The sequence below is a fragment of the Duganella sp. CF517 genome (assembly GCF_900110275.1).
Lineage (GTDB): Bacteria > Pseudomonadota > Gammaproteobacteria > Burkholderiales > Burkholderiaceae_D > Rugamonas.
Window position 1 is genome coordinate 281,812 of record NZ_FODC01000006.1, and the last position, 115,343, is coordinate 397,154.

Genomic DNA, 115,343 nt, shown 5'->3' on the forward strand with positions numbered 1-115,343 from the left:
CATGTCCGGGCCCGGGTCCACGGTCGACGAGTTGCAGGCGGCGTTGGCGCTGTCGCGGGCCAACGAGACACGCTACCGCCTGCTGCTCGACCACAGCACCGAAGTCAGCTGGATGGCCGATTGCGCGACGTTGCGGCTGACCTGGCTCAGCCGGGCGGCCGAGGGCCAGTTCGGCTACACGCTTGAAACCGCCGACACGATGGCGGCCGGCCTGCTGGCCGGTCTGGCGCCGCGCCTGGCCCGTTTCGCGACCGGCGACGGCAGCCGCCGCCACCTGCTGCGCGAGACCGAGGTCGCGCACGCCGACGGCCGCATGGTGCCGGTCGAAATCGACTCCACCCTGATCCTCGACGACGCCGGCGCGCCGGTGGCGGTGGTCGGCGTGGTGCGCGACCTGACCGCGCGCCGCGAACTGGCCGAGCAGCAAAAGAAATTCGCCTCCATGCTGTCGCACGAATTCCGCACGCCGCTGTCGACCATCGACGGCGCCGTGCAGCGGCTGGAGACGACCGGCGCCCACCACGACGAGGGTACCCGCAAGCGCTACCGCAAGATCCAGACGGCGGTCGACCGCATGCTGGCGATGCTCGACGAATACCTGTCGCCCGAGCGCATGGCCAGCATCGGCCGCGCGCGCCAGCCCGACGAGATCTCGCCGGCGGCGCTGCTGCAATCGGTCGCCGAGCAGGCGCGCGGGCGCCGCAACCGCGTCGATCTGCGCGTCGAGGCGCTGCCGCAATGGATGCGCTGCCACCCGGCCGGCATCCGCCTGTGCCTGGAAATATTGGTCGACAATGCGATCAAATACACGGATGCCAATACTCCGTTAGAATTGCTAGGCAAAATTGCAACCGAAGGCGGTGTCGAGTTCCTGGTGCGCGATGGCGGCGCCGGCGTGCCTGAGGCCGAGCTGGACAAAATCTTCGCCAAGGCTTACCGGGGCGGCAACGCCGCCGGCGTGGCGGGGTCGGGCCTGGGCTTGTACATGGCGCGCGCGATCGCCGACGTCCACGGCGGCACTGTCACCGTCAGAAATGTTTCTGAAAGCGGCGCGGAATTTCGGATTTGGCTGCCGGTAACTACCGTTCCCGGGAAAAGCCTTGCGCGAGCGGGTGGCAACAGTGATAATTCCCCGCATACAAGCTGAAGCAGTACGGGCGCAACGCTCAACAATCGATCAAATGGCGCATCAATGACGCAAATACTTATCGTGGAAGACAATCTGGACTACGCCGAAGAAATGGCGGAGTTCCTGATTGAGCTACAACACGAAGTGCACATTACTAACAACGCCAGCGATATGTGGTCGGCCCTCAGCCAGGGCAACGTGGGCGTGGTGGTGCTGGACCTCGGCTTGCCCGATGAGGACGGCTTCAACGTGATTCCGCGCATGCGCCAGCTTTATCCGCAAATCGGGCTGTTGGTGCTGACCGGCCGCGTCGCCTTCGACAACCGCATCCTCGGCCTGCGCCTTGGCGCCGACCATTATTTGACCAAGCCGATCAAGTTCCCCGAGCTGGCCGCGCACATCGAGGCGCTCGACCGCCGCGTCGGTCCGCAGGAAACCATCCCGCTGCCGAGCAAGTGGACCTTGAAAGTGAGCGCGCGCCAGCTCGAGCTGCAAGGCATGGCCATCACGCTGACGGAAAAGGAATGCAATTTCCTGCACCTGCTGACGATTAACACCCGTCCGGTGCCGCGCCAGGTCATCGTGGCCGGCATCGGCGGCGACGATCCGGACGCCGGCCGCCGTGTCGACATGCTGGTGTACCGGTTGCGCAAAAAGGCGCGCACCGGCCTGGGCCAGGACCTGCCGCTACGCAGCGCCTACGGCGAAGGCTACAGCCTGTCCGCCAGCTTCAATCTGTCCTGAGCAAACCCATCTTCCTGGATGCAAGCCTGTAAGCCGTTATGGGGGACAGAGTCGCGCCGGTTTTGCCGCGCGCGGGTTTAATTGGGGACAGAGTGATAGAATGGTGCTTCGCCCAACGCCGCCCTACGTGCCACCCGGGCGCATTTACCTTTGCTAACATGGCCCGACTCCCACGCCTGATCGTCCCTTCCCAGCCGCACCACGTCATCCAGACCGGCAATAACGACCAGCTGATCTTCCACGACGCCGAGGATTACCAGGCTTTCCACGGCTGGCTGCGCAGCGCCGCCAAAAACCACAAGGTCGCGGTGCATGCCTACGTGCTAATGCCCAACCACCTGCATTTATTGGTCACGCCGTCCGATGAAAACGGCCTGGGCCAGATGATGCAATGGATCGGCCGCTACTACGTTCCCTACTTCAACCAGAAATATAGCCGCAGTGGAACTTTGTGGAACGGACGCTACAAAACCTCGTTAATCGACGCCGATGAATATTTCATGCTGTGCAGCCGTTACATCGAGTCTAACCCGGTCCGCAACGGCATGGTCAGCCGCGCCGAGGACTATCCGTGGTCCAGCTATTGCCATCACGCCGGCATCCGGTCCGACGGCCTGGTGGTCGACCACGCGCAGTTCTGGGCGCTCGGCAATACCCCGTTCCAGCGCGAGGCGGCATACACGGCCCTGAGCGAACCGCCGCTAACGGACGAGCAGGTCGCCTTGATCGGCAAGGCCCTGTTGAAGGGCTGGCCGCTGGGATCGGACCAGTTCAAGTCGGCGTTACAGAACAAGGTCAAGCGCCAGGTACTGCCGGCCAAACGGGGCCGTCCTTTCAAAATCAAGACCGAATCCGCCTGAGCAAATTCGGCGAAACCGCAGGAAGCTGATGTTCCTGCGGTTTTTCTTTATTCGATTTCACTCTGTCCCTAATTAAAATTTTCAGCAACTGCGAAAAATTTAATTCGACTCCGACCCCATTTGTTATGGTTGTCTTTTACGCTGCATTGCACTACTCTACTTTCTCATTAGCCCAATTGCCAGCGGAGAAGCCCCATGAAAGCCCAAGGTCTGTACGATCCTTCCAATGAACACGATGCCTGCGGCGTCGGATTCGTCGCCCACATCAAGGGAAATAAAAGCCACTCCATCGTCGAACAGGGTCTGCTGATCCTGAAAAACCTCGATCACCGGGGCGCCGTCGGCGCCGATGCGCTGATGGGCGACGGCGCCGGTATCCTGATCCAGGTTCCGGACCAGTACTACCGCGACGAGATGGCCAAGCAGGGTGTGGAGCTGCCTCCGCCGGGCGAATACGGCGTCGGCATGGTGTTCCTGCCGAAGGAAAACGCCTCCCGCATCGCCTGTGAACAGGAAATCGAGCGCGCCGTGCGCGCCGAAGGCCAGGTCGTGCTGGGCTGGCGCAACGTGCCGGTCGACTGCGACATGCCGATGTCGCCGACCGTGCGCGCCAAGGAACCCGTGATCCGCCAGATCTTCATCGGCCGTGGCGCCGACATCATGGTTACCGACGCGCTGGAGCGTAAGCTGTACGTGATCCGCAAATCGTCCGGCCACGCCATCCAGGCACTCAAGCTGCTGCACGGTAAAGAATTCTTCGTCGCCTCGATGTCGGCCCGCACCATCGTCTATAAAGGCTTGCTGCTGGCCGACCAGGTCGGTGTCTACTATAAAGACTTGCAGGACGCGCGCTGCGTCTCGGCGCTGGCGCTGGTGCACCAGCGTTTCTCGACCAACACCTTCCCGGAATGGCCGCTGGCCCACCCGTACCGCCTGATCGCCCACAACGGCGAGATCAACACCGTTAAAGGCAACTTCAACTGGATGCGGGCGCGCGAAGGCGTGATGAAGTCCGCCGTGCTGGGCGAAGACCTGCAGAAACTGTTCCCGTTGATCTATGAAGGCCAGTCGGACACCGCCTGCTTCGACAACGCGCTCGAACTGCTGCTGATGGCGGGCTATCCGATCGCCCAGGCGATGATGATGATGATCCCGGAAGCCTGGGAAAATCACGGCACGATGGACGACAATCGCCGTGCGTTCTACGAATATCACGCCGCGATGATGGAACCATGGGACGGCCCGGCGGCCATGGCCTTCACCGACGGCCGCTACATCGGCGGCACCCTGGACCGCAACGGCTTGCGTCCTGCGCGTTATATCGTCACCGACGACGATCTGGTGGTGATGGCGTCCGAATCGGGCGTGTTGCCGATTCCCGAGTCGAAAATCATCCAGAAGTGGCGCCTTCAACCGGGCAAGATGTTCCTGATCGACCTCGAAGCGGGCCGCATCATCGACGATAAAGAGCTCAAAGACACCTATGCCAACGCCAAGCCGTACAAGGCGTGGATCAACGCCGTGCGCATCAAGCTCAACGAGATCAAGTTGAGCGAAAGCCAGCTCGCGCACAACCGCGTCAAGTACAGCGCCGCGCCCGGCGAAAAAGCCGTGGCGTCCGTGCTGGACCGCCAGCAGGCGTTCGGCTACACCCAGGAGGACCTGAAGTTCCTGATGGCGCCGATGGCCGCCGCCGGCGAAGAGGCGACCGGTTCGATGGGCAACGACTCGCCGCTGGCCGTGATGTCGAACAAGCTCAAGCCGCTGTACAACTACTTCAAGCAGCTGTTCGCCCAGGTGACCAACCCGCCGATCGACCCGATCCGCGAAGCGATGGTGATGTCGCTGGTGTCGTTCATCGGTCCGAAGCCGAACCTGCTGGACACCAACAACGTCAATCCGCCGATGCGCCTGGAAGTGTCGCAGCCGATTCTGGGCTTCGACGACATGGCCCGCCTGCGCGGCATCAGCTCGCACACCGGCGGCAAGTTCAAGTCGTACGAGCTGAGCATTTGCTATCCGCTGAGCTGGGGCAAGGAAGGCATCGAAGCCTGCCTGGCGTCGCTGTGCGCCGAGGCGGTCGACGCCGTCAAGTCGGGCCACAACATCCTTATCGTCTCGGACCGCTCGATCGGCGCCGATCGTGTCGCCATCCCCGCGCTTCTGGCTACATCGACCGTGCATCAGCACTTGGTCAGCAAGGGTCTGCGGGCCTCCACCGGTCTGGTCGTTGAAACCGGTTCGGCCCGCGAAACCCACCACTTCGCGCTGCTGGCAGGCTACGGCGCCGAAGCGATCCACCCGTACCTGGCGATGGAAACGCTGGTCGAGCTGGCGCACGGCATGCCGGGCGACATGTCCGGCGACAAGGCCGTCTACAACTACACCAAGGCCATCGGCAAGGGCCTGATGAAGGTGATGTCGAAGATGGGCATCTCCACCTACATGTCGTACTGCGGCGCGCAGATCTTCGAAGCGGTCGGCTTGAACAAGTCGCTGGTCGACAAGTATTTCAAGGGCACCGCGTCGAACGTCGAAGGTATCGGCGTGTTCGAAGTGGCGGAAGAGGCGCTGCGCCTGCACAACCTGGCATTCGGCGACGATCCGGTGCTGGCCAACCATCTGGACGCCGGCGGCGAGTACGCCTTCCGCGTGCGCGGCGAGGACCACCTGTGGACCCCGGACGCGATCGCCAAGTTGCAGCATTCGACCCGCAGCAACAACTTCTCCAGCTATAAAGAGTACGCGCAGATCATCAACGACCAGAGCAAGCGCCACCTGACGTTGCGCGGCCTGTTCGAGTTCAAGCTCGACCCGACCAAGGCGATTCCGCTGGAGGAAGTCGAGCCGGCCAAGGAAATCGTCAAGCGTTTCGCCACCGGCGCGATGTCGATGGGTTCGATCTCGACCGAGGCGCACGCGACCCTGGCCGTGGCGATGAACCGCATCGGCGGCAAGTCGAACACCGGCGAGGGCGGCGAGGACCCGTCGCGCTATACGATGGAACTCAAAGGCATCAAGATCAAGCAGGGCGAGACCATGGCTTCGGTCATGGGCAAAGAGCAGATGGTGGTCGATATTCCGTTGCAGGAAGGCGATTCGCTGCGCTCGCGCATCAAGCAGGTCGCTTCGGGCCGGTTCGGCGTCACCGCCGCCTACCTGAACTCGGCCGACCAGATCCAGATCAAGATGGCCCAGGGCGCCAAGCCCGGCGAAGGCGGCCAGCTGCCCGGCCATAAGGTGTCGGAATATATCGCCACCCTGCGCTTCTCGGTGCCTGGCGTGGGTCTGATCTCGCCGCCGCCGCACCACGACATCTATTCGATCGAAGATCTGGCGCAGCTGATCCACGATCTGAAGAACGCCAATCCGCGCGCTTCGATCTCGGTCAAGCTGGTGTCGGAAGTCGGTATCGGCACGGTCGCCGCCGGCGTCACCAAGGCCAAGGCCGACCACGTCGTGGTCGCCGGCCATGACGGCGGCACGGGCGCCTCGCCATTGTCGTCGGTCAAGCACGCCGGCACCCCTTGGGAGCTGGGCCTGGCTGAAACCCAGCAAACCCTGGTGCTGAACGGCTTGCGCAGCCGGATTCGTGTGCAAGCCGACGGCCAGATGCGCACCGGCCGCGACGTCGTCATCGCCGCCATGCTGGGCGCCGACGAGATCGGCTTCGCCACCGCGCCGCTGGTGGTCGAAGGTTGCATCATGATGCGCAAATGCCATCTGAACACTTGCCCGGTCGGCGTCGCCACGCAGGACCCGGTGCTGCGCGCCAAGTTCTCCGGCAAGCCGGAATACGTGGTCAACTACTTCTTCTTCGTCGCCGAGGAAGCGCGTCAGTTGATGGCGCAACTGGGCATCCGCACCTATGACGAGTTGATCGGCCGCGTCGACCTGCTGGACAAGTCGAAGGCGATCACGCACTGGAAGGCCAAGGGGCTGGACTTCAGCGCCATCTTCTACCAGCCGGAAGTGCAGGACGGCCACTCGATCTATCACACGATGGAACAGGACCACGGCCTCGACAAGGCGCTCGACCACAAGCTGATCGCGCAAGCGAAGGCCGCGCTGGAGAAGGGCGAGCGCGTCTCGTTCATCTCGCCGGTGCGCAACGTCAACCGCACCGTCGGCACCATGTTGTCGGGCGAGGTGGCCAAGCGCTACGGCCATGCCGGCCTGCCGGACGACACCATCCACATCCAGCTGCAAGGCACGGCGGGTCAATCGGCCTGCGCCTTCCTGGCGCACGGCATCACGATCGACCTGGTCGGCGAAGGCAACGATTACGTCGGCAAGGGCTTGTCGGGCGGCCGCATCATCGTGCGTCCGAACACCGAGTTCCGCGGCTGGGCCGTCAACAACATCATCATCGGCAATACGGTGCTGTACGGCGCGATCAGCGGCGAAGCGTTCTTCAACGGCGTGGCCGGCGAGCGTTTCGCGGTGCGCAACTCGGGCGCCACGGCGATCGTCGAAGGCACCGGCGACCACGGTTGCGAATACATGACCGGCGGCACCGTCGTCGTGCTGGGCTGCACCGGCCGCAACTTCGCGGCGGGCATGTCGGGCGGCATCGCCTACGTGTACGACCCGGACGGCGATTTCGCATCGCGCTGCAACACCGCGATGGTGACCCTGGAGCCGGTCGTGACCGCCAAGCAGCAGGAAGCGGACAAGGCCACGTGGCACATCCAGCACAAGGACAACGGCGCGGAAGCGGACGAGGTGATCCTGAAGCGCTTGATCGAGCGCCACTTCAAGCACACCGGCAGCACGCGCGCCCGTCTGTTGCTGGATAACTGGGCCGATGGCCGCAGCAAGTTCGTCAAGGTATTCCCGAGCGAATACAAACGCGCCCTGGCCGAGATGGCCGAGGACGTGGCGAACGAAGCCGCCGTTGTCCAGCCGATCGCAGCCTGACTTGCCGCTTAAGCGCCTCCGACCGACGTCGTTGACTGAATATATTTAAGGATTTATCGTGGGTAAAATCACCGGTTTCATGGAATTCCAGCGCCAGGACGAGGGCTATCTGCCGCCAGCGGCGCGTTTGAAGAACTATTCCGAGTTCGTCATCACCCTGACCAACGAGCAGGCCAAGGTGCAGGGCGCGCGCTGCATGGATTGCGGCATCCCGTTTTGCAACACCGGCTGCCCGGTCAACAACATCATCCCGGACTGGAACGATCTGGTTTATCGCGGCAACTACCGCGAAGCGCTGGACACCCTGCACTCGACCAACAACTTCCCGGAATTCACCGGCCGCATCTGCCCGGCGCCGTGCGAGTCGGCCTGTACCCTGGGCATCAACAACGATCCGGTCGGCATCAAGTCGATCGAGCACAAGATCATCGACGAAGGCTGGGAACACGGCTGGGTCGTGCCGCAACCGGCGGCCCACCAGACTGGCAAGAAAGTGGCCGTGGTCGGCTCCGGCCCGGCCGGCCTGGCCGCGGCGCAGCAGCTGGCGCGCGCCGGCCATGCCGTGACCGTGTTCGAGAAGAGCGACCGCGTCGGCGGCTTGCTGCGTTACGGCATCCCGGACTTCAAGATGGAAAAGTCGCACATCGACCGCCGTATCAAGCAGATGGAAGAGGAAGGCGTCGTGTTCCGCACCAGCGTGCTGGTGGGCAAGGATTTCCCGGCCAACGTCAACAACTGGGCCAAGGAAACCATTTTCCCGGAAGACCTGGAGAAGGAATTCGACGCGGTCATCCTGGCCGGCGGCGCCGAGCAGCCGCGCGATCTGCCGGTGCCCGGCCGTGAGCTCAAGGGCGTGCATTTCGCGATGGACTTCCTGCCGCTGCAAAACAAGGTCAACGCCGGCGACAAGGTCAAGGACCAACTGAAGGCCACCGGCAAGCACGTGGTCGTCATCGGCGGCGGCGACACCGGTTCCGACTGCGTCGGCACGTCGAATCGCCACGGCGCCGCCTCGGTCACCCAGTTCGAACTGATGCCGATGCCACCGGAGCAAGAGAACAAGCCGCTGGTATGGCCGTACTGGCCGACCAAGCTGCGCACCTCGTCGTCGCACGAGGAAGGTTGCGAGCGGGATTGGGCGGTCGCCACCAAGCGCCTGGAAGGCAAGGGCGGCAAGGTCGACAAGCTGATCGCCTGCCGCGTCGAATGGAAAGACGGCAAGATGGCCGAAGTGCCGAATTCGGAATTCGAAATGAAGGCCGACCTGGTGCTGCTGGCGATGGGTTTCGTGTCGCCGGTCGCCAACGTGCTGGACGCGTTCGGCATCGACAAGGATGCGCGCGGCAACGCCAAGGCCACCACCGATGGCGAGGGTTGCTACAAAACCTCCGCCCCCAAAGTATTTGCCGCCGGCGACGTGCGCCGTGGCCAGTCGCTGGTGGTATGGGCGATCCGCGAAGGGCGCCAATGCGCGCGCGCGGTCGACGAGTTCCTGATGGGCTATTCCGACCTGCCACGCTAAGCGGCGGTACGGAACGTTTGCTTCCCAGCCGGGAGCGAGTGGGCGATCCCCGCTCGCTACCCGGTTTTTTTGTTCCTCAACCCCCCCGGGGTCAGTGCCGACATTCAGACACGAGCTGAGCAAAACCCCCCCGGGGTCAGTGCCGACATTCAGACACGAGCTGAGCGGTGTTAGGAAGCCGGATCCTTCCATACTTGGGTTCGTGTCCGAATGTCGGCACTGACCCCGGAGGGGGAGTGGGGCGACGGGCTTGTGCAGGCGATGACCAAATCGCGGCACAATGTGCCTGCCCGCACGGTTGTTTATTAACAGTCAGTCAGAATCCGGTAAGGGTTTCGCCCGCATGCTGGCGAGCGCGACGCGGCAATGTAACATTTCATGCCTCGTGTAAATTGCTGACTTGAGATTCAGTAGTGTTGTATTATCTGCCACGCACCATAGCGCCAACGGCCCGGAATCAGGCCGTCTCCAGCAGAGATTAACCTTTCTGCACTACAATACGGCATTAAAAATAATGAGTTCAGTCGTGCCTAATCTTGTCGAAATCAGTGATTTACACTTTTCCTATGGAAAGCGCTCGATCCTGTCGGGCCTCCAGATGGATTTCCCGCGCGGGAAAGTGATCGCAGTGATGGGCGGTTCGGGCAGCGGCAAGACGACGGTATTGCGACTGATCGGCGGCCAGATCCGCCCGCAAAAAGGCCAGGTGAAAGTCCAGGGCCAGGTTGTGCACAAGTTGAATACCGCCGGCTTGTATCTGCTGCGGCGCAAAATGGGCATGCTGTTCCAGCATGGCGCGCTATTCACCGACCTCACCGTCTTTGAAAACGTTGCCTTCCCGCTGCGCGAGCATACCGATCTGCCCGAAGAGCTGATCCGCAACCTGGTGCTGATGAAGCTGCACGCGGTCGGACTGCGCAACGCCGCCAAATTGAAACCGGCCGAGATCTCCGGCGGCATGGCGCGCCGCGTCGCGCTGGCGCGCTCGATCGCGCTCGACCCCGAGCTGATCCTGTACGACGAGCCGTTCGCCGGCCTCGACCCGATCTCGATGGGCGTCACCGCCAACCTGATCCGCAACCTCAACACCGCGCTCGGCTCGACCACGGTGCTGGTGTCGCACGACGTCAAGGAATGCTTCGCCATCGCCGACTATGTCTACTTCCTGTCGCAGGGCAAGATCGTCGCGCACGGCACGCCGGCCGACATGATGGTGTCGACCGATCCGTACGTGCACCAGTTCGTCAACGCCGAAGCGGACGGCCCGGTGCCGTTCCACTATCCAGGCAAGTCCCTGGCCGATGATCTGGGCCTGGGGGGAAAAGCATGACAGTAAGAAATTGGTTGTCCCAGCTGGGCGCGCCGCTGCGCGACTACATCGAAAGCATCGGCTACGGCGCGCGCCTGTTCCTCAACATGGTGCGCCTGTCCCCCGGCCTGCTGCGCCGCCCGCGCCTGCTGATCGAGCAGCTGCACTTCATCGGCAATTATTCGATGCTGATCATCACCCTGTCCGGCCTGTTCGTCGGCATGGTGCTGGGCCTGCAAGGATATTACACACTGAATAAATACGGCGCCGAGCAGTCGCTCGGCCTGCTGGTGGCGCTGGGCCTGACGCGCGAACTGGGCCCGGTCATCACCGCGCTGCTGTTCGCCGGCCGCGCCGGCACCTCGCTGACGGCGGAAATCGGCCTGATGAAGGCCGGCGAGCAGTTGTCGGCGATGGAGATGATGGCCGTCAACCCGATCCAGCGCGTGCTGGCGCCCCGTTTCTGGGCCGGCGTGATCGCCGTGCCGCTGCTGGCGTCGGTGTTCAGCGCCGTCGGCGTGCTCGGCGGCTATCTGGTCGGCGTGCAGTTGATCGGCGTCGACGAGGGCGCCTTCTGGTCGCAGATGCAGGGCGGCGTCGATGTCTGGAAAGACATCTTCAACGGCTTCGTCAAGAGCGTGGTGTTCGGTATCGCCATCACCTTCATCGCGCTGTACCAGGGTTATCAGACCCAGCCGACGCCGGAAGACGTGGCGCGCGCCACCACCCGCACGGTCGTGATCTCATCGCTGATGATCTGGTGGCTCGATTTCATGCTGACCGCTTTGATGTTCAGCAAATAACACAAATTAAAGAATACTTAGTAGTATTACGCGAGGATAGCTATGCAACGTAAATCACTGGATGTCTGGGTCGGTCTGTTCATCGTCATCGGCGTGGCCGCGCTGATGTTCTTGGCGTTGAAGGCCGGCAACATGGGTTCCATGTCCTTTGGCAAAACGTACCCGATCACGGCCAAGTTCGACAACATCGGCAGCCTGCGTCCGCAGGCGGCGGTGAAAGCGTCGGGCGTGGTCATCGGCCGCGTCGGCGAGATCAAGTTTGATGACAAGAGTTACCAGGCGCTGGTAACCTTGAATATGGAAGAAGGTTATAAATTCCCTAAGGACAGTTCCGCCAAGATTCTGACGGCCGGTCTGCTGGGCGAGCAATACGTAGGCATCGAGGCCGGCGGCGACACCAACAATTTGGCCGCCGGTGACAAAATCGCACGAACCCAATCGGCCGCCGTGCTGGAGGACCTGATCAATCAGTTCATCTACAGCAAGGCCGCTGAAGGAAAAAAGGAAGAATAAATGTCTAGCACCCCGAAACACTTCCGCCAGGCCGCGCTGGCGCTGGGCGTCACCTTGATGCTGGCCGGCTGCGCCGGTCCCAACCCGCGCGATCCGTACGAGAGCTACAACCGCGCCGTGTTCTCGTTCAACGACACGGTCGACACCTACGCGTTGAAGCCCGTTGCGACCGTGTACCGCGACGTTACCCCATCGTTCGTGCAGACCGGCGTGGGCAACTTCTTCGGCAACCTGGGCGACGCCTGGACCGCCGTCAACAACCTGCTGCAAGGCAAGGGCGAGGCCGGCATGACCGACGTCACCCGCTTCGCGCTGAACTCGACGCTGGGTATCCTGGGCCTGTTCGACATCGCCTCCGAGGCCGGCCTGCAAAAGCACAAGGAAGACTTCGGCCAGACCCTGGGCACCTGGGGCGTGGCCTCCGGTCCGTACCTGATGCTGCCGCTGCTGGGCCCGTCGACGGTGCGCGACACGGTGGCGCTGCCGGCCGACTTCGCCGGCAACATCTGGCGCTACAAGGACCCGGTCCACGTGCGTAACATCGGCACCGGCGTCAACCTGGTCGATACCCGCGCCAGCCTGCTCGACGCCACCAGCATGCTGGAAGACGCCGCGCTGGACCGCTACGAGTTCATCCGCGACGGCTACATGCAGCGCCGCGAGAGCCAGATCCACCCGGACGGCAACCCGGATAGTTCCAAGAAGCAGGAGCCAGCCGACGAGGGCGCGCCTGCGGCCAAACCCGACGCCGCCCCGGCCGCGCCGGTGACGCCGCAAGGCCCGACCGACGCGAAACCTGCGGAAAAATCCTCGGGTGTGTCATCCGAATCGGCACCCAAGGAGTTAAACTCCGGTACGCCGGCTGCGAGCGACGCCAGCCTGTGACCCCGAAGAACCCACATAGGTAGATAAAAGATGAAATTATTTAAACAGCTGTTAGCCATCGCCACCGTCTCGCTGGCCTTCAACGCCCACGCCGCCGGTCCCGCCAACGAAGCGCCGGACGCGCTGGTCAAGCGCATCAGCCAGGACGTCATCGAGACCGCCAAGTCCGACAAGGCGATCCAGGCCGGCGACACCAAGAAAGTCATGCAGCTGGTCGAGACCAAGATCTTGCCGTTCGTCGATTCGGACCGCATGACCTCCTTGGCGGCCGGCCGTTTCTGGCGCGACGCCACCCCCGAGCAGAAAAAGCAGCTGTCGGAACAGTTCCGCACGCTGCTGATCTACACCTACTCGGGCGCGCTGTCGCAGATCAAGAACGAAACCGTGGACTTCCAGCCGCTGCGCGCCGACCCGTCCGACACCGAAGTGGAAGTGCGCTCGAAGGTCAACATGACCCGTGGCGAGCCGATCACGCTGAACTACCGCGTGGCCAAGGCCGCCGCCGGCTGGAAGATCTATGACATCAACGTCATGGGCGCCTGGTTGGTCGAGACCTACAAGGGCACGTTCGCGTCGGAGATCAGCAAGGGCGGTATCGACGGCCTGATCAAGACCCTGACCGCGAAAAACCAGTCGCTGGCCAGCAAACCTTTGAAAACTACGGCAAAATAACGTTTCCGCGACGTTTATACTAAGATAACGACCATGTCCGAACCGACCGACAACCTGCAATCGCTCACGTCCCTGACCGTGCTCAACGCCACCGCGGCGCTGGAGCGTGGCCTGGCCGCCATCAAGGCCGGCCAGACGGTGTTCGATCTGCGCCACGTGTTGACGGTCGATTCGGTGGCCGTGTCGGTCTTGCTGGCGTGGCAACGCGCCGCCAGCGAGGCCGGCGTCAAGCTGGAACTGAAGAACCTGCCGCCGGCGCTGCAAAGCTTAACCAAGCTGTACGGCGTGTGCGCGCTGGTCTTCCCCGAACAAAGCGACCCCGCGCAAGCTTGCGCCGGCCAGGCCGACGCGCCTGCCGACCTGCACCACCATCATTGACCCCCGCCCCACCCCGCCGCCTGTAGCACCCCCCGGTAAATGCCCTTCCGGCTCTGCCGAACCAGATTTCCAATATAATTGAACGTTGCCACCGCCTAAGAGCCGTGGCGCCCTGGTTTTACCTTCCGCTCCATTCCGCGCCGGCCCACGCCGCCGCACACAACCGATAAGTCAAGCATGACAGCGATCCAAATAACGAATGTCGAGAAGCGCTACAAGTCGCTCCAGGCACTGGGCGGCGTCTCCCTCTCGATCGAAGAGGGAGAGTTCTTTGGCCTGCTGGGCCCCAACGGCGCCGGCAAGACCACCCTGATCTCCATCATCGCCGGGTTGATCCGGCCCGACGCCGGCAAGGTCTCGATCCACGGCCACGACGTCACCGGCGACTTCCGCGAGGCGCGCCGCAAGCTGGGCGTGGTGCCGCAGGAGCTGGTGTTCGATCCCTTCTTCACGGTGCGCGAAACCTTGCGCCTGCAGTCCGGCTACTTCGGCCTGCCGAACAACGACGCCTGGATCGACGAGGTGATGCACAACCTCGACCTGACCAACAAGGCCGACACCAACATGCGCGCGCTGTCGGGCGGCATGAAGCGCCGCGTGCTGGTGGCGCAGGCGCTGGTGCACAAGCCGCCGGTCATCGTGCTCGACGAGCCGACCGCCGGCGTCGACGTCGAACTGCGCCAGACCCTGTGGAAGTTCATCTCGCGCCTGAACCGCGAAGGCCACACCGTGGTGCTGACCACCCACTACCTGGAAGAGGCGCAAGCCATGTGCAAGCGCGTGGCCATGCTCAAAAGCGGCAAGGTCGTCGCGCTCGACACGATGGCGGCGCTGATCCGCCGCATCTCCGGCTCGCAGCTGATCGTCAACATGGTGCGGGGCGAGCTGCCGGCCGATTTGCAGCATCTGGTCACGCACCCGGAAGCGTCGGACCACGGTCGCAAATACAGCCTGCGCATCAACGAGTATTCGGAGGTCGAGGCCATCCTGGCGCGCCTGCGCGAATCGGGCGCCGTCATCGACGACATGCAGCTGCAACAGGCCGACCTGGAAGACATCTTCCTGCAGATCATGGACAAGGGGACCGTATGAACTTCATCTCGAGCGGTTTCCGCACCCTGGTCTATAAAGAGACGCTGCGCTTCTGGAAAGTCGCCACGCAGACCGTCGCCGCGCCGATCCTGACGGCCATGCTGTACCTGCTGATCTTCGGCCACGTGCTCGAAGGCCGGGTGCAGGTGTATGAGGGCGTCAGCTACACCTCGTTCCTGATCCCCGGCCTGGTGATGATGAGCGTTCTGCAGAACGCCTTCGCCAACTCGTCGTCGTCGCTGATCCAGTCCAAGATCACCGGCAACCTGGTGTTCGTGCTGCTCACGCCCCTGTCGCACTGGGAGATCTTCTCAGCCTACGTGCTGGCGGCGATGGTGCGCGGTATCGCGGTCGGCCTGGGCGTGTTCGCCGCCACCGCCTATTTCGCCCACATGTCGTTCACCGCGCCGCTGTGGATCATCGTGTTCGCGCTGCTGGGCGCCGCCATCCTCGGCACCATGGGCCTGATCGCCGGCATCTGGGCCGAGAAGTTCGACCAGCTGGCCGCGTTCCAGAACTTCCTGATCATGCCGCTGACGTTCCTGTCGGGCGTGTTCTACTCGATCCACTCGCTGCCGCCGTTCTGGCTAACGGTGTCGCACCTGAACCCGTTCTTCTACATGATCGACGGCTTCCGCTACGGTTTCTTCGGGCAGTCCGACACCAATCCATGGACCAGCCTTGCCATCGTCTCCGGCTTCCTGGTGGTGCTGTCGCTGGCCGCGATTCGTCTGCTGCGCAGCGGATACAGGTTACGTCACTAAAGCGGCGCCATTATTATTTAAGGATTCATCATGACCACCACTCCAGAACTGATCCACGGCTACATCTCGGCCGGTCTCGAATGCACCCACCTCGAAGTGGAGGGCGACGGCCAGCACTTCCAGGCCGTCATCGTCTCGCCGGCGTTCGCGGGCAAGCGTCCGATCCAGCGCCACCAGATCGTTTACGCCGCGCTGGGCGACCGCATGCGCGAAGAGATCCACGCGCTGTCGATGAAAACCCTCACCCCTGAAGAATACAAAGGATAAGCATGGACAAGCTCCTCATCCAAGGCGGCAACCGCCTGCACGGCGACATCAACATCTCCGGCGCCAAGAACGCGGCGCTGCCCATCCTGTGCGCGGGCCTGCTGACCGCCGGCGATCTGGAACTGACCAACGTGCCGCACCTGCACGATGTCGCCACCATGCTCAAGCTGCTCAAGGAAACCGGCCTGCAGGTCAAGCAGGACGGCGACGCCGTCACGCTGAACGGCGCCAACGTCGACAAGCTCGAAGCGCCGTATGAGCTGGTGAAAACCATGCGCGCCTCGATCCTGGTGCTCGGCCCGTTGCTGGCGCGCTTCGGCGAAGCCAAGGTGTCGCTGCCGGGCGGCTGCGCCATCGGCTCGCGCCCGGTCGACCAGCACATCAAGGGTCTGCAGGCGCTGGGCGCCGAGATCACCATCGACGCCGGCTACATCTACGCCAAGTGCGCGAAGCTCAAGGGCGCGCGCATCGTCACCGACATGATCACCGTGACCGGCACCGAGAACCTGCTGATGGCCGCGACGCTGGCCGAAGGCGAGACGATCCTGGAAAACGCCGCGCGCGAGCCGGAAGTGACCGACCTGGCCAACCTGCTGGTGGCCATGGGCGCCAAGATCGAAGGCATCGGCACCGACCGCCTGGTGATCCAGGGCGTCGAGTCCCTGCACGGCGCCAAGCACGCCGTCATCTCCGACCGCATCGAGGCGGCGACCTTCCTGTGCGCCGTCGCGGCCACCGGCGGCGACATCACGATCCGCAACACCCGCGTCGACATCATGGACGCGGCGCTCGACAAGCTGCGCGAAGTGGGCCTGAAGATGACCATCGGCGACGACTGGATCCGCGCGCAGATGGACCAGCGCCCGGAGCCTGTGACTTTCCGCACCACCGAATATCCCGGCTTCCCGACCGACATGCAGGCGCAGTTCATGGCGGTCAACACCATCGCCTCCGGCCCCAGCCGCGTGACCGAGACGATTTTCGAGAACCGCTTCATGCACGTGCAGGAGATGAACCGCCTGGGCGCGTCCATCGAGACCGACGGCAACACGGCCCACATCAAGGGCGTCGCGCAGCTGGTCGGCGCGCCGGTGATGGCGACCGACCTGCGCGCGTCGGCCTCGCTGGTGATCGCGGCGCTGGCCGCGCGCGGCGAGACCTTGATCGACCGCATCTACCACCTCGACCGCGGCTACGACCAGATGGAAGTGAAGCTGTCCGCCGTCGGCGCCAATATCAAACGGATCAAGTAAACATGAGCGCATTTCAAGCAAATTCGCAGCTGATCCTGGCGCTGTCGAAGGGACGTATTTTCGAGGACACCTTGCCGCTGCTGGAAGCGGCAGGCATCACCGTCACCGAGAACCCGGAGACCTCGCGCAAGCTGATCCTGTCGACCAACGATCCGGACGTGCGCGTCATCATCGTGCGCGCCAGCGACGTGCCGACCTACGTGCAGCATGGCGCGGCGGACTTCGGCGTGGCCGGCAAGGACGTGCTGCTGGAGCACGGCGGCGAGGGTTTGTACCAGCCGATCGACTTGAACATCGCGGCCTGCCGCATGTCGGTCGCGGTCAAGAACGGCTTCGATTACGAGACCGCCGTGCGCCAGGGCGCGCGCCTGCGCGTGGCCACCAAGTTCGTGCAGACCGCGCGCGAGCACTTCGCCAAGAAGGGCGTGCACGTCGACCTGATCAAGCTTTACGGCTCGATGGAGCTGGCGCCGCTGGTCGGCCTGTCCGACGCCATCGTCGACGTGGTCAGCACCGGCAACACGCTGCGCGCCAACGACCTGGTCGAAGTCGAGGCCATCATGGACATCTCGTCGCGCCTGATCGTCAACCAGGCCGCGTTGAAGCTCAAGCGCGAGCGTCTGCAACCGATCATCGAAGCGTTCGAGCGCGCCTCGAAGTTATAAACAAGCTGTAACCACGGATTCCATCATGCCGATTCAAATCACCAAGCTCGATTCCACCCAAGCCGATTTCAAAAAGTCACTGGACACGCTGCTGGCGTTTGAAGCGGGCACCGACGACGCCATCGAGCGCGCCGTGGCCGGCATCCTGGCCGACGTCAAGGCGCGCGGCGACGCCGCGGTGCTGGAATACACCAACCGCTTCGACCGCATCCCCGACGGCGGCGCCGCCGGCATGGCCGCCTTCGATATTCCGGAAAGCGAACTGCAGGCCGCGCTGGCCGCGATTCCGGCCGCGCAGCGCGAGGCGCTGCAAGTGGCCGCGCAGCGCATCCGCGTGTTCCACGAGCGCCAGAAGCAGGAGCTGCAAGGCTTCACCTACACCGAGCCCGATGGCACAATGCTGGGCCAGAAAATCACCCCGCTCGACCGCGTCGGCATCTACGTCCCCGGCGGCAAGGCCGCCTATCCGTCGTCGGTGCTGATGAACGCGATCCCGGCGCACGTGGCCGGCGTCGAAGAAATCATCATGGTGGTGCCCACCCCGGACGGCGTGAAGAACCAGATGGTGCTGGCCGCCGCCGCCATCGCCGGCGTCACCCGCGTGATCACCATCGGCGGCGCGCAGGCGGTCGGCGCGCTGGCCCACGGCACGGAGACGATACAACCGGTCGACAAGATCGTCGGTCCCGGCAACGCCTACGTGGCCGCCGCCAAGCGCCGCGTGTTCGGCATCGTCGGCATCGACATGATCGCCGGCCCGTCCGAAATCCTGATCATTTGCGACGGCAGCACCGATCCCGACTGGGTGGCGATGGACCTGTTCTCGCAGGCCGAGCACGACGAGCTGGCGCAGGCCATCCTTCTGTGCCCCGACGCCGACTACATCGCCCGCGTGGAAGCGAGCATCAACAAGCTGCTGCCGACGATGCCGCGCCACGAAACCATCCGCACCTCGCTGACCGATCGCGGCGCGCTGGTCAAGGTGCGCGACATGGACGAGGCCTGCGCCATCGCCAATTCGATCGCCGCCGAGCACCTGGAAATCTCGGCCGAGAATCCGCAGCAGTGGGCCGACAAGATCCGCCACGCCGGCGCCATGTTCCTGGGCCGCTTCTCGTCCGAGTCGCTGGGCGACTATTGCTGCGGTCCGAACCACGTGCTGCCGACGTCGCGCACCGCGCGCTTCTCGTCGCCGCTGGGCGTGTACGATTTCCAGAAGCGCTCGTCCGTGATCATGGTCAGCGAAGCGGGCGCGCAAACCCTGGGCAAGGTCGCGGCCGAACTGGCCTACGGCGAAGGCTTGCAAGCGCACGCCCGCAGCGCCGAACTGCGTTTGAAGACGCCGCAATGACCGTGGCCGTGGCCATGGACGACAGGGAGAAACAAGCACCCTGGATCAACCAGGTCTTCTGCGAGGATGCGCTGGCCGGCCTGGCGCGCATCCCGGACGGCGCCGTCGATTTGATCCTGACCGATCCGCCCTATAACCTGGGCAAGGACTACGGCAACGATTCCGATTCGCAGACGGTGGAGGAGTACCTGCGCTGGACCGAGCAATGGATCGACGCCGCGCTGCCCAAGCTCAAACCCAACGGCAGCCTGTATATCTTCCTGACCTGGCGCTTTTCGCCGGAGATCTTCGTGCTGCTGAAAAAGCGCATGACGATGATGAACGAGATTATCTGGGACCGCCGGGTGCCGTCGATGGGCGGCAGCGTGCGCAGTTATTCGTCGGTGCACGACACCATCGGCTTTTTCGTGCGCCGCAAGGATTATTACTTCGACCTGGACGCGGTGCGCATCCCGTACGACGCCGAGACCAAGAAGGCGCGATCGCGTTCGATCTTCGTCGGCGCCAAATGGCTGGAAGTGGGCTACAACCCCAAGGATTTGTGGAGCGTGTCGCGTCTGCACCGGGAGCATCCCGAGCGCGCCGACCATCCGACCCAAAAGCCGCTCGAGATCATCGAGCGCATGGTCAAGGCCTCGTGCCCGGCCGACGGCGTGGTGCTGGACCTGTTCATGGGCAGCGGCACGACGGCGATCGCCGCCAAGCGTTGCGGACGCAATTTCGTCGGCTTCGAGCTCAATCCCGATTATTGCGCCATCATCGCCGAACGACTCGCGGCGGCGGACTTGCCCCCACCGCCCGAAAAGAAGAAGCCCGTCCCCCGTAGCAGTAAAAAACCCGCGGTCAAACGCACCGCCACCACCTAGGAGCCCACGCAAGATGTCTTCCATCGACACCCTGATCGACACCACCATCCGTTCCGATGTGCGCGCCGTCAATGGCTACCATGTCGCCGACGCGAGCGGTTTTATCAAGCTGGATGCGATGGAGAACCCTTACCACCTGCCGGAGCATCTGACGCGCGAACTGGCGCAGCGCCTGGCCGACGTCACGCTGAACCGCTACCCGGTGGCCTCCTACGAGAGCACCAAGGAGCGCATCCGCGCCAAGCTGGGCATCCCGGCCGGCTACGATGTCATGCTGGGCAACGGCTCCGACGAGCTCATTTCGATCCTGTGCATGGCCTGCGCCCACCAGGACCGCCGCGCCGTCGCCATCTCGCCGACGCCGTCGTTCGTCATGTATTCGCGCTCGACCAAATTCGCCGGCATGGATTATGTCGGCGTGTCGGTCAAGGCCGACCTGACGCTCGACATGCCGGCCATGCTGGCGGCGATCGAAAAGCACAAGCCGGCGCTGGTGTTCCTGTCCTACCCGAACAACCCCACCGGCAACCTGTTCTCGGACGACGATATCGTCGCCATCATCAAGGCGCTGGACGGTTTCGGCCTGGCGGTGGTCGACGAGGCCTACGAGCCGTTCGCCCAGCAAACCTTCATGCACCGCTTGCCGGAGTTCGACAACCTGATCGTCATGCGCACGGTGTCCAAGCTCGGCCTGGCCGGCATCCGCCTCGGCTACATGTCGGCCGCGCCGAAATTGCTGGCGCAATTCGACAAAGTGCGGCCTCCTTACAACATCAACGTGCTGACGCAGACGGCGGCCGAATTCGCGCTCGACCATCTGGAGGTGCTGAACCAGCAGGCGGCCGCGTTGCGCGCCGCACGGACCGATCTGATGGCCGCGCTGGCCGCCCTGCCGGGGGTCGAGGTGTTCCCGTCGGCGGCGAATTTTATCTTGATTCGGGTGCCGAATGCCGATGATGCCTATGCGAAACTACTGTCCCACAAGGTATTAATTAAAAATATGAGTAAAATGGATACCGTGATGGCCAATTGTCTACGTGTCACGGTCAGCACACCGGAAGAGAATGCCGCCTTCCTGGATGCGCTGTCGGCATCCCTCGCGTCGCTTGCAGCTTAAACGCTGGCAGCTTAAATTATCCGCCACCGAGCCCTTCATGAACCGCACCGCAGAAATCATCCGCAACACCAACGAGACGCAGGTCCGCGTTTCCATCAATCTCGACGGCACCGGCAAGCAAAAGCTGAACACCGGCGTGCCCTTCCTCGACCACATGCTGGACCAGATCGCGCGCCACGGCCTGTTCGACCTCGACGTCGAAGCCACCGGCGACATCCACATCGACAACCACCACACGGTCGAAGACGTCGGCATCACCTTGGGCATGGCCGTGGCCAAGGCCATCGGCGACCGCAAGGGCATCGTCCGCTACGGCCACTCGTACGTGCCGCTGGACGAGGCGCTGTCGCGCGTGGTGCTCGATTTCTCCGGCCGTCCAGGCATCGAATACCATATTCCGTTCACGCGCGCGATGATCGGCACCTTCGACGTCGACCTGACGCTGGAATTTTTCCGCGGCTTCGTCAACCACGCGCTGGTGACCTTGCACATCGACAACCTGCGCGGCACCAACGCGCACCACCAGTGCGAAACCGTGTTCAAAGCCTTCGGCCGCGCGCTGCGCATGGCGTCCGAGCTGGACCCGCGCGCCGCCGGCACCATTCCTTCGACCAAGGGCAGCCTGTAAAGGCTGAGCGAACCACTCACTCATTATGAAAAAAATTGTCGTAGTTGATTACGGGATGGGTAATCTGCGTTCGGTCGCGCAAGCGCTGCGCGCCGTCGCCCCCGAGGCCGACGTCCTCATTTCCGGCGAAGTGGCCGATATCGACAGCGCCGACCGCATCGTGCTGCCGGGCCAGGGCGCGATGCCGGACTGCATGCGCAGCCTGCGCGAATCCGGCGTGCAAGAGGCGCTGATGGTGGCCGCGCGCAACAAGCCGCTGCTGGGCGTGTGCATCGGCGAGCAGATGCTGTTCGACGGCAGCGAGGAGGGCGACGCCGCCGGCCTGGGCCTGCTGCCGGGCAGGGTGGTGCGCTTCCAGCTCGACGGCCAGCTGCAGGAGGACGGCTCGCGCTTCAAGGTGCCGCAGATGGGCTGGAACCAAGTCCGGCAAAACGCGTCCCACCCTATGTGGCAGGATATCGCCGACAACAGCTATTTCTATTTTGTGCACAGCTACTACGCCCGGCCGGAGCGGGACGCGCACACCGTCGGCCTGACCGTGTACGGTGCGCCGTTCAGTTGCGCCGTCGCCCGTGATAATATTTTTGCCACACAGTTCCATCCGGAGAAAAGCGCCGCGACCGGACTGCAGTTGTACAAGAACTTCGTTCACTGGAATCCCTGATCGCCTGGCGCCCTGGCTAGTCACCCCGAACCCTTTCACCTTCTCACACTGAAACCATCATGCTGCTCATTCCTGCCATCGACCTCAAAGACGGTCACTGCGTTCGCTTGAAACAAGGCGATATGGAACTCGCCACCGTATTTTCCGAAGATCCGGCCGACATGGCTTTGCATTGGCTGAAGCAGGGCGCGCGCCGCCTGCATCTGGTCGATCTGAACGGCGCCTTCGCGGGCAAGCCGAAGAACGAGGGCGCCGTCAAGGCGATCCTGAAGGTGGTGCAGGAGTACGCCGAGGAAAACGGCCTCGACGAGATCCCGGTCCAGCTGGGCGGCGGCATCCGCGACCTCGACACCATCGAGCGCTACCTGGACGCCGGCATCAGCTACGTCATCATCGGCACGGCCGCCGTCAAGGAGCCGGGCTTCCTGCACGACGCCTGCGGCGCCTTCCCGGGCCACATCATCGTCGGCCTCGACGCCAAGGACGGCAAGGTCGCCACCGACGGCTGGAGCAAGATGTCGGGCCACGAGGTGATCGACCTGGCGAAAAAATTCGAAGCCTACGGCGTCGAAGCGATCATCTACACCGACATCGGCCGCGACGGCATGATGGGCGGCGTCAACATCGACGCCACCGTCAAGCTGGCGCAGGCGGTCAAGATCCCGGTCATCGCCTCCGGCGGCCTGCACAACCTGGCCGACGTCGAAGCGCTGTGCGCGGTGCAGGACGAGGGCATCGAGGGCGTCATCTGCGGCCGCTCGATCTACGAGGGCACGATCGACCTGGCCTCGGCGCAGTTGCGCGCCGACGAGCTCAGCGGCGACCTCATCGACGACGAGGAAGAATAAGGCTCATGCTCGCTAAACGCATCATTCCCTGCCTCGACGTGACCGACGGCCGCGTCGTCAAAGGCGTCAACTTCACCGAGCTGCGCGACGCCGGCGACCCGGTCGAGATCGCCCGCCGCTACGACGAGCAGGGCGCCGACGAACTGACCTTCCTCGACATCACCGCCACCAGCGACAACCGCGGCCTGATCCTGCACATCATCGAGGCCGTGGCCTCGCAGGTGTTCATTCCGCTGACGGTCGGCGGCGGCGTGCGCGAGGTGGCCGACGTGCGCCGCCTGCTCAACGCCGGCGCCGACAAGGTCAGCATGAACTCGTCGGCCGTCAGCAACCCGCAACTGGTGTTCGACGCCTCGCAAAAGCACGGCTCGCAGTGCATCGTGGTGGCGATCGACGCCAAGCAGGTCGCGCCCGGCAAGTGGGAGGTGTTCACCCACGGCGGGCGCAAGGCCACCGGCCTCGACGCCATCGAATGGGCCGTCAAGATGGAACAACTGGGCGCCGGCGAAATCCTGCTCACCAGCATGGACCGCGACGGCACCAAGTCCGGCTTCGACCTGGGCCTGACGCGCGGCGTCTCCGACGCCATCGGCATCCCGGTGATCGCCTCGGGCGGCGTCGGCGGCCTGCAGGACCTGGCCGACGGCGTCAAGCTGGGCAAGGCCGACGCGGTGCTGGCGGCCAGCATCTTCCACTACGGCCACCACACGGTGCAGGAAGCCAAGCGTTTCATGGCACAACAGGGCATTCCGATGCGCCTGACCAATTGATCACAGCACTGGATAGCACGATGTCGACTCCCCCGAGCAGCCTCGCCAAGGCCAAATGGCTGAAGAAAATCCAATGGGACGAAAACGGCCTGGTGCCGGTCATCGCCCAGGAAGCCGGCAGCAACGACGTGCTGATGTTCGCGTGGATGAACCGCGACGCGCTGGCCAAGACGGTCGAGCTGGGCGAGGCGGTGTACTGGAGCCGTTCGCGCAAGAAACTGTGGCACAAGGGCGAGGAGTCCGGCCACACGCAAAAGGTGCTGGAGATCCGCCTCGACTGCGACGAGGACGTGGTGCTGCTCAAGATCGAGCAGGCCGGCGGCATCGCCTGCCACACGGGCCGGCATTCGTGCTTCTTCCAGAAGTTCGACGGCGACGCGCTCGACGGCGACTGGCACAGCAGCGAGCCGGTGCTGAAAGACCCCTCCGATATTTACGCGGCAAAGCCGAAGAAGACCCCATGAGCACACAACTGGACCGCCTGGCCGAGCTGATCGAGTCACGCAAGCCGGCCAACGGCGGCGACCCCGCCGCCTCCTACGTCGCCAAGCTGTTCGCCAAGGGCGACGACGCCATCCTGAAAAAAATCGGCGAGGAAGCCACCGAGACCGTCATGGCCGCCAAGGACGCGCGCGCCAGCGGCGACGGCGACAAGGTGTTGTACGAAGTGGCCGACCTGTGGTTCCATACGCTGGTGCTGCTGGCCCAGTTCGATCTGAAGCCGCAGCAGGTGCTCGACGAGCTGGCGCGCCGCGAAGGCGTGTCCGGCATCGCCGAAAAAGCCGCGCGCAAAGAGTAACGCAGGGACAACCCCAACCATTGATGGAGCCGCCGTGGAAAACTGCTTGTTTTGCAAGATAGCCGAAAAGAAAATTCCCTCGACGGCCGTGTACGAGGATGACGAGTTGCTCGCGTTCAAGGATATCAATCCGGCCGCGCCCGTGCATTTGCTGGTGATCCCGAAGAAACACATTTCGACCTTGTCCGATTGCAGCGCCAACGAGGCGCCGCTGCTGGGCAGGATGCTGGCGCTGGCCCCCCGTCTGGCAGAGGAATTCGGCTGCGCGGTCGGCTATGATGCGGACGGCGCGCCCGGCGGCGGCTACAAGACGCTGATCAACAGTGGGCCGGACGGCGGGCAAGAGGTGTACCATCTGCATTTGCACGTGATCGGCGGCGCGCACCCGTGGCGCGGCCAGCGGTAAAAGCGTGCTTCCGGGCGGCATCCGGTGGTTGCTATCGCTTGCCACATGACATCTACATGACACGCCGCTGTTCGCTTATACTGTCGCACGCGGTTCTCGAATCAACGGATAATCTGGGCGCATGCGCCTTGCAAGGGGAATATGATGGGTTCATTTAGTATTTGGCACTGGCTGATCGTTCTGGTGATTGTGATGCTGGTGTTCGGCACCAAGAAGCTGAGCAATATGGGTTCCGACATCGGCAAGGCCGTCAAGGGCTTCAAGGATGGCGTCAAGGGCGACGACGACAAGCCCGTCACGCCGGTCACCCCGAGCACCATCGACGTCGACGCCAAAGAGAAAAACAAGCTGTAAGCCGGTCCGGGCCCGCGACTTGTCGCCGGGCCCGGTTCGCTGACGCGCATATCCTATGATCGATCTCGGTCTTACCAAACTTGCTGTGATCGGCGTGGTTGCGCTGATCGTCATCGGTCCCGAAAAGCTGCCCCGCGTGGCGCGCATGGCCGGGACCTTGTACGGGCGCGCCCAGCGCTACCTGAACGAGGTCAAATCCGAGGTCTCGCGCGAAATCGAGCTGGAGGAACTGAAAAACCTCCACAAGACGGTGCAGGACGCCGCGCAGAACATCAAAAGCGACGTGGAAAACTCGATTTCGCAGAATATCTCCGAAGTCGAGAACGCCTGGCACGACACGCCGGCGTCGATCCCCGACACCGCCTCGTACGGCAGCGTCAGCACGGACGACCTGGCGCGCAAGGCGCGCGAATTCCGCCGCAAGAAGGTGGTGCGCAGCGCCGCCATTCCGGCCTGGTATAAACAGCGCCACGGCGGCAAGCTGCATGTGACCTCCGGCGCGGCGCGCGTCGCCCGTTTCCGCCCACGCGGCAATACCAACGCTAGCTTCTACTAATGACTACACCGAACTCCGGCGAAGAAACCTTCATCTCCCACCTGGTCGAACTGCGCGACCGTCTGGTCAAGGCGTCGATCGGCGTGGCGCTGGTGTGCCTGGGGTTGATGATCTGGCCGGGACCGGCGCAAATCTACGATTTCATCGCGCAGCCGATGATCGCGTCCCTGCCGGTCGGCTCGAAGATGATCGCCACCGGCGTCATTTCGCCGTTCCTGGTGCCGATGAAGGTGACCTTGGTGATCTCGATCATCCTGTCGCTGCCGTGGGTGTTGTACCAGCTGTGGGCGTTCGTCGCGCCCGGCCTGTACGCCCATGAGAAGCGCCTGATCGCGCCGCTGGTCATTTCGTCGTCGTTCCTGTTCATGTCGGGCGTGGCGTTCTGCTACTTCCTGGTGTTCGGCCGCGTGTTCCAGTTCATCGCCGAGTTCTCGCCGCAGTCGATCGCGGTGACGCCGGACATCGAAAACTATCTCGACTTCGTCATGTCGATGTGCCTGGCCTTCGGCGCCACCTTCGAGGTGCCGGTGGTGGTGGTGATCCTGGTGCGCATGGGCTTTGTCACCGTGGCCAAGCTCAAGGAGATCCGCCCCTACGCCATCGTTGGCGCGTTCGTCATCGCGGCCATTGTCACGCCGCCGGACGCGGTCAGCATGTTCTCGCTGGCTATTCCGATGTGCCTGCTGTTCGAGCTGGGCTTGCTGGTGGCGCCGATGTTCGTGCGCATGTCGACGGCGCCGGAAGAAAAGCAGTCCTAGTCTAGGGCAATATTTTCGCCATCATAAAGACCTGTGTCGCCAGGGTGAGTGCGCTCGTTGCGAGCGATAAGCCGGTCAGCCAGTACACGACTTTGAACTTGGCGTTCATGCGTGCTTCCAGCGCATCGATCTCACTCTTCAACAGGTCGATGCGCGAGTAGATTTCGCTCTTTAGCATATCGATGCGCGCATACACCTCGCTCTTGAGCATATCCATTCTCGCCAAGAGCTCGCTTCTCACCAGCACCAGCACCAGCTCGGCCGGCGCGACGCTGGCCGTCGCCAACGCGTCGCTTAATGCCTGCGCGTGGGCGTCGGCCTGATCGGGTGGAATTCCGGCTTCGGCCAGCCTTCTGGCGTACTCAAGGGTATCGAATTTGATCGGCATGGTCATGATCACTCCCGGCTTTTATCGTAGCAGAACCGGCCCGGCACGGGCTAAGCGACCATCGTATCGAATCGGTGGATGAGGCCTTTGCGCGCTCGCAAGCGCGCCAGTGCGCGATCCAACTAAAACGGGGCGCCAACATTGCTGCCGGCGCCCCGCTTCGCATATCCATGCCGTGTAGCCACTACTTCGTCATCAAGCCCTTGATCACCCGCACCGGCGCGCTGCCATAGCTGAGGAATTGCTCGTGGAATTCCTTCAGGTTGAACTTGTCGCCCAAGGCCTGCTTGCGCTCCTCGCGCAATTCCATGATCTCGCTGTAGCCGCTGAAATAGCTGGTCAGCTGCACCGACGACACCTGCACCCGGTGCCATTTCTCGACCGCCTCGGTGCGCGTCTGGAAGGCCTGGCGCGTCAACAGGTCGATCGCCTGCTCCTCCGTCATGCCCAGCACGTGCACGCTGTAGTCGAGGATGGTGTTGGTCACGCTGCGCAGGTTCCACTTCGAATACATCAGCCACATCTCCGGCGCGTTGTCGCCGTAGCCCGATTCGAGCATCATGCGCTCGCCGTAGACCGCCCAGCCCTCGACCATCGCGCCGTTGCCGAAGATCGACTTGACGATGGACGGCGACTTGTTGGCGTACACCAGTTGCGCATAGTGTCCGGGAATCGCCTCGTGGATGTTGAGGATCTGCAAGATCCAGTGGTTGTACTCGCGCAGGCTGCTCTCGGCCGCCTCCGCCGTCGCGCCGTCGAGCGGAGTGACGTTGTAGTAGGTGCGGTCCTGCGGCCGGTAGGGCCCCGGCGCGTCGATGCTGGCGCCGGCCACACCGGCCTGGTAGGCCGGCGTCGCGCGCACTTCAAGTGGCTTGTTGCGGTCCAGGGTCAGCAGGTTCTTGCTGATCACCCAGTCCTGCAGCACCGGGATCTGGCGCTTGATCTCGTTGACGAAATCCTCGCGCCGCACATGGTTGGCCGACAGCTTGTCGATCATCATGCCGATCTTGGCGAACCGGTCGGCCGGCTTGGCCACGCCGGGCAGATACTTGTCCCACATGCCGTCGGACAGCTTGTCCATATTGACCAGCAGCTCCTCGCGCGTGGCCAGCGCCTTCTGGTAGGTCTGTTCGGCGGTGCTGCCGGACTGGATGTCGTAGGCGAACTTCTGCTCATACATCGCCTTGCCGATGCGGAAGGTGCGGCGGCCGCGCGTGTCCATCAGCTTGTCCATCTCGCGGAGGAAGGCGACGTAGTTGTCGACCGCCGTCAGCGCCGCGTTGACGCGCTGCGTGAACTGCTGCTTCTCGATCGGCGTCAGGATCGAGGCCTGCGCCGCCTTGTCGACCTCGATCAGCACGGTCTGCACGCCGGGCGCCTGCTTGATCGCCAGGCGCGTGTGCTCGCGCGTCGGGTTGACGATGTTGTTGCGCGCCGCCTCGTAGTAGGCCGGAATGCTGGCGATGCGCTTGAGCAGGGTGCGCAGGCGCTGCGGCTGGGCCGCGTATTCGGTGCCCAAAATCAGGTCCAGCGGCCCGGCGACGTTGTAGCTGGCAGGATTCCACTCGAACTCGCGCAGGGTGGTCAGGCGGAAGCGGTCGCTATCGAGCTTGTTCATCAGCAGCGCCAGGTCGGTGCGCTGCTTCGGCGACAGCTGGCTGGCGTTGACTTTGCCGAAGCGCAGTTTCCAGTCGTCGATGAAGGCCAGCTCCCTGGTCTGCGTGGCCGCGTCCGGGATACTCAAGGTGGCGGCGGTGTCGTACTTGCCGGCGTAGATCGCGCTTTCCGAATCGATGCGCCACAGGGCGTTGAGGAACTGGTTGCTCAGGGTGTCGAACGAGCGGTCCTGGCGCCGTTCGGACACCGCGGCCACCGCCGGCCGGGTCGCGACCACCGCCGTCGTCGCCGCGGCGGCGGCCACGGCCTTGCCTTTGCCGCCCTTCCTGGTGGTCTTGCCGTCTTTGCCGGCCTTGCCGGCGGGCGCGGTTTTGGTGCCGGTCTTGCTGCTGTTTTTGCTACCCTTGGCGTTCTTGTTTTTACTACTGGTGCTGGCGTCCTTGTTGGCGGGCGCCGCGCCGGCCGGCGCGAAGGCGAGTGCCGCCATCACCACCGCCAGTGCAATTTTTGTCTTGATCATCGTCTGCAGCCTTGTGTTTATTTTGACAAGGCACGCGTGTCCACATCACGCGGTGGCAAGCGTGCCGAGTCGAAGCGATGGAGATTATCACTAATCGGCCCGCTTGAGAGCGCCCGATACAAGACAAAACGCGGCCGCGCCTACTTCTTCAACCCTTCTTGCAGCATCCCGAGCATCTCGCCGGCCGACATGCGGCCCGAGACGTCGCTGCCTTCGAGCAAGCTGTCGGCCAGGTCGCGCTTGTGCTGGTGCAGGTCGACGATGCCTTCCTCGATCGTGTGGCGCGCCACCAGGCGGTAGATGGTCACCGGGCGCAGCTGGCCCATGCGGTGGGCGCGGTCCGACGCCTGGTCCTCCACCGCCGGATTCCACCAAGGGTCCATGTGGATCACGTAGTCGGCGGCGGTCAGGTTGATGCCGACCCCGCCCGCCTTCAGGCTGATCAGGAAGACGTCGCCGATGCCGGCCTGGAAGGCGTCGACCCGCTTCTTGCGGTCGGCCATCGAGGTCGAACCATCGAGGTACTGGTAGCCGATGCCGTTGGCGTCGAGGTGCGCGCGGATCAGCGACAGGTGGTCGACGAACTGGCTGAACACCAGCACCTTGTGGCGGTTCTCCAGCAGCCCCTCGAGCAGGTGCGCGAACGCCGCCAGCTTGCTGCTGGCCAGCCCCAGTTCCGGCGCGATCAGGTTCGGATTGCAGCAGGCGCGCCGCAGCCGCATGATCTCGGCCAGGATCTGGATCGACTTCTTCTCGGCCGGGCCCTCGACGGCGGCCAGGTTTTCCAGCGCGGTGCGGCGTAGCGATTCGTACAGCGCCGTTTCCTCCTTGGACAGGTCGACCTCCAGCGTGATCTCGGTGCGCGACGGCAGCTCGGTCAGCACCTGGGCCTTGGTCCGGCGCAGCATGAACGGCTGGATCAGGCGCCGCAGGCGGTTGCGCGCGCCCAGTTCGGCGCGATGGTCCTGCGGCTTTTCGATCGGCGCGGCGAAGCGCAGGTTGAACTGCTCGATGCTGCCCAGCAGCCCCGGATTGATGAAGCGGAACAGGTTCCACAACTCGCCCAGGTGGTTTTCCAGCGGCGTGCCGGTGGCGATCATGCGGAACTCGCCCTTGAGCGCCATCACGGCCTGCGAACGCTTGGTGGCGCCGTTCTTGATCGCCTGTGCTTCATCGAGCACGATGGTGTTCCACCGCACCCCGGCGAACAGCGCCGACTCCAGCTGCAGCAGGCCGTAGCTGGCCACCACCACGTCGTACGGCTGCAGGGTGGACATGGTCCCGGCGCGGTCGCCGGCGCCGAACAGCTTGACGTTGAGGGTCGGCGCGAAGCGCGCCGCCTCGCTGATCCAGTTCATGCACACCGACGTCGGCGCGATGACGAGGGTCGGCCCCTGCGGCGCGCGCGACAGGATCAGCGCGATCGCCTGCAGGGTTTTACCGAGGCCCATATCGTCGGCCAGGCAAGCGCCCACGCCCCAATGCGCGAGGCGCGCCAGCCAGTTGAAGCCTTCCAGCTGGTAGTCGCGCAACTCGGCCTGCAGGGTGCTGGGCAGATGAGGCTCGAACGCCGCCTGCGACGCCATGCGCTGCAAATGCTCCTTCCACAGCTTGTCCGCCTTCAGGCCGCCGACATCGTCGGCCAGTTCCTCCAGCGCGAACGCGGCCAGCGGATGCAGGCGCACGCCGTCGGCGGTCAGCTCGCCGTAGGCCGACACCTCGCGCAGGCGGCGGTGCAGCTCCTCGGTCAGCGCCAGGTAGCGGTTCTCGCCCAGTTCGACGAAGCGGCTCTGGTTCTTCTGCATCAGCTCCAGCAGGGTGCGCAGGTCCATCACCTTGTCTTCGTCGACCTGCACCTCGCCGCTGGCCGCGAACCAGTCCTTGTTGCTCTTGATGGACAGGCGCACCTGCTTGGTCTCGACCTTGGCGGTGACGCGGAATTTCTCGCCCTCCGGCCAGGCGATCACGATGCTGCCCGCCTTCAGTTCCTGCAGCTCGACCAGCAATTGCAGGCACAGCGCCGGCTGGCCGAGCAGCCATTCGCCGTGATCCTGTTCGGCCGATTCGAGCACCGGGCACCTGGCGATCAGCTCCCGTTCGGCGTCGCGTTCGTCGATCAGGTGGCGGCGCGCCTGCACCGGCTTGCCGCCGACGTCGGCGATCACGCTGTCGGCGCCGGCGCCGGGCGCGTAATAGGCGCCGTTGGCCAGCGGCCGCACCAGCAGCTGCATCTTCAGGCCGTGCTGGTACGGCAGCAGATGCACGTGCAGGCGCGTGTCGGCCTCCACCTGCTGCATGTCGGGCGCGGCGCCGCCGATGTCCGATTGCACCGTCACCAGCGACGAGATGGAGCTGATCGCGTGCAGCACCTGCTGCTCGGCGTGCGCCGGCACCGTCAGGCTGTCGCCGACGATGGCGGCGATGCGGCGGTGCTCGTCGAGGATGCTGACCACGCGCAGGCGGGTCGGCGTCTCCTTGCTGACGATGACGAAGGAATTGTCGTCGGGGATGCGCGGGTGCAGGCGGATCTCCAGGTTGCCCGGGCTTTTCTTGATCAGCAGTTCCGGTTCGCCGGCCAGCATCTCCACGCGGGTGTCGGAGGCGTCGGCCCAGAACAGCAGCGGGTGGCCGATCAGCGCCGCGGCGGCGCGCTGCGGATCGATCTCGTAGGCCAGGGCGTTGGAATGGTAGCTGCGGTGCGCCACCGAGATCGCCTCCGACACGCGCACGTCCTGCGGCGTCAGGAAATCGAATTGCTCCGGCTCGAAGCGCAGCCGCTTCAGGCCCACGGCGCGGCCCTTGCTCCACAAGCCGCGCGCGTCGCGCTTCTGTTCCACCGGCGCGACATCGGTCAGGCCGTGGCGGTTGTCGTAGGTCAGCTGCCAGACCAGGCGCGTGGCGCCGGCCGCGTCGGCCGTGGCGGGCTGCTGGAGGTTGATCAGCGCCGACAGCTGGCGCTGCCAGGCTTCCTGGCGCTCGAACCACACCGTCATGTCCGGGAGGCCCAGGCGCGTGCGCAAGTCGTTGGCGTGGCGCTGCTGGTCGACGTCGCCCAGGTGGCCGAGCAGGGTGGCCGCTTGCGCCGCGATGAACAGGTAGCCGGCGCGTTCGGCGTTCTCGCGCAGCTCCTGCAGTTCCAGGCGCCGCTCGCCGAGCCGCGGCAGCGACAGCCAGAAATACAGCAGGCATTGGAACAACTGCGTCTGCGGGCCGAGGTCCCACGGCAGCGCGGAGACGACATCCGTTTGCATGGTGCCGGCGCGGACCTGGCGCAGCATGTCGATCTGCTGGTGGATCGCGGCGTCGTAGTTGGGCGGCATGCGCACCGCGATCTCGAGGTAGGCGTCCGCCGCTTTCTGGTGCTTGGGGTCCTCGCTGCGCAGCAGCGACAGCAGGTACAGGTAGGCGCCGATGCCGGCGAACAGGTGCTTGCGCTTGCCCGTTTCGCGGCGCAGCAGCTTGAGCGCGGCCTCGTAGCCGGCGAGGGCCGCGCCGGTAGCGCCGCGCAGCAGCACGATGGTGCTGGCCAGGAACTGGCTTTGCGGACCGGCCGTGTGCTCCAGATAGCGTTTGGCGTCGTCGAGGCGCCCGCACAGGATGGCGTCCTCGGCCAGCACCAGCCGCAGTTCGGGGCCGATGTCGTCCTTGGCCGCCAGCCGGCGTTGCAGGTGCTGTTCGCAGAATTCGCGGATCAAGGACACGGTGGGCAATTCGCGTTTGGCGTTTTCCAGCAGTACCGCCAGCACGTCGTCCTGCAGCAGCGGATGGACGCGCGCGATCATGCCCGGCTCGAACGGGCGGCCGAAGATGTCGACGATCGGGTGCAGCTGCGCCGCCTCGTAGCTGCCCAGGCAGAAGGCGAGTATCGGCTGGATCTGCTGCGGCGCCTGGCCGCGCAGAAGGCCCATGCGCAGGCGCGCCATGCCGGCGCGGTAGCTGCGCGGCTCGACGCTGTTCCAGGTCTGGCGCATCGGCACCAGTTCGTCGTACGCCTCGCACAGGTCGTCGAGCGCGTGGGTGCCGATCGAGGCGCGCATGGCCGGCCAGCGCAGCTTGGGGTTGCACACGAAGCCGCGCCCGGTGACGGCGCTGATGAAGGCCAGCCGCTCCAGCTTGCGCATCGATTCGTCCAGGGTGCCGACGGTGTAGCGGTGGCCGTCCTTGTCCTCGATGCGCGCCTTGTTCAAATGATCGAGGATCGCGGTGCGCCCGACCGGCTCGCCGATCAGGGCGAGCAGCGCCAGTATCATTTTTTCGTTGAATTCAAGCGCGTCGAATTCGGCAAGCAGCTTCGGGTCGGCCATGCGTGGATCAGTCCTTCAGGTTGTCGATGTGGATCGGCGCTGCCGCCGAGGGATCGTGCAGGCCGAAGATACGCTGGTAGAAGTACAGCTCCGCCTCCAAGGTGCGCACGATGTTCTCGCCCTTGCGGAAGCCGTGGCCCTCGCCCTCCAGCGGTACATAGGCCACCGGCACGCCGCGCGCCTTGAGCGCGTCGACCATCATTTCCGATTGCTGCGGCGGCACGACCTTGTCGTCCAGGCCCTGGAAGAAGATCATCGGGCGCGCCAGCTTGTCGGTGTGGTTGATCGGCGAGCGCTCCTTGTACAGCGCTTGCGCCTGCGGCTGCGGCGCGATCAGGTAGGCGGTATAGCGCGATTCGAATTTGTGCGAGTCGTCGTCCAGCCCTTGCAGGTCGGAGACGCCGTAGTAGCTGGCGCCGACCTTGAAGACATCGTGGAAGGTCAGCGCGCACAGGGTCGTCAGGCCGCCGGCGCTGCCGCCTCGGATGATCAGGCGGTCGTTGTCGGCCAGGCCGCGCTCGACCAGCGCCCGGGCGCCGGCCACGCAGTCCTCGACATCGACGATGCCCCACTGTCCCTTGAGCAGGTCGCGGTAGGCGCGGCCGAAGCCGGTGCTGCCGCCGTAGTTCACGTCCAGCACGCCGAAGCCCCGGCTGGTCCAGTACTGGGTCGCCAGTTTCAGCGTGTTGACGGTCATGCCGGTCGGGCCGCCGTGGCTGATGACGATCACCGGCGGCTTGCTGCCTTCGGGCGCGCGCACGTCGCGGTTGCGCGGCGCGTAGAAGAACGCGTGCGAGGTGCGGCCGTCGGCGCTCGGATAGCTGATATTGTCGGGGATCGACAGGTTGTCCTCGTCGGGCAGCTCGGCGATCGACTGCGCCAGGATCTCCACGCCTTCCTCGGTGAAGTCGATGCGCGCCAGTTCCAACGGGATCGACGGGCCGCCCGCCAGCATGGCGATGTAGCCGGGCGCCACGCGCAGTTCGCGGATTTCCTCGTACGGATTGGCGATCGCTTCGAGCTTGCCGCTGGCCGGCAGCAGGCGCGCCAGCCGGCTCACGCCCTTGTCGATATAGGTGCAGATGATTTCGGAGGCGGAGCGGAAGCCGTACATCGAGTTACCGAAGGTCCAGTGCGGGGAGCCGAATTCGGCCTCCATCGGGCACAGGGCCTCGGCGCCCTGGCGGTCCGCGCCCAGGCGGTACAGGTTCCACCAGCCGCTGCGGTCGGAGACGAAGTGCAGCAGGCCGTTCGGCGACCATTCCGGCTGGCAGATCGATTCGTCGACGCCGCCGGCGACGCGCACCGGCGCCGCCAGCGCGCCGTCGTCCTGGATTTGTGCCAGCCACAGGGTGGTGCCTTCCCACGGCATGCGCGGATGGTCCCAGGTCAGCCAGGCCAGCGCGCGGCCGTCCGGCGACAGCCGTGGCGACGAATAGAAGTCGGCGCCCTGCGCCAGCACCGTTTCGGCGCCGTCGGCGATGCCGATCGCGCAAATGGTGTTGGACGGCTCGCCGTGGCCATCCTCGCCATGCAATTCGCGCACGCCGATCAGGCGTCCGCGCGCGCGGTCGACCACGAAATCGGCGAAGCGCTGCTTGCCGCCGGCCGTCAGCGCCACCGGGGCCGGCTGCGCGTCGTCGTCACCGGCGAAATCGAGCCGGTGGAGACGGTTGTCGGCGAAATGGGAGAAATACACGGTCTCGCCGTCGACCGCGTAGGCGCCGCCGCCGTATTCGTGCACCCGGCTGCGCACATTGAACGGCGCCGGCGTCAGTTCGTCGGTGGCGGCGCCGTGGTGGCGCAGCAGCGTGTTGCGGCCCGCCTCGGCGGCGCGCCCGGCCAGCCAGAAGATATCGCCGCCGTCGGCGCCGCCCAGCATCAGCGACGACATCGGCGTCGCGCCGGCCGCCACGCGCTCGGCGCTGATGGTCGATGGCCAGGTGCCGTATTCGGCGATGGTCGGTGCTTCTGATGTCATGGCGGCTCCGGGATGCGTTGGTTGGGCGGGGTGCTAGGATGATAGAGAAAGGGGGCGCAATGTTCCAGCGTCCGCGAAAAAAAATCGGCGCGGAGTGCGATAATAGCCCTTTCCCCGCTTTTTGATTGCCTTTCATGCCACAATTTGCTCCGCTTCAGAATGACACCTTCTTGCGTGCGTTGTTGCGCCAGCCGACCGAACACACCCCGGTATGGCTGATGCGTCAGGCGGGGCGCTACCTGCCGGAATACCGCGCCACGCGCCAGAAGGCCGGCTCCTTCATGGGCCTGGCCACCAATCCCGATTACGCCACCGAAGTGACCTTGCAGCCGCTGGACCGCTTCCCGCTGGACGCGGCCATCCTGTTCTCCGACATCCTGACGGTGCCCGACGCGATGGGCCTGGGCCTGTATTTCGTCGAAGGCGAGGGCCCCAAGTTCGAGCGTCCGCTCAAGACCGAGGCCGACGTGCTGGCGCTGCGCGCGCCGGAACCGGGGGCGCTGGACTATGTATTCAAGGCGGTCACGCAGATCCGCACGGAATTGAACGGCCGCGTGCCGCTGATCGGATTTTCCGGCAGCCCGTGGACCTTGGCCTGCTATATGGTCGAAGGCCAGGGCTCGCGCGAGTTCCACACCATCAAAAAGATGCTGTACAACCGTCCGGACCTGATGCACCACATCCTGGCTATCAACGCCAGGGCGGTGGCCGAGTACCTGAACGCCCAGATCGACGCCGGCGCCCAGGCGGTGATGATCTTCGACTCGTGGGGCGGCGCGCTGGCCGACGGCGCCTACCAGGCGTTCTCGCTCGATTACATGCGCCAGGTCGTGTCGCTGCTCAAACGGGGCAAGGATGGCGTCAAGATCCCGGCCATCGTCTTCACCAAGGGCGGTGGCCAGTGGATCGAGCAAATCGCCGACATCGGCGCCGATGCGGTCGGCCTGGACTGGACGGTGAACCTGACGCGGGCGCGCAAGCTGGTTGGCCACAAGGTCGGGCTGCAGGGCAATCTGGACCCGGCGATCCTGTTCGCCAGCCCGGAACAGATCCGCGCCGAAGTGCACAAGGTGCTGGACGCCTTCGGCAAGCCGGAAAACGGCAATGGACATGTATTTAATTTGGGCCACGGCATTTCCCAGTTCACGCCGCCGGAAAACGTGGCGGCCATGGTCGACGCTGTTCATACCTATAGCAAGGCCCAGCGCGCATCTTGATTTACCGCAAACCCGTGGGGCACGTTCCAATCGGACGTGCCCCATTTTCATTGGTGCGCAGAGGAAAGCAAACCGACTTATGCACAATTTTTTTTGGTGCAAGAATAACAGGCAGCACTATTTTTTTGGCCTTCGGAGTGTTTGTAAGTCTTTGATTTATAAGATAAATTTTTTGCCCCCCGGCTGGGGGTGGGTACTGGTTGTAAACCCATAAGTCGGGCTTGCGCAGGTTTATTTCTTCATTGTCCACAAAGTTATCCACAAAAACTGTGGATAAAAAATAAAAGTACTTAGTAAACCGTGACTTAGCCATAATGTTGTTGTTTTGCATGAGGTTTATGTTGCGCTGCACGATTTTTAGGCAAAGTGGCCGCCTTGATAACTAAGTTATGGACGCGCAAACCGTTCGGATGCGGCCTGTATAAAATTTGCTCTTATCGACCGCCGGTTGTATTTTCCGGTGGTCATTAAAACCCTCGGGAAAGTGTTGAAAATCGTTAAAAAATTACCCGAAATACTTCACTTATGCACAGCAGCGGAGAAAAAAACGGTTTTCTGAGCCTCCCACGGGGGATTTTCCAAGTGGTTGATTTTAAAGACAAATAAATTCGAATATTTGCCCGGTTGGCGCGGCTACCAACTGTTAAGTGATTGGTTTCCGGAGATTAAGATTCTCTTGTCCACAAAGTTATCCACAAAAACCGTGGAGCCTGGTTCAGTACCGAATTTCATGTGATTGGAACTATGCAGGGCCTCTTTCATCATTGCATTCTTCAGGTGGCGCTCGATACCCCGCTGAATGCCATTTTCGATTACCGCTGGTATTGCGATGCGGCGGAGCAGCCGCAAGTCGGCCAGTTGGCGTTCGTCCCGTTCGGCCCGCGCGAGGTGATGGGGCTGATCGTCGGCGTCGCCGCCGAGACCGATGTGCCGGACGGTAAATTGAAGGATGCACTGGCGGTCCGCGGCCAGCTGGCGCCGCTGTCGGCGCAATGGCTGGCGCTGGCCGGCTTCGCCGCCGACTATTATCAGCGTCCGCTGGGCGAGGTGGCGCTGCCGGGCTTGCCCAAGAACCTGCGCGCACCCACCCCGCTGACCCTGGACAAAGCGTTGAAGAAGCTGGCCAAGCTCGACGCGCCGCACGACGGCACGCCGCTCAACATGCCGGTGCTCAATCCCTCGCAGCAGGAGGCGGCCGACGCCATCGGTGGCGCGGCCGGCTTCACGCCCACGTTGCTGTACGGCGTCACCGGCAGCGGCAAGACCGAGGTGTATCTGCAGGCGTGCGCGCAGGTGCTGGCGCGCGAGGCGGACGCGCAGATCCTGATCCTGGTGCCCGAGATTAACCTCACGCCGCAGTTGGAAGGCAATATCCGCGCGCGCTTCCCCGGCGTGATGCTGGCGACGCTGCACAGCAGCCTGTCCGAAGGGGAGCGCATGCTGCACTGGCTGGCCGCGCACCTTGGCCGGGCGCGCATCGTGCTTGGCACCCGGCTGGCGATCCTGGCGTCGCTGCCGAACCTGAAGATGATTGTCATCGACGAAGAGCACGACCCGTCGTACAAGCAGCAGGAAGGCTTGCGCTATTCGGCGCGCGACCTGGCCGTGTGGCGCGCCTGGCAGCTGGGCATCCCGATCGTGCTCGGATCGGCCACGCCGTCGCTCGAGAGCTGGCACCACGCGCAGTCGGGCCGCTACCGCAAGCTGGAACTGCGCGAGCGCGCCGTCAAGAACGCCGTGCTGCCGCAGGTGAAGCTGATCGACATGGAGCGCGACAAGCCGAAGGACGGCCTGACCTCGGGACTGATCGCCGCCATCAGGCAGCGCATGGAGCGCGGCGAGCAATCGCTGTTGTTCCTCAACCGCCGCGGCTACGCGCCGGTGATCTGCTGCGAGTCGTGCGGCTGGATCAGCGAGTGCACGCGCTGCACCTCGTTCATGGTGCTGCACCGTCCCGAGCACCGGCTGCGCTGCCACCACTGCAGCCTGGAGCTGCGCATTCCGCGACACTGCCCGACCTGCGGCAACGTCGATTTGCAACCGCTGGGACGCGGCACCCAGCGCGTCGAGGAGGGCCTGCAGGCGCTGTTCCCGGAAGCGCGCGTGCTGCGCATCGACGCCGATTCGACCCGCAAGAAGGGCAGCGCGCAAGCGGCCTTCGACACCGTCCACCGGGGCGAGGTCGATATCCTGATCGGCACCCAGATGGTCGCCAAGGGCCACGACTTCAAGAAGCTCACCCTGGTCGGCATCCTCAATCCGGACACCGCGCTGTTTTCGCAGGACTACCGCGCCAGCGAGCGGCTGTTCGCGCAGCTGATGCAGGTGGCGGGCCGCGCCGGGCGCTCCGGCCGGACCGAGGGCGGCAGCGTCAGCGAGGTGCTGATCCAGACCCGCTATCCGCAGCATCCGCTATACGGCGCCGTGGTGCACCACGACTACGACCACTTCGCGTCGGCGCTGCTGGAGGAGCGCGAGCAGGCGGCGCTGCCGCCGTACCTGTTCCAGGCGCTGCTGCGCGCCGAGGCGCCCGAGCTGGCGACCGCCATCGAATTTTTGACCATCGCCCGCGATTGCGTCGAGCATCCGGGCATCACCATCAACGACCCGATCCCGATGAGCATGACCCGCGTGCACAACGTCGACCGCGCGCAGTTGCTGGTCGAATCGGCGTCGCGGCCGATGCTGCAGGCGTTTCTAAAGGATTGGCTGTGGACCCTGCGCGAGATGAAAAGCCGCGTGAAATGGTCGCTGGAAGTCGATCCGCTCGATATTTAAACCCGAGCCTATTGCAACAGGCAGCGCCGCGCGGTGGCGACGATTTGCTCGCTGAGCGCGCGCGTGAACGGCGTATCGAGGTTCCACGCGTGCCAGTTCAGCGCCACGTCGACATGCCTGCCCGGCGCCAGGTCGACCAGGCGGCCGTCGGCCAGCGGCCGGGTCGCCTGCGACAGCGGCATCAGCCCGTAGGCCAGGGCGCCGTGGATGCACTCGGCGCTGGCCGGCGACAGCGGCACCGTGTGGTGCGGATACGGTCCGTCCAGGTCGAGCACCTCGCGCAGGAAGCCGGCCATCATGTCGCGGTCGCACACCACGGCCGGCGCCAGCCGCGCCGCCTCGGCCGAGAAGCCGTCGCCGAACCAGTGGCCGGCGAACGCCGGCGTGGCCACGCACACGTAGCGCAGCTTGCCCAGCGGCGTCACTTCCGGGCCGTTGGCCGCAGGTTCGCCGTGCGGCTGGGCGGCGGCGATGCTGCCAAATACGCTACCCTCCCGCACCAGATGCAGGGCCATGTCGCGCGCGGCCTGCTGGATGTTGAGTTGGCAACGCGGCGGCGACAGCAACGGTTGCAAGCTCAGCGGGAACCAGGTGGCCAGGCTGGCCGCATCCACCGCCAGCGAAATCTCCGGCATGCTAACCTTGTTGCCGAGATCGATATCGAGCGCGGCTTCCATCAATTTGACGCTGCGGTGGTGCGACACCAGCCGCTGGCCCAGCCCGGTCGGCACGGCCGGCTGGCCGCGCACGATCAGCAGCCGGCCGGCGGCGTCCTCCAGCGCCTTGATACGCTGGGAAACGGCCGATTGGCTGATGCCGAGCGCGGTGGCGGCCTTTTCAAAGCTGCCATGGCTGGCGACGGCGTCCAGCACGGCAAGCGCGCGATAGTCTAGTGGAGCCATAAGTGTTACTTATAAAATTGAAATACAATAAGTAATACTAATGCTCTTTTGCTCCAAAGTAAAATTAGAAAACCAAACGGAACCCACGATGAAGACTATCAAGACCGAAGTTGCGGTGATCGGCGCCGGCACCGCCGGCATGACGGCCTACCGCGCCGCGACCGCCGGCGGCAAGCAGGCCGTGCTGATCGAGAGCGGCCCCTACGGCACCACCTGCGCCCGGGTCGGCTGCATGCCCAGCAAGCTGCTGATCGCCGCGGCCGAGGCCGCGCACGCGGCCAAGGCGGCGCCGGCCTTTGGCGTCCATCCGGGGCCGGTGCGGATCGACGGCAAGGCCGTGATGGCGCGCGTGCGCGCCGAGCGCGACCGCTTCGTCGGCTTCGTGGTCGAGGCGGTCGACGGCTATCCGGAAGCGGACAAGCTGCACGGCCACGCCCGCTTCATCGCTGAAAACAAGCTGCAGGTCGGCGACCACACCGTGGTCGAGGCCGAACGCTTCGTCATCGCCACCGGCTCGACCCCGATCGTGCCGGAGGAATGGGCCGCCGCCGGTCCGCGCGTCATCAACAGCGACGCCGTGTTCTATTGGGACGATTTGCCGGAATCGATCGCCATCGCCGGCACCGGCATCATCGGGCTGGAACTGGGGCAGGCGCTGCACCGGCTGGGCGTGCGCGTGACCATTTTCGCGCGCGGCGAAAGCATCGCCCAGCTGAGCGATCCGGACGTGCTGGCGGTGGCCCGCCGCGCCCTCAGCGGCGAGCTCGACATCCGCTACGAGACCAAGGTCACGACGGTCGAGCTCGACGGCGAGCAACTGGTCGTCACCAGCACCCGGCTGGACGGCGAGCAGCGCACCGAGCGCTTCAGCCACCTGCTGTCGGCGGTGGGCCGGCGCCCCAACGTGCACGAGCTGGGACTGGAACACACGGGCCTCAAGCGCGACCACCACGGCATCCCGCTGTTCGACAAATACACGATGCAATGCCAGGACGGCCCGATCTTCATTGCCGGCGACGCCGACAACGATCGGCCGCAACTGCCGGAGGCGGCCGACCAGGGCCGCATCGCCGGCGACAACGCCGCCCGCTATCCGGACGTGAAGCCGGGGCTGCGCCGCACGCCGCTGACGATCGCCTTCACCGAGCCGCAGATCGCCACGGCCGGCGCCAGCCACGAGGAATTGTGCGCTTCGCACAAGGGGCGCTTCGCGGTCGGCAAGGTGTCGTTCGAGAACCAGGGCCGCAGCCGCGTGATGCTGCAAAACCAAGGCATGCTGCGCGTCTACGGAGAGTTCCGCAGCGGCCGCTTCCTCGGCGCCGAGATGATCGGTCCGCGCGCCGAGCACATCGGCCATCTGCTGTCGTGGGCCGCCCAGGCCGGGCTGAGCGTGGCCGCCATGCTGGACATGCCGTTTTACCATCCGGTGGTGGAGGAGGGCGTGCGCACCGCGCTGCGCGACCTGGCGCACCAGTTGGCGAACGAGCCCAAGCACGACGATCCCTGCGTCGACTGCACGCCGGCGCCGTGAACATGAATGTCACATAACGATACAAAAAAAGTCACACATTTCTCACGGGAAGCTTTATGCTGCGAACTTGATAGTTGCGATAGTTGTTCCATGAAGATACGTAAGGTCACGGCGGCGGATTTGAAGTTGGGAATGCTGATTCCGTGGAACGTGTATGGCGACACCGGCGCGTTGCTGGTACGTAAGGGACACATGATCGCCAGCGCCACGCAGATAGCCTATCTGATCGAGCGCGGCAGTTTTGAAGACTATACCGACTCCGGCCCGGAAGCGACCGGGCCGGAGTCGGTGCTGCGCAAGCTCAACGGCGCTTGCCTGCAACTGCAGGGGCTGCAGCAAGCGATCGCCGGCGGCGCGGCGCCGCCCGGCCTGCGCCGAAAGCTCGAAGAGATCGCGACCCTGGTGGGCGACGCGATCTCGCTGAATGTCGATATCGCCACCGCCAGCATCCTGCACAACCAGCGGCAGGCGCCGTATCCGGTGCGCCACTGCGTCGACACCGCCATCGTCTCGCAAGTGCTCGCCCGCGCCCGCGAGCGTGCGCCGGACGACATCATGGCCGTCACCCTGGCCGCACTGACGATGAATCTGGGCTTGCTCGAGGACCAGCAGCGCTGGCATGACGGCGCCGGCGCCTTCGACGCGGCCGAGCGCGCGCGCATGATGGCCCATCCCGAGCTGAGCGCGCGCTTGCTGGCCGAGGTCGGCATCACCGACCCGGCCTGGGTCGACTGCGTGTTGCACCACCATGAAAACGAGGACGGCACCGGTTATCCGTTCGGCAAGGCCGGCGCGCAGATTCCACCGCTGGCCAAGCTGGTGATCCTGGCCGACCGCTACTGCGCGCGCGTGTCCGAGCGCGGCTACCGCCCGGCGATGTCCGCCAACGCGGCGCTGCGCGACATCCTGCTGGAAGCGAGGACCACCCTGCACACCAACCTGGCGTCGCTGCTGATACGCGAGCTCGGCGTCTATCCCATCGGCAGTTACGTACGGTTGATCAACGGCGAGGTGGCGGTGGTGTCACGCCGGGGGCTGCAATCGACGACGCCGCATGTGGAGTCGGTGCTGGGCCCGCGCGGCGCGCCGCTGGACGTGTTCCTCGAGCGCGACACGCGGGTGCCGCTGCACGCGATCCGCGAGGTGCTGACGAACGCCCAGGTGGCGGCGCTGAACGCGCCGCCGCTGCGCATGGAACAGGTGTGGGGCCGCGCGGCGGCGCTGTAGCCGCCGCGGATCAGTTCAGCGTGGCGCCGAGCCGTCCCTGCGAGGCCAGGTCGCGCAGCACGCGGATCATGTCGATGTCCGACTCCTGGTAGGCCGATTTGCGGAACTCGTCGTACATGGCGTTGGCGGCGTCGGTGGCGGCGTCGTGGTCGTCCTGGTACTGGAAGCGCACGTACAGGGTATCGGCGGTCGGGGTTTCGATGGTCACCGTCAGGCTCTGGCGGCTGATGTCCTGCTGCGGCGCCACTTCATAGCGCAGCTGGCGCATCGGTTCGAGCACCACGCGGTCCTCGACCACCAGCTCGCCGAAGCGGCGGCGGCGGCGGAAGCCGTGGTCGCTGCGCTCGTCGACGACGCACTCGTCCAGGTGCGGCACGAACAGCTTCGGCGATTCGGCGCTGAGCACCAGCCCGGCCCACAGCTGGTCGACGGTCAGGGTGTCGATCAAGGGGTTCAGCGGGTCGTTAATCTCTATTAAATGTTCGAATTTCATAGTTCTACCGTGTAAAAGCGGGCGCGTTTGCGCTCCAGGCCAACATGGTAACGCAAATGTCACCAAGGCTTGGCGCCAGCCTGCAAGCGACGGCCCGGCGCTGCTACAATGGTTGGCTATTCCCTCGTCAGATCGTCCCCCGATGTCCAAAGCACCACAATTCGGCCTCAACGTCCCGCAAAGCGAAGCCGTGACCTATCTGGACGGCCCGTGCCTGGTGCTGGCCGGCGCCGGCTCGGGCAAGACGCGCGTCATCACGCAGAAGATCGCCCACCTGATCGAGGACCGCGGCTACGACCCGCGCACCATCGCCGCGCTGACCTTCACCAACAAGGCGGCGCTGGAGATGCAGGAGCGCATCGCCAAGCTGCTCAAGCAGCCCAAGCAGGCCAAGCAGCTGACGGTGTCGACCTTCCACTCGCTGGGCGTCAAGATCCTGCGCCAGGAGGCCAACGGCGTCGGCCTCAAGGACCGCTTTTCCATCATGGACAGCGACGATTGCGGCTCGCTGATCCAGGATCTGGCCATCACCACCGACAAGCAGGTGGTGCGCCGTATCCAGACCGACATTTCGCTGTGGAAAAACGGCCTGGTCGACCCGATGATCGCGCTGCAGCAGGCCAAGGACGAGGACGAGGCGCAGTCGGCGCGCATCTACGCCAGCTACGTGGCGACCCTGTCGGCCTACCAGGCGGTCGACTTCGACGACTTGATCCGCTTGCCGGTGGAACTGTTCCGCAGTAACGAGCCGGTGCGCGACAAGTGGCAGCGCCGCCTGCGCTACCTGCTGATGGACGAGTACCAGGACACCAACACCTGCCAGTACGAGCTGGTCAAGCTGATGGTGACCGGCATCGGCAAGAAGCCGATGTTCACCGCCGTCGGCGACGACGACCAGGCCATCTACGCCTGGCGCGGGGCATCGGTGGAAAACCTGAAGACCCTGCAGACCGACTTCCCCGATCTGCAGGTGATCAAGCTGGAGCAGAACTACCGCTCGACCACCCGCATCCTGCAGGCGGCCAACGCGGTGATCGGCAACAATCCCAAGCTGTTCGAGAAGTCGCTGTGGTCCGAGCACGGCCTGGGCGAGCCGATCAATGTGCTCGGCATGGCCAACGACGACCAGGAGGCCGAGCAGGTGGCCATCATGATCTCGGCCGACCATTTCCAGCGCAAGAACAAGTGGTCCGACTACGCCATTTTGTACCGGGGCAACCACCAGGCGCGCATCATCGAGCAAAGCCTGCGCAAGGAACGCATTCCGTACACGATTTCCGGCGGCCAGAGCTTCTTCGACAAGGCCGAGATCAAGGACATCATCAGCTACCTGCGCCTGCTGGCCAACACCGACGACGATCCGGCCTTCATCCGCGCCGTGACCACGCCCCGCCGCGGCGTCGGCCAGTCGACCATGGAAACGCTGGGCACGTTCTCGGGCCAGTGGCAGTGCTCGCTGTTCGAAGCGGTGTTCAAGGGCGGCATCGAAGCGCTGCTCAACGACCGCCAGCTGGGACCGTTGCGCGACTTCTGCAACTTCATCAACAACCTCGAGTCGCGCGCCAGCCGTCCCGGCCCGAGCGGCAGCGGCGACAACGCCGCCCAGGTGCTCGACGACCTGCTGGAGGCGATCAACTACGAGTCCTATTTGTACGACATGTTCGACGAGCGCGCCGCCCAGGGCAAGTGGCAGAACGTGCTCGAGTTCACCAACTGGCTCAAGGAGCGCGGCCGCGGCGGCAAGGACCGCGACGGCGACGAAAAGAACGTGCTGGAGCTGACCCAGATGGTGGCGCTGATGTCGATGCTCGAGGGCCAGGACGAGGATCCGGACGCGGTGCGCATGTCGACGCTGCACGCGTCCAAGGGGCTGGAGTATCCGCACGTGTTCCTGGTCGGCGTCGAGGAGGGCATCCTGCCGCACAAGGGCGATCCGGACGCGCCGGCCGAGACCATCGCCGCCCGCGTGCAGGAGGAGCGGCGGCTGATGTACGTCGGCATCACGCGCGCCCAGCGCACCTTGCAGATCACGTGGTGCAAAAAGCGCAAGCGCGGCGGCGAACAGGTCCATTGCGACCCGTCGCGTTTCATCAAGGAAATGGAGCTCGACGTCGGCACCGCCGTGCCGGTCGAATCCGAGATCATCACGCCTAAGGAGCGGCTGGCAAGGATGAAGGAACTTTTAACCACACCCAAGCCGGAAGTGAAGCCTTAAAGCAGCGATAGGCGCGCGTTGTCCGCTGGCAATGTGCTAGCATCGATTGCCGACCGCTTTGGTCCGAATGCTTCCGGAGGTGACATCTTGCGTACCCGACTTATCGCCGCTTTACTGCTGTCCTGCGCGCTGCTGCCCGCGGCCCATGCCGAGGAATTCGCCACCAAGGCGGAAGCCGAAGCCATGGTGGCCAAGGGTTTGAAGTACTGGAAGGCAAATGGCAACGAGAAAACTTACGCCGAGATCGGCAAGAAGGACGGCCAGTTCGTCGATCGCGACCTGTATCTGGTGATTTACGGCCTCGACGGCGTGGTGCGCACGCACGGCGCCAATCCCAAAATGATCGGCAAGAACCTGATGGAGATCCGCGACGTCGACGGCAAATTCTTCATCAAGGAGCGCATCGAGCTGGCCAAGAAGAAAAAGCCGTTCTGGCAGGATTACAAGTTCACCAACCCGACCAACGGCAAGATCGAACCGAAGAGCATGTACTGCGTGCCGGAAGAAGATATGGTGATGTGCGGGGGCGTCTATCTGAAATAAGCGCCGGGGCGGTTAGAATGCATGCTTTCCAGCAGGGAGCATGCCGTGGGCAACACCGAAGACCGCTTCATCGATATTGAAATCAAACTGGCGCACCAGGAACACATCGTCGAGTCGCTGAACCAGCGCGTCTACGAGCAGCAACAGCAGATCGACAAGCTCGAGCAGATGTGCGCGGCGCTGGTCCAGCATGTGCGCGACCAGGCGCAAGGCAACAGCGGCGGCGCGCTCGCGCACGAGCCGCCGCCGCATTATTGATTTCTGACTGTCACACCAGCACCGCGCGCAACGCCTCGACGGCGATCGCGTGGTCTTCCGCCTGACGCAGGCCCGACACGGTCACCGTGCCGATCATGCCGACGTTCTTGATGGTGATCGGGAACGCGCCGCCGTGGGCCGCGTAGTCGGCCGGATCGAGATACTTGATCTCGTCGAACGCCACCCCGCGATGCTTATGGTCGATGCCGATGAAGAACGAGCAGCGGCCGAAGCGCTCCACCACATTGTTCTTGCGGCGTATCCAGTCGGCCTGGTCGGCCGACGCGCCCTGCATCGCGTGGTGGAACAGCACCTTGCCGTTGACGGTGATGTTGACCGTCACGCTCTTTTGCCTGTCCTTGGCCAGCTCGACCACCTTCAAGCCCAGCGCCAGCGCGGTATCGCTGCCGAAAGCGGTGAATTGCAGGTCCTTCTCTTGCTGCGTCAGCGTGTCGAGCAACTCGGGGAAATTTTCCATCGATAATCCTTTTAAGCGTAGTCGGTAAGCGTAGTCGATAAGCGTCGTCGCGACGCGCGGACCGCCAGTGTAGCCGAGCTCGGCATTTTTTCCCCTGCGCCAGACGGATCGCGGGCATTTAGTTGTGTCAATGCCCATAAAGTTGTCTGATGGAACAGATGGTTGTGCGTTATACTACCGCCCCGCGTGCCGCGCCCCGCCACGCTCTCCCGTGGTTTTTCATGCACATCGACGTTTCCACCCTGCTTATCGCCATGACGCTCAACATGTTGACGATGGCGGTCGCGTTGCCGTACTTCATGGGGCACGTCAACCGGCCAGCGCGCCGCGCGCAGGTCGGCATCGGCCTGCAGACGGCCGGCTGGGTACTGTTGCTGCTGTCGAGCATGTGCGAGGCGGGCGGTTGGCTCGACCGTTTGCTGTCGACGCTGTCGATGGGCTGCATCGCCGGCGGCATGGCGTTCAACGCGGTCGCGTTCGACCTGTGGTGCGGCCGCCAGGCCACCGCGCGCGCGCCGGCCATCATCGCCGTGCTGCTGACGCTCGGCTACGGCGCCGGTTTTTCGAATTACGCCTTCCGCGTCGGCTGGGCCAACGGCCTGTTGACCGTGCAAATGGCGATGGTGGTCATCGCACTGTGCCGCCGGCCGCAGGCGCCGGTCGGCCGCTGGCGCTGGTTGCTGGTGATCTCGTTGCTGGCGCAAATGGTGGTGACGGCCTGGCGCGGCGCGCTGGGCGCCTTCTACACGGCCGACTTCCCGCATTTTTTCGCGCCGCACGTGGTCAACCTGGTGTTCGCGCTGGTGGCCAACATCACGGTGGTGCTGTCGCTGGCGGCCATCCTGCTGGCCCACCGCGACGAGGCCGCGCGCGAGCTTGAGCGGCTGGCCACGGTCGACGGCCTCACCGGCGTCCTCAATCGACGCGCCTGGCTGGCGCAGGCCGGCATCGACCTGGCGATCAGCGTGCGCTACCGGCAGCCGATGGGCGTGCTGATGCTCGACCTCGACCACTTCAAGCAACTCAACGACACCCGCGGCCACGCCGCCGGCGACCGCGCGCTGCAGCGCTTCGCCGCGGCGCTGCGGGCGGTCAGCCGCACCGGCGACGTCTTCTGCCGCTACGGCGGCGAGGAATTCTGCGTGCTGCTCAACCGCGCGGACCTCGCCGCCGTCCAGGCCTACGACCGGCGCCTGCGCGAATGGCTGGCCGATCACGTGCTGCCGACCCTGGACTTCGACCTGTCGTACAGCGCCGGCATCGCCATGCGGCTGTCCGACGCGGACACCATCGAGGCCATGCTGCGCCGCGCCGACGCCGGGCTGTACCTCGCCAAGGCGCAGGGCCGGGCCATCACCCTGGGCGGATAGCACCGGCCGCTGGCGGCCGTCGCGCCGACGTGGTTTAATCCCTGCTATTTGGACGCCATGTGCACACAAAAATTCGGGTCACCATGTTAGGCATCCTGGTCGTCGCCGCCTATCTGGCGTTCTGGCCGGTCCCGATCCGGGCGGTCGGCTGGCAGGCCCCGGCCGCGCCGGGGTACCAGGGCGCCCACGCCGTCAACGCCAAGCTGGCGGGCCAGCGGCGGATCCCCCTCGGCGCCGAGCAAGGACCCGAGCACGTCGTTTTCGGCAGCGACGGCCTGCTGTACACCGCCGTCGCCAGCGGCCATATTCTGCGCATGGACCGGGACGGTGGCGGGCAGGCGGTGTTCGCCTCGACCGGTGGCCGGCCACTGGGCCTGGCCTTCGACGCCGGACACAATCTGATCGTCGCCGACGCCATCAAGGGGCTGCTGTCGGTGGCGCCGGACGGCAAGGTCACGCCGCTGACCGATGCGGTGGACGGTAAGGCGATCGGCTTCGCCAACGCGGTCGTCGTCGCCACCGACGGCAAGATCTATTTCAGCGACGCCTCCGAGCGGTTCACCACCGCGCAGTGGGGCGGGACGGAGGCGGCGGCGATGCTCGACGTGATGGAGCAGTCGGCCACCGGCCGCGTGCTGGAATACGATCCGGCCGCCAAGCGTACCCGCGTGGTCGCCAAGGGCCTGAGCTTCGCCAACGGCGTCGCTCTCAGCGCCGACCAGCAACACCTGCTGGTCGCCGAAAGCGGCAGGTACCGCGTGTGGAAAATTGCCGTCGGCGCCGAGCGGCTCGATGTCGCGACGCCCTCGCCACAGGCGGCGGTGCTGGCCGATAACCTGCCCGGCTATCCGGACAATTTGATGCGTGGAACAAATGGCAGGATCTGGCTCGGCCTCGCCGGTCAGCGCAACGATCTGGATGCGATGGCGGAACGGCCGTATCTGCGCGAGCTGGCGCTGCGCATTCCGCGCTTCCTGTGGTCCATGCCCAAGCCATACGGGCACGTCATCGCGCTGACCGAGGACGGCAAGGTGGTCGATGACCTGCAGGACCCAAGCGGCGCCTCGGCGCTCACCACCGGCGTGACCGAGACCGCCGATCGGCTCTACATCCATAGCGCCAACGGCGGTAGCCTGGGATGGCTGGCCAAATAGTCGAAAAAAAACAGCCGGCCGATGTCGAATCGGCGGTTCGCCGTTCGTCGTATGATCTGAGGGCTGTCCTCTACTTCTTTCGGGAGAATCGATTATGACCACCAACACCGTGCAACTGCATCGCGTCCTCAAGTCCACGCCGGACCGCGTTTATCGCGCCTTCCTGAATCCGGACGCCATGGCCAAATGGCTGCCGCCGTTTGGATTCACCGGCAAGGTCCACCGGATGGATGCGGTGGTCGGCGGCACCTACAGTATGTCATTCACCAATTTCACCACCGGCGACAGCCACTCGTTCGGCGGCGAATACCTGGAACTGGTGCCCAACGAGCTGCTGCGCTACACGGCCAAGTTCGACGTTCCCGACCTGCCGGGCCAGATGCAGACGACCGTGACCTTGCGGGAGGTGTTCTGCGGCGTGGAGATCAAGGTGGTGCAGGAGGGCATACCGGCGGTCATCCCGGCCGAGGCCTGCTATCTGGGCTGGCAGGAATCGCTGGTGCTGCTGGCGCAACTGGTCGAGCCGGAGATCCGCCAGTAATTTTAGATGGGTGGAGATATGTCGCGGCGGCGCGATGACGCTCAAGGAGACGGAAGCAGGCCGTAAACCTTGACGATCAAGCCCGCCGTGCCCAGGGCGGTGGTCAAGCAGATGCTCAACAGAATGCGGAAGTCCGTGGTGCGGATCTTCGTCAATTGCTCATGCACGCGAACGAACTCGGCGTCGGTACGCACGAAGCCGGCACGCATTTCGTCGCGCAGTCCCGCTATAGCCTGGCCCTGGTAGTCGATCGCCGTCTCCAGATGGGCGACGCGCTCGGCGACGTACGGCTGGCCCTGCCGGGCCTGGTTCTCGCTGTTCATGATGGCTCCTCCGCAGTGATCACTACTTTACGCCGTCATCTGCGCGCGGCATAGAGCGCACGATTGACGCAGTTCCGCACGCGACGGCCGACCTGCAAGTCGCGCGCTCGAACTGCCCGCTGCAAAGCGCGATTTGTTCCGCCGTTGCCGATCACTCGCCAAAGTTGTAGTGCGCGGCCTCGCTGTCATCGAGCCACCGACCTGCTGGCGGACTGCCCAAGGTGGACGCCTTGCGCAATCAAACCCGAGCGTGGGGGAACGCGCGACTCCCGTACCGGTTTCACAGATGCCGCCTGCCATCCTGTAAAATCAGCCCACAAAAAACACCGGGGAATCACATGGGCAAAGGCAGGCTTGAGGCATTCAGCGATGGCGTCATCGCGATCATCATCACCATCATGGTGCTGGAACTGAAGGTGCCGCACGGCGCGGATCTGGCGGCGCTGGAGCCGCTGGTGCCGGTGTTTCTCAGCTACGTGCTCAGTTTCGTCTACGTCGGCATCTACTGGAACAACCACCACCACATGCTGCACGCCTCGACGGTCGTCAACGGCACCGTGCTGTGGGCCAATTTGCACCTGATGTTCTGGCTGTCGCTGATCCCGTTCGCCACCGGCTGGATGGGCGAGAACCATTTCGCGCCGTTGCCCGTCGCGCTGTACGCCGCCACGCTGTTCCTGTCGTCGGTGGCCTATTTCATCCTTGAACATAGGCTGATCTCCTGCAATCCGAAGGACCGCGTGCTGGCCAAGGCCATCGGCAAGGACCGCAAGGGCATGGCGTCCATGGTGCTGTATTTCCTCGCCGTGCCGCTGGCCTTCGCGGCGGTGTGGGCGTCGTTCACGCTGCTCGTGCTGGTGGCGATCCTGTGGTTCCTGCCCGACCGCCGCATCGAGGCGGCGATGCGTTCCTGAGCCGGATGCTAACGGGCGGCGCAACTGCCGCCGATACGCGTCCACAGCGAGCGGCTGGTGGCGTGCATCCCGGGGCCGCCCTGATCCAGCGCTTGCAGTTGCTTGGCGATCTCGGCCTTCTCCGCCGCCGAGCTGGCGCTGGCTTGCTCCGTGAGCAAATCGGCCCGGGTCTTGGCCAGCGCCGCTTGCATCTCGGCCTGCTGGCGCGGTAGATCGGCCAGCATTTGCCTGGCCTGCGCGCGCGCTTCCGCCGTCGAGGCGTTCCTGGCGGCGTTCTCCAGCATCGGCCGCATGGCGTTGATGTTGGACGCGGCCGGCGACGTCTTCGTGTCGGACTCGTGCGTCATTTCCCATCTGTCGTTGCCGAGTTTGCGAATGGTGATCTTGACCTTGCCGATCGCGCACTGCGATTCGGTGGTCAGGGTCGTGTCGGTGATGCTTTCCGAGATGTTCTTGCAGGCGGAAGCGGCCATTTCCGGCGGCAGGATCTGTGCTTTGCCGTTGCGCGGCGGCAGGCAGTACGGCTTCTGCCCGCTGGCGCCGTTGTAGATGCGCTGAGGACTTTTTCCCGGCTCCGTGGCGGTCACGTCGAGCTTGCCGCTGGCGCCGTCGAGCTGGTGCCGGACGGTGGCGCTGTCGGGCGCCATGCGCATGGACGCGTCGCTGTCGATGCGGTACAAGCCCGGCGGCGGCGCCACCTTGTTGAAGGCGTCCGGAGTGATGGCGGCATCGGACGGTCCGGCGGCGGCGAGCACAACGGCAAGAAACAGGGTACGCGGCAAGATGATCCTCCTGGTCAGGAACCGCGATCTTAATACAAAGTGTAATTATTTCGATAATTTCCGCGTACCGTGCGCGCTGGGAGCGGCGGCGCCATTTCTACGGTCGGCACCGGTGCGTGGCGTCCGCCGGCCCTGCAAATAGCTGCGAGGCAAATCATTCTTCGGAAAATCGCGGTCAATTCCGATCAAGTGCAGTGCACCATTTTTTGCGGATGACTGGCTGTCTGTCACCCTGATATGATCTTGCGCTTCCGTGCCGCGCTTTGCCGCGCCGGCATTTTTCTTGGCGCTTATTGAAAGATCCAGATCATGTCCCGTCCTCAGATGCTTGTTGTCGCCGCCGCCCTAGGCCTGGCCTTTTCCCAGACAGTCCTGGCCGCTCCGGCCGCCTCCCTGGCGGGCAACCCGCTGGCCACCGCCAGCACGTTGCCGTTCCACTATCCGGCGTTCGACAAGATCAAGGATGAGCATTTCCTGCCGGCCTACGCCGAAGGCATGCGCCAGCAGTTGAAGGAAATCGATGCGATCGCCAACAACAAGAAGCCGGCGACGTTCGACAACACCATCGTGGCGATGGAGAAATCCGGCGCGCTGCTGACGCGCGTGCAAACCACCTTCGGCAACCTGCAAGGCGCTAACACCAACGACAAGCTCGACGCCATCGACAGCGAAATGTCGCCGAAGCTGGCCGCCCACGGCGACGCCATCTACCTGAACGCCAAGCTGTACGCGCGCGTCAAGGCGCTGTACGACAAGCGCGACAGCCTGAAGCTGGACGCCGAATCGAAGCACCTGCTGGAGCGTTACCATACCGACTTCGTCCGCGCCGGCGCCAACCTGTCGGCCGCCGACAAGGAAAAACTGAAGGCGCTCAACGGCGTCATCGCCACCTTGCAGACCACCTTCACCCAAAACGTGCTGAAGGAAACCAACGCCTCGGCGCTGCTGGTCGACACCCGCGAGGAACTGGCCGGCATGAGCGACGCCGAGATCGACGCCGCCGCCGCCGCCGCCAAGGCCAAGGGCAAGGACGGCAAGTTCCTGATCGCGCTGGTCAACACCAGCGGCCAGCCGCCGCTGGCCGTGCTGAAAAGCCGCGCCGTGCGCGACAGGCTGATGGCCGTGTCGCTGGCGCGCGGCGCCAACGGCGGCGAGTTCGACAACCGCCAGGTGGTGCTGAAGATCGCCAAGGCGCGCGCCGAGAAGGCCACCCTGCTGGGCTACGAAAACTACGCCGCCTACTCGCTGGAGGACCAGACCGCGCACGACACCGCCGCCGTCAACAAGCTGCTGGGCGAACTGGCCCCGCCGGCCGTCACCAACGCCAAAAAGGAAGCGGCCGACCTGCAGGCCGTGGTCGACACGGAAAAGGCCGCCTTCAAGATCGGCGCGGCAGACTGGGCCTACTACACCGACAAGGTGCGCGCGCAGCGCTTCGCCTTCGACGAGAACCAGCTCAAGCCGTACTTCGAACTGGACAACGTGCTGGTCAACGGCGTGTTCTTCGCCGCCACCAAGCTGTACGGCATCACCTTCAAGGAGCGCAAGGATTTGCCGGTGTATAACCCGGACGTGCGCGTGTTCGACGTGTTCGACGCCGACGGCAAGCAACTGGCCATCTTCCTGGCCGACATGTACGCCCGTGGCAACAAGCAGGGCGGCGCGTGGATGAACGAGTACATCTCGCAGTCGACCCTGCTGGGCACCAAGTCGGTGGTGGCCAACCACCTCAACATTCCGAAGCCGCCGGCCGGCGAGCCGACCTTGCTGACCTACGACGAGGTCAAGACCGCGTTCCACGAGTTCGGCCACGCGCTGCACGGCATGTTCTCCAACGTGAAGTATCCGCGCTTCTCCGGCACCAGCGTGCCGCGCGATTTCGTCGAGTATCCGTCGCAGGTGAACGAGATGTGGGCCGTGTGGCCCGAGGTGCTGTCCAACTACGCCAAGCACTACAAGACCGGCGCGCCGATGCCGAAGGAATTGCTCGACAAGGTGATCGCGTCGAAAAAGTTCAACCAGGGCTTCCTGACCACCGAATACCTGGCCGCGTCGCTGCTGGACCAGCGCTGGCACCAGCTGACCCCGGCGCAAATCCCGACCGACGTGCTGGCCTTCGAGGCGCAGTCGCTCAAGGACATGGGCGTCGATTTCGCGCCGGTGCCGCCGCGCTACCGCACCACGTACTTCTCGCATAGCTTCTCGGGCGGCTACTCGGCCGGCTACTACGCCTACCTGTGGTCGGAGAAGCTCGACGCCGACACCGTCGAATGGTTCAAGGAAAAAGGCGGCCTGAAGCGCGAGAACGGCGACTGGTTCCGCGCCAAGCTGCTGTCGCGCGGCGGCACCGACGATGCGATGAATCTGTTCCAGAATTTCCGTGGCCGCGCTCCGGTCATCGAGCCGCTGCTGGAACGCCGTGGCCTGACCGGCAAGTAACGTCAAACCCGCACCCCGCGATTGAGCGCGGTGCGGGGTGAAAATAAATACTCAAGCAAAAGGATTTCCATGATTCGTACCAACCTGATCATCACCGCCGCCGTCACCGCCATCTGCGGCGTTGCCCACGCCGCGCAACCCGCCTCGCTGCTGGCGGCGAGCAACCCGTTCGCCAAGGCGAGCCCGCTGCAATACGGCTATCCGCAGTTCGACAAGATCAAGGACGACGACTACGCGCCGGCGTTCACCGAAGGCATGCGCCAGCAGGCGGCCGAGATCGAAGCCATCGCCAACAACAAGAAACCGGCCACCTTCGACAACACCATCGTCGCGATGGAAAAATCGGGCCAGTTGCTGTCGCGCGTGTCGAGCGTGTTCGGCAACCTGTCGGGCGCCAACACCAACGACACCTTCAAGGCGCTCGAGCGCGATCTGTCGCCGAAACTGGCGGCCCACAGCGACGCGATCCGCCTCAACGGCAAGCTGTACGCGCGCATCCAGTCGCTGTACGCCAAGCGCGACAAGCTGAACCTGGACGCCGAATCGAAATACCTGCTGGAACGCTACAACACCGATTTCGTGCGCGCCGGCGCCAAGCTGTCGGCCGCCGACAAGGACAAGCTCAAGGCGATGAACGCCGAGCTGGCCAAGCTGCAAACCACGTTCGCGCAGAACGTGCTGGAGGAAGCCAACGCCTCGGCGCTGATCGTCGACACCCGAGAGGAACTGGCCGGCATGAGCGACAAGGCGATCGACGCCGCCGCCGCCGTCGCCGCCAAGCGCGGCCTGGAAGGCAAGTTCGCCATTCCGGTCGTCAACACCTCCGGCCAGGCCAACCTGGCCGTGCTGACCAAGCGCGCCACGCGCGAGCGCCTGATGGCCGCGTCGCTGACGCGCGGCAGCCACGGCGGCAAGTTCGACAACACGCAAGTGGTGCTGCAACTGGCCAAGCTGCGCGCCGACAAGGCCGCGCTGCTGGGCTATCCAAGCTTCGCCGCCTACGCGCTGGAAGACCAGACCGCGCACGATCCGGAAGCGGTCAACAAGATGCTGTCCGAGTTCGCCCGTCCGGCCGTCGCCAACGCCAAGAAGGAAGGCGCCGAAATCCAGCAGGTCATCGACAAGGAGAAGGGTGGATTCCAGCTGGCCGCCCACGACTGGTCGTTCTACAGCGACAAGGTGCGCGCCGAGCGCTTCGCCTTCGACCAGAACCAGCTCAAGCCGTACTTCGAGCTCAACAGCGTGCTGACGAATGGCGTGTTCTTCGCCGCCAACAAGGTCTACGGCCTGTCGTTCAAGGAGCGCAAGGACCTGCCGGTGTACAACCCGGACGTGCGCGTGTTCGACGTCATCGACGCCGATGGCAAGCAACTGGCCATCTTCATCGCCGACTTCTACGCCCGCAGCAACAAGCGCGGCGGCGCCTGGATGAACGCCTACGTGTCGCAATCGTCGCTGATGGGCACGCAGCCGGTGGTGGCCAACCACCTCAACATTCCGAAGCCGAACGACGGCGAGCCGACCCTGCTGACCTACGACGAACTGCGCACCTTGTTCCACGAGTTCGGCCACGCGCTGCACGGCATGTTCTCGAACGTCAAGTACCCGCGCTTCGCCGGCACCCGCGTGCCGCGCGACTTCGTCGAATTCCCGTCGCAGGTCAACGAGATGTGGTCGACCCAGCCGGAAGTGCTGGCCAACTACGCCAAGCACTACCAGACCGGCGCCGCCATGCCGCAGGAACTGCTCGACAAGGTGATCGCCTCGAAGAAATTCAACGAAGGCTTCCGCACCACCGAGTACCTGGCCGCGTCGATCCTGGACCAGAAATGGCACCAGCTGGGCGCGTCGCAGATCCCGACCGACGTGCTGGGCTTCGAGGCGGCGTCGCTGAAGGCCGCCGGCGTCGACTACGCGCCGGTGCCGCCGCGCTACCGCACCACGTACTTCTCGCACGTGTTCTCGGGCGGCTATTCGGCCGGTTACTACGGCTACCTGTGGTCGGAGCGCCTCGACGCCGACACCGTCGAATGGTTCAACGAAAACGGCGGCATGCTGCGCAAGAACGGCGACTACTTCCGCAAGATGCTGCTGTCGAAGGGCGGCACGATGGACGCGATGCAAATGTTCCGCGAATTCCGCGGCCGCGACGCCAAGATCGAACCGCTGCTGGAACGCCGCGGCTTGACGGAAAAATAAACCCGGGCCAGCAGCGTGAGTGAAACCCGGTAAACACGTAGGGCGGATTAGCGAAGCGTAATCCGCCAAGCGCCGCCGATAGCCCCCGCGTCCACCCGGAACCCGAGGCCGAACCCGATTTGTGTAGAATCGGCTTCGGCCCTTTCATTTTTTGAGTAAGATATAAACATGAGTAATGATTTGAACGGCGTCACGCTGGAAGCCATCGTCACCCGTTTGCACAAGCATTACGGCTGGGAACAGCTGGCCCAGCGGATCGACATCAATTGCTTCATCAGCGATCCAAGCGTTAAATCCAGCCTGAAGTTTTTGCGCAAGACACCGTGGGCAAGGACTAAGGTCGAAGAGTTATACGTGACCACCAAATTTGCCGATTGAACAACGAGGGATAAGCATCATGGACAGTAATCTGAAAACATCGCTCAAAACCCTGCAGGCCAACCTGGCCAATGCCGGCCCGGTCGACGCCGAATTGCAGGAATTGCTGGTGCAGCTCGACGGCGACATCCAGGCCCTGCTCGAGCGCGGCAAGGAAGAGCAGCCCGACGGCGGCACCACCACCTACGGCCTGGCCGAGCGCTCGCAGGAAATCTCGGCCAAATTCGCCGCCGAACATCCGAAACTGGAGCCGGCGCTGCGCGAACTGGGCCGCATGCTGTCCAATATCGGCGTTTAAAGCTTGTCGCCACCCGCCCGGGCGGTGTCGAAGCGCCAGCGTTTATCGTCCGATAATACTGGCGCTTTCGTCACAAGTTGTTGAATACTAAAAGAATTTTCCGCGCCCCGTGAGCGGAGGGATGGCATTTCCGGTACAATGCTGTCCGATATGATCTCCCCTACCAATTTATTCGCGACCGTCCCCAAGCGGTCTGCCCGCGCTGCCGCCGCGCCTTTCCTGCCGATGTCCCGCGCCGAGATGGACGCGCTCGGCTGGGACGAGTGCGACGTGATCCTGGTCACCGGCGACGCCTACATCGACCATCCGAGCTTCGGCATGGCGCTGGTCGGCCGCCTGCTGGAGGCGCAAGGCTTCCGCGTTGGCATCATCAGCCAGCCCGACTGGACCTCGGCCGAGGCTTTCCGCGCGCTGGGCAAGCCGCGCCTGTACTACGGCATCACCGCCGGCAACATGGATTCGATGGTCAACCGCTACACGGCCGACCGCAAGATCCGCTCCGACGACGCCTACACCGCCAACGGCGAGCCCAACAAGCGGCCCGACCGCGCCGTCACCGTCTACGCCCAGCGCGTGCGCGAAGCCTTCCCCGGCACGCCGGTCGTGATCGGCTCGATCGAGGCCTCGCTGCGCCGCATCGCCCATTACGATTACTGGTCGGACAAGGTGCGCCGCTCGGTGCTGACCGATTCCAAGGCCGATCTGCTGATCTTCGGCAACGCCGAGCGCGCGCTGGTCGACCTGACCCACCGCATGGCCGCCGGCGAGGACATCAAAACCATCCGCGACCTGCGCGGCACCGCCTTCATGGTGCCGGCCGGCTGGCTGCCGAGCGAGGAATGGGGCGTCAACAACAGCACCCGCATGGATACGCCGGGCAAGGTCGATCCGCATGTCGACCCGTACATGATGGTGCAGCAGAACACGTCGTCGTGCGCCACCGAGAACGGCGGCGCCAAGGCCGCCGGCGGCGAAGCCGAGGTCAACGAGGCGATGGTCGAACCGAAGCCTGTTCCCGTCGCTCCGGTCGAGGTGGTCAAAACCATCCGCATCATGAGCCGCGAAGAACGCCAGGCGATGGAAAAGGAAAAACACCACAAGACCGTGGTGCGGCTGCCGTCGTACGAGACCGTCAGCGCCGATCCGGTGATGTATGCGCACGCCTCGCGCGTGTTCCACCTGGAATCGAATCCCGGCAACGCCCGCGCGATGGTGCAGGCGCACGGCGAGCGCGACGTGTGGATCAATCCGCCGCCGCTGCCGCTGCGCATGGACGAAATGGACGGCGTCTACGATATGAACTACGCGCGCGCGCCGCATCCGTCGTACGGCAAGGCGCGCATTCCGGCGTGGGAGATGATCCGTTTCTCGGTCAACATCATGCGCGGCTGCTTCGGCGGCTGCACGTTCTGCTCGATCACCGAGCACGAGGGCCGCATCATCCAGAGCCGCTCGGAGCCGTCGATCCTGCGCGAGATCGAACACATCCGCGACAAGACCAAGGGCTTCACCGGCACCATTTCCGACCTGGGCGGTCCGACCGCCAATATGTACCGGCTGGCCTGCAAGGACCCGAAGATCGAGGAATCGTGCCGCCGCCTGTCGTGCGTGTACCCGTCGATCTGCGTCAACCTCGGCACCGACCACAGCAAGCTGATCTCGCTGTACCGCAAGGCGCGCGCCATTCCCGGCGTGAAGAAAATCCTGATCTCGTCGGGCTTGCGCTACGACATCGCCGTGCGTTCGCCCGAGTACGTCAAGGAACTGGTCACGCACCACGTCGGCGGCCTGCTCAAGATCGCGCCCGAGCACACCGAAGAGAACACCTTGTCGAAGATGATGAAGCCGGGCATCGGCGCCTACGACGAGTTCAAGGAAATGTTCGACCGCTTCTCGCTGGAGGCCGGTAAGAAGCAGTACCTGATCCCGTACTTCATCGCCGCCCACCCGGGCACGACCGACCTGGACATGCTGAACCTGGCGCTGTGGCTGAAGAAGAACAACTTCAAGCTCGACCAGGTGCAGACCTTCATGCCGACGCCGATGGCGATGGCCACCACGATGTACCACACGCGCAAGAATCCGCTGCGCAAGGTGACGGCCGATTCGGAAACCGTCGAGACGGCCCGCAGCGGCAAGATCCGCCGCACGCACAAGGCCTTCCTGCGCTACCAGGACCCGGAGAACTGGCCGATCCTGCGCGAGGCGCTGGTGGCCATGGGCCGTGGCGACTTGATCGGCAATGGCGACAAGCACCTGATCCCGAGCTGGTCGGCCGGCGAGGCGACCAGCAACCCGAGCACCGACGGCCGCCGTGGCCCGGCCTCGGCGCTGCCGTTGCCGGGCGCCGCCGCCAAGGGTGGCATGGGCGGCAAGGGTGCCAAGTCCGGCATCGTGGCCTCGGCCCAGGCGCAGCAGCGCGGCGGCCAGGGGCAGCGCGCCAACGCGCTGACCGGTTCGCTGACGGCGCGCCAGTCGCTCGAGACCAAGGTGCGCGCGTCCATCCTCGACACCATCAAGGTCAAGAAGCCGGCGGCGCCGGCCCCCGTCAAGGGCGGCAAACCGGCGCGCGCGCCGGCCGCCGCGCCGCGCGGACGCAAATAGAACCCGCCGCTTAGCGCCGGCGAAAGCGGGACACAGAAAAAAGCAGATGCAGCGATGTATCTGCTTTTTTTTCGGCCATGCCGATGGAAATGTTGCCAAATCGTCGCATCGGTCAAATTGCACGGCTAATTCGGTCCTGCTCCGGCGATGCGGACGGGGTCGCTGCGACTACACTGGTCGAGGATGGCTGTCATCTCCGACGGCCGGCAACGCAGACTTTCACTGTGAAACTGGATCATCATGAAAAACTTTAAATTCTCGTCCCTGCTGCACGTGCCGATGGTCGCCCTGCTGGCGGTGTTGGCCGCCTGCGGCGGTGGCGGCGGTGGCGGCTCGGCGGCAACGCCGCCGGCGGCCGCCACGCCGACCTTGCGCAGCATCGCCATCACCGTGCCCGGCAACGCCACCACCATCGCCGTGGGCACGGCGCCGAAGGTGCTGGTCGCCACCGGCAGTTATTCGGACGGCAGCACCAAGGCGCTGACCGCCGCCATGGGCCTGATCTGGGCGCCGACCAACGGCAAGGCGGTGGCGGTGGCCACCAACGGTTCGCTCACGGCCAAGGCGGTCGGCACCGAGAACGTCACCGCCACCGTCGACAGCGTGGTCGGCACCCTGCCCATCACGGTCACGGCGCCATGGATGGGCGTGACCGCCGGCGGCTACCAGACCGTCGCCCGCAAGGCCGACGGCAATCTGTACAGCTGGGGCTCGAACATCAAGTCGCAGCTGGGCGACAGCACCACCATCGACCGCAACGCGCCGGTGCTGGTGGCCGGCACCAGCCCGACGTGGAAACAGGTGGCCGTCGGCGACCAGTTCGTCGTGGCGATCCGCAACGACGGCACCATGTGGGCGTGGGGCTATAACCTGGACAGCCAGCTGGGCGACGGCACCCAGATCAACCGCGCCGTGCCGACCCAGGTCGGCACGGCCAAGGACTGGGCCGTGGTGGCGGCCGGCAAGGCCCACGTGCTGGCGCTGAAGGTCAACGGCAACCTGTACGCGTGGGGCCGCAACGACAAGGGCCAGCTCGGCGACGCCACCCTGACCGGCAACCGTTCGGTGCCGACCAAGATCGGCGTGCTGTTCTGGTCCTCGATCGCCGCCGGCGACTCCCATTCGCTGGCGATCCAGCGCGACACCAACGACCTGTATGGCTGGGGCGGCAACGCGAGCGGCCAGGTCGGCAACGCCAGCCGCACCGACGTGACGGCGCCGGCCAAGATCGGCACGCTCAAGTTCACCTCGCTGGCGGCCGGCGCCGCCCACTCGATGGCGATCACCACCTCCGGCACGTTGTACGCGTGGGGGGCCAACGCCCTTGGACAGCTGGGCAACAATACCGTGACCGACGCCACCGCGCCGGTGCAGATCGGCACCGACAACAATTGGTCGCAGATGTCGGGCGGCGCCGAGCACACCGTCGGCCTGCGCACCGACGGCACCCTGTGGAGCTGGGGCGCCAACGAATTCGGCCAGTTGGGCACCGGTGGCGCCAATTCCCTGGTGCCGCTGCAGATCGGCACCGGCACCAACTGGAAATCCATCACCTCCGGCATGTCGCACAGCTTCGGCCTGCAGGCGGACGACACGCTGTGGGGCTGGGGCCGCAATGCCGAGGGCCAGCTGGGCACCGGCGGCAAGGCGCCGTACGCGCCGGTGCCGGTCAACGTGCCGAACTAGGCGGCGAATCGGACGGTAACGGCATCGCGGCGCCACCCCCGGGTGGCGGGCGCGGACGGACGGCGGGCGCGGGCCCGGCCGTCCGTTGCTTTTTGTGTCCACGACATGTCATAAAGCACCGGAAAGCAGTGTGAAGCGGCTACAATTTGCCTAGCTCTCTTGCTCCAGGACCCCTAGTGCCATCCCGCTTACGTGCCATCCTTCGCGCCATCCTCTCCCTGCTTGTGCTGTTGACGGCCGCCGCGCCGGCCGTCGCGCAAGACAAAGTCACGCTGCGGCTCAAGCATCTGCACCAATTCCAGTTCGCCGGCTACTACGCCGCGCTCGAGCAGGGCTATTACCGCGACGCCGGGCTCGACGTGCGCATCCTCGAGGCGGCGGACGGCAACGAGGCCGAGCGCGACGTCCTGTCGGGCAAGGCCGAATACGGCGTGGCCGGCAGCAGCCTGTTGCTGGCCCGGCTGGCCGGCAAGCCGGTGGTGGTGCTGGGCGTGGTTTTCCAGCATTCGCCGTACGGGCTGGCGATGCGCCAGGGTGGCGGCGAGCCCGACATCCGGCGCCTGATCGGCAAGCGGGCGATGATCGGCTCGCTCAGCGACGAAGCCGGCAACGCCGACGAATTGCTGGCCTACCTGGCCAAGGAAGGGGTGCCGGTCGGCAGCATCCAGCGGGTCGCGCCCAGCTTCGATCCGCACGACCTGATCGAGGGCCGGGTCGACGCCATGGCGGTCTACACCACCAACGAGCCCGACATGTTCGACCGCGTCGGCTTTCCGTACGATATCTACAGTCCGCGCGCGGTCGGCATCGACTTCTACGGCGACAACCTGTTCACCAGCGAGCGCGAGATCGCCAGCCATCCGGAGCGGGTGCGCGCGTTCCGCGCCGCCAGCATGCGCGGCTGGCAATGGGCGATGACCCACCAGGAAGAGACCGTCGACCTGATCCTGAACAAGTACTCGCGCCGCAACGACCGCCAGCACCTGCTGTACGAGGCGCGCCAGATGGTCGGGCTGGTGCAGCCGATGCTCGTCGAGATCGGCTATATGAACCCGGAGCGCTGGCGCCACATCGCCGACGTCTACGCCGGCCTGGGCATGCTGCCCAAGGCGGTCAGCTTCGACGGCTTCCTGTACGACGGCGACAACAAGCACGGCAGCCTGGTGTGGTTGTACCGGGTGCTCGGCGCGGTCGCGCTGGCCCTGGTGCTGGCGGCGGCCGTCCACTTCAGCCTGTTGGCGCGCGAACGCAAGCGCGCGCTCGACGCCATCCGCAAGGGCGAACAGCGCTTCCGCACCATGTTCGAAGCCTCGCCGCTGGGCATCGCGCTGATCGACTCGCTCAGCTACGAGTACCGCGACCTGAACCTGCGCTACCTCGACATCGTCGGCCGCTCGCAGCAGGAGCTGCGCGCCGGCAAGTGGCTCGACATCGCCCACCCGGACGACGCCGCCCAGATCAAGGAGCAAATGGCGCAGCTGACGGCGCGGCAATCGACCGGCTTCAAGGCCACCTGCCGCATGGTGCGGCCCAACGGCGAGATGGCCTGGGTCGACATGTCGATCACCGTGCTCGACACGGAGGCCGCCAGCCAGCCGCACCACCTGTGCATGATCGAGGACGTCACCGCCAAGAAGCACAGCGAGACCTTGATCTGGCAGCAGGCCAACTTCGACACCTTGACGCAGCTGCCCAACCGCCGCATGTTCCACGACCGGCTGGCACACGACATCGTGGTGTGCCAGCGCGAGCGCTCCAGCCTGGCCGTGCTGTTCATCGACCTCGACCACTTCAAGGAAGTCAACGACACGCTCGGCCACCACCAGGGCGACATCCTGCTGGTGGACGCGGCGCGCCGCATCAGCGCCTGCGTGCGCAAGTCCGACACCGTGGCGCGGCTCGGCGGCGACGAGTTCACCGTGATCCTGTCGACCCTGGGCCAGACCGACCGGGTCGAGCGCATCGCCCAGCAAATCATCGACAGCCTGCGCGCGCCGTTCGCGCTGGGGCAGGAGCAGGCGTTCGTGTCGGCCAGCATCGGCATCACCCTGTACCCCGACGACGCGCTCGACATCGGCGACCTGCTCAAGCACGCCGACCAGGCGATGTACGCGGCCAAGGACGCCGGGCGCAACCGCTACAGCTTCTTCACGCCGGCGCTGCAGGTGGCCGCGCTCAACCGCATGCGCCTGACCAACGACCTGCGCGGCGCGCTCGCCGGCGAGCAGTTCGCGCTGTACTTCCAGCCGATCGTCGACCTCGAGAGCGGGCGCATCCACAAGGCCGAGGCGCTGATCCGCTGGAACCATCCGCTGCGCGGCGTCGTCAGCCCGCTCGAGTTCATCCCGTTGGCCGAGGCCAGCGGGCTCATTTCCGGCATCGGCGAATGGGTGTTCCGCGAATCGGCGCAATGGGTGCGGCGCTGGCGGCGCGAGCACCATCCGGATTTCCAGGTCAGCATCAACCAGTCGCCGCTGGAGTTCCAGCGCGAGGATGGCTGCTACGTGGCCTGGCTCGACCAGCTGCGGGCGCTGGAGCTGCCCGGGCAGTCGGTGGTGGTGGAAATCACCGAGGGCCTGCTGCTCGACGCCAACACCGCCGTCAGTAACAAGCTGCTGCAATTGCGCGACGCCGGCATCCAGGTCGCGCTCGACGACTTCGGCACCGGCTATTCGTCGCTGTCGTACCTGAAGAAATTCGACATCGACTATTTGAAGATCGACCGCTCGTTCACGCGCAACCTGGCGCCGGACTCGAGCGACATGGCCTTGTCGGGCGCGATCATCGTCATGGCGCACAAGCTGGGCCTGAAGGTGATCGCCGAGGGCGTCGAGACGCCCGAGCAGCGCGACCTGCTGGCCGCCGCCGGCTGCGACTACGGCCAAGGCTACCTGTTCGCCAAACCGATGCCGGCCGAGCAATTCGACGCCTTCCTCAAGTCTGTGTGATGTCATAGTCCTTGTCCCGGGGATCGGTAAAGTTCATCGAAGCTCATTTCGATAGCATTCCACCTGAAGATGAAAACCGGGACTACAATTAGACTCGTAACCGTGGGCCGCTGGATGTCGGCGGTTGAATACGCTGCGATGCTGAATTCTGGAATGGTGCAGGAAAGCTATAGTGGTACAACGCACGTACTGCTTCCAGCGGACTTATATTCTTTTGCTCGCCAGGCACGGACCGGGGACGTTTACGTCGAGTTCGATGTGCCAGAGGATAGTCTGAGAGTGACTGGTTCTGGCTGGGCCAAGATCATAGGCCCGCAGTCGCTGGAAGGTCGGGTTGCCGCTCGCAATGGCCGGCCGCTTCCCAAAATGCCGCGTGCCATTAATCTCCGGCACTTGGCGAGCAAAACGCTGTGATGGAGGTACTCAAATGTTGAACACTTTTCACTATTGGGCACAGGAAGTTATCCCCGGGTTACCTGCCGGGGTTGAGGCTTATTTCACACCGGGCAGCGCCTCGGCAAATGCCGCCGCCAGAATCGATTTCGACTCGCCGATACGCATGGGACGTATCACTTGCTGGGATAGCGGTGATTTCTACGCCGAGATTGTAGATGCCGAGTCGGGACAGAATCTTCTAGACCACCACGGAAAAATTGACTCAATTGCCGGCCTCAGCTCCCTCTTGCGATCGTTTCTTGACAGGCTGAAGCCATCGCACGGCCGGACGGTGGAGTCGTAGAGCGCGCCATCGTCCTTTACGAGCGGTTCCGGCGCTTGAGCGGCGGATGCGATTCGCGCGGCCTTTTTTCTCTCCGCTACCCGTTCCCAGCCTCATGCATCCCGCGCCCGTGCTCGGCGTGCCGAAAAGTAAGGCGCGCACGGCGCCTTGCGGGAACGGCGATAATAGCTATCCCATATGCACGCGTCATAGTTAAAACAAATTGAAACTATTGGAACAATCAATTTTGCATATGGGTTAAAAAGCCGTACACTGGCGTCTCAATGATTCACAACCCAACGAGGAAACCACAATGTCCCTGATCAATTCCCAAGTAAAACCATTCAAGGCAACCGCATACGCGAACGGCAAATTCATCGATCTGACCGAAGAATCCCTGAAGGGCAAGTGGTCGGTGCTGATGTTCTACCCAGCCGACTTCACCTTCGTTTGCCCGACCGAACTGGAAGACCTGGCCGATCACCAGCCTGAATTCGCCAAGCTGGGCGTGGAAGTCTACGGCGTGTCGACCGACAGCCACTTCGCGCACAAAGCATGGCACGACACCTCGGACGCGATCAAGAAGGTGAACTACCCGCTGATCGGCGACCCGACCGGCACGCTGTCGCGCAACTTCGAAGTCATGATCGAAGAAGAAGGCATGGCGCTGCGCGGCACCTTCGTCATCAACCCGGAAGGCCAGATCAAAGTGATGGAAGTGCACGACAACGGCATCGGCCGCGACGCTTCCGAGCTGCTGCGCAAAGTCAAAGCCGCCCTGTACGTGGCAGCCCACCCAGGCGAAGTGTGCCCAGCCAAGTGGACCGAAGGCGCAGCGACCCTGACCCCATCGCTGGACCTGGTCGGCAAGATCTAAGTTGTAAAGCTGAGCTTGAAAAACGCAGCACACAAGTAGTTACCGCGATGCCGGACCGGGCGTCCGGCCCGGCATACGCCTAAATATTTGTAAAAAGGAAGAAAAAATCATGTTGGATGCAAATCTCAAAGCCCAGTTGAAAACCTACCTGGAAAAAGTGGTGCAACCGATTGAGATCGTCGCATCGCTCGACGACAGCGCCAAGGCCCGCGAAATGGAAGAATTGCTCCAGGAAATCGTCCTGTTGAGCGACAAGATCTCCCTGGTCAAGCGCACCGACGACGCCGAGCGCAAGCCGTCGTTCAGCATCAACCGCCCCGGCACCGATATCGGCGTGCGTTTCGCCGGCATTCCGATGGGCCACGAATTCACCTCGCTGGTGCTGGCGCTGCTGCAGGTCGGCGGCCACACCATCAAGTTCGACGACGCCGTCATCGAGCAAATCCGTAACCTCGACGGCGATTACGCCTTCGAAACCTTCATCTCGCTGACCTGCCACAATTGCCCGGAAGTGGTGCAGGCGCTCAACGCGATGTCGGTGATTAACCCACGCATCAAGGTCACCACCATCGACGGCGGCGTGTTCCCGAAAGAAGTCGAAGCGCGCCAGATCATGGCGGTACCGATGATGTTCCTGAACGGCGAGCATTTCGGCCAGGGCCGCACCAACGTCGAAGAGATTTTGGCGAAGCTCGATACCAACGCCGGCGCCCGCCAGGCCGCCGAGCTGAGCAAGAAGGACGTGTTCGACGTGCTGATCGTCGGCGGCGGTCCCGCCGGCGCGGCAGCGGCCGTCTACGCCGCCCGCAAAGGCATCAAGACCGGCGTGCTGGCCGAGCGTTTCGGCGGCCAGGTGCTCGACACGCTGGCGATCGAGAACTTCATCTCGGTCAAGGAAACCGACGGTCCGAAATTCGCCGTGGCGCTGGAGCAGCACGTCAAGGAATACGACGTCGACATCATGAACACGCAGCGCGCCGCCAAGCTGGTGCCGGGCAAGCTGATCGAGATCACCACCGCCACCGGCGCGACCTTGAAGGCCAAGTCGGTGATCCTGGCGACGGGCGCCCGCTGGCGCGAGATCAACGTGCCGGGCGAGAAGGAATACCGCAACCACGGTGTCGCCTACTGCCCGCACTGCGACGGCCCGCTGTTCAAGGGCAAGCGCGTGGCGGTCATCGGCGGCGGCAATTCCGGCGTCGAGGCGGCGATCGACCTGGCCGGCCTGGTCAAGCACGTGACCTTGATCGAGTTCGGCGCCGAGCTGCGCGCCGACGCGGTCCTGCAACGCAAGCTGCGCAGCCTGGCCAACGTCACCGTGATCACTTCGGCGGCAACGACCGAGATCCACGGCGACGGCAAGATCGTCAACGGCCTGAGCTACAACGACCGCGTGTCGGGCGAAGCGAAGAAGGTCGAGCTGGAAGGCGTGTTCGTGCAGATCGGCCTGGTGCCGAACACCGAGTGGCTCAAGGGCACCTTGGCGTTGTCGCGCCACGGCGAGATCGAAGTCGACGCCCGTGGCCAGACGTCGATTCCGGGCGTGTTCGCCGCCGGCGACGTCACCACGGTGCCGTACAAGCAGATCATCATCGCCACCGGCGAAGGCGCGAAGGCGGCGTTGTCGGCCTTCGATCACCTGATCCGCTCGGACGACGAGGAAGTGGTCGCGGAATCGGCAGAGAAGCACGCGATGACCGCGTAAGAAATAGCGGCCAAAGAAAAACCGGGAGCGCGCTCCCGGTTTTTTTTCGCCCCTTCGAAGTTACTCGGCGACTAGCATGCCGCGCTGGCGCTTGTGCGCCACCGTCACGCGCGAGGCGCGCTTGCGCCACCAGATGATCACGCCCGTCACGCTGAGCATGGCGACGACCACGCCCATGAACGAGATCAGGATGCGCCCCGGCAGGCCGAGGATGCGGCCCGAATGCAGCGGGAACTGCGCCTGCAGGAAGATGTCGGCCGCCGTGCCTTTCCACGGCTGGCGGTCGCCCAGCAGGCGGCCGTCGGCGGCGTCGTAGTACAGCGCCGCCGTGCCGACGCCGCCGGTGCCGTGGTCGTTGCCGGGCGTGAAGAAGCTGACGCCGTAGATGCCGAACTCCTGCGAATAGAACACGCCGCCGGCCGGCTCGGCCCACTTGCGGTTGATCGCTTCGTGGCTGGCGCGCTCGATCACCTCGGCGTAGCCCAGGCGCGGCTCGATCGGGTGGTGCTTGTCGGCCATCGGGCGCGTGTCGAACGGCGTCGGCGTGACCTGCGAGAACGTCTTCATCACCGGCGCGAACACCTCGTTGTACAGGTTGAGCGAGAACGCGGTGAAGGCCAGGATGAACAGCAGCGCCCAGGTCCACAGGCTGAACGCGCGGTGCAGGTCGAAGTTGAGCTTGTTGCTGCCGCCGTTCCAGCGCACCTTCCACGCCGGCTGCCAGCGCTGCCACCACGACTTGCCGGCCGGTAGCGGCTTGTCGCCGGCGATGTCGTCGCTGACGGCGGCGCGCGCGGCGATGTTGCCGGCGGCGTCAGCTTTCTTGCGGCGCACCGGCAACGTCAGGTAGAAGCCGACGAAGCAGTCCAGGGTCCAGATGATGGCGATGCCGCCCAGCAGCCAGATGCCCCAGCGGTCGATGCCCCACATTTCGGGAATGTGCAGCGTGTAATGCAGGCGGTACAGGAAGGAGACGAAGGTTTCCTTGGTGATCGGCCAGACCGCGCCCCATTCGCGCTTGCCTAGCTCGGCGCCGCTGACGGGATCGACGAAGACCTGGTTGAAGCCCGGCTCGGCCAGTTTCTTGGTGGCCGGATCGACCCGCGGGCTGACGCCCAGCGCGATCGAGTCGCCCTGTTGCGCGTGCAGCGGAATGTACGACACGCGCACGTCCGGGTAGCGCGCCTCGACCTGCCGCGCCAGCGCCAGCGACGCTTGCGCCGGTCCGGCCGTGTGGGCTTCCATCAGGTGCGGATTGAGCACGTCGTCGAGCTCGTGGTCCCACGAAATGATGGCGCCGGTGACGCCGCTGATAAACAAAAAGCCGGCCATCAGCAGGCCGGCGTAGCGATGGATCAAAGTCCAGAAGGCGCGCAAGGTAACCTCCAACAATTAGAAAGCAAAAAGGGACCGCGCCGGCGCGGGCGCGGTCCCTGCCGATCAGAAGCGGTACTTCAGCGACACCGACGCCGTGCGCGGCGCGGCGTAGGTGATGGCGCCGTACGCGGCGAACATGCCGAAGTGTTTCTTGTCGAGCGCGTTGTTGATGTTGACTTGCGCCGACAGCTGCTTGGTGATGTCATAGCGCGCCATCAGGTTGACCAGGCTGAACGAATCCTGCTCGATCAAGCCGTTGGTGCTGGCCGGCGCGCCAGGATCGACCGTGTAGGTGCGGCCTTCCCAGTTGACGCCGCCGCCGACCGTCAGGCCGCTCAGCTGGCCGGGCAGCTTGTAGGTGGTGTACACGCGCAACAGCTTGCGCGGATAGATGCTGTTGAAGTCGACGCCGTTGGCGTCCTCCGCCTTGAACTGCGTGTAGCCGACGGTGGCGTTCCAGCCGCGCGCCAGTTCGCCCGACGCCTCCAGCTCGAAGCCCTTGCTGGTGGCGCCCTCGGAGCCCACGTAGAACGCCTCCGGCGCGCTCTGGCCCGGACGCAGGACCATGCCCCCCGCCTGCGCCAGATTGTCCTGCTTGATGCGGAACACGGCCAGCGAGGTGTTCAGGCGGCCGCCGAAATGCTCGCCCTTGACGCCGGCTTCGTAGCTCTTGCCGACGATCGGATCGAGCGTGCCGCCGGCGAGGTTCTTCTCGCTTTGCGGCTGGAAGATGTCGGTGTAGCTGGCGTAGGCCGAGTAGGTCTCGTTGAGGTCATAGACCAGGCCGGCGTACGGCGTCACTTCCTTGTCGTACTTCATCGTGTACGGCGCCGCGTAGCTGAGCGTGACGTCCTTCTGGTAGTTGGTCAGGCGCGCGCCCAGGATCAGCTTGAGCGGATCGGCCAGCGAGAAGCGGGCCACGCCGTACAAGCCTTCCTGCTTGGTGACGCCGCCTTCGTAGAAGGTCTGCGGGCCCCAGGTCGGGCTCGGGTAGGCGGCCGCGTCCCTGTTGTTGAAGTCGCCCACGTCCGACGGCTGCGAGCCGAAATCGGCGGCGCGGCTGTTGGCGTTGAACTTCTGCTTCGAGTGCATGTAGCCGAACGCGGCCTCGTGCTTGCGCCCGCCCAGCTCGAACGGACCGCTGGCGTGCAGACCGGCGTCGTCCTGCTTGGTGTGGGTGACGTAGGAGCCGGAGAAGGCGAACATGCCCTGGCCGGTCACGCGGTCGGGCACGCCCGACAGGTACAGCAGGTGCGAGTCGCTCTTGCGGTCGCCGTGGCTGTAGGTGGCGCGCACCTTCCAGCCATTGGCGAAGTTGTGTTCGAGGTTGACGAAGCCGTTGTTGTACGAGGTCGGCCAGTTGGCCCAGTCGGCGGCCGACGTTTTCGACACCGGCCAGTTGGTGCGCGTGCCGTCGGTGTACCAGAACGGCAAGCCGCCCCACATCGGGCCCTTCGGATCGGTCTCCTGGCGGCTGAAGCCGGCCGACAACAAGGTCTGCGGCGTCAGGTCGGCCTCGACGGTGGCGTAGACGGTCTTTTTCGTGTCGCTGGCGTAATCGATCCAGCTGTCCGCCTCCTGGTACTCGCCGACCACGCGCGCGCGCACGTTGCCGGCCTGCGTCAGCGGGGTCGACACGTCGACCAGCACGCGGCGCTCGTCGAAGCGGCCGACGCCGATCTCGGCCGAGCCGGTCAGCTCCTTGCTGGTGGCGCGCTTGCGCACCAGGTTGATGGCGGCCGACGGATTGCCGGCGCCGGTCATCAGGCCGGTGGCGCCGCGCACCACTTCCACGCGGTCGTAGATGGCCAGGCTGCCGGCCACTTCGCCCGAGCTCCACGGCTGCTCCCAGGTGGTCGGGATGCCGTCGATTTGCAGATTGGTGATATCGAAGCCGCGCGCGGTGAAGCCGGCGCGGTTGGTTTCGTACTGGTTGACCGAGACGCCGGTGACGTTGTTGACGACATCGGTGATCGACAGCAGGCCCTGGTCCTCGATGCGCTGCTGCGTGACCACGGAGACCGACTGCGGCGTATCGCGCAGCGACAGGCCCAGCGGCAAAGCGGTGCGGGTGCGGCCGGTGGTGTACGAGCCGGTGCCTTCGGTGGTATCGCCCATCTTATCGGCGGTGACCTCCACCTGCGGCAGCACGGCGCTGTTCTGGTCGGCGATCTGCGCCTGGGCGATGAAGGGCATCGCCAGCCCCACGCAGATGGCGAGTTTATTCAGTTTAAGACGCTGGTGGGCGCGGGCGTGCGTATTCATCGATTCCTGTTGTTAATTTTGGCGAACGGGGAGGGGGATGGATTGTAAGTACTAGTAATCCAATCGGAAACAGGAATGATAACGATTCTCATTCATAAGTCAAGAGAAATCGACCACCGCCCGGCGTCCCAAGCCCGGGGTCAAGTCTGTCTTTCGGACACGTCCTGAACAGTAAGTGTCCGTACGGCTGTGATCGTGTCCGAATGACAGACTTGACCGCGCGGGTTTTTGTAAGTGTCCGTACGGCTGTGATCGTGTCCGAATGACAGACTTGACCCTGCGGGATTTTATGTGACGAGGTCGACGCTGGCTTGCTTGTCGCGCAGGTGGATGGCGTTGCGGTGGCGCGCGCGCAGGCGCGCATCGGTGATCAGCCGCCCCAGCGTTTCGCCGACGACCATGACCACGCCGAGCAGCGGCAGCACCAGCATCAGGCCGGCCACGCCGGCCACGTAGCCGCCGATGAAGATCATCAGCACCGTGATCAGCGGGTGGATGTGCAGGCTGCGCCCCAGGGTCAGCGGCATGAAGACGAAGTCGTCCAGCAGGCGCACCAGGATGAATACGCCGATGGCCAGGTAGGCCACCGACGGATCGCCGGGCGCGTCGGTCGAGGCGACCATCACCACCAGCATGCAGCCGAGGATGGAACCGACATACGGCACCCACGCCAGCACCGCCGCGATCAGCCCCAGCACCAGCGGCGAGGATACGCCGATCGCCCACAGGCCCAGCGCCAGCACCGCCGTGTCGAGCACCGTCAGCTTGACCAGGCCCTGGAAGTAGCGGTGCGCGGTCTGGTCGACTTCGTGCAGCAGGCACAAGGTCTTTTCAAAGAAGGCGTTCGGCACCGCGCGCGCCAGGAACTTCTTGAAGCGCAGGCCGTCGCGCAGGAAGAAGAAGGTCAAAAACGGCGCCAGCAGCAACGACGGCAGCCACGCCGCCACCGACACCAGGATCTCCGTCAGGTGCTTTTGCACGAAGGTGCCGGTGAACGAGTTGACCCGGCTGTTGACGGTGCGCGCCAGCTTGACTTGCTTGAGGATGGGGAACTCGCGCTCGAGCGACAGCATCGTTTGGCGCACGAATTCGAGGCCGCCGCTGATGTACCTGCCCAGCATGTCCTGCCACGGTTCGGACGGGCCGGAATCCCATTGCATGGCGATCACGACGACGATCAACAACACCAGCAGGAACGCCGAACCGACCGTCAGGATGGCCGCGTTCACGCGCACGCCGGCGCGGATCAGGCGCTGCATCGGCGGTTGCATGATGTAGTACAGGACGATGCCGAACAGGAAGGGGATCGCCAGGAACAGCATCTGCTGCAACAGGAACAGCAGCGCGCAGGTGGCGGCGATGATGCCGCTCCAGACAACCGGACCGGCCCGCTGTTGGGTGGGGATGAACGTCATAGCGCCTCGACGTGCGGGGCCGCGCCCATCCATTCGCGCAGGCGGGTGCCGATGTGGCGCGCCAGGGCCAGCGCGATCTTGTAGCCGATGACGGCGTCCGTTTCCATCAGTCCCATGAAGTCGGCGCGGAAGAACACCGCCAGCTCGCAGTTCTCCAGCGCGCGCGTCTGGGCGTTGCGCGGCGAATTGTCCAGCAGCGCCATGTCGCCGAAGAACGAGCCGGCCGACAGCTCGGCCACCACTTCGCGTCCGGCGCCGACCTCGCGGCTGACCAGCACCCGGCCCGACATCACCACATACAGCGCCTGGCCTTCCTCGCCCTCGTCGAAGATGATTTCGTCGGCGAGATAGCGGCGCTCATGCATCAGGCCGTCGACGGTCTTTAGTTCGAGCGGCGTCAACGAGGCGAACAGCGCCGAATCCTTCAACCGCAACAAGCGCGGCGACAAAGTGGTGGACCTGAAAAAGCCGAACATCGGGAAAGAACTCCAAGGTGTGGAAGTAAGCGCACTTGTGCGGTCTCGCTGCCGACTGGCCGCGTATGGCAGACATTGTCGCCTGTTTTGCCCCGCTAGATCCTTCCGTTCCGGAAATTTTTGCAAATTTAACACAGCCTATGCCTTACGGGCATGACCACGGCAACGGCCCGGATCGACCGGTTGGCCGCCGCGTGGCGACTACAGTTGCACCGTCTGCGCCAGCGGCAGCGCCGGGTCGAGATGGCTGGTCAGCAGGATGCATTGGCGCGCCAGCCGTGCCGGCGCCGACAGTTGCGCGCGCAGGTAGGCGACGGCGTCGGCATCGAGGCCGTTGAACGGCTCGTCGATCAGCAGCAGGCGCACCGGCAGCGCCAGCGCCAACGCCAGCTGCATCTTCTTGTGTTGGCCCAGCGACAGCGTGGTCACCGGCTGGTCCAGTGCCGGCAGCAGGTGGAAGGCGGCCAGCTCGGCGTTGAGCAGCGCGGCGTCGGTGGCGGGGTAGAGCGACAGGTGCAGATCGAGTAGCTCGCGCACGGTCAGCCACGGTAGTTGCGGCGTGTCGCCGCCGCAGTAGTGGCATCGCATCCGATACGCCAGCGGTTGCGCGTGGATCTCGATGTCGTCGAGGCGGATGGTGCCGCCGTGCGGCGTCAACGCGCCGCCGGCCAGCTTCAGCAAGGTGGTCTTGCCGGCGCCGTTCTCGCCGCGCAGCCAGGTGATGCCCGCGCCCAGCCGCAACGAGAACTGGCGGAACAGCGGATGGCTGGCGAACTCAAAACTCAGCCGATCGATCTGCAGCACGGGGTTCAATTCCATAGTTCACTTCCAATCGCGGTCAGGATAAGGATGGCGCCGAACACCAGCGCGGTGCGGCCGCGCGCGCTCAGCCCGCGCAGCGCGACGACGGCGATTTGCGTGGTGGCGGCAAAGCACAGCCAGACGATGGCGACGGTGGTGCTGTGGCCGGCCGCGGCGCGGCCCAACGTCAGCGCGGCGAACCACGCCATCACGCATAGGCCGGGCAGCAGCGACAGCACCATCGCGGCGCGGAACAGGCGCTCCGCGTCGATGGGCCAGGCGGCGGCCGCGGGACGCAGCCGCGCGATCTGCTCGGCCACGGCTTTGTCGCCGCGATCGGTCAGCAGCATCAACGCCAGCGCCGTGCAGGCGCCCCATAGCGCCGGCGGCACCAGCGGCGGACGCCAGATCCAGAGCGTGACGCCGAGCACGGCGCCCAGCAACAGCAAGGTTTGCTGGATGCCGACGACATCGTCCGCGCGCCAGAACGGCAGCCAGAAAAGCCGGTGCCATCGATACAGCGCTTTCGGCAGGCGTGCCGCGCCTGGCGCATAGCTGGTCGGCGCCGGCCGGGCGCGGCCGGGCTTGCGCGCCGCCGGCATGCGCACGCGTTGCGCGAGGATCAGCGTCGACAGCGTCCACGCCAGCAGCAGCGACAGCACCGTCAGCGCCAATGCCACCGGCGCGACCGGGTGCAGCCAGTCAGGCCACTGATAGAACCAGATCGCGGTGGACACCGCCGAGGCGACGGCCACCGGTGCGGCGATGATGCCGGCCACCATCGCATCGGCGCCCCATCGCAGGCGCGGGCTGATCGGCAGCGTGCGGCTCCACAGCGTGGCCTCGGCCGGATGCAGGTGTTTGCGCATCAGCCAGGCCGGCGCGGTGGCCACCAGCACTTGCGCGAGCACCAGCGCCAGCGCTTCCGGCCAGGGCAGCGTGGCGGCGAACAATCCCGGCAAGGCGATGCAGGCGAGCAGTCCGATGGCCACCGGCGCGAAGCCGAGCAGAATGATTTCCAGTGAACTGGACAGGCCGGGGATGATGCGCAGCAGTGCTTGCCGCGTCATGCGGGCGCGGAAGCGCAGATAGGGATGGAGGGTGGTCGTCATCGCGCACAAGCATACGCAATATTTCTGAAGCTGAAATGAATAAGGGCCCGATCAAGATCGGGCCCTTAAGGAATGTTGGCGGAGTGGACGGGACTCGAACCCGCGACCCCCGGCGTGACAGGCCGGTATTCTAACCAACTGAACTACCACTCCTAATTCGTTTTATCGTTTTCTCTGGTGGGTGCTGAGAGGGTCGAACTCCCGACCTACGCCTTGTAAGGGCGCCGCTCTACCAACTGAGCTAAGCACCCAGAAAACTTATCAGCGTTGTTTCATTTAACTGCTACAACTGCTGAACGAGGCCGTATTCTACAAGCTGGTTTATCGGTTCCGCAAGGGGTTTTGTAAATAATTTAGAAAAATTGCCCGCGGGCCTGTTTGGCGGTGTCAAGATAGGGCCGCGACGAACCGATAAGAAAGCGACCCATGCGGCGCAACCACACCAGTAGCGATCCCCTCGACGGCCTGTACCGCCGCGTCAGCTGGCGGCTGATGCCTTTCCTGTTCCTGTGCTACGTGGCGGCCTACCTGGACCGCGTCAACGTCGGCTTCGCCAAGTTGCAGATGCTGTCGGACCTGCGCTTCAGCGACACCGTGTACGGCATCGGCGCCGGCATCTTCTTCGTCGGCTACTTTTTGTTCGAGGTGCCGTCCAACTTGCTGATGACGCGCACCGGCGCGCGCATCTGGATCGCCCGCATCATGATCAGCTGGGGCGTGATCTCGTCGGCGATGATGTTCGTCGACAGCGTCGCCAGTTTCTACGTGCTGCGCTTTCTGCTGGGCGCGGCCGAGGCGGGCTTCTTCCCCGGCATCATCCTCTACCTGACCTACTGGTATCCGGCGCACCGGCGCGCGCGCATGGTCGCGTTGTTCATGAGCGGCGTGGCCGTGGCCGGCGTGGTCGGCGGGCCTTTGTCGGGCTGGATCATGAAGACCTTCGCCGGTCTTCACGGCCTGAGCGGATGGCAGTGGCTGTTCCTGCTCGAAGGCGTGCCGTCGACGTTGCTCGGTATCTGGACCCTGTTCTATCTGGACGACGGCATCCGCTCGGCCCGGTGGCTGAGCGAAGGCGACAAGCAAAAGCTGGAGCAAGCGATCGCCGAGGAAGGCAAACAGCAACAGCACATGCCGCTCGCGCGGATGTTCAGCAACGGCAAGGTATGGCTGCTGGCGCTGGTGTACTTCCTGTTCGTCATGGGATTGTACGGCGTTAGCTTCTGGCTGCCGCAACTGGTCAAGAACAGCGGCATCGACGATGTCTTCACGATCGGTTTGCTGACGGCGATCCCGTATTTCGTCGCGGCGGTGGTCATGGTGCTGGCCGCGCGCCACTCGGACCGCAGCGGCGAGCGGCGCTGGCACGCGGCGATCGCCGCGCTGGCCGGCGCGCTGGGCCTGGTCGTGGCCACCGTTTATAGCGACAACACCGTCATCGCGATGGCGGCGTTGAGCGTGGCGACGGCCGGCATCCTGAGCACCTTCCCGATCTTCTGGAGCCTGCCGACGGCGATGCTGGGCGGCGCCGCGGCGGCGGCCGGCATCGCGCTGATCAACTCGGTCGGCAACCTGGCCGGCTTCGTCAGCCCGTACCTGGTCGGCGCGATCAAGGACGCCACGCACAGCACGGCCAACGGCATTTATTTGCTGGCGGCCAGTCTGGTGGCGGGCGCGGTGCTGGTGGTGGTGGCGGTGCGCCGTCCGCCCGCACTTGCGGGCTGATCGATTTCAGGGGATACTGTATGTATTCACAGTAATTTTGCGCGGTCGTCAATGACGGGCCGCCGGTGGCGCATGCATGGCGGATTGCGCTGCGCTAATCCGCCTTACGTGTTTCCTCGTTCAAATTGACGCGGTCGAGCATTCAAATTTCGGTTTACTTTGGCACATGACTGACGATACCCGGCGCATCGCCCACCTCGACATGGATGCGTTCTACGCCTCCGTCGAGCTGCTGCGCTACCCGGACCTGCGCGGCCAGCCGGTGGTGATCGGCGGCGGCCGCGACGCCCAGCCGGTGTTGCAGGAGGACGGCACGCACCGCTACGCCCGCCTGCGCGACTATGTCGGCCGTGGCGTCATCACCACCGCCACCTACGAGGCGCGCGCGCTGGGCGTGGGCTCGGCCATGGGCATGATGAAGGCCGCCAAGCTGGCGCCCGACGCCATTCTGCTACCGGTCAACTTCGACGCCTACCGCCATTTTTCGCGTCTCTTTAAAGCCGCCGTGGCGTCGATCGCGCCGGATTTCGAGGACCGCGGCATCGACGAGATCTACATCGACCTGACCCGCGTCGAGGGCGAAACGCTGGAACTGGCGCAGCGCATCAAGCAGGCCGTGCGCGACGCCACCGGCCTGTCCTGCTCGATCGGCATCACGCCCAACAAGCTGCTGTCGAAAATCTGCTCCGACCTGGAAAAGCCCAACGGCCTGACGATCCTCGGCTACGACGATATCCCGGCGCGCATCTGGCCGCTGGGCGTGCGCAAGATCAACGGCATCGGCCCCAAGGCCACCGAAAAACTGGCCGCGCTGGGCATCGACACCATCGGCCAGCTGGCCGCCGCCGACGCCGGCCTGTTGCAGGACCACTTCGGCGCCCATTACGCCGGCTGGCTGTCCACGGCCGCGCGCGGCATCGACCACCGCGAAATCTCCACCAGCTCCGAGAGCAAGTCGATCAGCCGCGAAACCACCTTCGAGCGCGATCTGCACGCGCGCCAGGACCGGGGCGCGTTGTCCGGCATCCTGACGTCGCTGTGCGACCGGCTGGCGGACGACCTCAAGCGCAAGGGCTACGTTAGCCGCACCATCAGCATCAAGCTGCGCTTCGACGATTTCCAGATCGTCAGCCGCAACGTGACCCTGCCGCATCCGGTGGCCGATCCGACCGCCATCCTGCACGCGGCGCGCGAATGCCTCAAGCGGGTGCCGCTGGAGCGGCGCCTGCGGCTGCTGGGCGTGCGGGCCAGCACGCTCGAACCGCCGCCGCCGGAAGGCGCGGCGCACGCCCGGCGCGGCGTGCAGGGCGACCTGTTCGCATAGTTTCAATCCCACCACAATCGGTCGGGGGCGGCCGCCAGCGTGTAAAATGGCGCTCCCCTGGCATTACTGAACAAGGCACTCACTCATGTGGTTTAAGAATCTTCAGATTTACCGTCTGCCGGCCCCTTGGGCCTATACCCCGGAACAATTGGAAGCCGCCCTCGCTCCCCACTCCTTCGTACCAGCCAACAGCAACGAGTTGCTGCGCCAGGGTTGGGACACGCCGCGTCCGAACGGCGGCCTGGTGCACGTGGTGAACAAGCAAATGCTGATTCTGCTGGGCACCGAGAAGAAACTGCTGCCGTCGACGGTCATCAACCAGGTCGCCAAGGCCCGCGCCGCCGAGATGGAGGAAGCGCAAGGTTTCGCTCCCGGCAAGAAAGCCATGAAGGAGCTGAAAGAGCGCGTCGCCGACGAACTGCTGCCGCGCGCGTTCTCGATCCGCAGCAACGTCTGGACCTGGATCGACCCGGTCAACGGTTGGCTGGTGGTCGACGCGGCCAGCCCGGCCAAGGCCGACGAAGTGATCAAGCTGCTGCTGAAGGCCGTCGATAAACTGCCGCTGGAAAGCCTGCGCGTGCAGCGCTCGCCGGTCGGCGTGATGACCGAATGGCTGCAGGCGGACGACGCGCCGGCCGGTTTCACGGTCGACATGGACACCGAGCTGCGCGCCACCGGCGAGAGCAAGGCCGCCGTGCGCTACGTGCGCCACACCCTGGAGGCGGACGAGGTGCGCCGCCACATCGCCGCCGGCAAGCAGTGCACGCGCCTGGCGATGACGTGGGACAGCAAGATTTCCTTCGTGCTCACCGAATCGCTGGCGATCAAGGGCATCAAGCCGCTGGACGTGATCGCCGAAAAGGAATCGAGCACCAAGAACGACGAAGAGCGTTTCGACGGCGACTTCATGCTGATGACTGGCGAGCTCAACAAGCTGATGGCCGACGTCGTCGAAGCACTGGGCGGCGAAGCGAAAGCCTGAGGTTGTTAAGTAGAAAAAGCCGCGGCATCGCACGATGCCGCGGCTTTTTTTCGTCTGTCGGTTACAGCGGCTGGAACACGCCGGCCGCTTTGTTCTTCTGCACGTTATCCCAGGCGAAGATCTTGCCGTTCATCGCCACGTAGACGCCGGGCGGCAGGGTTTGCGCCACGCCGCAGGCGAAGCCGAGGTTGAACAGCGCGTCCGAATTGGCGATCTCGTACGGGATCATGGCGCCGGTCAGCACGATCGTCCGGCCCAGCTCGGCCGGTCCCAGCACCATGGCCGTTTGCGGCATGGTGTCGGTGCCGTGGATGATCACGATCGCCTTCTCCGGCGCGGCGCGGCACGAGGCCAGGATGCGTTCGCGGTCGGCGTCGACCATGTCGAGCGAATCCATCAGCGGCAATGTTTCAAGGGCCACATCGACGGTCAGGCGGCAGCGTTCCAGCAGCGCCGGCACGTGGCTGTCGGCGAAGCCCAGCGTGCCGTTCAATTCATTGTAGTGTTTGTCGAAGGTGCCGCCGGTGGCGAGGATGCGCAGGGTCATGATAAAAGCTCAAGCTGAGGAAAATGACCTGCATCATAACCCAAACCCCCGGATACCCCGACGCGCAAAAAAGAGGGCGCGGCGGGCTGGAAAGTTGGGCATACTAGGTCTACACTGGTTTCTTTTGTCCGCCCGCACACCATGAAAGCCGTCGCCCCCGGAACTGTTATCTTTCATCGCCATCGCGGCTACGGCGTCATCACGTCGGTCAATCTGCTGACCGGCTGGATCTCCGCCCGCTTCGGCAGCGAGTCGCGCACGCTCGACCTGAACCTGTCCACCGACGAGGTGCAGTTCGCCGACGGCGAGGCCATCCTGTTCCGCCGCGCGCCGCCCGACCGCATGCCCCACGCCCGCTTGATGGCGGTGGTGCGCGCGTTGCACAAGGCCGGTTATCAAAGGCTCTATTTGTATTCCTGGCCCAAGCCGTCCGGCCTGCACTGGCGCTGGCATTTGTTCACCGGCCAGCGCGACTGGATGCAGCGCTCGTGGCGCGAGGGCTGGTATGGCTCGGGGGCCGACTACAACGTCAATCCGGTGATGGGGTGGGGCGATTCGCCCGGCGCCACCACGGAGGAGCTGATCCACGCGCTGGCCAGGTTCGATCCGCAGGGGCTGGCGCAGGCGCTGGGACGCGACGAGGACCACACCGCGTGGTTCGACAGCGTCTGCGAGGCGCTGCTGCCGGGATATATGTACAGCCTGGACATGCAGCGTGCCGATGGCGGCCCGCTGATGGACATGCCGGCGGTGCCGGTGATCCCGGTGCGCGCGACCTTGCCGCCGTACGCGGGACCGGAGATCGGCTGGCCGCCCGGCTGGGCGGGGCTGTGGAACAAGGTGCATGTGATGCCGGCGCCGCGCGTCAATGTCACCGGTTTGCCGGAAGTGCCCGAGCAGACCGATTAGTCCTTGCCGCCAACCGATGGCCGGGCCTTAGCGCCGCGCGTTGGCCTTGTACTCCGGGTTGTTGATCTTGTCGCAAGTCCCGTTCGCGAAATCCACGATGTTCTGGAACGCGTGGCGGAAGTACAGCTCGTAGCTGTCCCGCTCCACGTAGCCCAGGTGCGGCGTCGCCAGCACGGTCGGGATGCGCAGCAGCGGCGAAGTCGCCTCCAGCGGCTCGGTCTCGAACACGTCGATCGCCGCGTAGCCCGGGCGGCCCTGGTTGAGCGCTTGCTCCAGCGCGTCGGGCGCCACCAGCTCGGCGCGGCTGGTGTTGACGAACAGCGCCGTCGGCTTCATGCGCGCCAGGTCTTCCGCCGTGACGATGCCGCGCGTGTCCGGATGCAGCCGCAGGTGCATGCTCAGCACATCGGCCTCGCCGAAGAACGCCTCGCGCGACGCCGCCGCCGCGTAGCCATCGGCCACCGCCTTGTCGCGGCTGCCCTGGCTGCCCCACACCACCACCTTCATGCCGAACGCCCGGCCATAGCCGGCGATCAACTGGCCGATCTTGCCGTAGCCCCAAATCCCGAGCGTGCGGCCCTTGAGCACCACGCCCAATCCGTTCAACTGCGGGTTGACCGAGGCGGTCTGCCACAGCCCGTCCTTTAGATTGCTGGCGTAGGGCACGATCTTGCGCGCGGCCGCCATCACCAGCGCCCACGTCAGCTCGGCCGGCGCGGTCGGCGAGCCGACACCCTCGGCGATGGCGATGCCCAGCTCGGTCGCGGCGGCCACGTCGACGTGTCCGGCCAGCTTGCCGGTCTGCGAAATCAGCTTCAGGTTGGGCAGCTTGTTCAACAGTGCCCGGGACAATGTAGTGCGCTCACGGATGAGCACCAAAGCGTCGAACGGCGCCAGCCGGATTGCCAGCTGTCCCAGCCCTTTTGTTGTGTTATTGAACACTTTAACCTCGTGCCCGCGCAATAAATCGTAGCAGGCGAGGGTCGCGGTTGCGTTCTGGTAATCATCGAGAATAGCGATTTTCATGGAAGTTAGCCGATCTTGTAATGAAATTCGTAGCGAAATAACAGTGTCAGAAAGAACCTGAATAGCTTACTACTTTAGTCAACCAATTCTCCTACATTTTTGATCGAATCGCCTAATGTCGGGTGTACAATCGCTCAAAAATTGAACAACTCGCCACCGAAAAGAGTTGCGCGCCAATGCACACACTTGGCGCTTTCGACAAGACCGCCGTGATCCGCCGACCCATTTCGAATGGGCTTCCGAGCGCAAGCCACAAGCTGACGACGACCTTGCCGCGTAGAGACCGAAGAATTTTAATTGTATTGGAGGTACTATGAATCAGCCCGTCATGGGTGGCGTTGCCACATTGAACGTCCCAGCTTACATCAAACAACAAAAACTGATCAATTGGGTGGCGGAGATCGCCGCGTTGACCAAACCGGACCGCATCTACTGGTGCGACGGTTCGCAGGAGGAGTACGACCGCCTGTGCGCCGAAATGGTCGCCGCCGGCACCATGAAAAAGCTGAACCAGGAAAAGCGTCCGAACTCCTACCTCGCCTGCTCGGACCCGACCGACGTCGCCCGTGTCGAAGACCGCACCTACATCTGCTCGGCCACCAAGGAAGAAGCCGGCCCGACCAACAACTGGATGGAGCCCGCCGACATGCGCGCCACCCTCAATCCACTGTTCGACGGCTGCATGGTCGGCCGCACGATGTATGTCGTGCCGTTCTCGATGGGTCCGCTGGGCTCGCCGATCGCGCATATCGGCGTCGAACTGTCCGACTCGCCTTACGTCGCCGTCAACATGCGCATCATGACGCGCATGGGCAAGGCCGTCTATGACGTGCTGGGCACCGACGGCGAGTTCGTGCCGTGCGTGCACACCGTCGGCGCGCCGCTCAAGGCCGGCCAAAAAGACGTGGCATGGCCATGCAATCCGACCAAATACATTGTCCACTACCCGGAGACCCGCGAAATCTGGTCCTACGGTTCGGGCTACGGCGGCAACGCGCTGCTGGGCAAGAAGTGCTTCGCGCTGCGGATCGCCTCCAACATGGGCCACCAGGACGCGGCCAAGGACGGCATGGGCTGGCTGGCCGAACACATGCTGATCCTCGGCGTCGAATCGCCTGAAGGCAAAAAGCACTATGTCGCGGCGGCCTTCCCGTCGGCTTGCGGCAAGACCAACTTCGCCATGCTGATCCCGCCGGCGAGCTTCGACGGCTGGAAAGTGACCACCATCGGCGACGACATCGCCTGGATCAAGCCGGGCGCCGACGGCCGCCTGTACGCGATCAATCCGGAAGCGGGTTACTTCGGCGTGGCCCCCGGCACCAACGAAAAGACCAATTTCAACTGCATGGCCTCGATGCGCGAGAACACCATCTTCACCAACGTCGCGCTGACCGACGACGGCGATGTCTGGTGGGAAGGCTTGACCAAGGAAGCGCCGTCGCACCTGATCGATTGGCAGGGCAAGGACTGGACGCCAACGTCCGGCACCAAGGCCGCGCACCCGAACGCCCGCTTCACCGTGGCCGCCACGCAGAACCCGGTGATCGACGCTGCATGGGACGATCCTGCCGGTGTGCCGATCTCGGCCTTCATCTTCGGCGGCCGCCGCTCGACCACCGTGCCGCTTGTCACCGAAGCGCGCAACTGGGTCGAAGGCGTCTACATGGCCGCGACGATGGGTTCGGAAACGACCGCCGCCGCCGCCGGCCAGATGGGCGTCGTGCGCCGCGATCCGTTCGCGATGCTGCCGTTCATGGGCTACAACATGAGCGACTACTTCCAGCACTGGCTGAACCTGGGCGAGAAGCTGGGCAAGGTCAACGCCGCCACGCTGCCGAAGATCTACTGCGTCAACTGGTTCCGCACCGACGACCAGGGCCACTTCGTCTGGCCTGGTTTCGGCGACAACATGCGCGTGCTCAAGTGGATGCTGGAGCGTATCGAAGGCTCGGCCGGTGGTATCGAAAACATCTTCGGCACCACGCCGCGCTTCGGCGACCTGAAGTGGGACGGCATCCCGTTCTCGCCGGAAGAGTTCGAAACGATCACCTCGATCGACAAGGACGCCTGGCGTGAAGAGTTGAAGCTGCACGAAGAATTGTTCACCAAGCTGGCCTACCACCTGCCGAAGGAACTGACGGCGGTGAAAGCCGAGCTGGAACAGCGTCTGGCCAGCTAAGCAAAGCGGCCTGAACCCAACTCCGGGGTCAGGTCCACCAATGCTACCCGAACCGAAGCGTAGAACTCTCTACGGCTCTGCTCGTGTAGCATTGGTGGACCTGACCCCGGATTTTTTTATGCGCATCAAGCTCATCATCTTTGATTTCGATGGTACGCTGGCTGATACCTTCCCCAGTTTCGTGCGCGTGTTCGACCGGGCCGCCGACAAGTACGGCTTCAAGCCTCTCGACCGCGAACGCCAGGGCATCCTGCGCGGCCTCGATGCCCGCCAGATCATGGCGCATCACGAGATACCGTTATGGAAAGTGCCGGCCATCGCGCGCTTCATGCGCACCCGCATGGCTGACGATATCGCCAACATCGCACTGTTCGCCGGCATCGACCAGGCTTTGCGCGCGTTGCACGCGCAAGGCGTGATGCTGACCGTGGTCACCTCCAACGCGCCCGCCAATGTCCGCGCCATCCTTGGCCCGGAGCTGCTTGCCCTGTTCAGCCATGTGGAGTGCGGCGCTTCGCTGTTCGGCAAGCCGTCCAAGATACGCAAGGTGCTCGCCGCCAGCGCAATCGCGCCGCGGCACGCGATGCTGATCGGCGACGAAATCCGCGACGCCAGGGCGGCCGCCGACACCGGCATCGGCTTCGGCGCCGTGGCCTGGGGCTTCAACCACGTCGACGCGCTGGCCGCCCAACATCCGCAACGGATCTTCCGACACGTCGACGACCTGCTCGACCTCAGTCCGGATACTGCGCTGCTTGGCCGAGGATGACCTTCGGCTCCAGATACGCATCGAGCCCATAGGGACCGAACTCGCGGCCGATGCCAGACTGCTTGAAGCCGCCGAACGGCGCGATCAAGTCGTCGTGTATGCCGTTGATATGCACCCGGCCCGCGATCAATCGCCCGGCCACCCGGTTGGCGCGCGCCAGGTCGGTCGAGCTGACATAGGCCTGCAAACCATACGGCGTGTCGTTGGCGATGGCGACCGCCTCGTCCTCGGTCTCGTAGGTGAGGATGGACAGTACCGGCCCGAAGATCTCCTCCCGGGCGATGGTCATCGACGGCGTGACGTTGGCGAACACGGTCGGCTTGACGAAGTAGCCCGCCTCCAGACCCTGCGGCTTGCCCGGCCCGCCGGTCAGCAGTTCCGCGCCTTCCTCGATGCCGATGCGGATGTAGTGCTGCACGCGCTCGTACTGCTTGCTGGTGACGATAGGCCCGAGCGCCACGCCGGCCTCGCGCGGATCGCCGACGGTGAACGCTTCCGCCGCCTCCTTGGCCAGCCGCTTGACCTGTTCCAGCCGGTGCGCCGGCACCAGCAGGCGCGTGCCGGCGATGCACGCCTGGCCGTTGTTCATGAAGCAGGCCTGGATCGCGGCCGGTATCGCCTTGGCGAAGTCGGCGTCGTCGAGCAGCACGTTGGCGCTCTTCCCGCCCAGCTCCAGCGTCACGCGCTTCATCGTATCGACCGCCGCGCGCGCGATGGTCTTGCCGACCAGCGTGGAGCCGGTGAACGAGATCTTGTCGATGCCAGGATGGGCGCTGATCTCGGCGCCGACCACGTCGCCGCGCCCGTTGACGATGTTGACGACACCCGGCGGCAGCCCGGCCGCATGGAAGCATTCGGTGAGGATCTGGTTCTGCACCGCGCTCAATTCGCTCGGCTTGACCACCACCGTGCAGCCGGCCGCGATGGCGGTGGCGACCTTGTTGGCGATGAACCAGGCGCTCGAGTTCCACGGCGTGATGATGCCGACCACGCCGACCGGCTCCAGCACCACTTTCGACACGCCGACGGTTTTGACGAAGGCGTGGTCCTCCATCACCTTCTTCACGTCCAAGAACATCCTGGCCGTATAGCGCGACCGTCCGACGCTGGTATTGAGCGGACCGCCGTATTCCTCGACCAGCGCCCGCGCCGCATCGTCCGCGCGCGCGGCCACGGCGTCGTGCAGCTTCTGGAGGTACGCGCCGCGTTCGGCCGTGGTGGTGCGGGAAAACGCGGGGAAGGCGGCCCTGGCGGCGGCAATGGCGCGGCGCGTGTCCTCGACGTCGCCCAGGCGCACCTGGCCGGTCAGCTGGCCGCTGGTGGGGTTGACGAGATCGGCCATCTCCGTCCCGTGCGGGATGACGAATTGTCCGTTGATGTAGATATGTTCGATGTTACGCATGGCTAGGCTCCTGTTTCGACTTGGTGGAATAGGTGCGTCCATTCTAGAAAGCGCGGCGCCTGGGCGTTAGTGGGGTTCCTGCACGATCTTTGCCCGATTCTGCCTGTCGCGTGTAGATGCGCTTCGATACCGCATTTTCGCCATCCGTCACAAAACGACGACCCTGCGCCGCCGCTTCATTTAAAGTGCATGCTCGACCCTTTTTATGGATAGTCCCCGATGAAGCTGACCACCACCCGCCTCGGCGTCGCCAGCGCGCTGCTGTTTTCCCTGCTGCTTGGCCCTGCCCACGCCCAATCCGCCAACGCCGCGCCGGACCTCGAAGGCCGCCGCGCCGCGCTCAATAGCCTGATCAAGGAGCAGTGGGAGTACACCATGCGCAATAGCCCTGAGTGGGCGTCGCTGCTGGGCGATAAGCGCTACAACGACAAGTGGTCCGACTTTTCGCAGGCGAGCATCGAGGCCGACATCAAGGCCAGCGACGACTTCCTCAAGCGCTTCGAAGCGGTCGACACCAGCGGCTTTCCGCTGCAGGAGCAGTTGAACCGCGAACTGATGGTGCGCCAGCTGCGCCAGAGCGTCGACGGCGCCCGCTTCAAGGATTGGGAGATGCCGCTGGCGCAGAACTCCGGCGTCCACATCGATACCCCGATGATCATTTCGGCGCTGCCGTTCGACACCGTCAAGGATTACGAGGACTACATCAAGCGCCTGCAATCGCTGCCCAAGCTGTTCGACGAGACGCGGGTGCAGATGGAGAAGGGCGTCGGCGACAAGCTGATGCCGCCGCAATTCCTGATTCCGAAGATCGTCAAGCAGTGCGAGGATGTGGCGGCGATGGCGCCGGCCAAGTCGCCGTTCGCCGAGCCGCTGAAGAAATTCCCGAAGGACTTCTCCGCCGCCGACAAGGCGCGCCTGAGCAAGGAAGTGCTGGCGGCCGTGCGCACCCATGTCAATCCCGCGTATAAAAAGCTGGCCGTCTACACCAAGACCAAATACCAGCCGCACGGCCGCAAGGAAGTGGGCATGTGGTCGCTGCCGGACGGCGCGGCGCGCTACGCCTTCAAGGCCAAAAATTCGACGACTACCGACATGTCGCCGGAGGAGATCCATCAACTGGGCCTGTCCGAGGTCGCGCGCATCGAAGGGCAGATGCTGGAGACGGCGCAAAAACTGGGATTCAAGGATCTGAAGACCTTCAACAAAGCGCTGGCCTCCAACCCGGCCACGCATCCGAAATCGCGCCAGGAGATCATCGACCTGTATCAAAAATACACGGACCAGATGTACACGCAGTTGCCGCAGCAGTTCGGCGTGCTGCCGAAGGCGAAGGTGGAGATCATCAAGGTCGAGGAATTCCGCGAGAAGGGCGCCTCCGCCGCCGCGTACATGCCCGGTTCGCCGGACGGCAAGCGTCCCGGCCGCGTGATGGTGAATACCGGTGAATTCAAGGACCGTTCCACCATCGGCATCGAGACCACCGCGCTGCACGAGGGCGTGCCGGGCCACCACATGCAGCTGTCGATCGCGCAGGAGATCGACGGCCTGCCGATGTTCCGCCAGCAGGGCAACTACACCGCCTACGCCGAGGGCTGGGCGCTGTACTCGGAGCGTCTGGGCGAGGAGCTGGGCTTCTTCAAGGACCCATACAGCTACTACGGCCACCTGCAGGATGAAATGCTGCGCGCGATCCGGCTGGTGGTGGACACGGGCCTGCACTACAAGCAGTGGAACCGCCAGCAGGTGGTGGACTTCTTCCACGACCATTCCGGCATCGAGGAAGTCGATGTGCAGAGCGAGACGGACCGCTACATCGTCTGGCCGGGCCAGGCGCTGGGCTACAAGATCGGCCAGTTGAAGATCCTCGAACTGCGCGACTACGCCCGCAAGGAGCTGGGCGCCGGCTTCGACATCCGCAAGTTCCACGACCAGGTGCTGGGCGCGGGCGCCTTGCCGATGGATGTGCTGGAAAAGCACATCAAGGATTGGGTGGCGGACGAGAAGCGGACCGTGACGGCCAGCTAGGCGCGCAGCTTTTTCACATCCGTCATCGGCGGGGCGCCGAACAGGCGCCGGTATTCGCGGCTGAACTGGGACTGGCTTTCGTAGCCAACCTTGTAGGCGGCGGTGCCGGCGTCGATATCGCCGTTGAGCAGCAAGGTGCGCGCCGCCTGTAGGCGCAGCTGCTTCTGATACTGCATCGGCCCCATCATCGTTACCGCCTTGAAGCGATGGTGCAGGCTGGAGACGCTCATATTGGTGGCCTGCGCCAGATCCTCGACCTTGACCGGCTGGTCGAATCTGTCCTTCAGCCACGCGATCGCCTTGCTGATGCCGCGATCCTGCTGGTCGAGCACCACGTTTTGATACAGCTGCCGTCCGTATTCCCCGGTCAGCAGGCGGTAGATGATCTCCCGCTTCAAGCCCACCGCCAGAAAAGCCGCCTCCGCCGCCGGCGCATCGAGCAAGCGAACCAGCTTGTACAGCGCTTCCAGCAGGCCGGCATCGGATCGGCCGACGAACGCGCCACGCACCGGCTGGGCGTCATCGGCCATGGCGATATGCGCCTCTGCCACGATGGCGGCGATTTCCTGCGGTTCGAATTCGATGTTCAGCAGCAGATACGGCTGCCCGGGCGTGGCGTTGAGCACCTGCCCGGATGCAGGCAGGTCGACAGAGACCACAAGATATTCACCGGGACCGTAATCGAGAACATCGGCGCCAAGGTGCACGCGCTTGCCGCCTTGAAGAATTACGCAGCACGAGGGCTTGAGAACCCCGCGCGTGACGGCGGTCGGCCGCGAGGACCGCAGCAACGACAAAAACGGGATCACCGTCTCGTACCGCTCGTCGTCGCGCGCGAACCGGCCGACGATGTCGATCATCTGATCGAGCGGTGAGAGAGGGAGCTCCCGTTTCATGGTTTACTTCTGACTGATTACTTCAGCAGCGGCACCAGGTACTTGCCGGTGACGCTGGCCGGGTTCTTGGCCACATCCTCCGGCGTGCCGGCGGCGATGATCTTGCCGCCGCCCGCGCCGCCCTCCGGTCCCAGATCGACGACCCAGTCGGCGGTCTTGATCACGTCCAGATTGTGCTCGATGATGACCAAGGTGTTGCCCTGGTCGCGCAGACGGTGGATCACCTTCATCAGCAAATCGATATCGTGGAAGTGCAGGCCGGTGGTCGGCTCGTCCAGGATGTACAAGGTGCGGCCGGTGTCGCGCTTGGACAGCTCCAGCGACAGCTTGACGCGCTGCGCCTCGCCGCCCGACAAGGTGGTCGCGCTCTGACCCAGCTTGATGTAGCCCAGGCCCACGTCCAGCAAGGTATGCAGCTTGCGCGCGATCAGCGGCACCGGCTTGAAGAACTCGTGCGCGTCCTCCACCGTCATGTCGAGGATCTCGGTGATGTTCTTGCCCTTGTACTGGACTTCCAGCGTCTCGCGGTTATAGCGCTTGCCGTGGCACACGTCGCACGGCACGTAGACGTCCGGCAGGAAGTGCATCTCCACCTTGATCACGCCATCGCCCTGGCACGCCTCGCAGCGGCCGCCCTTGACGTTGAACGAGAATCGCCCGGCGCTATAGCCGCGCTCCTTGGCCACCGGCACCGTCGAGAACAGGTCGCGGATCGGCGTGAACAAACCGGTGTACGTCGCCGGGTTCGAACGCGGCGTGCGGCCGATCGGCGCCTGGTCGACGGCGATGACCTTGTCGAAGTGTTCCAGGCCGCTGATCGAATCGTGCGGCGATGGCTCGGTTTGCGAACCGTACAGGTGGCGCGACAGCGCCGGATACAGCGTATCGTTGATCAGCGACGATTTGCCGGAACCGGAAACGCCGGTCACGCACGTCATCAGGCCGACCGGCAAGTGCAGGTTGACCTTTTTCAGATTGTTCCCGGTGGCGCCGGTGATGACCAACTGCTTGTCCGGATCGGCGACGTGGCGCTTCTTCGGCACCGCGATTTTCAGCGTACCGTTCAAATACTGCGCCGTCAGCGACTGCTTGTTCTTCAGGATGTCCTTCAGCGTGCCCTGGGCGATGATGTCGCCGCCGTGCACGCCGGCGCCCTTGCCCATGTCGACGATGAAGTCGGCGGTGCGGATCGCGTCCTCGTCGTGCTCCACCACCAGCACGCTGTTGCCGATGTCGCGCAAGTGCTTGAGCGTCTCGATCAGGCGGTCGTTATCGCGCTGGTGCAGGCCGATCGACGGCTCATCGAGCACGTACATCACGCCCGTCAGGCCGGAGCCGATCTGCGACGCCAGGCGGATGCGCTGCGCCTCGCCGCCGGACAGCGTATCGGCGCTGCGGTCCAGCGACAGGTAATCGAGGCCGACGTTGTTGAGGAACTTCAGGCGCGAGATGATCTCCTTGACCACGCGGTCGGCGATCTCCTTCTTCGCGCCCTTGAGCTTCAACTGCTCGAAGAACGACAGCGTCTCGCGCAGCGGCTTCTCGGCGATCTCGTAAATCGCCTTTTCCTGCTTGCCGCTGCCGACCTTGACGTAGCGCGCCTCGATGCGCAGGCGCGCGCCTTCGCACGCCGGGCACTTCTTCTCGTTGATGAACTTCGCCAGTTCCTCCTTGACGGCCATCGAATCGGTCTCGCGGTAGCGGCGCGCCAGGTTGGTCACCACGCCCTCGAACGCGTGCTCCTTGACGACGGTGCGGCCGCGCTCATTCACATACGTGAACGGAATGTGCGTCTTGCCCGAGCCGTGCAGGATCACTTCCTGCGCGGTCTTCGGCAGCTGCTCGTACGGCAGGTCCAGATCGAACTCGTAGTACGCGGCCAGGTTGGACAGCATCTGGAAGTAGAACTGGTTGCGGCGGTCCCACCCCTTGACCGCGCCGGAAGCCAGCGACAGGTTGGGGAAGGCGACGATGCGCTTCGGATCGAAGAACTCGATGTGACCGAGGCCGTCGCACTCCGGGCACGCGCCCATCGGGTTATTGAACGAGAACAGGCGCGGCTCGAGCTCCTGCAGCGAATAGCCGCAGGTGTTGCAGGCGAACTTGTTGGAGTAGACGTGCTCCGTGCCGCTATCCATTTCCAGCGCCACGGCGCGGCCGTCGGCCAGGCGCAGCGCGGTCTCGAAGCTCTCGGCCAGGCGCTGTTTGATCTCGGCGGTCACCTTCACGCGGTCGATCACCACGTCGATGGTGTGCTTCTCGGTTTTCTTCAACTTGGGCAGATCGTCGACTTCATAGATCTTCGCGGCGGCGGTGCCGCTCTGCACGCGGAAGCGCACGAAGCCCTGCGCCTGCATCTGCTCGAACAGGTCGGAGTGCTCGCCCTTGCGGTTGGCCACCACCGGCGCCAGGATCATCAACTTGGTATCGTCGGGCATCGCCAGCACCGCATCGACCATCTGCGACACCGTCTGCGCGGCCAGCGCCTGGTCCGGATGGTTGATGCAGTAAGGCGTGCCGACGCGCGCGTACAGCAGGCGCAGATAATCGTGGATCTCGGTCACGGTGCCGACGGTCGAACGCGGATTGTGCGATGTGGCTTTCTGCTCGATCGAAATCGCCGGCGACAGGCCTTCGATCAGATCGACGTCCGGCTTTTCCATCAGCTGCAGGAACTGGCGGGCGTAGGCCGACAGCGACTCCACATAGCGGCGCTGGCCCTCGGCATACAGCGTATCGAAGGCGAGCGACGACTTGCCGGACCCGGACAGGCCGGTGATCACGATCAGCTTGTTGCGCGGGAGGTCGAGATTGATGTTTTTGAGGTTGTGCGTGCGTGCGCCGCGGATGCGGATCTGTTCCATTGATTTGGCCTTTAGAGTCAACCCGTAACTATAGCCGGGTTTGGATATACTTGCGCCGGGCTTGATGTGCATCGAACGTGCCGGCCTTGACACTGTATATAATACCAGTATTTTCTTGCGACGTTTCAACTTGCCGCAGGAAACAGCGGGACACGCGTGATGCTGTCGTTTTGCCTGAAATTCGGGCTGTGGGCGATGCTATAATCCTCGTTTAGCATTTGATAAACAGCCCGCAAAGCGCGGCCGTCGTTACTCAGGAGTTTTATAAATGGCATCAGTCAACAAAGTCATCATCGTCGGCAATCTGGGTCGCGATCCGGAAATTCGCTACATGCCTAGCGGTGACGCGATCGCCAACATTGCCGTGGCGACATCGTACAAATCGAAGGACCGCAACACTGGCGAGCAGAAAGAGCAGACCGAGTGGCACCGCATCTCGTTCTTCGGCCGCCTGGCGGAAATCGTCGGCCAGTACCTGAAGAAGGGTTCGTCGGTCTACGTTGAAGGCCGCCTGCAGACCCGCAAGTACACCGACAAGGATGGCGTAGAGAAATACGCGACCGACATCATCGCCGAGCAGATGCAAATGCTGGGTGGCCGTCAAGGCATGGGCGATGGCGGCGGCATGGACGATGGCGGCGGCTACGAATCGGCCCCGCCTCAGCGTCAGGCGCCGGCACCGCGTCCGCAAATGGCGCCACCTGCGCCGCGTCCGGCACCGAAGCCGGCGCCGAACTTCTCCGATATGGATGACGACATTCCGTTCTGATGCTGTTTCGTTGATAGTAATCCGCGCCCTGCAAGTCTTTGATTTGCAGGGCGTTTTTACGGGTTTGCGGTGCGTGAGGGTAGAAATAATCGGTCTATAATCATTTTATAATCGTCTATAAAACGGGAGATGCCGCCGTGGCCCACGCACCGGAGTTATTCCATCGCCCAACCTTGGCCGAGAAGATAGCCAAGCAAGTTTTGACGGTCGCCGTCGGTAGCGCCGCCAGTTCGGGGGTGTTTCTCGCCGCTCCACGGCGCACCGGCAAGTCGACCTTCGTAAGAGAAGACCTGAGACCGGCCTTCGAGCGCGCTGGCGCCCTGGTCGTCTACGCCGACTTGTGGGCGAACCCGACGACAGATCCAGGGGCGGTCGTCGTTACCGCTATCCGCGCCGCGCTGGCCACCAAGGCTGGCGTCGTCATGCGACTGGCGAAGGCATCAGGACTCAGCAAGGTCGCCATTGGTGGCGCCATGAATTTTGACTTGGACCGCGTCGGCGTGGGCAAGGATGTTTCCCTTACCGAGGCGCTTGTAGCGCTATCCGATGAGACCCGCCAGGTGATCGTCCTGATTATCGACGAAGCCCAACACGCGATAACGACCGACGCTGGCGTTGCCGCCCTGTTCGCTTTAAAGGCGGCACGCGACGAATTAAACAGCTCGCATCACCATGGGCTGCGGGTGGTTTGCACCGGATCAAATCGTGACAAGCTGGCGATGCTTCGAAACAGTAAGGACCAGGCATTTTACGGTTCGCCCATGGTCAATTTTCCCATGCTTGGCAAGGACTTCATCGAGTGGTTTTGTCAGAAGGCCGAGCTCTCCTTCCCACTGTCGCCTGAAAAAATTTGGCCCCTGTTCGTGGAGGCGGGTTACCGTCCTGAATTGCTGGGTTCGGCGGCCGATGCGCTGCGGTTCAACTTCGAGGTCGGTGCGGACAACGGCCCGGACCTGTTCGAGAGCGAAGTGCGGCAGTTGGCAAGTGAAATCAATCAGGTACAGCGCAAGGCGATCCATAGCTTGACTCCCATTCAACAAGTAGTCTTGCGTGTGATGGCGGCAAACCGGGACAACTACGCGCCGTTCGAGGCGACGACCATGGCGTTGTATCGGAGAGGTCTGCGCTCTGCGGGGGAAACCGAAGACGACGTACGCATCGATGTGCCCGGCGTTCAGCAAGCGCTGCTTGCTCTTCAGGAGAAAAAATTGATCTGGCGGGCCGCGCGCGGGGTCTATGCCATCGAAGAACAAACGGTTACGGATATTCTGTCGGCCGATGGGCTGTTAAACGGCTTATAACTCCATGAAAAAAAGGGCGGCCTCGCGCCTGAATCTTTCCAGTCGCTCGGGTTGACGGTCAACGGCGACCCGACGTCGCCTTACTGCGCCGCGCCGCACGGCTTCGTCGAGCCGGGAGGCTCGACATCCCCGTGACGTCGGAAAGGGTACTGCGCCGTTTTACTTAATCGCCGCGTTCAGTTTCTTCGCCATTTCGCCGTGATGCGCCACGGTCGGCTCAAGCTTCGTCGCCAATGCCTTGACGTCCGCATCCTGGGCCTTGGCAATGTCCTGCTTCAGCGCCGCGTGCACCTTCGCGTGGTCGGCAACGCCGGCCTTGCTCACATATTCCTTGTCGAAGGCGGCGCCGGACAGGGTCTTGAGTTTCTCGGCCATCTTTTTATGCGCCGCATCGGGCTCCGTCGGCAACGTCAGGTTCTTGGTGGCGGCCACCTTCTTGGTTTCCTCCAGGCCCTTGGTGTGATCGTCGATCATCGTCTGCGCGAATTGCTTGACGTCGGCGTTGGTGGACTTTTCCAGCGCGATCTTGCCAGCTTCGACTTCTGCGATGTTGGCTTGCGCGATGGCGTTCAGGCGGTCGGTGTCGGCTTTCGACACCTGGGCGGAGGCGGAATGGGCGAAGGCGATGCCGAGGGTCAATGCTGTCAGAAATTGCGTGGTTTTCATGGTGTCTCCTGTGGATGGGTTGTGTTTACTTCGGTGGTTGTTGCGACTGTGCATAGCGGCCGACCACTTCGCCCTTGGCCAGCACATGGCCCTGGATCGCTTGCAGTAGTTGGTCGCGGTCCGCGCCGAACGGCAAGGTCAGTGTCGTATCGAGCGCGAATATCTGGAAGTGATAGTGGTGCGCCGGATCGCCGACCGGCGGGCGCGGCCCGTAGTAGCCGAGCGAACCGCGCGTGTTCCTGCCCTGCAGCACGCCCTCCGGCGCGGTCAGGCGCGGCTGCTCCTGCAACCCTTCGGGCAGGGACGTGACCGACGGGGGGATATTCCACGCCAGCCAATGCACGAACGGTTTTTGCGGCGCGTCGGGGTCTTCGGCGATGACGACGTACGATTTGGCGCCGTCGACGGCGGCCCACGTCAGCGGCGGCGACACGCCGTCGGCGTATTCGCTGTACTTGGCGGCCATCGGCGCGCCGCCGGCAAATGCCGGGCTGCGCACCGACAGCTTGGCGTCGCTCTTTGCGGGCACGCGTGTCAGCGCGAGGGGAACGTTGTTGCCCTTCTGCGCCTGCTGTTGCATCGGACCGGCCGGCGCCGGTGCAAGCGCGGCCGCTCCTTTGTCCCGGCCCGAATAGGCGATGCGATAGAGCACGCCGTTGGCGTCGTCGGCCATCAGCAAGGAACCGTCCTTGGCCATGGCCAGGCCGACCGGGCGCGCGATATGGGTTTTTCCGCCGTCGGTCAGGAAGCCGGTGACGAACGGTTCGATCGACTTGGCCTGGCCGTCGGCAAATTTGATCCTGACCACTTCGTAGCCCGATGGGGTGCTACGGTTCCACGAGCCGCGCATCGTCACGAAGGCATCCCCCTGATACTCGGCCGGGAAATTGCTGCCGCGATAAAACAGCATTTGCATCGGCGCCGCATGGGCCGTGTAGCCGAGCACCATCGGTTCGCTGCGCTCCTTCCACTGCTGCTTGGTGATATCGCCGACGGGCGTGCTTTGCGGATAGATCTTGCCGTCGGCATACACGTGAGGCCAGCCGTACTGTTTGCCCAGTTCCAGCTTGTTCAGTTCTTCGGGCTGGTCGTCATCGCCGAGGAAGTCGATGCCGTGGTCGGGGCCCCACAGCTCTCCGGTGCGCGGGTGCCAGTCGAAGCCGATGGTGTTGCGCAGCCCCGACGCGAAAATGGTGCGTTGCTTACCGTCCGGGGTGGCGCGCAGCAGCGTGGCGTTTTCCGGATTGCTCTCGTTGCAGACGTTGCAGGTCGATCCCGCGCTGATGTACAACATGCCGTCGGGTCCGAAGGCCAGTGTGCGGTTGGGGTGCTGGCCCGAGTCCGGCAGATCGCCGATGATCAGCTTCAGCGGCGAAAGCTTGCCGTCGCCGAGGATGTCGGCGACGAAGACTTCCTTGACGGTGGCCAGATACAGCTTGCCGTCGCGGATCGCCAGGCCGTGCGCGCCGGCGCGGTTGGCCACGGTCACCGGCGGGCCGTCGGCGCGGCCGTCGCCGTTGGCGTCCTTGAACATCAACACGTCGCCCTGGTCGCGCCGGCTGACGTAGATGGTGCCATCCGGGGCGACGGCGACAATGCGGATATTCTTCAGTCCGGTGGCGAAGGCCGTGACCGTGAAACCGGCCGGCGCCTTGAGGGCGGCGATGCGCTCCGGCGTCGCCTCGACCTTGTCGGGTTTGACGATGGCGGCGGCGATCGCGACGCGCGTGCCGTCGCCTTGTTGAGCGTGGGAAAACCCGGCCAAGGCGAACAGCATGCCGCCAATGATCGTGGGTGCCGCGCCGGCAAATTTTTGTCGCATGTGTCGCCCCTGTATTGAAGTGTAGGGTCGAGTGTGCGGCGTCGCGGACAGCGGTTCTGTACGCTAAATCACTGTCGCGCTCGCAGGCGACGAACTTCGTTGTAATGCGTTCACGCTTGCCAAGGGGATTCAGTCCCTCGCGCCGCGCGAAGCCAGCACCGCAGCGCCCAGCATGGCCAGCGCAAGCCAGGCGAACCAATCGCCCAACCGCGCGTACAAAGTGAGCGAATCATACAAGGGTACCTCGCCAATCAAGGTGGCATCGCCAAAGTCGTCCGACTTTTCGGCGATGATGCGGCCCCGGTTGTCCGACAAGGTCAGGTTGCCGCGCAAGGCGGCGCGGGCGACGGCGAAGCCACTCTCGATGCCGCGCATGACCGCCATGCGGCTGTGCATGCGTCCGTCCACCCCGAAGTCCCATGCTGGAACCAGCAATAGCTTGGCCATGCGGTCCGAATAGGCGCGGCCGGTGTCGTGGAAGTCCATGTCCTTGCACACCGCCAAGCCGGTGCGCGTGCCGGGCAGCATGGCGTAGTCGGCGCCGGCCTGGTAATGGTCCTCGACGCCCGGAATGAGATGGTGCTTGGCATAGATGACCGGCTCCGCAGCGCCGGGCACGAATGCCAGCGCGGTATTGCGCTGGCCCCGCGCGGCGTCCTTGACGGCGATGCCGGCGGCGATCGTCACCTTGTTGCGTGCTGCGCTGTCGGCAAACTCGGCGATCGCCGCCTGGTCCGTGGCGATCACGGTTTCCGGCACCACCACCACTTGCGCGCCCCGCTCGGCCAGGGTATCGATGGCGGCGAGATAGCGCTTGAGTATGACTTGTCCGTCGGCCGACAACATCGCCGGACGCAATGGCCCGGGAATCGACACGAGTCCGACGCGCAGGCTGTCGGCCTCTTGCCGATCCAACCTTGCAAAGCCGTATTTGAACACGGATACGAACAGCAGGCACGTCGCGCCGGCCACCCGCAGCCGCTCACGCCGGTCCGGCCCCGGAAGCACGCCGATCGCGAGCGCCGCGGGAGCGAGCAGCAGGAGAAAGGCGACGCCCCAAATTCCCGCCACGCTGGCAAACTGCACGAAGGGCAAAACGTCCAGCTGGCTGTACGCCAGGCTGCCGAAAGTGCCGTGCGGCGAACCGCTGAACGACACGAAGTCCACCGCCACCCACAACGCGGGAAACCCCATCGCCGCCGCCGCATACCGTCGCACCAGCCACAGCCGGCGAAATAGCAGCAAGGCGAGCGCGAACGTCGCGGCCGGCGCGAGGGCGGCGATGACACCCACCGGCAGGGGCAGCCCGATGACATCGATCAGGTAGTGCCACAGGTTAAGTCCGGCACAGGCGCCCGCGACCAGTGCGGCCAGCGCCGCGTGGTGCCAGCGCAGGCGCGGCGCGAGCAACAACAGCGGCAAGGGAGCAAGCCAGGTCAGCCACGCTTGCGGATGCAGGCCCGTGCCGAACCACCAGGCGGTGCCGGACAAAACGGTCGCGGCCAAGCCGGCCCATGCGAGAGTACGGTTAGCGGACGATGCCATCGAACACCACTCCTAAGGACTGCAGATAGAAGGCGCGGAACCGTTCCTCGTCATAGCTGAAGCGGCCCGCGCGGTACAGGGCGATCAGGCCGTGCGCCTGCGCCCACAAGGTCATGGCGATGTCCCACGGATCGCTGTCGCGGATCAGTCCCTGGTGCATCGCTTCGGCCAGCATATCCGCCACCACATTGAGCGTGGGCGAACAGCGGGCGCGGAAGTCTTCCGGGAAGCGGCGGGCATCGTCGCGCGCGACCGAGAAGTTGTAGTCGAACATATGCGGGTGCCGCAGCGCATAGTCGAGGTAGTTCTCCATCGAGTGCCGCAGCGCGTGCATCAAATCCGGGTGGCGGGCGCGCGTGGACCATTCCCGCGCCGCCTCGACAAAGGCGGCGTCGGCGACCGCCTTCAGCAGCGCTTCGCGATTGGCGAAATGGCGATAAATGGCCATTGGCGTGATGCCGGCGGCTTCGCCAACGCGGCGCATGCTCACCGCGTCGGCGCCTTCCCGTTCCAGTAGTGCGCGCGCGGCGGCCAGGATCTTGTTCGATGTCGTTTGTTCAACCATGTATACAGCGTATACTTCGATGAATCGCTTGTCAATTGGCGATCCGCGCCGGCCGCTCTTGCCTGATTGTCATGGGATGCTGTTAAGCTTGCCGTCATCGCACAACAAAGGGAGCTAGCTTGCGTCACGAATCCATCCTTCGCCAAGTGGCATTGGTCAGCTACGGTACGCAATTCCTGCGCGACGAGATCGAGCTGGAGGATTGGTATCGCCACGGCGTCTTTTTCGACACGCGTCTGCAGTTCCGCGATCTGGACAACGCACTGCTCGCGGACGACTTCACGCTGTGGCTGGACATACTCAAGGCCTCCGGCGCGACGCGGCTGTCGCTGCATCCGGCGGGAAAAGTTTCCACCGCGCCGACTCGGGTCCGGTCTGGCGAGGAGCATGTCGTAATCGTGCATTTTGCCGAACGCCATGAGATCTGGGTGGTCGCGACAGAACTGCCGCGGTGGTCGACGCATGCGCTTCGGTCCGGGGCGCGGCAGGTTCCCGATTCGACTTCCTGGGGCGGCGACCTCGACACCTACTGGCGCGCGGCGGACCGGCCGGGTACGTCGGAGGTCGCCGACACGGACTGGCCGCAACTGGCCGCGGCCATCGCGCTGGATCTGGACATCGTTATGCCGAAGGTGACCAGCCCGCCGACGCCGTTTTGTGTCGCGGTACCGGGCGACGTATCCTGGGCCAAGTTACCGCTGTTTCCCGTGACCGAAGTATCCGCGCAGGCCCATTTGCTGCTGGCGATCCTGGACCGGGAGGAGGCGACGTTCGCCAACGAAACGCATCCGAAGAACGAGAGCAGCGATTATCGTCAAATGAGCGACGCGGACGCGGCGGCATTGATGGCGCGCGGCATGCGCTTGCGCAGCTGGCGGATCGAAGTGCTGCTGCGTTGCGCCAACGAGTATCGCCCGTCCGCCCTGTCGGAACAAAGTGCGCCGCTGGTGCGTCTGCACGAGCCGCCGCCGGGTTGTGAGCGTGGCGCCGCCACTGCCGAAGCGGATGTTGGCGCGCAGGTCGCAAAACCGGAGCGGAAATGGCTGGGCCGCATCGCCCCGGTGCTCGCGTTCGCGGTGCTGTGCCTGTTGGTGGTGGCGCTTGCCAAGGTCATCGCCTGGTTGCCGTGGCTTTCCGTGCTGATTGCCTTGCATTGGGTGCTTTACTTGAAATTCAGAAAAGATCTCTAGGCGCCGGCAAGCCGCGCCTGGATGCTGGTAAGCTGCACCCCACCAAAAAATAAAGGAGCAAGCTTGCGCAACGGAACCATCATGCGCCTGGTCGCACTGGTTAGCTACGGCACCAAATTCCTGCGCAACGAGATCGCGCTCGGGGATTGGCAGGGGCATGGCGTCTTCGGCGATGCGCGCTTGCGGTTCCGGCGGCAGGCCGACCAGGCCGTGCTGGCGGAGGATGTTCAGTCGTGGCTCGCCATTCTCGGGGAATCGGGCGCAACGCGCTTGTCGCTGCACATGTTTGCCCGGTTCGATATCGCTGTTCCGGATGCGATGGGGCGGGTCGAGTATGCGGTGGCGGTCCATTACGCCGACCGCCACGAGATCTGGGCGGTGGAGCGGGAGGGCCGCGACCTTCCGACGGCGCCGCGTGGCGCCGACGTCGATGACTTGGTGTGCGTGGAAACGCGGTCAGGCGCGCTGCAAGTGCCGGGCACCAATTGGAAGCAAGTGGCCGCGGCCATCGCCCGCGATCTCGACACCAACATCCCCTCCAGCCAGGTGCGAGCCGGCCCCTATTACGGCCCGGTGCCGGAGCAGTCCCCGACGAGAATGCCGTTGTTACCGCCGTTCCCCGACGCGTCGCTGGCGTCCTGGATATTGTCGTCGCTCGACTGGCAAATGGCGCGATTCGCTAACGACATGAATCCCAAAAACGATTACGGCTCGTACGCGCGCGCGAATCAAAATGAACTCGATGCGCTGGAGGATTGGGGCGAGCGATTGGAGTGCTGGATAACCGAGGTGCTGATCCGGGCGGCGAACGAGGCGCACGGCGTCAATTTGCCGGCCGTGGACGGGCCTCTGGAGCGCATCTGCACTCCCGCGATGAGCGCCGCGAGCCTGGCTGCGGAGTCGCTGCGCATCGAGCGGCAATCACCGGAACCGTTGGCGTATCAAGCCTCGCCGGTAGAGTCGCCATCGTCAGCGAACGCCGGCCATGCCGACGCGCAGGCGGACAGGCCGCCGCTGTCGTGGAAGCGCGTGGTTGGCTGGCTACTGGCGGCGGTCGTCTTCGGCGTGATCGTTTTGGCCGGCATCCCGATCGTCGCCGATCATCCATGGGCTGCCGCCGTTGCGGGAGTATTGTGGGTGCTGTACAGGAATCTCCGGAAACCATAGCAGCCGGTACGCGGCTTTTGGCCATTTTCAAATCCCTTGGCCGCAGTATCCACCACACGAATAGCATAGCCCCTCCCTGATCCGAAGGAAGGTTGAATCGGCACGCGCCCTGCGTATAGTCGATTGTCAGCGGTCGCGCCAGCAGCGCCACCGCCGATCCCGCACTTCGATCCCTATTTCAGGAGTCTGATATGACTACGCACTTCATCCGCACCCGTATCGCCGCATGCGCCCTGGCCTTCTCCTTGACATTGCCGGTGCTGGCCATCGCCGCGCCGGACGTCGCCGTCGCGCCGCAGTACGACACCACCCACGTGTACGTGCAGAACGCCGACATTGACGCCTTCGTCACCAGCTTCGTCAACACCTTCGGCGGCAAGGCTTCGCCGCGCGCGGTGTTCACCGTCACGCCGACGCCGAGCAAGACCGCCTCGCAGTATGTGCAAACGCCGGTCGGCATGCTGTCGGTGTTCGCCTTCCAGACGCCGATACCGTACGGTTTCGGCGCCGAGCGCACCGGCTACCTGGTCACCGACATCAACGACGCCACCAAGGCGGCGGTGGAAGCGGGCGCCGACGTCACCGTCGAACCGTTCGACGACCCGATCGGCAAGGATGTGCTGATCCAGTGGGCCGGCGGCGTCAACATGCAGCTGTACTGGCACACCAAAGCGCCTTCGTACGCGCCGCTGCACTCGGTGCCGGACAACCGCGTGTACGTCTCGCGCGTGTCGGCCGACAAATTCATCGGCCAGTTCAAGCAGTTCGCGCACGCCAAAGTGGCCAGCGACGAGCAGGTCGACGGCGGCGAGATCGGCCGCGCCGGCGAGCGTATTCGCCGCGTGCACCTGACGTCCAAATTCGGCAAGATGACGGTGTTCGTCAGCGACGGTAAATTGCCATTCCCATTCGGCCGGGAGACCACCGGCTATCAAGTCGACGACATGGCGGCCACCCTGAACAAGGCGGCCGCCAATGGCGTGACTGTCTTGTCGCCGCCATACAAAACCAGCAAGGGCAATGTCAGCGCGATGCTGCAATTCCCGGGCGGTTACATCAGCGAGATCCACGATGCCGCGCACTAGCCTGGCGCTGCGCCGCTGCGGCGGCGTGCTGGCGCTGGTCGCCGGCGGCGTCGCCGGCGCGCAGACGCTGGCGCCGGCGGCCGGTGATGCGCCGCTAGCGCCATGCGACGTGAAACGCCCGCCGGTCAACTTCAACCGCTGGAACGAGAACTGGGGCGTGCTGGCCGATCCGTGCCTGCCACGCCAACCCTTCGACGGGTTGAAATACATCCCGCTCGGCGCGGACGGGCTGTCCTATCTGTCGCTCGGTGGCGGCCTGCGCGAGCGCTATGAACACATCGCCACGCCGTTGTTCGGCGCCGGCAGCGCACCCGCCGACGGTTACGTGATCCAGCGCGCCAATGTGCACGCGGACCTGCGGCTTGGCAGCTATGTGCAGGTGTTCGGCCAGCTGGTCGACGCGCGCGCCTTTCAAAAGCGGTCGATGGCGCCGCCGGACCAGGACAAGCTCGATGTCGAGCAGTTGTTCGTGACGGTGGCGGTGCCGACCGCCGAAGGCGCCATCAAGGTGCGCGCGGGCCGGCAGGAGATGGCCTTCGACCTGCAGCGCTTCATCGCCGTGCGTGACGGTCCGAACGTGCGGCAGGCGTTCGATGGCGTCTGGGCCGACTGGGAACATGGTCCGTGGCGGCTGATCGGCTACGTCACGCAGCCGGTGCAGAACCGCAGCGTCGACAGCTTCGACGACTACTCCAACGGCCATCTGACGTTGAACGGCATCCGCGTCGAACGGCAGGGTGTGGGGCCGGGCGACGTGTCGGGCTACTACTCGCGCTACCGGCGCGACAGCGCCCGTTTTCTCGACGCCCAGGGCGACGAACGCCGCGACGTCTACGACCTGCGCTACAGCGGCAAGCGCGGCAACGCCGACTTCGACGTCGAAGGCATGCTGCAGCACGGCGAGGTCGGCGCCAGGCGCGTCTCGGCATGGGCGATCGGCTCGATCGCCGGCTACACCTTCGCGGGCACGTCGTGGACGCCGCGCGTCGGCGTGCAGTTCGACATGGCCTCCGGCGACAGGCACGCCGGCGACGGCAAGCTGGGAACCTTCAATCCGCTGTTCGCCAACGGCTACTACTTCTCGCTGGCCGGCCTGACCGGCTACAGCAACCTGGTTCACCTGAAACCATCGGTGACGGTCAAGCCGCTGAAGGTGCTCAGTGTGACGACGGCGCTGGGCCTGCAATGGCGCCAGACCACCGGCGACGCGGTGTACGTGCAAAGCATGGCGGGCGTGCCGCGCACGGCGGGGCAGGGCGGCCGCTGGACCGGTGCCTACGCGCAGCTGCGCACCGACTGGATCGTCAGCCCCAACGTAACGGCGTCACTGGAAGCGGTGCATTTCCAGGCCGGCGACAGCCTGCGCGCGGCCGGCGGCGGCAGCGCCAACTACCTGGGTATGGAGCTCAAGTTCGGCTGGTAAGCCCGGGGTTTTTATGCAATTAACCCGCGGGGTCAAGTCTGACATTCAGACACGAACTGAACCGCTCCAATGGTTTAGCTCGTGTCCGAATGCCAGACTTGACCCCGGGGTTTTATGCAATTGGTCTGTTATGCCGCTCACCATCACCGATCCGATGACCGGCTAAAGCAGGCCGTCAGTACTCCTGCTTGATGATCTCGGTGATCTGTTTGAGCTCCTGGATCACCAGCGGTACAAAAGTCAGCAGATGGTGCTCCTCCATCCATTGCCTGGCGTCGGCGCTGTCCGGCGCGATGCCGTCGCGCGCGCGCAGGGTTTCAGCTTGGCGGATCGCCGCGAGCGTGCGGATCTGAATGGCGATGCTGAGGTCCGAGTATTCCATGTGTGTCCTTTGTGAGATCTGGCGCTGAACCGCCATCGTAGCGAACCCTGCGGAACAGCCCGGCACGATTCCTATTGGAAATCAAAGTGTGGCATGTAAGTCACCCCGCTTCGCCACAACGAAAGCAACAACAAGGTGGCGATCGTCACGGATGCCAGTTCGGACATCGGCCGCGTCCGGCTTCACCACGCGGTCTTGCCTGCTGGCCGACGGCGGCGTTTCCGTCGACCGCACGAAGGCCGCGATATCGGCGCGCGACCAGCTGGGCGTGCAGCAGTTCGCGCTCGGCCGGGTCGGGCGTTTGCAGGTAACGGAATTTGCCGGCGACGATGGCGGCCACCGGCAGGCCGTCGCGGAACAGCACGCGGTTGCCGGCCAGCGCCGGCACCTTGTCACCCGTCAGCAAGGTGCCGCACAGGTTGAGCGGGTCGACGCCGGAGATGCCGACGAAGCCGCCGTCGTGCGGCCGGCGGCGCATCTCGCGCAGCAGCGGAATCGCCTCGGGCAGCGCGAACTGCTCGCCCGACAGGCCGGCCACGAAACGGCCGCCGCGAATCTCGCCGCGCGCCTCGAGCCGGTGGTACACCGGCAGCAGTTCGCGCCATGGCGGCAGCCACGCGGCCTCGCGCTCGAGCAGGCGCCAAAACATCACGCCGTAGCGGCGCAGCAGCGTCAGGGCGATGTGCTCCAGCGTTTGCGGGTCGGTGCGCGGCCGCCGCGGCGCCGTGGCCGTTGCCGGCTTGCGCGCCTGCGGCGCCGGCTGGGTCGCGGCCACCGCATCGTCGTCGTCGGCGCCGCCGTCGACCGTCAACCCGGTGAAGCGCTCGGTGATGGTGACGCCGTCGGCGCGCCGCACCAGCGCCCAGCGGCCCGCCTCCTCCATGGTCGGCCCGGCGCCACGGCGGCGCCGCTTGTCCATCGTGGCGCGCTTGTTCGCCGGCAGCAGCATGGCGCGCAGGCCGGCGTAGCTGTCGGCGTTGACCAGCCCCGTGGCCACCAGCTCGCCCAGCGTGGTTTCCAGTTCGACCGGCAGCAGCCGGGCGTCGCGCGAGAGCTCGTCGAAGAACATGGCGCCCTCGCGCCGCAGCGCCTCGAGCACGCGCGCCGCGCGCGGCGACACCTCCACCTCGACGGCGACGGCCGGCAGCGCGTGCCACAGGCCGAGCTGCCTGCGCGGCAGCAGCACCAGCGGCGTGCCGCGCACCGGGCCGCCGGCGGCGCTGGCGGGCGCGCCGACGCGCGTCCAAACCACCTTGCCGGCCCGGCACAAGTCATCGAGCCACAGCATCGAGTAGTCCTGCATGCGCAATGCAAGCAGCTCGCTTTCCCAGGCGCCGGCCGCCGCCTCGTAGCCCTCCAGTTGCGCCAGTATCGTGGGCAGCGCCTCGCTGCCGCGCAGCCGCGCGTCCTCCGCCAGGTGCTGCCACTCGAACAGGAAGCGCATGAAGTCCTGCCGTTCGACCGGTTCGATCTCGCGCCGCAGGCTTCTGATGGTGTAGCGGTGGATGCGCGCCAGCAGGTGCCGTTCGCACCATTCTTCTTCGCCGACACCGGGCGTGAAGCGCCCGCGCATCACGTAGCCTTCGCTTTCGAGCGCGGTCAGCGCGATGGCGGCGTCGCCCTCCGATAGGCCGAGCGGCGCGGCGATGGCCGCCAGCGGACGCGGACCGAAGCCGCTCAGGCGCGCGCGCAGAAGCTCGACCAGCGCGTCGTCGCGCGTCCACGGCTCGTCGCCGTCGCCGGCCGCGAGGCGCTCCGGGATCGTCAGCGCCGGCGTGGCGACGGCGTCAGGGTAGGCCGCCCGCAGGCACGCCAGGCGCTCCAGCGCCACCCACAGGTCGGCGCCGCCGCCGTGCAAACGGGTGGCGCGCCCGCCGGCCGCCAGCGCCGCCAGCAGCGTGTTCCAGCCTTCGCCGGCCGCCGCTTCTTGTTGCGTCACGCACGCCAGCGACATCAGCGCCTCGTGCATCTCGTCGCCGTTGCGCGGTTCCGGCCAGGCCTCGGCGGCCACCGCCTCGATGGCGCCGGCGTCGAGCGCGCCCAGGTCGTCGCCGGAGGCCGGATCGGTCCAGCGGCGGTTGACGACCGCCTGCGTGCGGCGCTCCTCCAGCGGCGCGTCGTCGAGGAAGGCGTAGGGCCGGGCGTTGAGGATTTCCATCGCCAGCGGCGACGGCGCCGGCAGGTCGCGCGACAGCAGCCGTACCTCGCCCGCCTCCATGCGGCGCAACAGGGCCAGCCAGCCCTCGCTGTCCATCGCCTCGTGCAGGCAGTCGTCGAGCGTCTGGTCGACCAGCGGATGGCTCGGCAGCTCGCGCTCGCCGACGATGTTCTCCAGGCACGCCGCCTGGTCGGGGAAGACGGCGGCCAGCAGGTCGTCGCTCTTCATGCGCTGCAGCTGCGGCGCGACCTTGCGTCCGCCCGCGTAGCGCGGCAGGGCCAGCGCGGTGGTGGCGTTCCAGCGCCACCGCACGTTGAACAGCGGCGCGTCGAGCAGCGCCTGGATCAGCACATGCTCGGCGCTGGACGAGCGCAGGTAGCGCCACACCTCGTCGAGCGGGAAGCTGTGGGTGTCCGACAGCGACAGCACGATCGCGTCCTCGGTGGCGGCGGCCTGCAGCTCGAAGTTGAAGGTGCGGCAGAAGCGCTTGCGCAGCGCCAGTCCCCAGGCGCGGTTGATGCGGCTGCCGTACGGCGAGTGCAGCACCAGCTGCATGCCGCCCGAGGCGTCGAAGAAGCGTTCCATCACCAGCGTGTCGCGGGTCGGCAGCGCGCCCAGGGCGGAGCGGGCGCGGGCCAGGTAGTCGACGATCTGGCCGGCGGCGTCGTCGTTCAGGCCGAGGTGTTCGAACAGCCAGTCGGTGGCGTGGTCGATGGCGGCGGCGCCTTCCCTTTCGCCCAGCAGGCGGTCGATCTCGCCGCGCAGGCGCGCCACGCCGGCCGACAGTTCGTCGCTGCGGCCGGGCGCCTCGCCCAGCCAGAACGGGATGTTGGGGGCGGCGCCGTGGGCGTCCTCGACCCGCACCTTGCCGGCCTCCACGCGCTGGATGCGGTACGAGGTGTTCCCGAGCTGGAAAACGTCGCCGGCCAGGCTTTCGACGGCGAAGTCCTCGTGCACGGTGCCGATGTTGTGGCCCTGCGGCTCGAGCACCACGGTGAAGTCGGCGTTGTCGGGGATGGTGCCGCCGGAGGTGACGGCGGTCAGCTTGCCGCCGCGCCGCGCGCGCACGGTGCCGCTGACGGCGTCGCGGTGCAGGTAGGCGCCGCGCACGCCCTGGCGCCCGGTGTAGCCCTCGGTGAGCATGCGCAGCACGGCGTCGAAGCGGGCCCGCTCCAGCGCGGCGTACGGCGCGGCGCGGCGCACCAGGTCGAACAGCTCGTCCTCGCGCCATTCGCGCCCGCCCACTTCGGCGACGATCTGCTGCGCCAGCACGTCGAGCGGCGCGACCGGGATGCGCAGCGCGTCGAGTTCATCGCGGCGCACGCAGTCGAGCAGCGCCGCGCATTCGATCAAGTCGTCGCGCGAGGTGGGGAACAGGCGCCCCTTGGGCAGGCCGCCGACGTGGTGGCCGGAGCGGCCGACCCGCTGCAGGAAGGAGGCGATGCCGCGCGGGGAGCCGATCTGGCACACCAGGTCGACGTCGCCGATGTCGATGCCCAGCTCCAGCGAGGCGGTGGCGATCAGCACTTGCAGCTCGCCGCGCTTGAGGCGCTGCTCGGCGTCGAGCCGGTATTCCTTGGCCAGGCTGCCATGGTGCGCGGCCACGTGTTCGGCGCCGAGGCGCTCGCCCAGGTGGCGCGCCATGCGCTCGGCCATGCGCCGGGTGTTGACGAACACCAGGGTGGTGCGGTGCAGGACGGTCAATTCGGCCAGCCGGTCGTAGACGCGTTCCCACACCTCGTTGGGCATGACCGCCTCCAGCGGCACCGGCGGCAGTTCCAGCCCCAGGTCGCGCGCGCGCACGTGGCCGACGTCGACCACCGCGCAGTCGCGGCCGGCGCCGGACAGGAAACGCGCCACCGCCGACAACGGCTTTTGCGTGGCCGACAGACCGATGCGCACCGGCGCGCGCTGGCCCGCCGCCTCGCACAGGGCGTCGAGCCGTTCGAGGCTGAGCGACAGATGGCTGCCGCGCTTGCCGCCGGCGACGGCGTGGATCTCGTCGACGATCACGGTGCGCACGCCGGCCAGCATGGCGCGGCCGCTGTCGGAGCCGAGCAGCACGTACAGCGACTCCGGCGTCGAGACCAGGATGTGCGGCGGCCGGCGGCGCATGGCGTTGCGCTCGGCCTGGGTGGTGTCGCCGGTGCGCACGGCGGCGCGGATGCCGTGCGGCGGCAGCGACATGGCCGCCAGCTCGCGGTCGATGCCTTCCAGCGGCGCCAGCAGGTTGACGCGGATGTCGTTCGACAGCGCCTTGAGCGGCGATACGTACAGCACCCGCGTCTGGTCCGGCAGCGGCGTGGCGCCGCTCTCGCGCACCAGCGCGTCGATCGCAGCCAGGAAGGCGGTCAGGGTTTTACCGGAACCGGTCGGCGCGGCGATCAGCGTCGGCGAGCCGCCCTGGATCAGCGGCCACGCGCGCCGCTGCGCCTCGGTGGCGGCGGGGAAGCTGGCGCCGAACCACGCCGCCACGGCGGGATGGAAGTCATGCCAGATATCAATAATCTCACGCGGTTTCATTGGCGATGATGACGCAAAGAAAGGTCGGGCCGGGGCCCCGGTTTTCCATTTTACCCGGCAGCGCGCAGCCGCGTGTGGCGTGGCGGAAGTCGATTGGCGACTAGTGTGCCCGAGCGAACATACAGTCCGGCGGCGCGGCAGCATGATGAGATCATCTTTACAATGTCTTGACTGGATGGCCATGCCTGCCCTGCTTTCGCTGATTTCCGCTCCCGTTCCCGTTCCCGCCCCCGCGCCGACGCTCGACGCGGCCACCGCGCTGCGCGCGCTGCTGCGGCGCGAACGCGGCGGCGCGGCCACGCCGGCGGAACTGCTGCGGCGCATCGCGGCCGAGGGGCTGGACCGCCTGCCGCCGCCCGGCGGCGGCGCCACGGCGCGGCGCTGGCGCGCGCTGGCCGCCGTGGGCGGGCACGATCTAAGCCTGGTCAAACTGTACGAGGGCCACACCGACGCCCTGGCCATCCTGGCCGAGCTGGGGACGGCGGCGCCGGCCGACGCGCTGTGGGGCGTCTGGTGCGCCGAGCCGCCCGACGGGCGGGTCGCGCTGCGAAGCGCCGCGGCCGGCACGGTGACGCTGTCGGGCCGCAAGCAATGGTGCTCGGGCGCCGCCACCGTGAGCCACGCGCTGGTCAGCTGCTGGGATGACGACGGCCGGCCGTGGCTCGCCGCCGTCGCGCTCGACCAGCCCGGCGTGACCGTGACGGCCGACGGCTGGCACGCCGTCGGCATGGCCGGCAGCGCCAGCGTCGACGTGCTGTTCGACGATGCCGAGGCGCGCCTGGTCGGCGCCTCCGGCGCGTATGTGCATCGCGCCGGCTTCTGGCACGGCGGCGCCGGCATCGCCGCCTGCTGGTACGGGGCGGCGCAGGCCATTGGCGATTATCTGCACGCGGCGGTGCGCGCCGGCGCCGCGCGCCAGGCCGCCGATCCGCACCGGCTGGCGCAGCTCGGCATGGTCGATGTCGCGCTGGCCGGCGCGGCGGCGGTGCTGCGCGAGAGCGCCGCCGCCATCGACGCCGATCCGGCCGCCGACGCCGGCCCGCTGGCGCTGCGCGCGCGCCTGACCGTCGAAGCGGCGGCCACGCTGGTGCTGCAGCACGCCACCCGGGCGCTGGGGGCGACGCCGTTGTGCCGCGACCCGCACTTCGCCCGCCTGGCGGCCGATTTGCCGGTGTTCCTGCGCCAGAGCCACGCCGAGCGCGATCTGGCGGCGCTGGGCGGCATGCTGGGCGAGAAGGAGGACACGCCATGGGCGCTATGATCGACGACGGCGCCGCCGCGCGCCATATCGCCGGCGAGGGCACGCCCGACGCCAGCTGGCAAGCGTGGGGCGGGCTGCAGGACCTGCCTCCGGTCTCCGCCGCGGCGCTGGTGCCGCCGGGACGGCGCGCCGTCATCGTCGCCCCGCATCCGGACGACGAGGTGCTGGCCTGCGGCGGCCTGCTGCAATTGCTGGCGGCGCAGGGCACCCATACGGTGCTGGTGGCGGTCACCGACGGCACCGGCAGCCATCCCGGTTCGACCACGATCACGCCGGAGCAGCTGGCGCGCCTGCGTCCGCGCGAAACCGAGGCGGCGCTGCGCGCGTTGGGCCTGGACGCGCCGGCCGGCAAGCCAGCGCCACGGATCTTGCGCGCCCGGCTGCCGGACGGCGCGGTCGCCGCGTCGCTGGACCAGCTGCAAACGCTGTTGCTGCAAATGCTGCGGCCCGACGACGTAGTGTTCGTCACCTGGCGCCGCGACGGCCACCCGGACCACGAGGCGTGCGGCCTGGCCGCCGCCATGGCCGCCAGCGCCTGCCGCGCGACCCTGGTCGAGATGCCGGTGTGGAGCTGGCACTGGGCCGCGCCGGGCGACGTGCGCCTGCCGTGGCGCCGCGCGCGCCGCCTGGCGCTGGACGAGGAAGTACTACGGCGCAAGCGCAAGGCGGTCGAATGCTTCGCCAGCCAGCTGCGCGACGATCCCTCCACCGGCCAGCCGGCCATCCTGCCGCCGCATGTGCTGGCGCGCTTGCTGCATCCCTACGAAATCTACTTCACATGACGACCTCACTCCCCTCCGACTTCGATCCGCTCGCGCACTTCCAGCAGCTGTACCAGCAGGACGCCGATCCGTGGAAAGTGCGCCAGCGCTGTTACGAGCAGCGCAAGCGCGACATCCTGCTGGCGTCGCTGCCGCGCCAGCGCTATCGCAGCGCGTTCGAGCCGGCGTGCGGCAACGGCGAGCTGACGGCGGCGCTGTCGCACCGCGCCGAGCGGCTGCTGGCCAGCGACCTGTCGGCCGAGGCGGTGGCGCTGACGCGCCGGCGCATGCTGCGCGAGGCGCCCAGCGACGCCGCGCGCGTGACGATCCGCCAGCAGCACATGCCGCAGGAGTGGCCGGCCGACGCCGCGTTCGACCTGATCGTCATCAGCGAAATGGCCTACTACCTCGACGAACCGGCGCTGCTGCGGCTGCGCCAGTGCTGCGTCGACGGCCTGGCCGCCGGCGGCAGCCTGGTCATGTGCCACTGGCGCCGGCCGTTCGCCGACCGCCGGCTGAACACCGACAGCGTGCACACCGTGTTCGACGCCACGCCGGGCCTGCACCGCCTGCTGCGCCACAGCGAGGACGACTTCCTGCTCGACGTCTGGTCCGCCAGCGCCGATTCGGTGGCCCAGCAGGAGGGCCTGGCCTGATGATCGGCGTGATCGTCCCCGCCCACAACGAGGAGCGCGAACTGGAACAGTGCCTGGCGGCGATCCGCGTCGCCGCCGGCGATGAGGCGCTGGGCGGCGAGGCGGTGCATGTCATCGTGGTGCTCGACAGCTGCAGCGACGGCTCGCGCGCCATCGTCGGGCGCCACGCGCGCGCGGACATAAGCCACGCAAACCACGCAAACCACGCCGACGGCGGCTGCGTCGTCGGCGCCATCGCGGTCGATGTCCGCAACGTCGGCGCCGCCCGCGCGGCCGGCGCCGCGTGTTTGCTGGCGTTGGGCGCGCGCTGGCTGGCCTTCACCGATGCCGACACGCGCGTTTCGCCGGCGTGGCTGTCGGCGCAACTGGGCCTGGACGCCGATGTCGTCTGCGGCACCATCGCGGTCGACGACTGGTCGCCGCACCGGGACGACGCCGAGCCGTTGCGCCGCCACTTCCACCGCGCCTACACCGATGCCGACGGCCACCGCCACATCCACGGCGCCAACCTGGGCGTGTCGGCGGCCGCCTATCTGCGCGCCGGCGGCTTCGAGGCGCTGGCCTGCGGCGAGGACGTGGCGCTGGTGGCGGCGCTGGAGCGTTGCGGCGCGCGCTTCGCCTGGAGCTCGGCGCCGCGCGTGGTGACCAGCGCCCGCCGCGACCCCAAGGCCAGCGGCGGCTTCGGCGACACCTTGCTGCGCTACGCGGCCAGCGCCCGCGCCATCCTGCCATCCGATTCGCCGGTTTTGGCCGGTTTGGTTGAATAACTCACATAACGCCGCCCGAACCAGGCGTAGCATGGACCGCATGAGAAGATCGCGCCCCCTGACCATCCTTTACTACTTCCTTGCCGCACTGCTGGTGCTGCTGGTGGCACTCGTCATTTTCGTGCTGACGTTCGACTGGAACCGCGCCCGTCCCTACATCAACGACAAGGTGTCGCAGACGATCGGGCGCGAGTTCGCCATCCGGGGCGACCTGGACGTGCGCTTCCGCCAGGGCGATCCGGCCGAGCCGGGGTGGCGCCGCTACGTGCCGCGTCCGGTGATCAGCGCCAACGATGTGTATGTCGTCAATCCGGAGTGGACCACCACCGGTCCGCGCCTGGCCAGCGTCGGCCACGTCGTCGTCGCCATGCATACGCTGCCGCTGCTGCACAAGGAGGTGGTGATCACCAACCTGGAACTGGACAAGCTGGAGGTGGCGGCCCAGCGCCGCGCCGACGGCAGCAACACCTGGACCTTCAAGGACAACGGCCCGTCCGAATGGGAGGTCGACATCCGCCGCCTGGCGTTCCGCGAGGGCAGCCTGCGCTACCTGGACGACGGGATCAAGCTGGACCTGCGCGCCAAGGCGACCACGATCAATGCCGCCGACGCCGACGCCAAGGTCGACGGCACCGCGGGGGACAAGTCCGCCGACGGTGCCGCCGGCAAGGCGACGGCCCAGGCCGCCGGCAATTACGGCCTGCGCTTCGAACTGGGCGGCACGTACCGCGGCGCGCCGGTCACCGGCGGCGGCAAGACCGGCGCGGTGCTGTCGCTGCAGGACGAACACAACACCTTCCCGGTGCAGGCCAACGCCATGGCCGGCAAGAACAAGATCGCCATCGAGGGCACCTTGACCGATCCGCGCTCGCTGTCCGGCATCGATTTGAAGCTGTCGCTGGCCGGCGCCAGCATGGCGGACCTGTATCCGCTGACCGGCGTGCTGCTGCCGGAGACGCCCGCCTACGCCACCACCGGCCGCCTGGGCGGCAAGAAGGAGGGCGCCGCGTGGAACTGGACCTACCGTAACTTCACCGGCACCGTCGGCGGCAGCGACCTGCACGGCACCTTGAGCTACAGCCCGCGCAAGCCGCGTCCGCTGCTGACCGGCACCCTGACCTCCAACCAGCTGCGGCTGGCCGATCTGGGGCCCACCATCGGCGCCGAAAGCAACGCCGACAAGGCCGCGCGCGACAAGAAGCCGAACCAGCCGGAGGGCAAGGCGCTGCCGGTCGAACAATTCAACACCGCCAAGTGGGACGCGCTCGACGCCGACGTCAAGTTCACCGGCAAGAAGCTGGTGCGCACGCACGATATCCCGCTGGAGAATGTCGACACCCATATCCGCATGAAGAACAAGGTGCTGACGTTGACGCCGCTGAACTTCGGCATGGCCGGCGGCAACGTCACTTCCAACATCACGCTCGACGGCGGCAAAAATCCGATCCAGGCGCAGATCAAGCTGGCCGCGCGCCACCTGAAGATCCGCCAATTGTTCCCGAAACTGCAATCGATGCAGGCCAGCGTGGGCGAGGTCAACGGCGACGCCGCGCTGGCCGGCACCGGCAACTCGGTATCGGCGATGCTGGCCACCGCCAGCGGCGAACTGGGCGCGACCGTCAGCGAGGGCTCGGTCAGCAAGTTCGTGCTGGAGGCCGCCGGCCTGAACATCGCCAACGCCGTCTTCGTCAAACTGTTCGGCGACAAGCAGGTGCAGCTGAACTGCGTGGCCAGCGATTTCGTCGTCGAGCGGGGCCAAGCGCAAACGCGGCGCTTCGTCGTCGACACCGACGAAGCCGTCATCGATGTCACCGGCACCGTCGACCTGGCCAGCGAGCGCCTCAACCTCGACGTCAAGCCCAAAACCAAGGGCGTGCGCATCATCTCGCTGCGCACGCCGCTGTACGCGCGCGGCACGTTCGCCAACCCCGACGTCGGCGTGGCCAAGGGGCCGCTGGCGCTCAAGGCCGGCGCCGCCGTGGCGCTGGGCATCATCAACCCGCTGGCGGCGGTGGTGCCGCTGATTAATCCCGGCAACGTCGAGGCGGTCGATTGCGCCGCCGCGCTCAAGCAGGCGACGCGGGTACGCTTCGGTTCGAAGCCCGAGCCCGTCAACAAACAGTAAACATCGTGCGAAGTTTGCGCTGGCGCAATAAGTGGGCGGGGTAGGCTTGCTTCGCCGCTGTAATTGCCCGGCCCGTTTTGCGGGGTGGCGTTGTCGCTTGGTATGATTAGGAAAACCAAGGACTTCCGATGCTGCTTTCCGCAAAAAAACTTTCTCCCGCGATGCGCTATGCCGTCGGCGTCGGCTTGTCGTTGTTGGCGTTGCTGCTGCAGATCGGGGTGGCCGCCTTCGTCGGCAACCGCGTGCCGTTTCTGCTGTTCATTTCGCTGGTGGCGCTGGCCGCGGCCGTGCTCGGCAGCGGCCCGGCGGCGATCGTGCTGCTGACCGGCTTCCTGTACGGCTGTTCGATCTTCTTGCCGCTCGGCACCTTGTACGTCGGCAGCATTCGCGACCAGATTTCATTGGCGCTGTTTGCGGTGGTCGGCATCTTTTTCATTGTCGTCGGCAAGAAGGTGCGCGAGGTCATCAACCGCGCGGGCGACGCCGAGCTGGCGCTGCTCAACGAGAAGCTGACCCGCGAGCGCGCCGACGACGAGCACCTGCGCCAGTTGTACCAGCAGGTGCGCAGCAGCGAGGAGCGTTACCGCAACCTGTTCGATGCGATGGACCAGGGCTTCAGCGTGATCGATGTGATCTTCGACGACGCCGGCGCGGCGGTCGACTACAAGGTGCTGGAGATGAATCCGGCGGGGATCGCGATCTACGGGCTGGGCGATGTCGTCGGCAAGACCATCAAGGAAGTGGTCCCGCATATCGGCTCGTACTGGATCGACACCTATGCGAAAGTGGCGCTGACCGGGCAGCC

General features: G+C 65.0%; 95 protein-coding genes and 2 tRNA genes (1 of these 97 running past the window's edge). 69 read left to right on the forward strand and 28 right to left on the reverse strand.

Translation table 11 applies throughout. The features are described from left to right. Position 1: 1 nt before the first annotated feature. The 29 genes from BMX85_RS23405 to tatC all read left to right on the forward strand — a co-directional run bounded on the left by BMX85_RS23405 (position 2) and on the right by tatC (position 26,893). Positions 2 to 1,147 carry a PAS domain-containing sensor histidine kinase gene (locus BMX85_RS23405; protein ID WP_090324463.1) on the forward strand — a complete coding sequence of 382 codons (1,146 nt, stop codon included), beginning with the start codon at positions 2 to 4 and terminating at the stop codon, positions 1,145 to 1,147. Between the two features lie 45 nt (positions 1,148 to 1,192). After that, positions 1,193 to 1,873, forward strand: a complete 681-nt coding sequence (locus tag BMX85_RS23410; RefSeq protein WP_090324465.1) for a response regulator transcription factor — start codon at positions 1,193 to 1,195, stop codon at positions 1,871 to 1,873. A 158-nt stretch (positions 1,874 to 2,031) separates the two neighbouring features. Further along, positions 2,032 to 2,733, forward strand: coding sequence for a transposase (locus tag BMX85_RS23415; protein ID WP_090324467.1), 702 nt, complete (start codon positions 2,032 to 2,034; stop codon positions 2,731 to 2,733). Positions 2,734 to 2,928: 195 nt separating this feature from the next. Then, positions 2,929 to 7,653: a glutamate synthase-related protein gene (locus BMX85_RS23420; RefSeq protein ID WP_090324469.1), complete on the forward strand. Its 4,725-nt coding sequence runs from the start codon at positions 2,929 to 2,931 to the stop codon at positions 7,651 to 7,653. Positions 7,654 to 7,711: 58 nt separating this feature from the next. Further along, positions 7,712 to 9,175, forward strand: coding sequence for a glutamate synthase subunit beta (locus BMX85_RS23425; protein ID WP_090324471.1), 1,464 nt, complete (start codon positions 7,712 to 7,714; stop codon positions 9,173 to 9,175). Positions 9,176 to 9,701: 526 nt separating this feature from the next. Then, positions 9,702 to 10,505, forward strand: coding sequence for an ABC transporter ATP-binding protein (locus BMX85_RS23430; protein ID WP_090324474.1), 804 nt, complete (start codon positions 9,702 to 9,704; stop codon positions 10,503 to 10,505). Then, positions 10,502 to 11,287, forward strand: coding sequence for a lipid asymmetry maintenance ABC transporter permease subunit MlaE (gene mlaE, locus BMX85_RS23435; protein WP_090324476.1), 786 nt, complete (start codon positions 10,502 to 10,504; stop codon positions 11,285 to 11,287). The genes BMX85_RS23430 and mlaE overlap by 4 nt, the downstream gene beginning before the upstream one ends. Positions 11,288 to 11,329: 42 nt before the next feature. After that, on the forward strand, positions 11,330 to 11,800 hold the full coding sequence (gene mlaD, locus BMX85_RS23440; protein ID WP_090324479.1) for an outer membrane lipid asymmetry maintenance protein MlaD: 471 nt from the start codon (positions 11,330 to 11,332) through the stop codon (positions 11,798 to 11,800). Further along, positions 11,801 to 12,685, forward strand: a complete 885-nt coding sequence (locus tag BMX85_RS23445; protein WP_090324481.1) for an MlaA family lipoprotein — start codon at positions 11,801 to 11,803, stop codon at positions 12,683 to 12,685. Positions 12,686 to 12,715: 30 nt separating this feature from the next. Next, entirely contained in the window at positions 12,716 to 13,357 is a 642-nt protein-coding gene (locus BMX85_RS23450) for an MlaC/ttg2D family ABC transporter substrate-binding protein (RefSeq protein ID WP_090324484.1), read from the forward strand. Positions 13,358 to 13,390: 33 nt separating this feature from the next. Next, positions 13,391 to 13,735, forward strand: coding sequence for an STAS domain-containing protein (locus BMX85_RS23455; RefSeq protein ID WP_090324486.1), 345 nt, complete (start codon positions 13,391 to 13,393; stop codon positions 13,733 to 13,735). A gap of 177 nt (positions 13,736 to 13,912) precedes the next feature. Continuing rightward, positions 13,913 to 14,827: an ABC transporter ATP-binding protein gene (locus tag BMX85_RS23460; protein ID WP_090324489.1), complete on the forward strand. Its 915-nt coding sequence runs from the start codon at positions 13,913 to 13,915 to the stop codon at positions 14,825 to 14,827. Next, positions 14,824 to 15,591, forward strand: a complete 768-nt coding sequence (locus tag BMX85_RS23465; protein ID WP_090324491.1) for an ABC transporter permease — start codon at positions 14,824 to 14,826, stop codon at positions 15,589 to 15,591. The genes BMX85_RS23460 and BMX85_RS23465 overlap by 4 nt, the downstream gene beginning before the upstream one ends. Positions 15,592 to 15,621: 30 nt before the next feature. Continuing rightward, positions 15,622 to 15,858 (forward strand): BolA family protein, encoded by a 237-nt coding sequence (locus tag BMX85_RS23470; RefSeq protein ID WP_090324494.1) that lies wholly within the window; start codon positions 15,622 to 15,624, stop codon positions 15,856 to 15,858. 2 nt (positions 15,859 to 15,860) lie between these two features. Continuing rightward, positions 15,861 to 17,111 (forward strand): UDP-N-acetylglucosamine 1-carboxyvinyltransferase, encoded by a 1,251-nt coding sequence (gene murA / locus BMX85_RS23475; RefSeq protein ID WP_090324497.1) that lies wholly within the window; start codon positions 15,861 to 15,863, stop codon positions 17,109 to 17,111. 2 nt (positions 17,112 to 17,113) lie between these two features. Continuing rightward, positions 17,114 to 17,776 (forward strand): ATP phosphoribosyltransferase, encoded by a 663-nt coding sequence (hisG, locus tag BMX85_RS23480; protein WP_090324499.1) that lies wholly within the window; start codon positions 17,114 to 17,116, stop codon positions 17,774 to 17,776. A 25-nt stretch (positions 17,777 to 17,801) separates the two neighbouring features. Beyond that, positions 17,802 to 19,127, forward strand: coding sequence for a histidinol dehydrogenase (gene hisD, locus BMX85_RS23485; protein ID WP_090324502.1), 1,326 nt, complete (start codon positions 17,802 to 17,804; stop codon positions 19,125 to 19,127). After that, positions 19,124 to 19,993, forward strand: a complete 870-nt coding sequence (locus tag BMX85_RS23490) for a DNA-methyltransferase (RefSeq protein WP_229210642.1) — start codon at positions 19,124 to 19,126, stop codon at positions 19,991 to 19,993. The genes hisD and BMX85_RS23490 overlap by 4 nt, the downstream gene beginning before the upstream one ends. 13 nt (positions 19,994 to 20,006) lie before the next feature. Continuing rightward, positions 20,007 to 21,110, forward strand: coding sequence for a histidinol-phosphate transaminase (gene hisC / locus BMX85_RS23495; RefSeq protein WP_090324504.1), 1,104 nt, complete (start codon positions 20,007 to 20,009; stop codon positions 21,108 to 21,110). Positions 21,111 to 21,147: 37 nt separating this feature from the next. Beyond that, positions 21,148 to 21,738 (forward strand): imidazoleglycerol-phosphate dehydratase HisB, encoded by a 591-nt coding sequence (gene hisB, locus BMX85_RS23500; RefSeq protein WP_090324507.1) that lies wholly within the window; start codon positions 21,148 to 21,150, stop codon positions 21,736 to 21,738. A gap of 25 nt (positions 21,739 to 21,763) precedes the next feature. Further along, positions 21,764 to 22,402 (forward strand): imidazole glycerol phosphate synthase subunit HisH, encoded by a 639-nt coding sequence (hisH, locus tag BMX85_RS23505; RefSeq protein WP_090324509.1) that lies wholly within the window; start codon positions 21,764 to 21,766, stop codon positions 22,400 to 22,402. A 59-nt stretch (positions 22,403 to 22,461) separates the two neighbouring features. Then, complete coding sequence (gene hisA / locus BMX85_RS23510; RefSeq protein ID WP_090324511.1) at positions 22,462 to 23,250, forward strand: 1-(5-phosphoribosyl)-5-[(5-phosphoribosylamino)methylideneamino]imidazole-4-carboxamide isomerase; 789 nt, start codon at positions 22,462 to 22,464, stop codon at positions 23,248 to 23,250. Positions 23,251 to 23,255: 5 nt separating this feature from the next. Continuing rightward, positions 23,256 to 24,020: an imidazole glycerol phosphate synthase subunit HisF gene (gene hisF, locus BMX85_RS23515; protein WP_090324514.1), complete on the forward strand. Its 765-nt coding sequence runs from the start codon at positions 23,256 to 23,258 to the stop codon at positions 24,018 to 24,020. A 20-nt stretch (positions 24,021 to 24,040) separates the two neighbouring features. Continuing rightward, positions 24,041 to 24,484 carry a phosphoribosyl-AMP cyclohydrolase gene (gene hisI / locus BMX85_RS23520; RefSeq protein WP_090324516.1) on the forward strand — a complete coding sequence of 148 codons (444 nt, stop codon included), beginning with the start codon at positions 24,041 to 24,043 and terminating at the stop codon, positions 24,482 to 24,484. Beyond that, positions 24,481 to 24,819, forward strand: coding sequence for a phosphoribosyl-ATP diphosphatase (locus tag BMX85_RS23525; RefSeq protein WP_090324519.1), 339 nt, complete (start codon positions 24,481 to 24,483; stop codon positions 24,817 to 24,819). Before hisI ends, BMX85_RS23525 begins: the two co-directional genes overlap by 4 nt. 34 nt (positions 24,820 to 24,853) lie before the next feature. Beyond that, positions 24,854 to 25,225: a histidine triad nucleotide-binding protein gene (locus BMX85_RS23530; protein WP_090324522.1), complete on the forward strand. Its 372-nt coding sequence runs from the start codon at positions 24,854 to 24,856 to the stop codon at positions 25,223 to 25,225. A gap of 144 nt (positions 25,226 to 25,369) precedes the next feature. Continuing rightward, positions 25,370 to 25,579: a Sec-independent protein translocase subunit TatA gene (tatA, locus tag BMX85_RS23535; RefSeq protein ID WP_090324767.1), complete on the forward strand. Its 210-nt coding sequence runs from the start codon at positions 25,370 to 25,372 to the stop codon at positions 25,577 to 25,579. 55 nt (positions 25,580 to 25,634) lie between these two features. Next, positions 25,635 to 26,135, forward strand: a complete 501-nt coding sequence (gene tatB, locus BMX85_RS23540; protein WP_090324524.1) for a Sec-independent protein translocase protein TatB — start codon at positions 25,635 to 25,637, stop codon at positions 26,133 to 26,135. Continuing rightward, a complete protein-coding gene (gene tatC, locus BMX85_RS23545) occupies positions 26,135 to 26,893 on the forward strand; it encodes a twin-arginine translocase subunit TatC (RefSeq protein WP_090324526.1) in 759 nt (252 codons plus the stop codon). The genes tatB and tatC overlap by 1 nt, the downstream gene beginning before the upstream one ends. A 1-nt stretch (position 26,894) precedes the next feature. Here tatC and BMX85_RS23550 read toward each other — a convergent pair whose 3' ends face one another. The 4 genes from BMX85_RS23550 to BMX85_RS23565 all read right to left on the reverse strand — a co-directional run bounded on the left by BMX85_RS23550 (position 26,895) and on the right by BMX85_RS23565 (position 35,703). Then, positions 26,895 to 27,287: a CCDC90 family protein gene (locus tag BMX85_RS23550; RefSeq protein WP_143068052.1), complete on the reverse strand. Its 393-nt coding sequence runs from the start codon at positions 27,285 to 27,287 to the stop codon at positions 26,895 to 26,897. Positions 27,288 to 27,465: 178 nt separating this feature from the next. Beyond that, complete coding sequence (locus BMX85_RS23555; protein ID WP_090324532.1) at positions 27,466 to 29,418, reverse strand: DUF885 domain-containing protein; 1,953 nt, start codon at positions 29,416 to 29,418, stop codon at positions 27,466 to 27,468. 140 nt (positions 29,419 to 29,558) lie between these two features. Continuing rightward, positions 29,559 to 33,722, reverse strand: coding sequence for a DEAD/DEAH box helicase (locus BMX85_RS23560; RefSeq protein ID WP_090324535.1), 4,164 nt, complete (start codon positions 33,720 to 33,722; stop codon positions 29,559 to 29,561). A 7-nt stretch (positions 33,723 to 33,729) separates the two neighbouring features. Further along, positions 33,730 to 35,703 (reverse strand): dipeptidyl-peptidase 5, encoded by a 1,974-nt coding sequence (locus BMX85_RS23565; RefSeq protein ID WP_090324538.1) that lies wholly within the window; start codon positions 35,701 to 35,703, stop codon positions 33,730 to 33,732. A 134-nt stretch (positions 35,704 to 35,837) separates the two neighbouring features. Between BMX85_RS23565 and hemE the strand changes: the two genes are divergently transcribed. Both hemE and BMX85_RS23575 read left to right on the forward strand, forming a co-directional pair. Next, entirely contained in the window at positions 35,838 to 36,920 is a 1,083-nt protein-coding gene (gene hemE / locus BMX85_RS23570; protein ID WP_090324541.1) for a uroporphyrinogen decarboxylase, read from the forward strand. 744 nt (positions 36,921 to 37,664) lie between these two features. Beyond that, on the forward strand, positions 37,665 to 39,698 hold the full coding sequence (locus BMX85_RS23575) for a primosomal protein N' (RefSeq protein ID WP_090324543.1): 2,034 nt from the start codon (positions 37,665 to 37,667) through the stop codon (positions 39,696 to 39,698). Positions 39,699 to 39,706: 8 nt separating this feature from the next. On the opposite strand, the gene BMX85_RS23580 is transcribed toward BMX85_RS23575, so the two are convergent. Further along, complete coding sequence (locus BMX85_RS23580; RefSeq protein WP_090324546.1) at positions 39,707 to 40,600, reverse strand: ArgP/LysG family DNA-binding transcriptional regulator; 894 nt, start codon at positions 40,598 to 40,600, stop codon at positions 39,707 to 39,709. 88 nt (positions 40,601 to 40,688) lie between these two features. On the opposite strand from BMX85_RS23580, the gene BMX85_RS23585 reads away from it, so the two are divergent. Further along, positions 40,689 to 42,131, forward strand: coding sequence for a dihydrolipoyl dehydrogenase (locus tag BMX85_RS23585; protein ID WP_090324549.1), 1,443 nt, complete (start codon positions 40,689 to 40,691; stop codon positions 42,129 to 42,131). Between the two features lie 90 nt (positions 42,132 to 42,221). Continuing rightward, a complete protein-coding gene (locus BMX85_RS23590; RefSeq protein ID WP_090324551.1) occupies positions 42,222 to 43,358 on the forward strand; it encodes an HD-GYP domain-containing protein in 1,137 nt (378 codons plus the stop codon). Positions 43,359 to 43,368: 10 nt separating this feature from the next. Here BMX85_RS23590 and BMX85_RS23595 read toward each other — a convergent pair whose 3' ends face one another. Then, complete coding sequence (locus BMX85_RS23595) at positions 43,369 to 43,851, reverse strand: AtaL-like protein (RefSeq protein ID WP_090324554.1); 483 nt, start codon at positions 43,849 to 43,851, stop codon at positions 43,369 to 43,371. 142 nt (positions 43,852 to 43,993) lie between these two features. On the opposite strand from BMX85_RS23595, the gene BMX85_RS23600 reads away from it, so the two are divergent. From BMX85_RS23600 to BMX85_RS23610, 3 genes are all read left to right on the forward strand, one after another. Next, positions 43,994 to 46,066 carry a UvrD-helicase domain-containing protein gene (locus tag BMX85_RS23600; RefSeq protein WP_090324557.1) on the forward strand — a complete coding sequence of 691 codons (2,073 nt, stop codon included), beginning with the start codon at positions 43,994 to 43,996 and terminating at the stop codon, positions 46,064 to 46,066. Positions 46,067 to 46,153: 87 nt separating this feature from the next. Beyond that, positions 46,154 to 46,609 carry a cache domain-containing protein gene (locus BMX85_RS23605; RefSeq protein WP_090324560.1) on the forward strand — a complete coding sequence of 152 codons (456 nt, stop codon included), beginning with the start codon at positions 46,154 to 46,156 and terminating at the stop codon, positions 46,607 to 46,609. A 45-nt stretch (positions 46,610 to 46,654) separates the two neighbouring features. Next, positions 46,655 to 46,867, forward strand: coding sequence for a SlyX family protein (locus BMX85_RS23610; protein WP_090324563.1), 213 nt, complete (start codon positions 46,655 to 46,657; stop codon positions 46,865 to 46,867). Positions 46,868 to 46,877: 10 nt separating this feature from the next. On the opposite strand, the gene BMX85_RS23615 is transcribed toward BMX85_RS23610, so the two are convergent. Next, a complete protein-coding gene (locus BMX85_RS23615) occupies positions 46,878 to 47,345 on the reverse strand; it encodes a heme-degrading domain-containing protein (protein ID WP_090324565.1) in 468 nt (155 codons plus the stop codon). A 221-nt stretch (positions 47,346 to 47,566) separates the two neighbouring features. Here BMX85_RS23615 and BMX85_RS23620 point away from each other — a divergent pair, with 221 nt between their 5' ends. The 3 genes from BMX85_RS23620 (at position 47,567) to BMX85_RS23630 (ending at position 50,410) form a co-directional block, all read left to right on the forward strand. Continuing rightward, complete coding sequence (locus BMX85_RS23620) at positions 47,567 to 48,715, forward strand: GGDEF domain-containing protein (protein ID WP_229210643.1); 1,149 nt, start codon at positions 47,567 to 47,569, stop codon at positions 48,713 to 48,715. A gap of 83 nt (positions 48,716 to 48,798) precedes the next feature. Next, positions 48,799 to 49,869, forward strand: coding sequence for an SMP-30/gluconolactonase/LRE family protein (locus BMX85_RS23625; RefSeq protein WP_090324568.1), 1,071 nt, complete (start codon positions 48,799 to 48,801; stop codon positions 49,867 to 49,869). A 94-nt stretch (positions 49,870 to 49,963) separates the two neighbouring features. Then, entirely contained in the window at positions 49,964 to 50,410 is a 447-nt protein-coding gene (locus BMX85_RS23630) for an SRPBCC family protein (RefSeq protein ID WP_090324570.1), read from the forward strand. A gap of 41 nt (positions 50,411 to 50,451) precedes the next feature. Here BMX85_RS23630 and BMX85_RS23635 read toward each other — a convergent pair whose 3' ends face one another. Then, on the reverse strand, positions 50,452 to 50,733 hold the full coding sequence (locus BMX85_RS23635) for a hypothetical protein (RefSeq protein WP_090324573.1): 282 nt from the start codon (positions 50,731 to 50,733) through the stop codon (positions 50,452 to 50,454). Between the two features lie 338 nt (positions 50,734 to 51,071). On the opposite strand from BMX85_RS23635, the gene BMX85_RS23640 reads away from it, so the two are divergent. After that, positions 51,072 to 51,647 carry a TMEM175 family protein gene (locus BMX85_RS23640; protein WP_090324576.1) on the forward strand — a complete coding sequence of 192 codons (576 nt, stop codon included), beginning with the start codon at positions 51,072 to 51,074 and terminating at the stop codon, positions 51,645 to 51,647. An 8-nt stretch (positions 51,648 to 51,655) separates the two neighbouring features. Here BMX85_RS23640 and BMX85_RS23645 read toward each other — a convergent pair whose 3' ends face one another. After that, positions 51,656 to 52,429, reverse strand: coding sequence for a hypothetical protein (locus BMX85_RS23645; RefSeq protein WP_143068053.1), 774 nt, complete (start codon positions 52,427 to 52,429; stop codon positions 51,656 to 51,658). A gap of 309 nt (positions 52,430 to 52,738) precedes the next feature. On the opposite strand from BMX85_RS23645, the gene BMX85_RS23650 reads away from it, so the two are divergent. The 10 genes from BMX85_RS23650 (at position 52,739) to ahpF (ending at position 68,281) form a co-directional block, all read left to right on the forward strand. Beyond that, positions 52,739 to 54,868, forward strand: a complete 2,130-nt coding sequence (locus BMX85_RS23650) for a M3 family metallopeptidase (protein WP_229210644.1) — start codon at positions 52,739 to 52,741, stop codon at positions 54,866 to 54,868. A 69-nt stretch (positions 54,869 to 54,937) separates the two neighbouring features. Next, entirely contained in the window at positions 54,938 to 57,067 is a 2,130-nt protein-coding gene (locus BMX85_RS23655; protein ID WP_090324583.1) for a M3 family metallopeptidase, read from the forward strand. A gap of 168 nt (positions 57,068 to 57,235) precedes the next feature. Beyond that, on the forward strand, positions 57,236 to 57,445 hold the full coding sequence (locus BMX85_RS23660) for a VF530 family protein (RefSeq protein ID WP_090324586.1): 210 nt from the start codon (positions 57,236 to 57,238) through the stop codon (positions 57,443 to 57,445). A 19-nt stretch (positions 57,446 to 57,464) separates the two neighbouring features. Then, complete coding sequence (locus tag BMX85_RS23665) at positions 57,465 to 57,743, forward strand: DUF4404 family protein (protein WP_090324589.1); 279 nt, start codon at positions 57,465 to 57,467, stop codon at positions 57,741 to 57,743. A 225-nt stretch (positions 57,744 to 57,968) separates the two neighbouring features. Beyond that, the gene (locus BMX85_RS23670; protein ID WP_218147400.1) at positions 57,969 to 60,347 is read left to right on the forward strand and encodes a YgiQ family radical SAM protein; all 2,379 of its coding nucleotides are present in this window, start codon (positions 57,969 to 57,971) and stop codon (positions 60,345 to 60,347) included. A 240-nt stretch (positions 60,348 to 60,587) separates the two neighbouring features. After that, the gene (locus BMX85_RS23675; protein WP_090324591.1) at positions 60,588 to 62,033 is read left to right on the forward strand and encodes an RCC1 domain-containing protein; all 1,446 of its coding nucleotides are present in this window, start codon (positions 60,588 to 60,590) and stop codon (positions 62,031 to 62,033) included. A 176-nt stretch (positions 62,034 to 62,209) separates the two neighbouring features. Then, positions 62,210 to 64,981: an EAL domain-containing protein gene (locus BMX85_RS23680; RefSeq protein ID WP_090324594.1), complete on the forward strand. Its 2,772-nt coding sequence runs from the start codon at positions 62,210 to 62,212 to the stop codon at positions 64,979 to 64,981. A 427-nt stretch (positions 64,982 to 65,408) separates the two neighbouring features. Further along, positions 65,409 to 65,720, forward strand: a complete 312-nt coding sequence (locus BMX85_RS23685) for an immunity protein TriTu family protein (RefSeq protein WP_090324596.1) — start codon at positions 65,409 to 65,411, stop codon at positions 65,718 to 65,720. A gap of 292 nt (positions 65,721 to 66,012) precedes the next feature. After that, complete coding sequence (gene ahpC / locus BMX85_RS23690) at positions 66,013 to 66,576, forward strand: alkyl hydroperoxide reductase subunit C (protein WP_090324597.1); 564 nt, start codon at positions 66,013 to 66,015, stop codon at positions 66,574 to 66,576. Positions 66,577 to 66,685: 109 nt separating this feature from the next. Then, complete coding sequence (ahpF, locus tag BMX85_RS23695; protein ID WP_090324598.1) at positions 66,686 to 68,281, forward strand: alkyl hydroperoxide reductase subunit F; 1,596 nt, start codon at positions 66,686 to 66,688, stop codon at positions 68,279 to 68,281. A 60-nt stretch (positions 68,282 to 68,341) separates the two neighbouring features. Here ahpF and BMX85_RS23700 read toward each other — a convergent pair whose 3' ends face one another. The 8 genes from BMX85_RS23700 to BMX85_RS23735 all read right to left on the reverse strand — a co-directional run bounded on the left by BMX85_RS23700 (position 68,342) and on the right by BMX85_RS23735 (position 75,978). Then, on the reverse strand, positions 68,342 to 69,658 hold the full coding sequence (locus BMX85_RS23700; protein WP_090324599.1) for a PepSY-associated TM helix domain-containing protein: 1,317 nt from the start codon (positions 69,656 to 69,658) through the stop codon (positions 68,342 to 68,344). A gap of 63 nt (positions 69,659 to 69,721) precedes the next feature. Continuing rightward, complete coding sequence (gene fhuE / locus BMX85_RS23705; RefSeq protein WP_143068054.1) at positions 69,722 to 71,923, reverse strand: ferric-rhodotorulic acid/ferric-coprogen receptor FhuE; 2,202 nt, start codon at positions 71,921 to 71,923, stop codon at positions 69,722 to 69,724. A gap of 287 nt (positions 71,924 to 72,210) precedes the next feature. Further along, on the reverse strand, positions 72,211 to 73,338 hold the full coding sequence (locus tag BMX85_RS23710; RefSeq protein WP_090324600.1) for an AI-2E family transporter: 1,128 nt from the start codon (positions 73,336 to 73,338) through the stop codon (positions 72,211 to 72,213). Beyond that, a complete protein-coding gene (locus BMX85_RS23715; protein WP_090324601.1) occupies positions 73,335 to 73,814 on the reverse strand; it encodes a cyclic nucleotide-binding domain-containing protein in 480 nt (159 codons plus the stop codon). Before BMX85_RS23715 ends, BMX85_RS23710 begins: the two co-directional genes overlap by 4 nt. 201 nt (positions 73,815 to 74,015) lie before the next feature. Then, positions 74,016 to 74,633, reverse strand: a complete 618-nt coding sequence (locus tag BMX85_RS23720; RefSeq protein ID WP_090324602.1) for an ABC transporter ATP-binding protein — start codon at positions 74,631 to 74,633, stop codon at positions 74,016 to 74,018. After that, positions 74,624 to 75,727: a hypothetical protein gene (locus BMX85_RS23725; protein WP_090324603.1), complete on the reverse strand. Its 1,104-nt coding sequence runs from the start codon at positions 75,725 to 75,727 to the stop codon at positions 74,624 to 74,626. Before BMX85_RS23725 ends, BMX85_RS23720 begins: the two co-directional genes overlap by 10 nt. 76 nt (positions 75,728 to 75,803) lie before the next feature. Beyond that, positions 75,804 to 75,880 (reverse strand) — tRNA-Asp (locus BMX85_RS23730). Between the two features lie 22 nt (positions 75,881 to 75,902). Next, positions 75,903 to 75,978: transfer RNA gene (locus BMX85_RS23735), tRNA-Val, on the reverse strand. A 175-nt stretch (positions 75,979 to 76,153) separates the two neighbouring features. Here BMX85_RS23735 and BMX85_RS23740 point away from each other — a divergent pair. From BMX85_RS23740 to BMX85_RS23750, 3 genes are all read left to right on the forward strand, one after another. Next, positions 76,154 to 77,449 carry an MFS transporter gene (locus BMX85_RS23740; RefSeq protein WP_090324604.1) on the forward strand — a complete coding sequence of 432 codons (1,296 nt, stop codon included), beginning with the start codon at positions 76,154 to 76,156 and terminating at the stop codon, positions 77,447 to 77,449. 166 nt (positions 77,450 to 77,615) lie between these two features. Continuing rightward, a complete protein-coding gene (gene dinB / locus BMX85_RS23745) occupies positions 77,616 to 78,773 on the forward strand; it encodes a DNA polymerase IV (RefSeq protein ID WP_090324605.1) in 1,158 nt (385 codons plus the stop codon). 85 nt (positions 78,774 to 78,858) lie between these two features. Continuing rightward, on the forward strand, positions 78,859 to 79,755 hold the full coding sequence (locus tag BMX85_RS23750; protein ID WP_090324606.1) for a recombination-associated protein RdgC: 897 nt from the start codon (positions 78,859 to 78,861) through the stop codon (positions 79,753 to 79,755). Positions 79,756 to 79,816: 61 nt separating this feature from the next. On the opposite strand, the gene BMX85_RS23755 is transcribed toward BMX85_RS23750, so the two are convergent. Then, the gene (locus tag BMX85_RS23755; RefSeq protein WP_090324607.1) at positions 79,817 to 80,302 is read right to left on the reverse strand and encodes an asparaginase domain-containing protein; all 486 of its coding nucleotides are present in this window, start codon (positions 80,300 to 80,302) and stop codon (positions 79,817 to 79,819) included. Between the two features lie 141 nt (positions 80,303 to 80,443). On the opposite strand from BMX85_RS23755, the gene BMX85_RS23760 reads away from it, so the two are divergent. Next, a complete protein-coding gene (locus BMX85_RS23760; RefSeq protein ID WP_090324608.1) occupies positions 80,444 to 81,211 on the forward strand; it encodes an L-asparaginase in 768 nt (255 codons plus the stop codon). Positions 81,212 to 81,238: 27 nt separating this feature from the next. On the opposite strand, the gene BMX85_RS23765 is transcribed toward BMX85_RS23760, so the two are convergent. Further along, positions 81,239 to 82,237, reverse strand: a complete 999-nt coding sequence (locus BMX85_RS23765; RefSeq protein ID WP_090324609.1) for a D-2-hydroxyacid dehydrogenase family protein — start codon at positions 82,235 to 82,237, stop codon at positions 81,239 to 81,241. Positions 82,238 to 82,550: 313 nt separating this feature from the next. Here BMX85_RS23765 and BMX85_RS23770 point away from each other — a divergent pair, with 313 nt between their 5' ends. Beyond that, positions 82,551 to 84,416 (forward strand): phosphoenolpyruvate carboxykinase (GTP), encoded by a 1,866-nt coding sequence (locus BMX85_RS23770; protein WP_090324610.1) that lies wholly within the window; start codon positions 82,551 to 82,553, stop codon positions 84,414 to 84,416. Positions 84,417 to 84,534: 118 nt separating this feature from the next. Next, positions 84,535 to 85,185 (forward strand): HAD hydrolase-like protein, encoded by a 651-nt coding sequence (locus tag BMX85_RS23775; protein WP_090324611.1) that lies wholly within the window; start codon positions 84,535 to 84,537, stop codon positions 85,183 to 85,185. Here BMX85_RS23775 and BMX85_RS23780 read toward each other — a convergent pair. Continuing rightward, the gene (locus tag BMX85_RS23780; RefSeq protein WP_090324612.1) at positions 85,151 to 86,587 is read right to left on the reverse strand and encodes an aldehyde dehydrogenase family protein; all 1,437 of its coding nucleotides are present in this window, start codon (positions 86,585 to 86,587) and stop codon (positions 85,151 to 85,153) included. The two genes, BMX85_RS23775 and BMX85_RS23780, sit on opposite strands and share 35 nt — an antisense overlap. Before the next feature lie 219 nt (positions 86,588 to 86,806). Between BMX85_RS23780 and BMX85_RS23785 the strand changes: the two genes are divergently transcribed. Beyond that, positions 86,807 to 88,612: a DUF885 domain-containing protein gene (locus BMX85_RS23785; RefSeq protein ID WP_090324613.1), complete on the forward strand. Its 1,806-nt coding sequence runs from the start codon at positions 86,807 to 86,809 to the stop codon at positions 88,610 to 88,612. On the opposite strand, the gene BMX85_RS23790 is transcribed toward BMX85_RS23785, so the two are convergent. Further along, the gene (locus tag BMX85_RS23790) at positions 88,609 to 89,508 is read right to left on the reverse strand and encodes an AraC family transcriptional regulator (RefSeq protein ID WP_090324614.1); all 900 of its coding nucleotides are present in this window, start codon (positions 89,506 to 89,508) and stop codon (positions 88,609 to 88,611) included. The two genes, BMX85_RS23785 and BMX85_RS23790, sit on opposite strands and share 4 nt — an antisense overlap. 17 nt (positions 89,509 to 89,525) lie before the next feature. Then, positions 89,526 to 92,372: an excinuclease ABC subunit UvrA gene (uvrA, locus tag BMX85_RS23795; protein ID WP_090324616.1), complete on the reverse strand. Its 2,847-nt coding sequence runs from the start codon at positions 92,370 to 92,372 to the stop codon at positions 89,526 to 89,528. Positions 92,373 to 92,640: 268 nt separating this feature from the next. Between uvrA and ssb the strand changes: the two genes are divergently transcribed. Both ssb and BMX85_RS23805 read left to right on the forward strand, forming a co-directional pair. Then, positions 92,641 to 93,141 (forward strand): single-stranded DNA-binding protein, encoded by a 501-nt coding sequence (gene ssb, locus BMX85_RS23800; RefSeq protein ID WP_090324618.1) that lies wholly within the window; start codon positions 92,641 to 92,643, stop codon positions 93,139 to 93,141. Between the two features lie 137 nt (positions 93,142 to 93,278). After that, positions 93,279 to 94,442, forward strand: coding sequence for an ATP-binding protein (locus BMX85_RS23805; protein ID WP_090324619.1), 1,164 nt, complete (start codon positions 93,279 to 93,281; stop codon positions 94,440 to 94,442). 159 nt (positions 94,443 to 94,601) lie between these two features. Here BMX85_RS23805 and BMX85_RS23810 read toward each other — a convergent pair whose 3' ends face one another. From BMX85_RS23810 to BMX85_RS23825, 4 genes are all read right to left on the reverse strand, one after another. Next, positions 94,602 to 95,108, reverse strand: coding sequence for a DUF4142 domain-containing protein (locus BMX85_RS23810; RefSeq protein WP_090324620.1), 507 nt, complete (start codon positions 95,106 to 95,108; stop codon positions 94,602 to 94,604). 25 nt (positions 95,109 to 95,133) lie between these two features. Beyond that, on the reverse strand, positions 95,134 to 96,930 hold the full coding sequence (locus BMX85_RS23815; protein WP_229210645.1) for a YbhB/YbcL family Raf kinase inhibitor-like protein: 1,797 nt from the start codon (positions 96,928 to 96,930) through the stop codon (positions 95,134 to 95,136). A gap of 129 nt (positions 96,931 to 97,059) precedes the next feature. Then, complete coding sequence (locus tag BMX85_RS23820; RefSeq protein WP_090324622.1) at positions 97,060 to 98,475, reverse strand: nitrilase-related carbon-nitrogen hydrolase; 1,416 nt, start codon at positions 98,473 to 98,475, stop codon at positions 97,060 to 97,062. Continuing rightward, positions 98,459 to 99,040, reverse strand: a complete 582-nt coding sequence (locus BMX85_RS23825; RefSeq protein ID WP_090324624.1) for a TetR/AcrR family transcriptional regulator — start codon at positions 99,038 to 99,040, stop codon at positions 98,459 to 98,461. Before BMX85_RS23825 ends, BMX85_RS23820 begins: the two co-directional genes overlap by 17 nt. Positions 99,041 to 99,159: 119 nt before the next feature. Between BMX85_RS23825 and BMX85_RS23830 the strand changes: the two genes are divergently transcribed. The 4 genes from BMX85_RS23830 (at position 99,160) to BMX85_RS23845 (ending at position 103,905) form a co-directional block, all read left to right on the forward strand. Next, complete coding sequence (locus BMX85_RS23830) at positions 99,160 to 100,230, forward strand: hypothetical protein (RefSeq protein WP_143068055.1); 1,071 nt, start codon at positions 99,160 to 99,162, stop codon at positions 100,228 to 100,230. 63 nt (positions 100,231 to 100,293) lie between these two features. Continuing rightward, positions 100,294 to 101,397: a hypothetical protein gene (locus tag BMX85_RS23835; protein ID WP_143068056.1), complete on the forward strand. Its 1,104-nt coding sequence runs from the start codon at positions 100,294 to 100,296 to the stop codon at positions 101,395 to 101,397. A gap of 191 nt (positions 101,398 to 101,588) precedes the next feature. After that, positions 101,589 to 102,482 carry a glyoxalase gene (locus BMX85_RS23840; protein WP_090324631.1) on the forward strand — a complete coding sequence of 298 codons (894 nt, stop codon included), beginning with the start codon at positions 101,589 to 101,591 and terminating at the stop codon, positions 102,480 to 102,482. Then, positions 102,469 to 103,905 carry an alginate export family protein gene (locus BMX85_RS23845; RefSeq protein WP_177196867.1) on the forward strand — a complete coding sequence of 479 codons (1,437 nt, stop codon included), beginning with the start codon at positions 102,469 to 102,471 and terminating at the stop codon, positions 103,903 to 103,905. Before BMX85_RS23840 ends, BMX85_RS23845 begins: the two co-directional genes overlap by 14 nt. A 175-nt stretch (positions 103,906 to 104,080) precedes the next feature. On the opposite strand, the gene BMX85_RS23850 is transcribed toward BMX85_RS23845, so the two are convergent. Both BMX85_RS23850 and BMX85_RS23855 read right to left on the reverse strand, forming a co-directional pair. Next, complete coding sequence (locus BMX85_RS23850) at positions 104,081 to 104,287, reverse strand: hypothetical protein (protein ID WP_090324634.1); 207 nt, start codon at positions 104,285 to 104,287, stop codon at positions 104,081 to 104,083. 145 nt (positions 104,288 to 104,432) lie between these two features. Then, complete coding sequence (locus BMX85_RS23855; protein ID WP_090324636.1) at positions 104,433 to 108,968, reverse strand: DEAD/DEAH box helicase; 4,536 nt, start codon at positions 108,966 to 108,968, stop codon at positions 104,433 to 104,435. 181 nt (positions 108,969 to 109,149) lie between these two features. On the opposite strand from BMX85_RS23855, the gene BMX85_RS23860 reads away from it, so the two are divergent. The 6 genes from BMX85_RS23860 to BMX85_RS23885 form a co-directional block, all read left to right on the forward strand. Continuing rightward, on the forward strand, positions 109,150 to 110,229 hold the full coding sequence (locus BMX85_RS23860; RefSeq protein WP_143068057.1) for an acyl-CoA dehydrogenase family protein: 1,080 nt from the start codon (positions 109,150 to 109,152) through the stop codon (positions 110,227 to 110,229). After that, on the forward strand, positions 110,217 to 111,011 hold the full coding sequence (locus tag BMX85_RS23865; protein WP_090324642.1) for a PIG-L deacetylase family protein: 795 nt from the start codon (positions 110,217 to 110,219) through the stop codon (positions 111,009 to 111,011). The genes BMX85_RS23860 and BMX85_RS23865 overlap by 13 nt, the downstream gene beginning before the upstream one ends. Continuing rightward, a complete protein-coding gene (locus tag BMX85_RS23870; protein ID WP_090324644.1) occupies positions 111,008 to 111,646 on the forward strand; it encodes a class I SAM-dependent methyltransferase in 639 nt (212 codons plus the stop codon). The genes BMX85_RS23865 and BMX85_RS23870 overlap by 4 nt, the downstream gene beginning before the upstream one ends. After that, complete coding sequence (locus tag BMX85_RS23875) at positions 111,646 to 112,413, forward strand: glycosyltransferase family 2 protein (RefSeq protein ID WP_090324646.1); 768 nt, start codon at positions 111,646 to 111,648, stop codon at positions 112,411 to 112,413. The genes BMX85_RS23870 and BMX85_RS23875 overlap by 1 nt, the downstream gene beginning before the upstream one ends. 40 nt (positions 112,414 to 112,453) lie before the next feature. Then, the gene (locus BMX85_RS23880) at positions 112,454 to 114,538 is read left to right on the forward strand and encodes an AsmA family protein (protein WP_229210646.1); all 2,085 of its coding nucleotides are present in this window, start codon (positions 112,454 to 112,456) and stop codon (positions 114,536 to 114,538) included. 128 nt (positions 114,539 to 114,666) lie between these two features. Beyond that, positions 114,667 to 115,343, forward strand: the 5' end (the start) of a protein-coding gene (locus tag BMX85_RS23885; protein ID WP_090324651.1) for a hybrid sensor histidine kinase/response regulator. Its footprint extends 1,294 nt past the window's final position; only the first 677 of its 1,971 coding nucleotides appear in the window; it begins with the start codon at positions 114,667 to 114,669; the stop codon falls past the right edge of the window.

Coding starts and splice junctions, on each gene's coding strand:
- hisB (WP_090324507.1), top strand. CDS start 21,148: ATGAACCGCACCGCAGAAATCATCCGCAACACCAACGAGACGCAGGTC.
- BMX85_RS23490 (WP_229210642.1), top strand. CDS start 19,124: ATGACCGTGGCCGTGGCCATGGACGACAGGGAGAAACAAGCACCCTGG.
- BMX85_RS23575 (WP_090324543.1), top strand. CDS start 37,665: ATGCAGGGCCTCTTTCATCATTGCATTCTTCAGGTGGCGCTCGATACC.
- BMX85_RS23815 (WP_229210645.1), bottom strand. CDS start 96,930: ATGCGACAAAAATTTGCCGGCGCGGCACCCACGATCATTGGCGGCATG.
- BMX85_RS23450 (WP_090324484.1), top strand. CDS start 12,716: ATGAAATTATTTAAACAGCTGTTAGCCATCGCCACCGTCTCGCTGGCC.
- hisF (WP_090324514.1), top strand. CDS start 23,256: ATGCTCGCTAAACGCATCATTCCCTGCCTCGACGTGACCGACGGCCGC.
- hemE (WP_090324541.1), top strand. CDS start 35,838: ATGCCACAATTTGCTCCGCTTCAGAATGACACCTTCTTGCGTGCGTTG.
- BMX85_RS23670 (WP_218147400.1), top strand. CDS start 57,969: ATGTCCCGCGCCGAGATGGACGCGCTCGGCTGGGACGAGTGCGACGTG.
- BMX85_RS23630 (WP_090324570.1), top strand. CDS start 49,964: ATGACCACCAACACCGTGCAACTGCATCGCGTCCTCAAGTCCACGCCG.
- BMX85_RS23740 (WP_090324604.1), top strand. CDS start 76,154: ATGCGGCGCAACCACACCAGTAGCGATCCCCTCGACGGCCTGTACCGC.
- hisI (WP_090324516.1), top strand. CDS start 24,041: ATGTCGACTCCCCCGAGCAGCCTCGCCAAGGCCAAATGGCTGAAGAAA.
- BMX85_RS23685 (WP_090324596.1), top strand. CDS start 65,409: ATGTTGAACACTTTTCACTATTGGGCACAGGAAGTTATCCCCGGGTTA.
- BMX85_RS23860 (WP_143068057.1), top strand. CDS start 109,150: ATGCCTGCCCTGCTTTCGCTGATTTCCGCTCCCGTTCCCGTTCCCGCC.
- BMX85_RS23810 (WP_090324620.1), bottom strand. CDS start 95,108: ATGAAAACCACGCAATTTCTGACAGCATTGACCCTCGGCATCGCCTTC.
- BMX85_RS23640 (WP_090324576.1), top strand. CDS start 51,072: ATGGGCAAAGGCAGGCTTGAGGCATTCAGCGATGGCGTCATCGCGATC.
- BMX85_RS23465 (WP_090324491.1), top strand. CDS start 14,824: ATGAACTTCATCTCGAGCGGTTTCCGCACCCTGGTCTATAAAGAGACG.
- BMX85_RS23720 (WP_090324602.1), bottom strand. CDS start 74,633: ATGGAATTGAACCCCGTGCTGCAGATCGATCGGCTGAGTTTTGAGTTC.
- BMX85_RS23635 (WP_090324573.1), bottom strand. CDS start 50,733: ATGAACAGCGAGAACCAGGCCCGGCAGGGCCAGCCGTACGTCGCCGAG.
- tatA (WP_090324767.1), top strand. CDS start 25,370: ATGGGTTCATTTAGTATTTGGCACTGGCTGATCGTTCTGGTGATTGTG.
- BMX85_RS23880 (WP_229210646.1), top strand. CDS start 112,454: ATGAGAAGATCGCGCCCCCTGACCATCCTTTACTACTTCCTTGCCGCA.
- BMX85_RS23665 (WP_090324589.1), top strand. CDS start 57,465: ATGGACAGTAATCTGAAAACATCGCTCAAAACCCTGCAGGCCAACCTG.
- BMX85_RS23585 (WP_090324549.1), top strand. CDS start 40,689: ATGAAGACTATCAAGACCGAAGTTGCGGTGATCGGCGCCGGCACCGCC.
- BMX85_RS23870 (WP_090324644.1), top strand. CDS start 111,008: ATGACGACCTCACTCCCCTCCGACTTCGATCCGCTCGCGCACTTCCAG.
- fhuE (WP_143068054.1), bottom strand. CDS start 71,923: ATGAATACGCACGCCCGCGCCCACCAGCGTCTTAAACTGAATAAACTC.
- BMX85_RS23790 (WP_090324614.1), bottom strand. CDS start 89,508: ATGAAACGGGAGCTCCCTCTCTCACCGCTCGATCAGATGATCGACATC.
- BMX85_RS23825 (WP_090324624.1), bottom strand. CDS start 99,040: ATGGTTGAACAAACGACATCGAACAAGATCCTGGCCGCCGCGCGCGCA.
- BMX85_RS23650 (WP_229210644.1), top strand. CDS start 52,739: ATGTCCCGTCCTCAGATGCTTGTTGTCGCCGCCGCCCTAGGCCTGGCC.
- murA (WP_090324497.1), top strand. CDS start 15,861: ATGGACAAGCTCCTCATCCAAGGCGGCAACCGCCTGCACGGCGACATC.
- BMX85_RS23415 (WP_090324467.1), top strand. CDS start 2,032: ATGGCCCGACTCCCACGCCTGATCGTCCCTTCCCAGCCGCACCACGTC.
- BMX85_RS23725 (WP_090324603.1), bottom strand. CDS start 75,727: ATGACGACCACCCTCCATCCCTATCTGCGCTTCCGCGCCCGCATGACG.
- ahpC (WP_090324597.1), top strand. CDS start 66,013: ATGTCCCTGATCAATTCCCAAGTAAAACCATTCAAGGCAACCGCATAC.
- BMX85_RS23755 (WP_090324607.1), bottom strand. CDS start 80,302: ATGACCCTGCGCATCCTCGCCACCGGCGGCACCTTCGACAAACACTAC.
- BMX85_RS23845 (WP_177196867.1), top strand. CDS start 102,469: ATGCCGCGCACTAGCCTGGCGCTGCGCCGCTGCGGCGGCGTGCTGGCG.
- BMX85_RS23445 (WP_090324481.1), top strand. CDS start 11,801: ATGTCTAGCACCCCGAAACACTTCCGCCAGGCCGCGCTGGCGCTGGGC.
- BMX85_RS23525 (WP_090324519.1), top strand. CDS start 24,481: ATGAGCACACAACTGGACCGCCTGGCCGAGCTGATCGAGTCACGCAAG.
- BMX85_RS23655 (WP_090324583.1), top strand. CDS start 54,938: ATGATTCGTACCAACCTGATCATCACCGCCGCCGTCACCGCCATCTGC.
- BMX85_RS23780 (WP_090324612.1), bottom strand. CDS start 86,587: ATGCGTAACATCGAACATATCTACATCAACGGACAATTCGTCATCCCG.
- BMX85_RS23405 (WP_090324463.1), top strand. CDS start 2: ATGTCCGGGCCCGGGTCCACGGTCGACGAGTTGCAGGCGGCGTTGGCG.
- BMX85_RS23550 (WP_143068052.1), bottom strand. CDS start 27,287: ATGACCATGCCGATCAAATTCGATACCCTTGAGTACGCCAGAAGGCTG.
- BMX85_RS23675 (WP_090324591.1), top strand. CDS start 60,588: ATGAAAAACTTTAAATTCTCGTCCCTGCTGCACGTGCCGATGGTCGCC.
- BMX85_RS23600 (WP_090324557.1), top strand. CDS start 43,994: ATGTCCAAAGCACCACAATTCGGCCTCAACGTCCCGCAAAGCGAAGCC.
- BMX85_RS23760 (WP_090324608.1), top strand. CDS start 80,444: ATGAAAGCCGTCGCCCCCGGAACTGTTATCTTTCATCGCCATCGCGGC.
- BMX85_RS23820 (WP_090324622.1), bottom strand. CDS start 98,475: ATGGCATCGTCCGCTAACCGTACTCTCGCATGGGCCGGCTTGGCCGCG.
- BMX85_RS23660 (WP_090324586.1), top strand. CDS start 57,236: ATGAGTAATGATTTGAACGGCGTCACGCTGGAAGCCATCGTCACCCGT.
- BMX85_RS23875 (WP_090324646.1), top strand. CDS start 111,646: ATGATCGGCGTGATCGTCCCCGCCCACAACGAGGAGCGCGAACTGGAA.
- BMX85_RS23855 (WP_090324636.1), bottom strand. CDS start 108,968: ATGAAACCGCGTGAGATTATTGATATCTGGCATGACTTCCATCCCGCC.
- BMX85_RS23580 (WP_090324546.1), bottom strand. CDS start 40,600: ATGGCTCCACTAGACTATCGCGCGCTTGCCGTGCTGGACGCCGTCGCC.
- BMX85_RS23715 (WP_090324601.1), bottom strand. CDS start 73,814: ATGTTCGGCTTTTTCAGGTCCACCACTTTGTCGCCGCGCTTGTTGCGG.
- BMX85_RS23750 (WP_090324606.1), top strand. CDS start 78,859: ATGTGGTTTAAGAATCTTCAGATTTACCGTCTGCCGGCCCCTTGGGCC.
- BMX85_RS23620 (WP_229210643.1), top strand. CDS start 47,567: ATGCACATCGACGTTTCCACCCTGCTTATCGCCATGACGCTCAACATG.
- mlaE (WP_090324476.1), top strand. CDS start 10,502: ATGACAGTAAGAAATTGGTTGTCCCAGCTGGGCGCGCCGCTGCGCGAC.
- BMX85_RS23595 (WP_090324554.1), bottom strand. CDS start 43,851: ATGAAATTCGAACATTTAATAGAGATTAACGACCCGCTGAACCCCTTG.
- hisA (WP_090324511.1), top strand. CDS start 22,462: ATGCTGCTCATTCCTGCCATCGACCTCAAAGACGGTCACTGCGTTCGC.
- ssb (WP_090324618.1), top strand. CDS start 92,641: ATGGCATCAGTCAACAAAGTCATCATCGTCGGCAATCTGGGTCGCGAT.
- mlaD (WP_090324479.1), top strand. CDS start 11,330: ATGCAACGTAAATCACTGGATGTCTGGGTCGGTCTGTTCATCGTCATC.
- dinB (WP_090324605.1), top strand. CDS start 77,616: ATGACTGACGATACCCGGCGCATCGCCCACCTCGACATGGATGCGTTC.
- hisG (WP_090324499.1), top strand. CDS start 17,114: ATGAGCGCATTTCAAGCAAATTCGCAGCTGATCCTGGCGCTGTCGAAG.
- BMX85_RS23765 (WP_090324609.1), bottom strand. CDS start 82,237: ATGAAAATCGCTATTCTCGATGATTACCAGAACGCAACCGCGACCCTC.
- BMX85_RS23565 (WP_090324538.1), bottom strand. CDS start 35,703: ATGACATCAGAAGCACCGACCATCGCCGAATACGGCACCTGGCCATCG.
- BMX85_RS23775 (WP_090324611.1), top strand. CDS start 84,535: ATGCGCATCAAGCTCATCATCTTTGATTTCGATGGTACGCTGGCTGAT.
- tatB (WP_090324524.1), top strand. CDS start 25,635: ATGATCGATCTCGGTCTTACCAAACTTGCTGTGATCGGCGTGGTTGCG.
- hisC (WP_090324504.1), top strand. CDS start 20,007: ATGTCTTCCATCGACACCCTGATCGACACCACCATCCGTTCCGATGTG.
- BMX85_RS23785 (WP_090324613.1), top strand. CDS start 86,807: ATGAAGCTGACCACCACCCGCCTCGGCGTCGCCAGCGCGCTGCTGTTT.
- BMX85_RS23615 (WP_090324565.1), bottom strand. CDS start 47,345: ATGGAAAATTTCCCCGAGTTGCTCGACACGCTGACGCAGCAAGAGAAG.
- ahpF (WP_090324598.1), top strand. CDS start 66,686: ATGTTGGATGCAAATCTCAAAGCCCAGTTGAAAACCTACCTGGAAAAA.
- BMX85_RS23555 (WP_090324532.1), bottom strand. CDS start 29,418: ATGATCAAGACAAAAATTGCACTGGCGGTGGTGATGGCGGCACTCGCC.
- BMX85_RS23590 (WP_090324551.1), top strand. CDS start 42,222: ATGAAGATACGTAAGGTCACGGCGGCGGATTTGAAGTTGGGAATGCTG.
- hisH (WP_090324509.1), top strand. CDS start 21,764: ATGAAAAAAATTGTCGTAGTTGATTACGGGATGGGTAATCTGCGTTCG.
- BMX85_RS23770 (WP_090324610.1), top strand. CDS start 82,551: ATGAATCAGCCCGTCATGGGTGGCGTTGCCACATTGAACGTCCCAGCT.
- tatC (WP_090324526.1), top strand. CDS start 26,135: ATGACTACACCGAACTCCGGCGAAGAAACCTTCATCTCCCACCTGGTC.
- hisD (WP_090324502.1), top strand. CDS start 17,802: ATGCCGATTCAAATCACCAAGCTCGATTCCACCCAAGCCGATTTCAAA.
- BMX85_RS23710 (WP_090324600.1), bottom strand. CDS start 73,338: ATGACGTTCATCCCCACCCAACAGCGGGCCGGTCCGGTTGTCTGGAGC.
- BMX85_RS23460 (WP_090324489.1), top strand. CDS start 13,913: ATGACAGCGATCCAAATAACGAATGTCGAGAAGCGCTACAAGTCGCTC.
- BMX85_RS23865 (WP_090324642.1), top strand. CDS start 110,217: ATGGGCGCTATGATCGACGACGGCGCCGCCGCGCGCCATATCGCCGGC.
- BMX85_RS23625 (WP_090324568.1), top strand. CDS start 48,799: ATGTTAGGCATCCTGGTCGTCGCCGCCTATCTGGCGTTCTGGCCGGTC.
- BMX85_RS23850 (WP_090324634.1), bottom strand. CDS start 104,287: ATGGAATACTCGGACCTCAGCATCGCCATTCAGATCCGCACGCTCGCG.
- BMX85_RS23410 (WP_090324465.1), top strand. CDS start 1,193: ATGACGCAAATACTTATCGTGGAAGACAATCTGGACTACGCCGAAGAA.
- uvrA (WP_090324616.1), bottom strand. CDS start 92,372: ATGGAACAGATCCGCATCCGCGGCGCACGCACGCACAACCTCAAAAAC.
- BMX85_RS23420 (WP_090324469.1), top strand. CDS start 2,929: ATGAAAGCCCAAGGTCTGTACGATCCTTCCAATGAACACGATGCCTGC.
- BMX85_RS23470 (WP_090324494.1), top strand. CDS start 15,622: ATGACCACCACTCCAGAACTGATCCACGGCTACATCTCGGCCGGTCTC.
- BMX85_RS23455 (WP_090324486.1), top strand. CDS start 13,391: ATGTCCGAACCGACCGACAACCTGCAATCGCTCACGTCCCTGACCGTG.
- BMX85_RS23560 (WP_090324535.1), bottom strand. CDS start 33,722: ATGGCCGACCCGAAGCTGCTTGCCGAATTCGACGCGCTTGAATTCAAC.
- BMX85_RS23840 (WP_090324631.1), top strand. CDS start 101,589: ATGACTACGCACTTCATCCGCACCCGTATCGCCGCATGCGCCCTGGCC.